107 protein-coding genes, 1 tRNA gene, 1 other RNA gene and 3 pseudogenes (1 of these 112 running past the window's edge) are annotated in these 115,343 nt (G+C 56.1%); 63 read left to right on the forward strand and 49 right to left on the reverse strand.

The window, feature by feature from the left end:
• Positions 1 to 155: 155 nt before the first annotated feature.
• Entirely contained in the window at positions 156 to 617 is a 462-nt protein-coding gene (locus tag ABLU67_RS08240) for an Lrp/AsnC family transcriptional regulator (RefSeq protein ID WP_014226704.1), read from the reverse strand.
• Between the two features lie 149 nt (positions 618 to 766).
• On the opposite strand from ABLU67_RS08240, the gene ABLU67_RS08245 reads away from it, so the two are divergent.
• The 10 genes from ABLU67_RS08245 to ABLU67_RS08290 all read left to right on the forward strand — a co-directional run bounded on the left by ABLU67_RS08245 (position 767) and on the right by ABLU67_RS08290 (position 11,283).
• Positions 767 to 1,378 (forward strand): LysE family translocator, encoded by a 612-nt coding sequence (locus tag ABLU67_RS08245; protein ID WP_025106051.1) that lies wholly within the window; start codon positions 767 to 769, stop codon positions 1,376 to 1,378.
• Positions 1,379 to 2,364: 986 nt separating this feature from the next.
• Complete coding sequence (locus tag ABLU67_RS08250) at positions 2,365 to 2,967, forward strand: tyrosine-type DNA invertase (protein ID WP_025106050.1); 603 nt, start codon at positions 2,365 to 2,367, stop codon at positions 2,965 to 2,967.
• Positions 2,968 to 3,535: 568 nt separating this feature from the next.
• Positions 3,536 to 4,126, forward strand: coding sequence for a tyrosine-type DNA invertase (locus ABLU67_RS08255; protein WP_025106049.1), 591 nt, complete (start codon positions 3,536 to 3,538; stop codon positions 4,124 to 4,126).
• Between the two features lie 499 nt (positions 4,127 to 4,625).
• Positions 4,626 to 5,174 (forward strand): type 1 fimbrial major subunit FimA, encoded by a 549-nt coding sequence (gene fimA, locus ABLU67_RS08260; protein WP_025106048.1) that lies wholly within the window; start codon positions 4,626 to 4,628, stop codon positions 5,172 to 5,174.
• 71 nt (positions 5,175 to 5,245) lie between these two features.
• On the forward strand, positions 5,246 to 5,785 hold the full coding sequence (locus ABLU67_RS08265; protein ID WP_025106047.1) for a fimbrial protein: 540 nt from the start codon (positions 5,246 to 5,248) through the stop codon (positions 5,783 to 5,785).
• A 73-nt stretch (positions 5,786 to 5,858) separates the two neighbouring features.
• Positions 5,859 to 6,545, forward strand: coding sequence for a fimbria/pilus periplasmic chaperone (locus ABLU67_RS08270; protein WP_029946879.1), 687 nt, complete (start codon positions 5,859 to 5,861; stop codon positions 6,543 to 6,545).
• Positions 6,546 to 6,618: 73 nt separating this feature from the next.
• Positions 6,619 to 9,249 (forward strand): fimbrial biogenesis usher protein, encoded by a 2,631-nt coding sequence (locus ABLU67_RS08275; RefSeq protein WP_348852242.1) that lies wholly within the window; start codon positions 6,619 to 6,621, stop codon positions 9,247 to 9,249.
• A 10-nt stretch (positions 9,250 to 9,259) separates the two neighbouring features.
• Complete coding sequence (locus ABLU67_RS08280) at positions 9,260 to 9,790, forward strand: fimbrial protein (RefSeq protein WP_102803217.1); 531 nt, start codon at positions 9,260 to 9,262, stop codon at positions 9,788 to 9,790.
• Between the two features lie 12 nt (positions 9,791 to 9,802).
• The gene (locus ABLU67_RS08285) at positions 9,803 to 10,306 is read left to right on the forward strand and encodes a fimbrial protein (protein ID WP_048260352.1); all 504 of its coding nucleotides are present in this window, start codon (positions 9,803 to 9,805) and stop codon (positions 10,304 to 10,306) included.
• A 14-nt stretch (positions 10,307 to 10,320) separates the two neighbouring features.
• Entirely contained in the window at positions 10,321 to 11,283 is a 963-nt protein-coding gene (locus ABLU67_RS08290) for a fimbrial protein (protein ID WP_048260354.1), read from the forward strand.
• A 148-nt stretch (positions 11,284 to 11,431) separates the two neighbouring features.
• Here ABLU67_RS08290 and ABLU67_RS08295 read toward each other — a convergent pair whose 3' ends face one another.
• Entirely contained in the window at positions 11,432 to 11,704 is a 273-nt protein-coding gene (locus ABLU67_RS08295) for a GNAT family N-acetyltransferase (RefSeq protein WP_014226706.1), read from the reverse strand.
• An 11-nt stretch (positions 11,705 to 11,715) separates the two neighbouring features.
• The gene (gene yjdI, locus ABLU67_RS08300) at positions 11,716 to 11,946 is read right to left on the reverse strand and encodes a 4Fe-4S mono-cluster protein YjdI (RefSeq protein WP_004134525.1); all 231 of its coding nucleotides are present in this window, start codon (positions 11,944 to 11,946) and stop codon (positions 11,716 to 11,718) included.
• A gap of 269 nt (positions 11,947 to 12,215) precedes the next feature.
• Between yjdI and ABLU67_RS08305 the strand changes: the two genes are divergently transcribed.
• Genes ABLU67_RS08305 through ABLU67_RS08320 form a run of 4 tightly spaced genes read left to right on the forward strand, consistent with a single transcriptional unit; the run spans position 12,216 to position 16,945 of the window.
• Positions 12,216 to 12,488, forward strand: coding sequence for a YtcA family lipoprotein (locus tag ABLU67_RS08305; protein ID WP_014226707.1), 273 nt, complete (start codon positions 12,216 to 12,218; stop codon positions 12,486 to 12,488).
• A gap of 6 nt (positions 12,489 to 12,494) precedes the next feature.
• Positions 12,495 to 13,523 (forward strand): multidrug transporter subunit MdtN, encoded by a 1,029-nt coding sequence (mdtN, locus tag ABLU67_RS08310; RefSeq protein WP_014226708.1) that lies wholly within the window; start codon positions 12,495 to 12,497, stop codon positions 13,521 to 13,523.
• Between the two features lie 9 nt (positions 13,524 to 13,532).
• On the forward strand, positions 13,533 to 15,470 hold the full coding sequence (locus tag ABLU67_RS08315; protein ID WP_064358904.1) for an FUSC family protein: 1,938 nt from the start codon (positions 13,533 to 13,535) through the stop codon (positions 15,468 to 15,470).
• Positions 15,467 to 16,945, forward strand: coding sequence for an MdtP family multidrug efflux transporter outer membrane subunit (locus ABLU67_RS08320; RefSeq protein ID WP_348852243.1), 1,479 nt, complete (start codon positions 15,467 to 15,469; stop codon positions 16,943 to 16,945). Before ABLU67_RS08315 ends, ABLU67_RS08320 begins: the two co-directional genes overlap by 4 nt.
• Here the strand turns inward: ABLU67_RS08320 and ABLU67_RS08325 are convergent.
• A complete protein-coding gene (locus ABLU67_RS08325; protein ID WP_102803219.1) occupies positions 16,942 to 19,653 on the reverse strand; it encodes a LuxR C-terminal-related transcriptional regulator in 2,712 nt (903 codons plus the stop codon). The genes ABLU67_RS08320 and ABLU67_RS08325 overlap by 4 nt on opposite strands.
• A 167-nt stretch (positions 19,654 to 19,820) precedes the next feature.
• On the opposite strand from ABLU67_RS08325, the gene ABLU67_RS08330 reads away from it, so the two are divergent.
• Entirely contained in the window at positions 19,821 to 20,600 is a 780-nt protein-coding gene (locus ABLU67_RS08330) for an acetoin reductase (protein WP_032751132.1), read from the forward strand.
• A gap of 40 nt (positions 20,601 to 20,640) precedes the next feature.
• On the opposite strand, the gene ABLU67_RS08335 is transcribed toward ABLU67_RS08330, so the two are convergent.
• From ABLU67_RS08335 to deoC, 6 genes are all read right to left on the reverse strand, one after another.
• A complete protein-coding gene (locus ABLU67_RS08335; protein ID WP_004124798.1) occupies positions 20,641 to 22,194 on the reverse strand; it encodes a peptide MFS transporter in 1,554 nt (517 codons plus the stop codon).
• Positions 22,195 to 22,690: 496 nt separating this feature from the next.
• On the reverse strand, positions 22,691 to 23,113 hold the full coding sequence (locus ABLU67_RS08340) for a hypothetical protein (protein WP_009654947.1): 423 nt from the start codon (positions 23,111 to 23,113) through the stop codon (positions 22,691 to 22,693).
• A 423-nt stretch (positions 23,114 to 23,536) separates the two neighbouring features.
• The gene (locus ABLU67_RS08345) at positions 23,537 to 23,731 is read right to left on the reverse strand and encodes a hypothetical protein (RefSeq protein WP_177952253.1); all 195 of its coding nucleotides are present in this window, start codon (positions 23,729 to 23,731) and stop codon (positions 23,537 to 23,539) included.
• A complete protein-coding gene (locus tag ABLU67_RS08350) occupies positions 23,712 to 24,485 on the reverse strand; it encodes a DeoR/GlpR family DNA-binding transcription regulator (RefSeq protein WP_009654966.1) in 774 nt (257 codons plus the stop codon). The genes ABLU67_RS08345 and ABLU67_RS08350 overlap by 20 nt, the downstream gene beginning before the upstream one ends.
• A gap of 61 nt (positions 24,486 to 24,546) precedes the next feature.
• Positions 24,547 to 26,052: an FGGY-family carbohydrate kinase gene (locus ABLU67_RS08355; RefSeq protein WP_064358898.1), complete on the reverse strand. Its 1,506-nt coding sequence runs from the start codon at positions 26,050 to 26,052 to the stop codon at positions 24,547 to 24,549.
• 53 nt (positions 26,053 to 26,105) lie between these two features.
• A complete protein-coding gene (deoC, locus tag ABLU67_RS08360; protein WP_219558615.1) occupies positions 26,106 to 26,855 on the reverse strand; it encodes a deoxyribose-phosphate aldolase in 750 nt (249 codons plus the stop codon).
• Between the two features lie 363 nt (positions 26,856 to 27,218).
• Between deoC and ABLU67_RS08365 the strand changes: the two genes are divergently transcribed.
• The 15 genes from ABLU67_RS08365 (at position 27,219) to ABLU67_RS08435 (ending at position 44,961) form a co-directional block, all read left to right on the forward strand.
• A complete protein-coding gene (locus tag ABLU67_RS08365) occupies positions 27,219 to 28,019 on the forward strand; it encodes a DeoR/GlpR family DNA-binding transcription regulator (protein ID WP_025106034.1) in 801 nt (266 codons plus the stop codon).
• Positions 28,020 to 28,128: 109 nt separating this feature from the next.
• Positions 28,129 to 28,818: a D-allulose 6-phosphate 3-epimerase gene (alsE, locus tag ABLU67_RS08370; RefSeq protein WP_148849841.1), complete on the forward strand. Its 690-nt coding sequence runs from the start codon at positions 28,129 to 28,131 to the stop codon at positions 28,816 to 28,818.
• 11 nt (positions 28,819 to 28,829) lie between these two features.
• The gene (locus ABLU67_RS08375) at positions 28,830 to 29,771 is read left to right on the forward strand and encodes a ribokinase (RefSeq protein ID WP_185220168.1); all 942 of its coding nucleotides are present in this window, start codon (positions 28,830 to 28,832) and stop codon (positions 29,769 to 29,771) included.
• 36 nt (positions 29,772 to 29,807) lie between these two features.
• Positions 29,808 to 31,142 carry an L-fucose:H+ symporter permease gene (fucP, locus tag ABLU67_RS08380; RefSeq protein WP_185219825.1) on the forward strand — a complete coding sequence of 445 codons (1,335 nt, stop codon included), beginning with the start codon at positions 29,808 to 29,810 and terminating at the stop codon, positions 31,140 to 31,142.
• 1 nt (position 31,143) lies between these two features.
• The gene (locus ABLU67_RS08385; RefSeq protein ID WP_032694034.1) at positions 31,144 to 31,533 is read left to right on the forward strand and encodes a VOC family protein; all 390 of its coding nucleotides are present in this window, start codon (positions 31,144 to 31,146) and stop codon (positions 31,531 to 31,533) included.
• Positions 31,534 to 31,782: 249 nt separating this feature from the next.
• The gene (locus tag ABLU67_RS08390) at positions 31,783 to 33,339 is read left to right on the forward strand and encodes a class I adenylate-forming enzyme family protein (RefSeq protein ID WP_025106030.1); all 1,557 of its coding nucleotides are present in this window, start codon (positions 31,783 to 31,785) and stop codon (positions 33,337 to 33,339) included.
• Positions 33,336 to 34,928, forward strand: a complete 1,593-nt coding sequence (locus ABLU67_RS08395) for a CoA-transferase (protein ID WP_348852244.1) — start codon at positions 33,336 to 33,338, stop codon at positions 34,926 to 34,928. Before ABLU67_RS08390 ends, ABLU67_RS08395 begins: the two co-directional genes overlap by 4 nt.
• Before the next feature lie 11 nt (positions 34,929 to 34,939).
• Positions 34,940 to 35,674 (forward strand): 3-oxoacyl-ACP reductase FabG, encoded by a 735-nt coding sequence (fabG, locus tag ABLU67_RS08400; protein ID WP_032720110.1) that lies wholly within the window; start codon positions 34,940 to 34,942, stop codon positions 35,672 to 35,674.
• An 11-nt stretch (positions 35,675 to 35,685) separates the two neighbouring features.
• Positions 35,686 to 36,876, forward strand: coding sequence for a thiolase family protein (locus tag ABLU67_RS08405; RefSeq protein ID WP_348852245.1), 1,191 nt, complete (start codon positions 35,686 to 35,688; stop codon positions 36,874 to 36,876).
• A 135-nt stretch (positions 36,877 to 37,011) separates the two neighbouring features.
• A complete protein-coding gene (locus tag ABLU67_RS08410; RefSeq protein ID WP_025106028.1) occupies positions 37,012 to 38,349 on the forward strand; it encodes an MFS transporter in 1,338 nt (445 codons plus the stop codon).
• A gap of 13 nt (positions 38,350 to 38,362) precedes the next feature.
• Entirely contained in the window at positions 38,363 to 39,241 is an 879-nt protein-coding gene (locus ABLU67_RS08415; RefSeq protein ID WP_004115225.1) for an SMP-30/gluconolactonase/LRE family protein, read from the forward strand.
• A gap of 76 nt (positions 39,242 to 39,317) precedes the next feature.
• The gene (locus ABLU67_RS08420; protein WP_023321586.1) at positions 39,318 to 40,688 is read left to right on the forward strand and encodes an MFS transporter; all 1,371 of its coding nucleotides are present in this window, start codon (positions 39,318 to 39,320) and stop codon (positions 40,686 to 40,688) included.
• Positions 40,689 to 40,701: 13 nt separating this feature from the next.
• Positions 40,702 to 41,877 (forward strand): glycerate kinase, encoded by a 1,176-nt coding sequence (locus ABLU67_RS08425; RefSeq protein ID WP_348852246.1) that lies wholly within the window; start codon positions 40,702 to 40,704, stop codon positions 41,875 to 41,877.
• Positions 41,874 to 43,031: a sugar diacid recognition domain-containing protein gene (locus ABLU67_RS08430; protein WP_014226730.1), complete on the forward strand. Its 1,158-nt coding sequence runs from the start codon at positions 41,874 to 41,876 to the stop codon at positions 43,029 to 43,031. The genes ABLU67_RS08425 and ABLU67_RS08430 overlap by 4 nt, the downstream gene beginning before the upstream one ends.
• Before the next feature lie 280 nt (positions 43,032 to 43,311).
• A complete protein-coding gene (locus ABLU67_RS08435) occupies positions 43,312 to 44,961 on the forward strand; it encodes an OFA family MFS transporter (RefSeq protein ID WP_254539819.1) in 1,650 nt (549 codons plus the stop codon).
• A 28-nt stretch (positions 44,962 to 44,989) separates the two neighbouring features.
• Here the strand turns inward: ABLU67_RS08435 and ABLU67_RS08440 are convergent, their stop codons facing one another.
• The gene (locus ABLU67_RS08440; protein ID WP_348852247.1) at positions 44,990 to 45,520 is read right to left on the reverse strand and encodes an AAA family ATPase; all 531 of its coding nucleotides are present in this window, start codon (positions 45,518 to 45,520) and stop codon (positions 44,990 to 44,992) included.
• A 216-nt stretch (positions 45,521 to 45,736) separates the two neighbouring features.
• On the opposite strand from ABLU67_RS08440, the gene ABLU67_RS08445 reads away from it, so the two are divergent.
• Positions 45,737 to 47,005, forward strand: a complete 1,269-nt coding sequence (locus ABLU67_RS08445; protein WP_116279863.1) for an MFS transporter — start codon at positions 45,737 to 45,739, stop codon at positions 47,003 to 47,005.
• A gap of 16 nt (positions 47,006 to 47,021) precedes the next feature.
• Here the strand turns inward: ABLU67_RS08445 and ABLU67_RS08450 are convergent.
• From ABLU67_RS08450 to ABLU67_RS08475, 6 genes and pseudogenes are all read right to left on the reverse strand, one after another.
• Positions 47,022 to 47,333, reverse strand: a pseudogene (locus ABLU67_RS08450) (ArsC/Spx/MgsR family protein); the annotation flags it as partial.
• Positions 47,334 to 47,382: 49 nt separating this feature from the next.
• On the reverse strand, positions 47,383 to 48,120 hold the full coding sequence (locus ABLU67_RS08455) for a fimbrial assembly chaperone (protein WP_224384825.1): 738 nt from the start codon (positions 48,118 to 48,120) through the stop codon (positions 47,383 to 47,385).
• Positions 48,086 to 49,420: a fimbrial usher protein StbD gene (gene stbD / locus ABLU67_RS08460; RefSeq protein ID WP_116279862.1), complete on the reverse strand. Its 1,335-nt coding sequence runs from the start codon at positions 49,418 to 49,420 to the stop codon at positions 48,086 to 48,088. Before stbD ends, ABLU67_RS08455 begins: the two co-directional genes overlap by 35 nt.
• 4 nt (positions 49,421 to 49,424) lie before the next feature.
• Entirely contained in the window at positions 49,425 to 51,980 is a 2,556-nt protein-coding gene (locus tag ABLU67_RS08465) for a fimbrial outer membrane usher protein (RefSeq protein ID WP_224384826.1), read from the reverse strand.
• Positions 51,964 to 52,722, reverse strand: coding sequence for a fimbria/pilus periplasmic chaperone (locus tag ABLU67_RS08470; protein ID WP_064358887.1), 759 nt, complete (start codon positions 52,720 to 52,722; stop codon positions 51,964 to 51,966). The genes ABLU67_RS08465 and ABLU67_RS08470 overlap by 17 nt, the downstream gene beginning before the upstream one ends.
• Positions 52,723 to 52,782: 60 nt before the next feature.
• On the reverse strand, positions 52,783 to 53,319 hold the full coding sequence (locus ABLU67_RS08475) for a fimbrial protein (protein ID WP_004105475.1): 537 nt from the start codon (positions 53,317 to 53,319) through the stop codon (positions 52,783 to 52,785).
• A gap of 484 nt (positions 53,320 to 53,803) precedes the next feature.
• Between ABLU67_RS08475 and ABLU67_RS08480 the strand changes: the two genes are divergently transcribed.
• The 7 genes from ABLU67_RS08480 to ABLU67_RS08510 all read left to right on the forward strand — a co-directional run bounded on the left by ABLU67_RS08480 (position 53,804) and on the right by ABLU67_RS08510 (position 59,247).
• Complete coding sequence (locus ABLU67_RS08480; RefSeq protein WP_224384827.1) at positions 53,804 to 54,550, forward strand: hypothetical protein; 747 nt, start codon at positions 53,804 to 53,806, stop codon at positions 54,548 to 54,550.
• A gap of 32 nt (positions 54,551 to 54,582) precedes the next feature.
• Positions 54,583 to 55,023 (forward strand): hypothetical protein, encoded by a 441-nt coding sequence (locus ABLU67_RS08485; RefSeq protein ID WP_023330024.1) that lies wholly within the window; start codon positions 54,583 to 54,585, stop codon positions 55,021 to 55,023.
• Positions 55,024 to 55,081: 58 nt separating this feature from the next.
• Positions 55,082 to 56,644 (forward strand): cyclic diguanylate phosphodiesterase, encoded by a 1,563-nt coding sequence (locus tag ABLU67_RS08490; protein WP_077265711.1) that lies wholly within the window; start codon positions 55,082 to 55,084, stop codon positions 56,642 to 56,644.
• A gap of 56 nt (positions 56,645 to 56,700) precedes the next feature.
• Entirely contained in the window at positions 56,701 to 57,438 is a 738-nt protein-coding gene (locus ABLU67_RS08495; RefSeq protein WP_047720695.1) for a response regulator, read from the forward strand.
• A complete protein-coding gene (locus ABLU67_RS08500) occupies positions 57,411 to 57,899 on the forward strand; it encodes a hypothetical protein (protein ID WP_064358885.1) in 489 nt (162 codons plus the stop codon). Before ABLU67_RS08495 ends, ABLU67_RS08500 begins: the two co-directional genes overlap by 28 nt.
• 210 nt (positions 57,900 to 58,109) lie before the next feature.
• A complete protein-coding gene (locus ABLU67_RS08505) occupies positions 58,110 to 58,646 on the forward strand; it encodes an Ail/Lom family outer membrane beta-barrel protein (RefSeq protein ID WP_064358884.1) in 537 nt (178 codons plus the stop codon).
• A 241-nt stretch (positions 58,647 to 58,887) separates the two neighbouring features.
• Positions 58,888 to 59,247, forward strand: coding sequence for a DUF4156 domain-containing protein (locus ABLU67_RS08510; protein WP_004105483.1), 360 nt, complete (start codon positions 58,888 to 58,890; stop codon positions 59,245 to 59,247).
• Positions 59,248 to 59,804: 557 nt separating this feature from the next.
• On the opposite strand, the pseudogene ABLU67_RS08515 reads toward ABLU67_RS08510, so the two are convergent.
• Positions 59,805 to 59,978: pseudogene (locus ABLU67_RS08515) on the reverse strand (TA system toxin CbtA family protein); the annotation flags it as partial.
• Between the two features lie 341 nt (positions 59,979 to 60,319).
• The gene (locus ABLU67_RS08520) at positions 60,320 to 60,967 is read right to left on the reverse strand and encodes a LysE family translocator (protein ID WP_064358907.1); all 648 of its coding nucleotides are present in this window, start codon (positions 60,965 to 60,967) and stop codon (positions 60,320 to 60,322) included.
• A gap of 104 nt (positions 60,968 to 61,071) precedes the next feature.
• Between ABLU67_RS08520 and ABLU67_RS08525 the strand changes: the two genes are divergently transcribed.
• Positions 61,072 to 61,923 (forward strand): aldo/keto reductase, encoded by an 852-nt coding sequence (locus ABLU67_RS08525; protein ID WP_064358883.1) that lies wholly within the window; start codon positions 61,072 to 61,074, stop codon positions 61,921 to 61,923.
• A 26-nt stretch (positions 61,924 to 61,949) separates the two neighbouring features.
• Positions 61,950 to 62,939 carry an aldo/keto reductase gene (locus ABLU67_RS08530; RefSeq protein ID WP_049083229.1) on the forward strand — a complete coding sequence of 330 codons (990 nt, stop codon included), beginning with the start codon at positions 61,950 to 61,952 and terminating at the stop codon, positions 62,937 to 62,939.
• A gap of 34 nt (positions 62,940 to 62,973) precedes the next feature.
• Here the strand turns inward: ABLU67_RS08530 and ABLU67_RS08535 are convergent, their stop codons facing one another.
• The 4 genes and pseudogenes from ABLU67_RS08535 to actS form a co-directional block, all read right to left on the reverse strand.
• Positions 62,974 to 63,867, reverse strand: a complete 894-nt coding sequence (locus ABLU67_RS08535; protein WP_049083228.1) for a LysR family transcriptional regulator — start codon at positions 63,865 to 63,867, stop codon at positions 62,974 to 62,976.
• A gap of 26 nt (positions 63,868 to 63,893) precedes the next feature.
• Positions 63,894 to 63,959, reverse strand: a pseudogene (locus ABLU67_RS08540) (DUF4102 domain-containing protein); the annotation flags it as partial.
• 163 nt (positions 63,960 to 64,122) lie between these two features.
• Positions 64,123 to 64,196, reverse strand: a tRNA-Gly gene (locus ABLU67_RS08545).
• Between the two features lie 80 nt (positions 64,197 to 64,276).
• Positions 64,277 to 65,002, reverse strand: coding sequence for an amidase activator ActS (gene actS, locus ABLU67_RS08550; RefSeq protein WP_004854045.1), 726 nt, complete (start codon positions 65,000 to 65,002; stop codon positions 64,277 to 64,279).
• A gap of 346 nt (positions 65,003 to 65,348) precedes the next feature.
• Between actS and idi the strand changes: the two genes are divergently transcribed.
• Positions 65,349 to 65,897, forward strand: coding sequence for an isopentenyl-diphosphate Delta-isomerase (idi, locus tag ABLU67_RS08555; RefSeq protein WP_049083227.1), 549 nt, complete (start codon positions 65,349 to 65,351; stop codon positions 65,895 to 65,897).
• A gap of 40 nt (positions 65,898 to 65,937) precedes the next feature.
• Here the strand turns inward: idi and lysS are convergent, their stop codons facing one another.
• From lysS to xerD, 5 genes are all read right to left on the reverse strand, one after another.
• Complete coding sequence (lysS, locus tag ABLU67_RS08560) at positions 65,938 to 67,455, reverse strand: lysine--tRNA ligase (protein ID WP_014226789.1); 1,518 nt, start codon at positions 67,453 to 67,455, stop codon at positions 65,938 to 65,940.
• Positions 67,456 to 67,464: 9 nt separating this feature from the next.
• Positions 67,465 to 68,563, reverse strand: a protein-coding gene (gene prfB / locus ABLU67_RS08565; protein WP_100248296.1) for a peptide chain release factor 2 whose coding sequence is annotated in 2 segments (ribosomal slippage) — positions 67,465 to 68,487 and positions 68,489 to 68,563 — 1,098 coding nt in all. Because the reading frame shifts where the segments join, the coding sequence is not laid out codon by codon here.
• 85 nt (positions 68,564 to 68,648) lie between these two features.
• Positions 68,649 to 70,382 carry a single-stranded-DNA-specific exonuclease RecJ gene (gene recJ / locus ABLU67_RS08570; protein WP_348852248.1) on the reverse strand — a complete coding sequence of 578 codons (1,734 nt, stop codon included), beginning with the start codon at positions 70,380 to 70,382 and terminating at the stop codon, positions 68,649 to 68,651.
• 5 nt (positions 70,383 to 70,387) lie between these two features.
• The gene (dsbC, locus tag ABLU67_RS08575) at positions 70,388 to 71,101 is read right to left on the reverse strand and encodes a bifunctional protein-disulfide isomerase/oxidoreductase DsbC (protein ID WP_348852249.1); all 714 of its coding nucleotides are present in this window, start codon (positions 71,099 to 71,101) and stop codon (positions 70,388 to 70,390) included.
• Between the two features lie 22 nt (positions 71,102 to 71,123).
• Positions 71,124 to 72,020, reverse strand: coding sequence for a site-specific tyrosine recombinase XerD (gene xerD, locus ABLU67_RS08580; RefSeq protein ID WP_004105555.1), 897 nt, complete (start codon positions 72,018 to 72,020; stop codon positions 71,124 to 71,126).
• Between the two features lie 121 nt (positions 72,021 to 72,141).
• Between xerD and fldB the strand changes: the two genes are divergently transcribed.
• Positions 72,142 to 72,663 carry a flavodoxin FldB gene (gene fldB, locus ABLU67_RS08585; protein ID WP_014226792.1) on the forward strand — a complete coding sequence of 174 codons (522 nt, stop codon included), beginning with the start codon at positions 72,142 to 72,144 and terminating at the stop codon, positions 72,661 to 72,663.
• An 8-nt stretch (positions 72,664 to 72,671) separates the two neighbouring features.
• Here the strand turns inward: fldB and ABLU67_RS08590 are convergent, their stop codons facing one another.
• A complete protein-coding gene (locus ABLU67_RS08590) occupies positions 72,672 to 73,082 on the reverse strand; it encodes a protein YgfX (RefSeq protein WP_004854060.1) in 411 nt (136 codons plus the stop codon).
• Positions 73,063 to 73,329, reverse strand: a complete 267-nt coding sequence (sdhE, locus tag ABLU67_RS08595; RefSeq protein WP_004124953.1) for an FAD assembly factor SdhE — start codon at positions 73,327 to 73,329, stop codon at positions 73,063 to 73,065. Before sdhE ends, ABLU67_RS08590 begins: the two co-directional genes overlap by 20 nt.
• A gap of 244 nt (positions 73,330 to 73,573) precedes the next feature.
• Between sdhE and ygfZ the strand changes: the two genes are divergently transcribed.
• From ygfZ to ABLU67_RS08635, 8 genes are all read left to right on the forward strand, one after another.
• A complete protein-coding gene (ygfZ, locus tag ABLU67_RS08600) occupies positions 73,574 to 74,557 on the forward strand; it encodes a tRNA-modifying protein YgfZ (RefSeq protein WP_014226793.1) in 984 nt (327 codons plus the stop codon).
• 193 nt (positions 74,558 to 74,750) lie between these two features.
• A complete protein-coding gene (dagR, locus tag ABLU67_RS08605; RefSeq protein ID WP_049079129.1) occupies positions 74,751 to 77,549 on the forward strand; it encodes a transcriptional regulator DagR in 2,799 nt (932 codons plus the stop codon).
• Positions 77,550 to 77,669: 120 nt separating this feature from the next.
• Positions 77,670 to 78,095 (forward strand): PTS sugar transporter subunit IIA, encoded by a 426-nt coding sequence (locus tag ABLU67_RS08610; RefSeq protein WP_004854067.1) that lies wholly within the window; start codon positions 77,670 to 77,672, stop codon positions 78,093 to 78,095.
• 12 nt (positions 78,096 to 78,107) lie between these two features.
• Entirely contained in the window at positions 78,108 to 78,593 is a 486-nt protein-coding gene (locus tag ABLU67_RS08615) for a PTS system mannose/fructose/N-acetylgalactosamine-transporter subunit IIB (RefSeq protein ID WP_004854068.1), read from the forward strand.
• 145 nt (positions 78,594 to 78,738) lie between these two features.
• On the forward strand, positions 78,739 to 79,488 hold the full coding sequence (locus ABLU67_RS08620) for a PTS sugar transporter subunit IIC (protein ID WP_004124968.1): 750 nt from the start codon (positions 78,739 to 78,741) through the stop codon (positions 79,486 to 79,488).
• The gene (locus ABLU67_RS08625; RefSeq protein WP_014839507.1) at positions 79,485 to 80,345 is read left to right on the forward strand and encodes a PTS system mannose/fructose/sorbose family transporter subunit IID; all 861 of its coding nucleotides are present in this window, start codon (positions 79,485 to 79,487) and stop codon (positions 80,343 to 80,345) included. The genes ABLU67_RS08620 and ABLU67_RS08625 overlap by 4 nt, the downstream gene beginning before the upstream one ends.
• Positions 80,346 to 80,348: 3 nt before the next feature.
• On the forward strand, positions 80,349 to 81,458 hold the full coding sequence (gene dgaE, locus ABLU67_RS08630; RefSeq protein WP_201994101.1) for a D-glucosaminate-6-phosphate ammonia lyase: 1,110 nt from the start codon (positions 80,349 to 80,351) through the stop codon (positions 81,456 to 81,458).
• Positions 81,445 to 82,188, forward strand: coding sequence for a 2-dehydro-3-deoxy-phosphogluconate aldolase (locus ABLU67_RS08635; protein WP_032693811.1), 744 nt, complete (start codon positions 81,445 to 81,447; stop codon positions 82,186 to 82,188). The genes dgaE and ABLU67_RS08635 overlap by 14 nt, the downstream gene beginning before the upstream one ends.
• Positions 82,189 to 82,346: 158 nt before the next feature.
• Here ABLU67_RS08635 and ABLU67_RS08640 read toward each other — a convergent pair whose 3' ends face one another.
• Positions 82,347 to 83,006, reverse strand: coding sequence for a hemolysin III family protein (locus ABLU67_RS08640; RefSeq protein ID WP_014839509.1), 660 nt, complete (start codon positions 83,004 to 83,006; stop codon positions 82,347 to 82,349).
• 161 nt (positions 83,007 to 83,167) lie between these two features.
• Entirely contained in the window at positions 83,168 to 83,479 is a 312-nt protein-coding gene (yqfB, locus tag ABLU67_RS08645) for a N(4)-acetylcytidine aminohydrolase (protein ID WP_025105968.1), read from the reverse strand.
• Positions 83,480 to 83,529: 50 nt separating this feature from the next.
• On the opposite strand from yqfB, the gene ABLU67_RS08650 reads away from it, so the two are divergent.
• The 3 genes from ABLU67_RS08650 (at position 83,530) to ABLU67_RS08660 (ending at position 86,495) form a co-directional block, all read left to right on the forward strand.
• Entirely contained in the window at positions 83,530 to 84,258 is a 729-nt protein-coding gene (locus ABLU67_RS08650) for a MurR/RpiR family transcriptional regulator (RefSeq protein WP_025105967.1), read from the forward strand.
• A gap of 121 nt (positions 84,259 to 84,379) precedes the next feature.
• Entirely contained in the window at positions 84,380 to 85,813 is a 1,434-nt protein-coding gene (gene bglA, locus ABLU67_RS08655; protein ID WP_025105966.1) for a 6-phospho-beta-glucosidase BglA, read from the forward strand.
• Between the two features lie 190 nt (positions 85,814 to 86,003).
• Positions 86,004 to 86,495 carry a protein disulfide oxidoreductase gene (locus ABLU67_RS08660; protein ID WP_064404228.1) on the forward strand — a complete coding sequence of 164 codons (492 nt, stop codon included), beginning with the start codon at positions 86,004 to 86,006 and terminating at the stop codon, positions 86,493 to 86,495.
• A 108-nt stretch (positions 86,496 to 86,603) separates the two neighbouring features.
• On the opposite strand, the gene ABLU67_RS08665 is transcribed toward ABLU67_RS08660, so the two are convergent.
• The 8 genes from ABLU67_RS08665 to ABLU67_RS08700 form a co-directional block, all read right to left on the reverse strand.
• Positions 86,604 to 87,347 carry an SDR family oxidoreductase gene (locus ABLU67_RS08665; protein WP_201994100.1) on the reverse strand — a complete coding sequence of 248 codons (744 nt, stop codon included), beginning with the start codon at positions 87,345 to 87,347 and terminating at the stop codon, positions 86,604 to 86,606.
• Positions 87,348 to 87,407: 60 nt separating this feature from the next.
• Positions 87,408 to 90,281: an aminomethyl-transferring glycine dehydrogenase gene (gcvP, locus tag ABLU67_RS08670; protein ID WP_102803243.1), complete on the reverse strand. Its 2,874-nt coding sequence runs from the start codon at positions 90,279 to 90,281 to the stop codon at positions 87,408 to 87,410.
• 143 nt (positions 90,282 to 90,424) lie between these two features.
• Positions 90,425 to 90,814, reverse strand: a complete 390-nt coding sequence (gene gcvH / locus ABLU67_RS08675; RefSeq protein ID WP_004854088.1) for a glycine cleavage system protein GcvH — start codon at positions 90,812 to 90,814, stop codon at positions 90,425 to 90,427.
• Positions 90,815 to 90,836: 22 nt separating this feature from the next.
• On the reverse strand, positions 90,837 to 91,931 hold the full coding sequence (gene gcvT, locus ABLU67_RS08680) for a glycine cleavage system aminomethyltransferase GcvT (protein WP_348852250.1): 1,095 nt from the start codon (positions 91,929 to 91,931) through the stop codon (positions 90,837 to 90,839).
• A gap of 421 nt (positions 91,932 to 92,352) precedes the next feature.
• Positions 92,353 to 93,555, reverse strand: coding sequence for an FAD-dependent 2-octaprenylphenol hydroxylase (ubiI, locus tag ABLU67_RS08685; RefSeq protein ID WP_348852251.1), 1,203 nt, complete (start codon positions 93,553 to 93,555; stop codon positions 92,353 to 92,355).
• 10 nt (positions 93,556 to 93,565) lie between these two features.
• A complete protein-coding gene (ubiH, locus tag ABLU67_RS08690) occupies positions 93,566 to 94,744 on the reverse strand; it encodes a 2-octaprenyl-6-methoxyphenyl hydroxylase (protein ID WP_049083217.1) in 1,179 nt (392 codons plus the stop codon).
• Positions 94,741 to 96,057, reverse strand: coding sequence for a Xaa-Pro aminopeptidase (gene pepP, locus ABLU67_RS08695; protein WP_224384831.1), 1,317 nt, complete (start codon positions 96,055 to 96,057; stop codon positions 94,741 to 94,743). Before pepP ends, ubiH begins: the two co-directional genes overlap by 4 nt.
• A gap of 28 nt (positions 96,058 to 96,085) precedes the next feature.
• Positions 96,086 to 96,664 carry a YecA family protein gene (locus ABLU67_RS08700; protein ID WP_004133578.1) on the reverse strand — a complete coding sequence of 193 codons (579 nt, stop codon included), beginning with the start codon at positions 96,662 to 96,664 and terminating at the stop codon, positions 96,086 to 96,088.
• Positions 96,665 to 96,829: 165 nt separating this feature from the next.
• Between ABLU67_RS08700 and zapA the strand changes: the two genes are divergently transcribed.
• The 3 genes from zapA to ABLU67_RS08715 all read left to right on the forward strand — a co-directional run bounded on the left by zapA (position 96,830) and on the right by ABLU67_RS08715 (position 98,081).
• On the forward strand, positions 96,830 to 97,159 hold the full coding sequence (gene zapA / locus ABLU67_RS08705) for a cell division protein ZapA (protein WP_004105598.1): 330 nt from the start codon (positions 96,830 to 96,832) through the stop codon (positions 97,157 to 97,159).
• Positions 97,160 to 97,200: 41 nt separating this feature from the next.
• Positions 97,201 to 97,384: non-coding RNA, 6S RNA (gene ssrS, locus ABLU67_RS08710), on the forward strand.
• A 100-nt stretch (positions 97,385 to 97,484) separates the two neighbouring features.
• The gene (locus tag ABLU67_RS08715; protein WP_047722932.1) at positions 97,485 to 98,081 is read left to right on the forward strand and encodes a 5-formyltetrahydrofolate cyclo-ligase; all 597 of its coding nucleotides are present in this window, start codon (positions 97,485 to 97,487) and stop codon (positions 98,079 to 98,081) included.
• 377 nt (positions 98,082 to 98,458) lie between these two features.
• Here ABLU67_RS08715 and serA read toward each other — a convergent pair whose 3' ends face one another.
• Together serA and rpiA are read right to left on the reverse strand one after the other, a co-directional pair.
• On the reverse strand, positions 98,459 to 99,691 hold the full coding sequence (gene serA, locus ABLU67_RS08720) for a phosphoglycerate dehydrogenase (protein ID WP_004115297.1): 1,233 nt from the start codon (positions 99,689 to 99,691) through the stop codon (positions 98,459 to 98,461).
• 269 nt (positions 99,692 to 99,960) lie between these two features.
• Positions 99,961 to 100,620 carry a ribose-5-phosphate isomerase RpiA gene (gene rpiA / locus ABLU67_RS08725; RefSeq protein WP_004125006.1) on the reverse strand — a complete coding sequence of 220 codons (660 nt, stop codon included), beginning with the start codon at positions 100,618 to 100,620 and terminating at the stop codon, positions 99,961 to 99,963.
• A 169-nt stretch (positions 100,621 to 100,789) separates the two neighbouring features.
• Between rpiA and argP the strand changes: the two genes are divergently transcribed.
• The 5 genes from argP to ABLU67_RS08750 all read left to right on the forward strand — a co-directional run bounded on the left by argP (position 100,790) and on the right by ABLU67_RS08750 (position 107,301).
• Entirely contained in the window at positions 100,790 to 101,683 is an 894-nt protein-coding gene (gene argP, locus ABLU67_RS08730) for a DNA-binding transcriptional regulator ArgP (protein WP_004105608.1), read from the forward strand.
• A 198-nt stretch (positions 101,684 to 101,881) separates the two neighbouring features.
• Complete coding sequence (scpA, locus tag ABLU67_RS08735) at positions 101,882 to 104,026, forward strand: methylmalonyl-CoA mutase (protein WP_348852252.1); 2,145 nt, start codon at positions 101,882 to 101,884, stop codon at positions 104,024 to 104,026.
• Complete coding sequence (meaB, locus tag ABLU67_RS08740) at positions 104,019 to 105,014, forward strand: methylmalonyl Co-A mutase-associated GTPase MeaB (protein WP_186006421.1); 996 nt, start codon at positions 104,019 to 104,021, stop codon at positions 105,012 to 105,014. The genes scpA and meaB overlap by 8 nt, the downstream gene beginning before the upstream one ends.
• Before the next feature lie 10 nt (positions 105,015 to 105,024).
• Positions 105,025 to 105,810 (forward strand): methylmalonyl-CoA decarboxylase, encoded by a 786-nt coding sequence (gene scpB, locus ABLU67_RS08745; RefSeq protein WP_014226812.1) that lies wholly within the window; start codon positions 105,025 to 105,027, stop codon positions 105,808 to 105,810.
• A gap of 24 nt (positions 105,811 to 105,834) precedes the next feature.
• Complete coding sequence (locus ABLU67_RS08750; protein WP_014226813.1) at positions 105,835 to 107,301, forward strand: acetyl-CoA hydrolase/transferase family protein; 1,467 nt, start codon at positions 105,835 to 105,837, stop codon at positions 107,299 to 107,301.
• Here the strand turns inward: ABLU67_RS08750 and ABLU67_RS08755 are convergent.
• The 7 genes from ABLU67_RS08755 to epd all read right to left on the reverse strand — a co-directional run bounded on the left by ABLU67_RS08755 (position 107,298) and on the right by epd (position 114,415).
• Complete coding sequence (locus tag ABLU67_RS08755) at positions 107,298 to 108,194, reverse strand: LysR family transcriptional regulator (RefSeq protein ID WP_014226814.1); 897 nt, start codon at positions 108,192 to 108,194, stop codon at positions 107,298 to 107,300. The two genes, ABLU67_RS08750 and ABLU67_RS08755, sit on opposite strands and share 4 nt — an antisense overlap.
• A 120-nt stretch (positions 108,195 to 108,314) precedes the next feature.
• A complete protein-coding gene (locus ABLU67_RS08760) occupies positions 108,315 to 109,082 on the reverse strand; it encodes an oxidative stress defense protein (protein WP_025105958.1) in 768 nt (255 codons plus the stop codon).
• 90 nt (positions 109,083 to 109,172) lie between these two features.
• A complete protein-coding gene (gene argO, locus ABLU67_RS08765; RefSeq protein ID WP_032751208.1) occupies positions 109,173 to 109,808 on the reverse strand; it encodes an arginine exporter ArgO in 636 nt (211 codons plus the stop codon).
• A 149-nt stretch (positions 109,809 to 109,957) separates the two neighbouring features.
• On the reverse strand, positions 109,958 to 110,815 hold the full coding sequence (locus ABLU67_RS08770; protein ID WP_014839522.1) for a small-conductance mechanosensitive channel MscS: 858 nt from the start codon (positions 110,813 to 110,815) through the stop codon (positions 109,958 to 109,960).
• 188 nt (positions 110,816 to 111,003) lie between these two features.
• Complete coding sequence (fbaA, locus tag ABLU67_RS08775; RefSeq protein WP_009654956.1) at positions 111,004 to 112,083, reverse strand: class II fructose-bisphosphate aldolase; 1,080 nt, start codon at positions 112,081 to 112,083, stop codon at positions 111,004 to 111,006.
• 97 nt (positions 112,084 to 112,180) lie between these two features.
• Positions 112,181 to 113,344: a phosphoglycerate kinase gene (pgk, locus tag ABLU67_RS08780; RefSeq protein WP_004125049.1), complete on the reverse strand. Its 1,164-nt coding sequence runs from the start codon at positions 113,342 to 113,344 to the stop codon at positions 112,181 to 112,183.
• Positions 113,345 to 113,395: 51 nt separating this feature from the next.
• On the reverse strand, positions 113,396 to 114,415 hold the full coding sequence (epd, locus tag ABLU67_RS08785; RefSeq protein WP_014226819.1) for an erythrose-4-phosphate dehydrogenase: 1,020 nt from the start codon (positions 114,413 to 114,415) through the stop codon (positions 113,396 to 113,398).
• Positions 114,416 to 114,791: 376 nt separating this feature from the next.
• On the opposite strand from epd, the gene ABLU67_RS08790 reads away from it, so the two are divergent.
• Together ABLU67_RS08790 and ABLU67_RS08795 are read left to right on the forward strand one after the other, a co-directional pair.
• Positions 114,792 to 115,217 (forward strand): PPC domain-containing DNA-binding protein, encoded by a 426-nt coding sequence (locus tag ABLU67_RS08790; RefSeq protein ID WP_348852253.1) that lies wholly within the window; start codon positions 114,792 to 114,794, stop codon positions 115,215 to 115,217.
• Positions 115,218 to 115,240: 23 nt separating this feature from the next.
• A protein-coding gene (locus tag ABLU67_RS08795; protein ID WP_014226821.1) for an ECF transporter S component crosses the window boundary here: on the forward strand, positions 115,241 to 115,343 show its beginning. It continues 476 nt past the right edge of the window; the window shows 103 of its 579 coding nt (coding positions 1-103); its start codon is at positions 115,241 to 115,243; its stop codon lies off the right edge, out of view.

The following is a 115,343-nucleotide window of genomic DNA, read 5'->3' on the forward strand; positions in this document are numbered from 1 at the left end:
TAGCCGCGACCGGGGAGCAGAGCGCAGAGTAGCTGAATTTCCCGGAGGCGATGCTTACGCATCTGTCCGGGTTACCGGCCCGCGGACGGCTGTTAACCTGTAGCCCGGGCAGGCGCTTTGCGCCGCCCCCGGGAGCTGATCGCAGAGTGGCATAATCACCCCTTACCGAGCGGAAACGGGCGATCCTGCACAACCGTTTTCATCACCAGCGTCGACCGCAGGTGCTGCACGCCGGGCATTGCCGAGAGTTTGTCATCATACAGTTTCTGGAACGCCGGGAGATCGCGGGTTACCACGTGCATCAGGTAGTCCGGATCGCCAAACAGGCGCTGCGCCAGCACGATTTGCGGTATCTCTTCCACAGCCTCCTCAAACGCGCTTACCGCTTTCTTATCGCCCTCTTTTAGCGTCGCGAAGACGATCGCCAAAAAGTTAAAGCCCATTTTGGCCGGATCCAGATTAGCCCGATAGCCGGTAATCACGCCTTCTTGCTCCAGCGTCCGCAGCCGTCGATGACAGGGCGAAAGGCTGAGATTCACCCGCTCGGCCAGCTCGGTTATCGACAGCCGTCCGTCAGCCTGTAGCTCAGCAAGAATTTTTCGATCGATGCTATCCATTTGGAAGATTTTCCCTCAGAAGAACGCCTTAAAGCATAACATTGAAAGCTCATTGCGCAATAAACTCGATATTCTTTCCCTCAAATAACCGCCGCTTAACGAGGGAAAATGATGAGAAATTGCCGTCAGCACGCAGAGGTGAGCCGTCCATGGAAATGAGCTTTATCGCCAGCTTTTGGCTGGTCTCCTTTCTGCTGATCATCACGCCGGGCGCTGACTGGGCCTATACCATCAGCGCGGGGATCAACGGACGGCGCGTGATACCCGCCGTCGCCGGACTCATGTCTGGCCACCTGCTGGCCACGCTGATCGTCATCGCCGGAATCGGCGTGTTAATCGCCAATCATCCGCTGGCGCTATCGACGCTCACGCTGCTGGGCGCGGGCTATCTGATGTGGCTGGGGATCGCTATTTTGCGCCATCCGCCGATGCCTGATACCCAGCAGCACAGCGCGGGCAGCTGGAATCGCTGGGCGATTAAGGGATTATGCATTAGCGGCCTGAATCCAAAAGTCTTTCTTCTGTTTCTGGCCCTCCTGCCGCAGTTTACCGACCCCCAGGGAAGCTGGTCGGTTACGCAGCAAATGCTGATACTCAGCAGTTTACATCTGTTAACCTGCACACTGGTTTACCTGGTCGTTGGATACTGTTCACGCGCTATTTTAACAACCCGCCCTCATGTGGCGTATTTAATTAGTATGCTATCCGGCTCTATTATGATTCTGACCGCCTCCATCCTGATTTACGGAGAGTTGACTTAACCAAATAGCCAGAGTGTGAGATCAGATCTCACACTCAGTGTTATTCGTTGTTGTGCCGAAGCTAAAGCTTATATGTGAATATGCATATGCCAATCTTTGATTATGTACAGCTATTTGATACATGTAACATCTCTACTATCCTTCTCATCCATTACGTAGTTATACGTAATTCCCCCTCTCTCTTAAATGTTGAAATTGGTTTACTTCAGTCAGCTTTTTTAGTTTTGTTTAACATGTGTTGTAGTTTCTCTTTAGTAAAAAAGATATATTATCTTCGCACTGAGTTGGTTCCAGGAAAACCCTCACATCAAACAATTTAACTTATTGATTTTTCAACAATTAATAAATCAAAAAGCAAGCCAACGGCATTTTTGGGATTGAGACTCAAATACATGCCAGCATCATAAAAATGGATATAAACAAACAGCACACCATAACAAATGATACAATTCACCTCGCAAATTGAATACAACAAATAAATCATGAGAAGCATGTGAAGTAGCATAATAAAAGAATATCTATTGTACGTAACTCAAGCGGCTACAACTCTTTTATGCCACCAACTCTTACGCTTACTGGCTGGACGTCATTTTCTGCTCCGAGATATAAATCAGATTCATTATATTCTTATCCGAAATAATATTGATTTCACGCGCAGAAAAAAACCAATCTAAACATTCATGTTCAAGCAATAAAATGGAGTAATAATATATATCCTAAATAATTCGAATTACTGAACAAAGTGAATAAACGTTTTGAATAGCGCTTAGGCTGACCCCGACGGGGTGAAGCTGAAAGGCGAGTCCCCGGGAGTTACTGGAGTCAGTAACGGGGGTGAGCGAAAGCCCGTAAGGGCAAGGTCATCATGGATGACGACGAGTCACTCAGAAGCCAATGCGCAAGCAAGTGGAAGTATGACCGGTATACATTAGTTAAATGACTGTTAGCTGGATGCTAGCCCCATATCGCGTAATAAAAGGGACATTATGAAGAGCAATACAGGCAATACGAAAAGGAATTTCTTAACGCAAAACGAAATTGAGGCACTGTTAGCCGCAGCGAACACAGGAGCTCACGCCACACGTAACTACTGTTTGACGTTGTTGTGCTTTATTCACGGGCTACGCGCCAGTGAGATCTGCCGTCTGCGGGTCTCAGATATCGATCTTCAGTCAAAATGTATCTACGTCCACCGGCTGAAAAGAGGATTCTCAACCTCCCACCCACTAATTAATAAAGAAATTCAGGCATTAAAAAGCTGGCTGACTGTTCGGGAAACCTATCCGCAGGCAGACAGCGAATGGTTATTTTTGTCACGTAAAGGAAATCCTTTATCGCGGCAGCAGTTTTATCATGTTATCTCAGTCGCAGGTGGCAATGCCGGCCTGCCAATTGAAATCCATCCGCATATGCTTCGCCACTCATGTGGTTTTGCTCTGGCCAACATGGGCATTGATACCCGTCTGATTCAGGACTATCTCGGACATCGAAATATTCGCCATACCGTCTGGTATACCGCCAGCAATGCCGGTCGTTTCTATGGTATCTGGGATAGCGCCCGCGATAAAAAAAGGCGAGTTATTTTATAACCCTTCTCTTCGACGCCGATTACGGCGTCGAAATCCTTCCGTACGCAGCGAATACATCTTTAGCGCCAACACATACCCACTCGTTACTATTAAAATCAAAACAGTCACACACATAACTACATTGCAAAATAATTATGACTTTCCGCACTGATTTGCTGTAATGCAAAATATTTAAGTAAGATATTTCTCAAACCCATCAGATTTAATTATTTTTCCTTTAATTTTAATAACCTGATAGCAGGGGGACTGCGCGTCTCTTGTGATATCAAATAAAAATCGATAAACATTATGGGTGACAAATTTGTCAGCTTGAACTTATCACAGCTTCAGTAACCCGTATTTATATACCCTAAATAAATCGCGTTGCAGGACAACACGGTTAACCGTTTTGCACAGCGCTTGCGCTGGCCGCGTAAGGAGGAGGCCGAGTATTGCCAACGCACAAGCAACTGGAAGTATGACGGGTATATGCGCAGATAATTTTCGGCTTTATTGCGGTGCGTCTGACGCATGCTGATGATTTGTCCCGCGACATCCGCCCACATGCATATATCAGGAGTGATACATTATGAATCGACGTCGTTTTCTTACAGCTAAAGAAGTTCAGGCAATGATGTTAGCTGTACGTCATGGCCCTACCGGCGAACGCGATTATTGCCTTATCTTGCTAGCGTTTCGCCATGGTATGCGCATCAGTGAACTTCTTGATTTGCATTATCGGGATTTTGATCTCAATGAAGGACGCATCAATATCCGTCGGCTGAAGAACGGCTTCTCCACGGTGCATCCCTTGCGTTTTGATGAACGTGACGCGCTTGAATGCTGGAGCCAGATTCGCGCCAGTTGGTATAGGGCAGATAAAAGCGATGCGGTGTTCATCTCGCGCCGCGGCACCCGACTTTCCCGTCAACAGGCTTACCGCATCATTAAAAGCGCAGGTATCGCTGCCGGCACCGCTACGCCTACCCATCCGCATATGTTACGCCATGCCTGTGGTTACGAACTGGCAGAGAGAGGAGCGGATACCCGCCTGATACAGGATTATCTCGGTCATCGTAACATTCGCCACACAGTACGATATACCGCCAGTAACGCTGCTCGATTCGCTGGATTATGGGAGAGAAAAAACTTATTAGCTGAAAATTTATACAATCAATAATTTGTGGCTAATTTATTGATTTTTTTCTTTTTTTTTGAAAAACGAATGGGTCAATTAGGACCAAACTGTCCGTATGATAAAAAAGTTTTGAAACATTCTGCAACTCAAATATGTTCTTTTTTGGCAAAATAAATATAACCACCTGATTTATAAATAAATTACCCTCCACCATTTATGGTATTCCTCCTCCTGTTTCAGCATATTCACTTTTCCATCGACTCTCATCATCAGCTTGTTTGTTTTCCTTCCCCACCTCACCACATACGATAAAGAACCAAGAAAACAACAAAAAACAGATTAAAAACCCGCTTAAAAAAATGAAAAGCGATAAAACAAGACATTTATTTCAATGAGTCAAAATGGTCCTAACTGTTACATCAGTCAGGTAAAAACTTTGAAGAACCGGCAGTCGGACCATCGGCTAAAAATGGAGTGCCTGGAAGGCATAACGACTGCCAACAACGGTTCGTAATATCGATAATGTTTAAAGGAAAACAACATGAAAATCAAAACACTGGCTATCGTTGCTCTGTCAGCTCTTTCCCTGAGTTCTACCGTTGCTCTGGCCGCAACCACCACCGTAAACGGCGGCACCGTGCATTTTAAAGGGGAAGTGGTCAACGCAGCCTGTGCGGTAGATGCCGGTTCTCTCGATCAAACCGTTATGTTAGGTCAGGTGCGTTCAGCAAAACTGGCTACCGCTGGCAGCACCAGCTCTTCCGTTGGTTTCAATATCCAGCTGGATGAATGTGACACCACCGTTGCAACTAAAGCGTCTGTTGCGTTCTCTGGTACTGCGGTTAATAACACCAATACAAACGTACTGGCACTGCAGAACTCCGCTGCGGGCAGCGCAACCAACGTTGGCGTACAGATCCTCGACAGCACCGGTACCCCGCTGGCACTGGATGGCGCAACCTTCAGCAAGGCGTCTACCCTGAACGACGGCACTAACGTCATTCCGTTCCAGGCTCGCTACTACGCAACCGGTGCAGCCACTGCCGGTATCGCTAACGCTGACGCGACCTTTAAAGTCCAGTACGAATAATCCATTTGTTGGCAAGGAAGCAATTCGGGCCAGGATGGCCCGTTTTTCACTAAACAACTGGAGCGATCACGATGCATAAAATGAGATTAGGTTTGTTCATTTTTCTGCTACCGCCACTCGCCCTGGCGGGTAATCGGTGGAACGTCACTTTACCCGGTGGAAATATGCGTTTTCAGGGAGAAATTATCGCTGAATCCTGCCGGGTAGAAGCCGGGGATAGGCAGATGATCGTCAATATGGGACAGATCTCCAGTAACCGATTTCACTCAGCCGGCGAGGATACCTCCCCTGTGTCTTTCGATATTCATCTGCAGGACTGTAATACCACCGTTAGCCGGCATGTTGGCGTAGCGTTCAGAGGGGTCGCAGACGGTAAGAATCCAGACGTACTTTCGATTGGTGAAGGACCGGGGATTGCTACAGGTATAGGTATCGCGCTATTCGACAAAGATAACAGCCTCATACCGCTCAATCACCCTCCCAGAAGGTGGATGCAAATTTATTCCGGGCCTACCACTCTCCATTTCGTTGCAAAGTATCGGGCCACAGGAAAACAGGTGACTGGAGGCGTCGCAAATGCGCAGGCCTCATTTTCTTTAACCTATCAATAACTGGCCTGCCAACCTACCGAAAAGGGAAATAACGGTGAATACACAAGGAATATATGTGAAAAATAAGCTGAAAATGACACGTGGCCTGCTGGCAGGCATGATGATGACTGTCCTGGCAAGTTTTACTTCCTCCGCTGAAGCGGGCGTGGCTTTAGGGGCAACCCGAGTTATTTATCCAGCTGAACTCAAACAGGTCCAGCTAGCCGTCACTAATAATGACGAGAAAAGCACCTATTTGATTCAGTCATGGATCGAGAATAATGACGGGAGTAAAGATGGTCATTTTGTCATCACCCCACCGTTATTTTCTATGCAGGGGAAAAAAGAAAATACTCTGCGAATTATCGATGCCACTAACAATCAATTACCGCAGGATCGGGAAACGCTTTTCTGGATCAATGTTAAAGCTATTCCTTCAATGGATAAATCAAAGCTTAATGATAATACCCTGCAGTTGGCAATTATCAGCCGTATCAAGCTCTATTATCGCCCGGCAAACCTGGCGCTCTCGCCAGATCAGGCTGCAGAAAAACTAACATTTCGTCGTAATGGAAATGTTCTCACGCTTAGCAATCCAACGCCGTACTACCAGACGGTCACCGAGCTTAATGCTGGAAAACGGGTACTGGAAAATGCGCTGGTGCCGCCTTTAGGAGAGACCTCCGTCAAATTACCGTCCGATTCAGGTAGCGAAATTACCTACCGGACAATTAATGATTATGGCGCGCTGACCCCGAAAATGACGGGTAAAACACAATAACTTAAGGCAATAGTTAACGCTATCGCTTGAAATAAAAAGAACTGACAGCCGGCGATTTTAGACCGGAGGGACTATGTCATATTTGAAATATGGACTTTACCATTTGGGCTCACAATGCATTCGACGCAATAACCTGCGCTCAACACGCATCCTGGCCAGGATTCCCCTTTTTATTTTACTCACCTCACAGGCTTTTTCTGCGCAGGCAGAGTTTTATTTCAATCCACGGTTCCTGTCAGACGATCCTACCGCCGTAGCGGATCTGTCCGGTTTTGAAAATGGACAAGAGATACCGCCGGGAACCTACCGTGTGGATATATATCTCAATGACGGTTATATGACCACCCGCGACGTCACGTTTGATGCCGGAGATAAAGGTAAAGGATTGCTGCCCTGCCTTACCCGCGGGCAGTTGGCCAGCATGGGCCTCAGCACCTCTTCAATCGCAGGGCTGGGGGAACTGCCCGCCGATAGCTGCGTCCCCTTACTTGAGATGATCGAGGATATGACGATCCGTTTCGATGTGGCTCAACAACGTCTTTACCTCACCATTCCTCAGGCATTTATGGGCAACCGCGCCCGCGGTAGCATTCCTCCGGAGCTGTGGGATGATGGTATCAATGCGCTACTGCTGAACTACAACTTCACCGGCAACACCGTGCATAACGACGTCGGCGGTAGCAGCAACTACGCGTACCTGAACCTGCAGAGCGGGCTGAATCTGGGCGCCTGGCGCCTGCGCGACAACACCACCTGGAGCTACAGCAGCGGTTCCGCAAACAACGAAAATCAATGGCAGCACATTAACACCTGGCTGGAGCGAGACGTTACGCCATTACGCTCGCGCCTGACCCTTGGCGACAGCTACACCAACGGCGATATCTTTGACGGCATCAACTTCCGCGGCGTGCAGTTAGCTTCCGACGATAATATGCTGCCGGACAGCCAGAAGGGTTTCGCCCCGGTCATTCACGGGATTGCCCGCGGCACGGCCCAGGTCTCGATTAAACAGAACGGGTATGAGATCTTCCAGAGCACGGTACCGCCCGGCCCGTTTACCATCAACGATCTCTATGCGGCCGGTAATAGCGGCGATCTACAGGTCACCATCAAAGAGGCCGACGGCAGCAGTCAGGTGTTCACCGTCCCTTACTCTTCCGTTCCGGTGCTCCAGCGCGAAGGCTACTCCCGCTATACGGTCACCGCCGGCGAGTACCGCAGCGGCAACAATCAGCAGGAGAAACCTAAATTCTTCCAGGGCACGTTGCTGCAAGGACTCCCGGCGGGCTGGACGCTGTACGGCGGCACCCAGCTGGCGGACCGCTACCACGCCTTTAACCTCGGCGTGGGGAAAAACATGGGGGAGCAGGGGGCGCTGTCGCTGGATGTCACCCAGGCCAATGCCACCCTGCCCGATGACAGCGATCACCAGGGTCAGTCGGTCCGCTTCCTCTATAACAAGTCGCTGACGGATACCGGCACCAATATTCAGCTGGTGGGTTACCGCTACTCCACGCACGGCTACTTCAGCTTCGCCGATACCACCTACAGCCGGATGAGCGGCTACAACGTCGCGACCCAGGACGGGGTGATTGAAGTGAAGCCGACGTTCACCGACTACTACAACCTCGCTTACAACAAGCGCGGCAAAATACAGGCCAGCATCACCCAGCAGCTGGGGCGTACTGCGACTCTTTACCTGAACGGCAGTCATCAGACCTACTGGGGCACCGGCAAGGCCGATCAGCAGCTCCAGGCGGGGCTGAACACCGCCGTCAATGATATCAACTGGACGCTCAGCTACAGCCTGACCAAAAACGCCTGGCAGCAGGGGCGCGACCAGATGCTGGCAGTCAACGTCAATATTCCGTTCAGCCACTGGCTGCGTTCCGACAGCAAATCAGTCTGGCGGCACGCCAGCGCCAGTAGCAGCATGTCAAACGATCTGCATGGTCGGATGAGCACTCTGGCGGGCCTGCACGGCACGCTGCTGGAGGACAACAACCTGAGCTACAGCATGCAGACCGGCTACGCCGGCGGCGGTGAGGGCAACAGCGGCGGCACCGGCTACGCGGCGCTGAACTACCGCGGCGGCTACGGCAACGCCAACGTCGGCTACAGCCGCAGCGACGGTATCAAACAGCTGTACTACGGCCTGAGCGGCGGCGTGCTGGCCCACGCCGACGGCGTCACCCTGAGCCAGCCGATGAACGACACGGTGGTGCTGATCAAAGCCCCCGGCGCAGACAACGTCAAAGTGGAAAACCAGACCGGGGTTCAGACCGACTGGCGCGGCTACGCCGTGCTGCCCTACGCCACCGAATACCGGGAAAACCGGGTGGCGCTGGACACCAACAGCCTGGCCGATAACGTCGACCTGGACGATGCGGTTGTCAGCGTCGTCCCGACCCATGGCGCGATTGCCCGTGCGGAGTTTAAAGCCCACGTCGGGCTCAAGCTGCTGATGTCGCTCATCTATAACGGAAAGCCGGTTCCCTTCGGCGCGCTGGTCACCCCGGCCGGTAGCCAGGGCAGCAGCATCGTCGCCGATAACGGCCAGGTCTATCTAAGCGGGATGCCGCTGGCCGGCAAAGTCCTGGCGAAATGGGGCGAAGGTCCGAACGCCAGCTGCGAGGCTGACTACAGCCTGCCGTCCGAAAGTAAGAACCAGGCATTGAGCCAGCTGTCGGCAGTCTGCCGTTAAGGAAGTCATGATGATGAGAATACCTTTTTATCTGCTGAGCGCCGTCCTGTCGCTGGTGATTACCAACGCCAGCGCGGCGGACAGCACCATCACCATCAGCGGCTACGTTCGCGATAACGCCTGCGCCGTGGCGGGTGAGTCGAAAGATTTTACCGTCGATCTGATGGATAACGCCACGAAGCAGCTGCATAGGGTTGGAGCCACAACGCCTTTGGTGCCGTTTCGCATTGTGCTGTCGCCCTGCGGCAGCGCGGTCACCTCGGTGAAGGTCGGCTTTGTTGGCGTTGCCGACAGCATCAATACCGACCTGTTACAGCTCGATCGCGGCACTTCAGCGGCGGCGGGGATGGGCGTGCAGATCCTTGACGCGCAGCAGACGGCGCTGCCGCTTAATGCCGCGTCGTCTGCAATCCCGTGGACTATTCTGACCCCCAGCCGGACCAACACGCTGAACTTTTACGCCCGGCTGATGACCACCCGGGTGCCGGTCACCGCCGGGCACGTTAGTGCTACCGCGACATTCACGCTCGAATTCCAGTAAACGGAGGCTCTGATGAAATGGATTCATGCCGGGTGGCTTCTGGCAATCACGCTGACCGCATTTTCCCCGGTGCTGCAGGCCACCGACATTACTATTACCGTTAACGGCAAAGTGGTGGCCAAACCCTGTACCGTTTCCACCACTAACGCCAGCGTCGATCTGGGGGAACTCTATACCTTCAGCCTGGTATCAGCAGGTTCCGCGTCGGCCTGGCACAGTACCGAGCTCGATTTAAGCAACTGCCCGGTCGGCACCTCGCGGGTCACCGCCAGCTTCAGCGGCTCGGCGGACGCCACGGGTTACTACAGAAACCAGGGTACCGCCCGCAATATCCAGCTTGAGCTACAGGATGAAGGCGGAAACACGCTGAACACCGGTGCGAGAAAAGAGGTGCAGGTGGATGATTCAACGCAATCAACCCGGTTTCCTCTCAAGGTCAGGGCGCTGACGGTCAACGGAGGCGCGACTCAAGGAACGATCCAGGCGGTGATTTACGTCACCTATACCTACGCCTGAATCAGGAGAAATAAATGAATTATCAAAATCAGACCACGTCAAAGATTGGGAAGCTGATATACAAGATTTTTTGTATTTTATCATTAGTAGCAGGTTACTCTACGGCTGCTCACGCCTTTACCTGCTATGACGCTACGGGCGTGACCCTGGACAGCTTATACGGCGATCAGTCCACAAACGTCTATGTTAATTTACAGCCGTCCCTGGGGGTTGGCCAAAACCTCGTCGTGGACTTATCTCAATCCATATTTTGTAAGAATGACACTCCAGAAGACCGTAACGATTTTACAAGCATACTGCTGGGCTCATCCTACAGCGGCCTGCTTGCTAACTTTACCGGATCGCTGAAGTACTATGGCTCAAGCTATAACTTCCCGCTGACTTCGAGTACGGCAAGCTACAATTTGCGTTCAGGTAATTTTGTTCCCTGGAATGCGATGCTTTATCTTACTCCAGTCTCTGCCGCTTCCGGAGTTGTCATCAAGTCGGGCTCATTAATCGCCAGGTTGGTTATGCTTCATGTCGGTACCAACGTTCATAATGATACCCGCGAGTATCAGGCACGTTTTACATGGAATATCTATGCGAATAATGACGTCATTGTGCCTACCGGCGGCTGTGATGTCTCATCCCGCAGCGTCACGGTTAATCTTCCCAACTACCCCGCCTCAACGGCGATTCCATTGACGGTACACTGCGCGAAAAATCAGGCGCTGGGTTATTACCTCTCTGGCACCACCGCGGACGCAGCCAATTCCGTTTTTACCAATACCGCGTCATCTTCGGCGGCTCAAGGTATCGGCATTCAGCTAACCCGAAATAGCAGCGTTATTTCAGCCAATAAAGAGGTTTCTTTAGGAACGGTAGGCACCTCACCGGTCAATCTCGGGCTGATCGCTAATTATGCCCGAACCAGCGGCCAGGTTACCGCCGGCAACGTTCAATCGATTATTGGGGTGACATTTGTTTATCAGTAATTTCTTGCTGCAACAGCCCCGGCTGCCGATGGCTTATAACCTTTCCCCGGCCATATGGTTGGTAACGATTTAGCTTACAGAAGACGCTACAATACGCGGCCGCCAGCTCTCGACTCAAATTGTTGCGCCAGCATGCTGGCGCATTTATTCAGGCGCGAATATCGTCGTACTCGCGAGTATTATCAAATTCATGTTTGGCAAACGGGCATAGCGGAATAATTTTACGCTGCTCGCCGCGCATTTTTTCCACCACTTTCGCCACCAGCTTTTTCCCCACCCCCTGACCTTTCAGGCTGGGGTCGACGTCGGTGTGTTCAATAATGCTGAGGTGCTCGCCCGTGGGTACAAAAACAATTTCCGCCACCTGCTTCCCGTCGGCGTCATTGACGTAAAACTTGTTATGACCTTCCAGTATTTCCATCATTTCCTCGCTTATTTTTGACGATACTTTAGTGCGCCGCTCGGGCAGGTATCAATAACCTTAACCACCGTGGCCACGTCCACTTCATCCGGGACGATCCACGGTTTGCGTTTCAGGTTGAAAAGCTTCGCGCTACCGCGCACGCAGTTACCCGAGTGCTGACAGATATCGGTGTTAAAGTAGACATCGATTTTCTCGCCGGTATAGGCGCGATAGCCCGCTTCCAGTAGTTCTTTATCCATGACATTGCCTCAGTTCTGACTATTTTTTTAGCTTTGGCTCTAAGCATAGCCCTGCCAACAACCGCTGACTATCGGCGACGGGCGAAATTTATATTCCAGCGGCCTCACGCCATTAATGCAGAATGAATGATTTTCTATACACTCGTTATCCAAAGAAAATGTTCTGTTTATCGATGAAATACAGACGCTTCGGTTATATCTATCTTTTATTTCCCCGGTAGGGAGATTACACTCATTTCACCTTAACCCGAGCACTCAGGTATTCAGTCTTGAATCGCATTGTAAAGCTGCCGCGCCCTACGCTCTTATTCTTGCTATTTACGCTCTCCGGCTGCTCATTATCCCCGGCGATTCCGGTATTAGGCGCCGCATTCCCGGGCTGGTTTTTCTGCTTAACAGGCGCCGCGCTGTTACTTATTCCCTGCCATATCCTGATTGTGCGTAAAGGATGGCAGTCGCGATTTTCTCCGCTGGTCTTCAGCTATCTGGCGCTGATGTTCCTGTTCGCCACGATTCTGTGGTTCCTGCTCTTCGTAAACTAGATACCTATGACCTCATCCCGCTCAAGCGTTATCCGCAAAAAATGGCCCCTGCTGGCGCTCGTTCTCGCCGCTATCGTGGCGCTGATTCTGGTTATCTGGCAGCTGCAAACCTCGCCGGAAACCAACGATGCCTATGTCTATGCCGACACCATCGACGTGGTGCCGGAAGTGAGCGGGCGGATCGTCGAGATGCCGATTCGCGACAATCAGCGGGTAAAAAAAGGCGACCTGCTGTTCCGCATCGACCCGCGCCCCTACCAGGCGATGCTTGATGATGCCAAAGCGCGGCTGACCACGCTTGATGCGCAGATTATGCTGACTCAGCGCACGATCAAAGCGCAGGAGTACAACGCGCAGTCGGTCAGCGCCGCCGTTGAACGCGCTAAAGCGCTGGTTAAGCAAACCACCTCTTCACGCATTCGCCTTGAGCCGCTGGTACCGCAGGGGTTTGCCTCCCAGGAGGATCTTGATCAGGCGCGAACGGCAGAAAAAGCGGCGCGCGCCGAGCTGGAAGCCACCCTGCTGCAGGCCAAACAGGCTTCCGCCGCCGTGACCGGCGTCGATGCCATGGTGGCGCAGCGGGCGGGCATCCTCGCGCAAATTGCGCTGGCCGAGCTGCACCTCGAATTTACCGAAGTCCGCGCGCCGTTTAACGGCGTGGTGGTGGCGCTGAAAACCACGATCGGCCAGTACGCCTCGGCCCTGAAGCCGGTCTTTACCCTGCTTGATGACGACCACTGGTACGTGGTGGCGAACTTCCGCGAAACCGATTTAAAAAACGTGCGGCCCGGCGTTCCGGCCAGAATCACCGTGATGACCAACCACAGTCGCGCCTTCGAGGGCGTAGTCGACTCGGTCGGCACCGGCGTTCTGCCCGACGGCGGCAGCGTGATTGAAGGCCTGCCGGTGATCCAGAAGAGTATCAACTGGGTCCACGTCTCCCAGCGCTTCCCGGTCAAAATCGCCGTTAAAGACCCCGACCCGAACCTGTTTCGTATGGGCGCCTCCGCCAGCGCCGTTCTGCAGCCGCAATAAGGAGACGGCATGCAGAGCTTGTGGCCCTTTCTGACCCGGGAACTCCGCGATGCGCCGGGGCGGGCGAACTACACCCTGCGCCTGACGCTCAGCTGCGCGGTGCTGATTGTGCTGTTTATGACGCTGCATATTCCCTTCCTCGCCGTCGCGCTGATCGTGGTGTTTTACGTCAGCCAGCCGAACGTCCTGATGATCAAACTGGTGAGCGTGGTTTTCGTGGTGACCGTCAGCGTCGCGCTGGGCGGCGTGCTGCTGATTATCAAATGGACCTATGACTATCCGCTGATCCGCCTGGTCGCCTCGGTGATCCTGTTCTTCTGCGCCATTTACCTGATGCGGGTGCTCGGCAAGCTCGGGCTGGCGTTTTTCGTGGTGGCGCTGGCGGTCATCTACGCCCAGACCTTCCCGTCGATGACCAGCCAGAGCGAAATTCTGGTGCGCCTGCTGCTGTGGCTATGGGTGGCGATCAACACAGCCATTCTGGTGACCCTGCTGGTCAACGCCTGTTTCCAGCAGGCCTTTCCCGGCTATCAGTTCAAAGCCCGGCTGGTGGTGATGCTCCGCCAGACGGCGCGGCGCCTGAGCCAGCCGGACGATGGCACGCCGCCGCCCACCGTTACCGAGATTGCCGGGCAGTTTAACCAACTGCGGTCCCTGTATCAGCAGGCCGCGCGCGCCACGCCGGAGATTGCCGCCAGCCCGCAGGCCTGGCAGTCTCTGATGGCCGCCGCGCTGAGCTGCTCTCATTTGACGGCGCTGCTCCAGCCGGGCGACGACCATCCCGATGCGCGTCGGCGGATAGCCAGCCAGCTTAACGCGCTGGCGGATAATCTGCCCGCGGCGGCGGAGGTCCAGCCGCTGATTGTCCCGCGCGACGGCGCCAACAGCGCCATTTTGCAGGAAATCGCCGAGGTTCTGGCGCGGCTGGCGCGCGGCGAAACCATCCCGCTGCCGCAGGGCGAAGTGGAAAAAGCGCCGCTGCTTTTGCCGGACGCGTGGTCCAATCCGGCCTATCTGCACTTTGCCCTGAAAACGCTGCTGGCGACGCTGCTGTGCTACGTTTTTTACACCGCCGCCGACTGGCAGGGCATCCACACCATCATGCTGAGCTGCGTGATCGTCGCCCAGCCGGGCCTGGGCGCCACCATGCAGAAAACGTGGCTACGCATTGGCGGCGCGCTGCTGGCCACGCTGATTGCGCTGCTTCTGATCGTCTTTGTGCAGCCCTGGACCGATTCGCTGAGCGGCCTGCTGGCGATGACCCTACCGGTCTTCGCGCTGGCGGCGTGGATTGCGGCGGGGTCGGAGCGCATCGCCTACGCCGGCATTCAGATAGGCTTTACCTTCGCGCTGGCATTCCTGAGCTGGTTTGGCCCGCTCAGCAACCTTACCGAGCTGCGCGACCGGGTTATCGGCATCCTGCTCGGCGTACTGGTTTCCTCCATTGTTCATCTCTATTTATGGCCCGATAGCGAAGCGCCGCAGCTGAAAGCACGTCTGGCCCAGCTGTATCGCCAGCTGGCGAAAACCCTCGCCGCCCGCGACGATGAGGTTCAGCAGGTACCGCTGTTTGCCGCGCTGACCGAGAGCGAAACCTTAATCAACCGGGTGGCCGCCGAGCCGCTGGGAACCTATGCGCACCCGTGGCCGGAAGCCAAAAGCTGGCCGGCGCGGGCAACCTTTCGTCAGGCAGAGGAGATCCTGCGCCTCAGCGAAGGCTATCGCCTCTACGCCGCGCCGGAAGATACCTTTTTAGCCCGCTGCGCCCGGCGGCTTGAAGCCTACGCCAGCGATATCGATGCGCAGCAAAATACCGTTGAGCGCGTTCAGGCGCAGCAGCCGGATCCGGCGAATCCGTTCGGCGCGCCGCTGGTCAATGCGCTGGCCGCGCTGCCCACGTGGCCGCTTGCGTCTTCCGTTATTCCGCGACAGGCAACCCGATCATGACGAAAACCACTCCTCTTCCGCGCGTCTGGCGCTCCCTGGCGCTTGCCTTCGCCCTCACGCAATTAGCCGGCTGCGCGTTAATTCAGGACGATCCCGGCCAGGTACCGCTGGTCAACCCGCAGCAGGCCGAGCTGGCGCAGGTGATCCACCTGGCGAACAGCGGCTGGCCGACGGCGCGGTGGTGGGAAGGCTATCAGGATCCCCAGCTCAATATGCTGGTTAATCGCGCGCTGCAGAACTCCCCCACCATGCAGGCGGCGCGGCTGCGTATTTCGCAATCGCAGTCCACGGTTGAGCTGGCGCAGTCGGCAATGGGCGTTCAGGCCACCGCCGTGGCGGCGCAAAACCGCCTGCGGGTAACCAATAAACAGTTTACCTGGCCCTACTCCTTCTCCCTGCCGGTGGATAAAAACGGCCCCTGGTACACGCTGAACACGGTCGGCGTCGGAGCGACGCTGAATATCGATTTATGGGGCGCCGACCGCGCCCGCGTCGCCGCCGCGATTGGCGAAAAGAACGCCCGCCAGGCGGAGACCGCCGGTATCGAGCTGGATCTCGCCAGCAGCGTGGCTCAGCTCTATTTCGCGATGCAGGCAACTTTTCAGAAAATCGAATTACTCAACCAGCTGGAGGCTATCGCCCGCCTCTCGGTGCAGGCGCACGAGCATCGTACCGCGCGCGGCGTCGAGGATAGCGTCGATGTCGCCAATGCCCAGGCGGAGCTGCTGGCGGCGCAGCAGCAGGTGATTACGGCGCAGGGGACGCTGACGCAGTACCGGGAAACCCTGCGGGCGCTGATCGGCGCCGATGCGCATAGCATGCCGGAGATTCACCCCGTGGCGCTGCCGACGCTGCAGGAAACGCTCCCGGACTCGCTCTCGTTTGAGCTGCTGGCCCGCCGCCCTGACCTGCAGGCGCTGCGCGGCTACGTTAGCGCTTCCATGAGCCAGGTGGACGCGGCAAAAGCGGCCTTTTACCCGCACTTTGATATCAAGGCCTTCTGGGGCTACAACGCGCTGAGCGTCGGCGATCTGTTTAAGTCCTCATTCCAGCAGATCAATATACTGCCGGGGCTCTATTTACCGCTGTTTGACGGCGGGCGCTTAAACGCCAACCTGAAATCGACGCGTACGGCGAGCAATATTTTGATTAAGCAGTACAACCAGGCGGTGCTGGACGCGGTGCGCGACGTGGCGATTAGCTCGAGCCAGCTGAACGATTTGAACCAGCAGGTCGCCCTGCAGCAGCAGAAAGTGACGGCGGCGATGGTGACCACCCGCAGCGCCAGCGCGCACCATCAGCGCGGGCTGGTCAGCTACTATGCGGCGCAGGAGGCGCGTCGCCCGGCCATCGCGCAGCAGCTTTTGCTGCTGGATATCCAGGCCCAGCGGCTCAGTACCGATATCACCTTGATTAAAGCGCTGGGCGGCGATTATCGCGGCCCGGCGCTGAGCGAGAACGCCCCATCGCGCTAGCTTAACAGGCGCCATTCGCGCGCCTGGTTTACCGCCTGGATGCGCCCCTTCACCTGCAGCTTTTCATACAGCTGCTTAAGGTGCCATTTGACGGTTTCCGCCGAAATGCCCAGCTCGCGCGCCACGCCCTTGTTGGAATGGCCGCTGGCAATTAAACGCAGGGTCTGCTGCTCCCGTTCAGTCAGCCGCAGCGCGGGCGGCTGCGGACGCGCCGTATCAATCACGATACCGGCGGCGGCGAAGCGGGACAGCAAAGCGACGATATCGGCGGTCAGCGCATCATCCGCCGCGCCGCGCTTGTGCATCTCCGCCAGCAGCGCAGCCATCTCTTCCCTCCCCTCCAGCAGGCTGCGCCACAGCCCCTGACGCAGCGCGCGCGCAAGCGCCGGTCGGCAGACAGCCATCGCCTGCTCCCGCTCGCCGGCACGCCAGAGGGCAAGCGCCTGTTTGAGCCGCAAACGCACGGCGAATAGCCACTCGCCGCTGGTTTCCCGCACGCCGGCCAGCGTATCCAACAGCCTGGCGGCGGCCTGCGGTTCGCCGGCGGCGATAAGGAGACGGCTCTGGCTGAGCGCGATATATCCGCCGGCAGCCTCCGTCTGGCTAAGGGTCTGCAGGCGAAGCAGCAGCGCGTCGGCGGCCAGTTTGTCGCCCGCGTGAAGGGCAACGGCAATCCGCTCCGCCAGCAGCGGAGCCTGCGCCCGCAGCCAGCCGCGCTGGGCCGCCAGCCCTTCGGCATGCAGTAATAGTGATTCGGCTTCCGCCAGTCTCCCCATTTCACGGGCCTGACGGGCCAGGATGATATAGCCGCGGCTAAGGCCGTCGGGCGGACAGAAGTTGTCGATGGTCTCCAGACGCGGAACCAGCAGGCTTTGCGCCTGCTCGCCCTTCCCCTGCTCCCAGGCTATCTCGGCGAGAATGGGCGCCAGGGTAGCGCCGCTGCTGGCGTTCTCGCCGGTATGCTGCTCCGCATAGCGCAGCGCCCCCGCGGCCTGACGTTCCGCTTCGGCGAGATTCCCCTGGCGCAAATAGCTCTGCGCCATGACAAAGGCCCGGTAGACCGTCACGAACAGGTTGCGGTTAGCAACGCTGACGCCGGATACCCGCTGCTGCACCTCCAGCGCCTGCTGCGGCCGGGAGTCCGCCAGATGGCAGTAGCTGAGGATGTTGCACACCAGGCCATCAACCCAGATATCGCCGCAGGGCACCTCGCGCAGCAGCGGTTCGACAATAGCGATACTGCGGGCAATATTGTCGGCAAAGGCTTCGCAGATCGCGCGAACGACCCGCAGCTTCACCCACGAGCTGTGGGCCAGCGCCCCGCCATGCGCCGCCGATTGCGTCTCAATGGCGTCGAGCAGCTGGCGAGCGTCGCTAAACCGGAAGCGGTGGGCTAACGCCCAGGCCAGATTAAGCTGAAGCTCGATGCGCGACGGGTCGAGATTGGCTGGCAGGTAGCGTATCCACTGCACCAGGGTATCGATATCCCCCTCCTCCGCCAGAGACTGCGCGCCCGCTTCCGCATCCCTGGCCGCCGATTTTCCGGCGGCCAGCGCATGGCGTATCGCCTCGGCCCACAGCTGCTGCGCGGCGAACCAGGCGCTGGCGCGATCGTGCAGCTGGCGAATATCAATATCCCCACCGTGGCGCAGGCGATGCAGCAGCGCGTCGCGCATCAGCGGGTGATAGCGAAACCAGCGGCCGCTGTCGTCCAGCGCGGAAAGAAACAGATTGTGCTGCGCTATCCACCTCAGCATCTCGCCGCCGTTATGGCGGCCGCAGACGGCATCGCACAGATCCGGATGCAGGCGATTAAGCACGGAGGTATGCAGCAGGAAGTCGAATACTTCGGGCGGCAGCGGCGCGAAAATCACTTCATCCAGATAGCGGGAGATTGACCGCGAGCCGGCGCCGAAGCCCATCGCCGTAGACGCGTCCGGGGAGAGCGCGGCCATTTTCATTCCCGCGACCCACCCTTGTGTGAGCGCGATAAGCCGGGGGATCGCCTGCGGATCCAGCCCCGACGCGCCAGCGAAATAAGCGCGGGCTTCGCTGGGGTTAAAGCGCAGCTCCGGATCATAGACCTCCAGCAGCTGGTCCTGCATATGCAGACGGCTCAGGGCTAAAGGCGGCTGACTACGGCTACCGATGAGCAGATGCAGCGCCGGCGGCGCATGGTGCAGCAGCCAGCTCATTCCCTGATGAATCGCCGGGTCGCTGATGCACTGATAGTCGTCGAGGATCAGGTACAGCGGGTGCGGGCACTGATTAAGCTGATTAACGAGCTCAGCAAAGAACAGGGGGAGCTCGGCCGGAAGCTCACCTTGTAACAGATGCAGAAACGACGGGCTCCACCCCTGCCACAGCGGCCGCAGCGCCTCCTGTAGATAGCGCATAAACAGCAGCGGCGCGTTGTCGTCCTCTTCAAGGCTCAGCCAGGCCAGCGCATCCCCTTGTCGAAGGCGGTGCCGGTACCACTGCGCCAGCAGGGTGGTTTTGCCAAACCCGGCGGGCGCGCGCAGCAGGGTTAAACGGCGGGAAACGGCGCCGTCGAGGCGCTGCAGCAGGCGCTCCCGCGACAGCAGGCTTTCCGGCGTACGGGGCGGCGTAAAGCGCGTGGAAATAAGCGGCAGCGTCCCGGTGAAACGTAAAGGTTCCTGATGAACAAACGCTGTCAGTGAATCATCCGCCGAGGGTAAAAAAGCCATACCGCGATTACTCCTTAAATCCAGTCCGTACGCTCATTATCCCCCCCATCAGGGGGGTAGGCCACGCTTATTGCGCCCGATAGAGTAGTGCCATTCGCCGCAGCGGCTACGACGACATCGGCCGCGGGCCTCCCTGGTTTATTAATCAGTACAAGGTGAGTACAGACATGGCTATCGAAAATAAAGTTGCGCTGGTGACCGGCGCCGGTCAGGGCATTGGTCGCGGTATCGCGTTGCGTCTGGCTAAAGACGGCGCGTCGGTGATGCTGGTCGACGTGAACCCAGAAGGGATTGCCGCCGTCGCCGCCGAAGTGGAAGCGCTGGGGCGTAAAGCGGCCACCTTCGTCGCTAACATCGCCGACCGCGCGCAGGTATACGCCGCCATTGATGAAGCGGAAAAACAGCTGGGCGGCTTTGATATTATCGTGAACAACGCCGGGATCGCCCAGGTTCAGGCGCTGGCCGATGTGACGCCTGAAGAAGTGGACCGCATCATGCGCATCAACGTTCAGGGTACCCTGTGGGGCATTCAGGCGGCGGCGAAAAAATTCATCGATCGTCAGCAGAAAGGGAAAATCATCAACGCCTGCTCTATCGCCGGTCATGATGGTTTCGCGCTGCTGGGCGTCTATTCCGCCACCAAATTTGCCGTACGCGCCCTGACGCAGGCAGCGGCGAAAGAGTACGCCAGCCGCGGCATCACGGTAAACGCCTACTGTCCGGGGATTGTGGGAACCGGAATGTGGACCGAGATCGATAAGCGCTTCGCCGACATTACCGGTGCGCCGGTGGGCGAAACCTATAAAAAATACGTGGAAGGCATCGCCCTTGGCCGCGCCGAAACGCCGGACGATGTGGCAAGCCTGGTCTCTTATCTGGCAGGCCCGGACTCCGATTATGTTACCGGTCAGTCGATTCTGATCGATGGCGGTATTGTTTACCGTTAAGGGATAAACCCGGCGCAGAACGCGCCGGGTTTTTGCGGGATTACGCGTTAGCCGCGGGCTCCTGCGGCTTGTCGCTGCGGGTGTTTTCCAGCATCCGGCGAACCGGAACAATCAGCAGGCACAGCACCGCGGCGCAGATCAGCAGCGCAATGGAGCAGCGTGCGAACAGGTCAGGCAGCATATCCAGCTGATCGGCCTTCACGTGCCCGCCAATCAGGCCCGCCGCCAGGTTACCCAGGGCGCTGGCGCAGAACCACAGCCCCATCATCTGGCCGCGCATTCTTTCCGGCGCCAGCAGGGTCATGGTCGCCAGGCCAATCGGGCTAAGGCACAGCTCCCCCAGCGTCAGCATCAGAATACTGCCCACCAGCCACATCGGCGAAACGCCCGCGCCGTTGTTGCTCAGGACGTTTTGCGCCGCCAGCATCATCAGACCAAAGCCCGCCGCCGCGCATAAAATACCGATAACAAACTTAGTGATGCTGCTCGGACGGACGTTTTTGCGCGCCAGCGCAGGCCATGCCCAGCTGAATACCGGCGCCAGCAAAATAATAAACAGGGCGTTGATCGACTGGAACCACACCGCCGGGATCTCGAAGGAGCCGAGCATACGGTTGGTATAGTCGTTAGCGAACAGGTTAAACGAGGTCGGTTTCTGCTCAAACGCCGACCAGAAAAAGGCGGCGGAGATGAGCAGGATAAAGCATACCAGCAGGCGGGCGCGCTCTTTGCGGCTCAGTCCGGCGAAGACGAACAGGTAGATAAAATAGAGCACCACCGACGCCGCAATCACGTAGACCAGCACGCTGGCGACCGCCACCGGGTTAATCACGATAACGCCCTGGGCAATCAACGCGATGATAACCGCCACACCGACCGTCAGCGCCAGCAGCCATGCGCCGACGCCGTTTCGTTTCACTACCGGGCTGTTCCAGGTGGAGTCGAGGCCGACTTCGCTGTCGTAGCGTTTCATCGCCGGAACGGCAAAGACGCGGAAGATAATCAGCGCGACCAGCATCCCGATGCCGCCGATGCCGAAGCCCCAGTGCCAGCCGTGAGATTTAATCAGCCAGCCGGAGATCAGCGGGGCGATAAACGACCCCATGTTGATGCCCATATAGAACAGCGAGAAGCCGCCGTCGCGGCGCGCATCGCCTTTCTTGTACAGCGTACCGACCATCACCGAAATACAGGTTTTGAACAGGCCGGAACCGAGCACGATAAACATCAGGCCAATAAAGAACAGGCTATCCCCCATCACCGCCGACAGCGCGATGGAGAGATGGCCGAGGGCGATCAGAATCGAGCCGTACCAGACCGCCTTTTGTTGCCCGAGCCAGTTATCCGCCAGCCAGCCGCCGGGCAGTGCGGCAAGATACATGGTCCCGGCAAAGATCCCGACAATGGCCGACGCGTTCTCGCGCGCCAGCCCCATCCCGCCGTCATAGACGGTGGCCGCCATAAACAGGATCAGTAATGGTCGAATACCGTAAAACGAGAACCGTTCCCACATTTCGGTGAAAAACAGCGAACCGAGGGGGTAAGGATGACCAAAAAAGGTCCGAGTTTCATTTTTATTAACAGAGGAATGCATAACTTCTCCCAAAGATGTCCGCAGCGCTTTAACGCAGCGGAAAGCGTGTTGGCCTTTTATACACAAGGCCAATCATTCACATTTAATGTGACGTAATTTAACCATTTGATAACCTAATAATGGTCCTGTCTAGTCCCTTCCCCCAACTTTTTAGATGAAAAGTCGACAAACGTCTACTTTTACAGATTTAAAGTTGGCGACAGAGGAAATGTGATTGACAGAGGCATTCATGACAAAAATGATACTTTTTCATTTATTTACAAGGAGTTAAGAAATCACCCTGGCAACTTCATCCCGCCAGAAAACCCGGGCGATAAAAGGGGTAAAAGCGGGAAAAAACAGCATTAATGGGGGCTTTATTGAGTAATGCCGTTTAATGACATTCTCATCGACTCAAACCAGGAGGAACTCGCGGCAGGAAATATCCAACCTGCAGCCGGAAGAACGATCGAAGCGAGCATCCCGGCTCATTGGCCCATTGGCGGAGAGGAAATATCTACAGATAGCGGATCAAAAAGACGATAAGCTCCTCAATCAGCTGTGGCTTCATGACTCTAAAAATATACTTAAACTTTTTATGGGATATTTTTACAATGCGCCATTTCGCTTTTGATGCCGTCAGCCGCAGGGTGAGCCTGACTTTCAGCGACAGGCTTTCTTCAGATACAATAATCCGCACTTTATTTCTTGCGTAGTCATATTTGAAACTAATATCAAAAAAGAAACCATCGTTTGCCACGGTGATTTTTTTAGCATCACCAAAAGAACCCTTGGTAACTTTATTATCAGGATTTGCTTTTAGATGTGACAATATTGAGACATATAAGCACACGAATTTTATTTTAAACTCACGCCGCTGTCGCTTTATCTCCTCCTTTTCCTTCCTTAATCTTTCCAGGCTATTTGTCATCGAACTCATTTATTGTTCCTGCCATATGATTTATATCCTATATAATCACCAGCGAGGTTTTTAAGACAGGATAGCATCACGATAATTCTCCATGCGAATAATCAGACAACGCCTCAGAATATTATTTCTGTAGCGTTCGGTAGTATCCGCTCATTATGGCTCGCATAATGACAATATATAAAATATGGTTTTTATTGCCATAACGCGATTCTGACATAAAGATTGAAATAAAATCCACTTTTTATTTCATTGGACATGTTTTTCAGAAGTTTCGCGTTACATTTTAAATGTCCGCGTGCTAAGAATTATATTAGCTACGCGCATAATGTATTGAAAACTTTTAAAAAGGGAGAGAACCAGTAACCGTTTGTTCGTTGACGGATAAGCCGATGCTCCCGATGGCATACAGGAACGTTTGAGGGGCTATACCCTTCAGGGGGTATCTTTCCTGTACGCCACTATCAACGACGCTTTAATCCAGCGCGCTTTAATTGCGCTATATTCGGGAGAAGCCGTCACTTTCTCCAGCGCCGGGTTGATACGCGGCGCAATACCGAGCCCTTTACTGTAGTACTCCGGATCGGTACGCCGCTGCCGGAACAGAACGCTAGAGGTGCGCCTCTTCATCCAGGGAGATCACCTGAATGCCGGCATTACGATACGCCTGAACGTCATCGGGCAGACGATCGACCACCACGGTATCAATCCGATCCGCGGCGGTAAACTGGGCAAGCGAGGTATTATTCAGCTTGCTGTAGTCGCAGACGATAATCACCTGGCTGGCGTGTTCAACCATGCCGCGTTTCGTTTCTGCCAGCATGATATCGGCCACGCAGGCGCCGTGTTTCAGCGACAGCGAATTGGCGCCCATAAACGCTTTATCGACGTTCAGGGTATCAAGAATAGAGCGTCCGTTGATCGCCACCACGCAGTGGTACCCCTTCTTCACGATCCCGCCCAGCAGAATGGTTTGAATCGAGGGGCTGGCTTCCAGCTCGCGGGCGATTTGGTAATCGTTGGTGACCACCGTGACGTTTTGTCGGTCGCGAATATTGCGCGCGATATGCAGGGTCGTTGTGCCGGTATCCAGCACGATAATGTCGCCATCCTCAACCAGCGCCGCCGCGCGCTGGCCGATCCGCTCTTTCGCGCTGAGGTTGACAATTTCACGCGCGTCCGATGCCTGTTCAAAGCTCGCCCGCGTGCGAAGGACGGCGCCGCCGTGTGTACGGGTCAGCAGCCCCTCCTCTTCCAGCTGGCGGAGATCGGCACGAATGGTGGCGCCAGATACATTAAAGACGTCACACATCTCAGAAACAGCCACTTTGCGTTTTTCCCTGAGAATACTGAGCAACTTCTCCTGTCTTTCTTCTGCAAACATTCTGCCTCTCTCTTATTTACGGCACGTTACGCGCGACGCGGCGCTGGCTTACCGTTGCTTATCAGTCGGGTCCTGCGCTCAGGGCATCCAGCCTGTCGTATAAGGCGGCGGATTGCCGGTAGAGCGTATCAAAAAGCTCGCTGCAGGCGTGGTAATAATCCCGCAGACGGGGATCCGGCGAAATCAGCTTACCGAACTGCACCGTCTGCCTCACGCCGCTGGCAAAATCCGCGTACAGCCCCGCGCCAACCCCGGCGATAATACCGCATCCGGTGACGCCATTCTCCTGGTTGCGCGTAGATAATATCGGAAGATTGTACGCCGCGGCTTTGATTTCAAGCCACAGCGGGCTGCGCGCGCCGCCGCCGGAAGCGATCATTTGTTGCGGATATTGCCCGCACGCCTGCAGCTGGCGCAGATTGCGCCAGGACGCAAAGGCCACCCCTTCCAGGACCGCGCGGAATAAATGACCGCGGCGATGCTTGCGCTGCAGGCCGAAGAACTGCGCCCGCGAGTTCGTGTGTTCGGCCAGGCGCTCTCCCGTCAGATAGGGAAGAAAGAGCAGCCCTTCCGCACCGGCCGGCACCGCCGCCGCTTCCTGCAAAAGCTGCGGGTGGGTAATCTGGTTATCGGCAAGCGCCAGCCGCGCCCAGCGGACGGCATCGCCGCCGGCGTCGAGAATCGTAAATCCGCCCCAGGCCGCGTTAGCCAGATGAAGGTTATTGACCAGCGGGTGGCGTAACGGCCGCGGCGACACCACGGTGATCAGCGTCGACGTGCCGGTGGAGTCGGACGCCATCCCCGGCTCATATACTCCCGAGCCCAGCAGAGAGGCCGCCATGTCCGACGTACCGGCAACCACCGGGATCCCTGGAGGCAGGCCCGTCAGGCCGGCGGCGCGTGGGGTTACCTGGCCGATAATGTCGCTGGAAAGTTTGAGGTCCGGTAGCTGATCGACCCGCAGGCCAAACGTTTCGCAGGCTTGCGAAGACCAGGCGCGGGTTTCGCTGTCCATCAGGAAATAGCAGGACGCCTCGCTATAGTCGGTCGCCAGAGCGCCGGTCAGCATGAAATTAATATAGTCCTTCGGCATCAATACCTTGGCGAGCTTTGACCAGCGCTCCGGATGATGTTCACGCCACCAGGCTAATTTGAAAGCGGGCCACGCCGCCGCGGGTGGATTATTTAAATGCGCCAGCCACTTTTCCCGCCCTTCGCGCGCGGTAAAAGCTTCCACCTGCGGCTGGCTGCGCTTATCATTCCACAGCAGCGCCCTGTCCTCCACCAGCTCGCCGCGATCGTCCAGCAGGACGGTGCCGTGCATCTGCCCGCAGGCGCCAATAACCGCAATCTGCGCAGCCGTTTCAGGATAGCGGTAAAGCACCTCGCGTATACAGTCGCAGGCGGCCTGCCACCATAAAGACGGGGCCTGTTCTGACCAACCCGCACGCGGCGTGGTCTGTTCATACTCTCTTTGCGCAAAGCCGACCATCGTGCCGTCAACGCGCAAAAGAGCGGCGCGGGTACTGCCAGTGCCAACATCAATCGTGAGTATTTTATCTTTCATCACTGACTCCGGTGACGTCTTAAGGCGGGCCATCAGGCCCGCGGTCTCTCAGTTTAATCGGCGTTCAGCTCGGGAAAGCGTTCCGGGTGCTGCTCCAGTTCAGCCAGCACCTTTGTGACCGCGCCATGGCTCATGCCAAAGCGGCGGACGCCAAGCTGGTACAGGGCGCGCACCGTTGCCAGATCGCGAATCCCCCCGGCGCCTTTGATATCGATTCGTCCTTTAAGCTGGTCGGCAATAATGCTGACTTTTTCCACCGTCGCGCCGGTCGGCGCCCAGCCGGTGGAGGTTTTGACCCACTTCATCCCCACCTCTACGGCGATATCGCACACGCGGCGAATCTGCTCCTCATTGAGATAGTGCGTTTCGAGGATCACCTTCGCCGGTACCGGCGCGGCGGCCTCCACCACGCGGCGCAAATCTTCGCGCACATAGTCATAATCGCCGGATAACACTTTGCCGATACTCACCACCATATCCACTTCGCGGGCGCCATCGGCAATCAGCTGCCGCACTTCCTGAACCTTGGTGTCAGTCGCATGCCCGCCGCCGGGAAAGCCGACCGGTCCGCCAATCATCACCTCCCCCGTCCCCTGCTGCGGCAGCAACGTACTGAGAAAACGCGTCCAGCAGGGCAGAACGTGGACGGAAATAATGTTGTATCGGGTTGCCAGCTCGGCGCAGGCGCGAACGTCCGCTTCGGTACTGGTGGCCTGGACTGCGCTCAGGTCGACTAAACGTGCAAAACGACGGGTTGTTTCATTCATGGTTTTATCCTGCTCTTTGTTTTTAGTTGCTTTCATTTAATGCTCTTAATCGGCTTAAATCCATTTAAAAACGCATCAAATGAAAATAACGTGATCAAATTAGCATTTTTTTATTTTCATTTGCTTTTAATTAGCAGGCGGGAAATGAGCGATGCCCTTGATGAACGGGCGTAAACGGGCATAAACGGGCGCAAAGGCAATATTGCATTTATTTTTGTTTGTTTTTGTTTATGCCTGAATAACGGGCGAGAGAGCGAAACCGCTGCCGGATATGACGCCAAAATGCGTACGCTGTCACATTGACCGGCGACAAAAAGGTCGCCTTCGCCGGATATTCCGGAGGTCTCAACGCCCTGCGCAAGGGAAAGGTAATCTGATTATGTACTTCAGGAGAGAGCTATGTTGCCGCTGGAACGTCATCGTTTGATTGTTGAACTGCTGGGCCAACGCGGCGTGATGCGGGTGAATGAGATTGCGCAAGCGACTCGGGTCTCCAGGGAAACGATTCGCCGCGATCTGAGCGAGCTGGAACGGAAAGGGATTTTAAATCGGAGCCATGGCGGAGCGCTGGCGGCGGAGAACCCGCTGCCGGCGATCCGAGCGGCGTCGCCCGCCCTGCCGGTCGAAGATAGCCAGGGAAGCTTTCAGCAGAGAACGCTGCTGCACAGCGAAGGAAAAATGCGCGTTGCCCGCAAAGCGCTGCAGTGCCTCCAGCCGGGACAGACCATCGTCCTGGACGGCAGCAGCACCAGCTGGTTTTTGGCCCGGCAGATGCCGGAGATGGCGCTAACGGTTATCACGCCCTCTATCCGCATCTTGCAAACGCTGATGAGCAGACGCTCGTTGCATCTCGTGGGACTGGGGGGCGATTTTTCCCCGACCGAGGAGGCGTTCTTCGGTGAAACCGCCTCACGAACGCTGCGGGAGTACGCCGTCGATACGCTCTTTTTCTCCTGCCAGGGTCTGGAGCGCGACAGCGGTTTATATGCGGGTACGGAAGCCCACGCCGCCCTGTTGAAACAGATGATGCTGGCCGCCCGTCAGACCGTGGCATTGGTCGACGGCAGCAAGCTGGGGCGAACAGGCGTCGCGCGGATCGGCGGATTGGGCGAGCTGGACTGTTTAATCACCGAAAAGTTTGTCGATCCGCTGCTGGAAAAAGAGATGACCTGGCATAACGTCGGGCTACAGATCGCCTGAGTACGCCGTCATGACGTGACGGTGACTACGCGCATTGTCGAAACGCTGCTTCCCGCGGCAGGGCCAGACTTTGCCTGAAATCAGCCACTACCGGAATAAAAGAGGCCTTATGCGTTATTACCTTTCTCCCTCGCTCATGTGTATGGACATGATGAAGCTGGCGGAACAGCTGCACTTTTTAAACGGCAAAGCCGACAGGCTGCACGTCGACGTGATGGACGGGCACTATGTGAAAAACCTGGCGCTATCGGCCAGCTTTGTGGCGCAGATTCGGCCCTATACGTCGCTTCCCATTGATGTCCACCTGATGGTCGAAGAGCCCGCCCCGTTTATCCCGGCGCTGATAGAAGCCGGAGCAGACGCCATTTCACTGCATCCGGAAACCATCTGCCGCGAAGCTTTTCGGGTCATCAATATGCTTCGCCAGGCGGGGAAAGAGGTGGGGATGGTGCTCAATCCCGCCACGCCGGTTGAGAGCATCCAGCACTATCAGCATCTGCTCGATAAGGTCACGGTGATGACCGTCGATCCGGGCTATGCCGGTCAGCCGTTTATTCCCGAAATGACCGCCAAAATCGCGCAGCTTCATCAGTTAAAAGAGAGCCGCAGCCTCAACTTCTTGCTGGAAGTCGACGGCTCATGTAACCGCAACACCTACCGTGAGCTGCTGGGAGCCGGGGCGCAGGTATTGGTGATGGGCAGCAGCGGTTTATTCCGCCCGGATATGCCGCTCGAGCAGGCCTGGGAAAAAATGTCCCGGGATCTGTCCGCCGCGCTGCACTCCCCCGAGCACGTATAAAGGAGCGAATGATGTCAGGAAAAGTCTGTGTTTTTGGTTCATTCAATTTCGACATGGTGGCCAGAGTGGAGCGCTTTCCGGTGCCGGGCGAGTCGTTAGTGGCCTGCGGGAGCATGACCAGCGCCGGCGGAAAAGGGGCGAACCAAGCCACCGCCGCGCTAAAAGCGGGGGCGAATGTTCACTATATCGGCAAGATTGGCAATGATACCTTCGGCCATTTTGCCCGCCGTCATCTGAAGGGCGTGGGGTTTAACGCCGTGACGCTGCTGGTCGCCGAAGAGGTCCCCACCGGCAATGCGCTGATTTATGTGGCCGGCAACGATGCCGAAAACATGATTGCCGTCGACCCCGGCGCGAATATGACGGTGACCGATGATGAAATCGCCGGCTGCATTCCCGCTATCGGCTGCGCGGATGTGGTGCTGGTTCAGCTGGAGAACAATCTTTCCGCCATTGAACAGGTCGTTGACGCCGCGAAAGCAGCCGGGGCCTTCGTGGTGCTCAATCCCGCCCCCTGGCAGCCCGTTGAGCACGCCTTTCTAAGCAAAGTGGATTTGCTCACGCCGAACGCCACAGAGGCCGGGTTAATGACCGGGCGCCGGGTTGACTCTCTGGCGGCCGCGGCCGAGGCCGCCGATGCGCTGCATGCTCAGGGCGCGCGCAACGTCATTATCACCCTCGGCGCAAAGGGCGCCCTGCTGAGCGAGCAGGGCGTGAAATTCCCTGTTCCGTGCTTTCCTTCTCATCCCCGCGATACCACCGGCGCGGGCGATGCCTTTAACGGCGCGCTGGCGGCGCGTCTGGCCTGCGGCGAGCCGCTGCATAGCGCGGCGCGATTTGCGGCGGCGTACGCCGCCGTCAGCGTCGAAAAGCAGGGCGCATCATCTTTACCGGATTACCAGGAGGCACGAGAACGGCTTTTACGTGCCGCCTCTGATTATGAAATGGCTTAAACCCTACTGTATAAAAACCATTAAGAGGATAGCTCAATGAGTACGCTAATCACGGATAAGGTCGATAAAGCGGCGGTCCACAATGAAAAACTGGACACCAGCGCGTATTTACCGCACACCCCCTGGCTGCAATTTTTACTGGTCTGTTGCCTGTTTGCGCTGTGGGGGATGGCGGGCAACCTGAATGATATTTTGATCGCCCAGTTTAAAAAGGGCTTCGATTTAACGGATACCCAGACGGCGCTGGTGCAGTCGATTTTTTTCCTCGGCTACTTCTTTGTCGCCCTGCCTGCGGCGGCGCTGATTAAGCGTTATTCCTATAAAGCGGCGATTATTATTGGGCTGTGCCTGTACGCCCTCGGCTGTTTCCTGTTCGTCCCGGCCGCGCAGATCATGACCTACGGCGCGTTCCTCGCCTGCCTGGGGGTGATCGCCTGCGGACTCTCTTTTCTGGAAACCTCGGCAAACACCTACTCCAGCCTGCTGGGCCCGATCCACTCCTCCACCCAGCGCATTAACTTTTCGCAGATCTTCAACTCGCTGGGCGTGATTTCCGGCGTGCTGATTGGCCAGGTGATGGTCTTCGGCGAAAACGATGCGAGCCATGAACAGCTGCTGGCGATGCCCGCCGCCGCCGCGGACGCCGCGCGCCATCAGATGGTCGGCCAGGTGGTCGGGCCCTATCTGATTATCGGCTCCGTGCTGGTGGTGCTGGCGCTGGTGTTCGTGTTTATTAAATTCCCGTCCTGCAAGGGCACGCCCTCTCAGCAGCAGCAGCTCCCGACGGAAAGCATGGGGCCTACGCTGAAACGCCTGTTTGCCATCCCGCGCTTTCGCCTCGGGATCCTGTCGCAGTTTTTGTACGTCGGCGCCCAGGTTGGCGTATGGAGCTTCACGATTCGCTTTGTGCAGCTCGTGCAGCAGGGCACCAGCGAGCACTCCGCGACTTACTGGCTGCTGGCTTCTCTGGTGATTTACGCCGTGGGTAAAACCGTGGCCACCTGGTTGATGAACCGCCTGAATCCGGCGCTGCTGCTCGGTACCTTTGCCCTGGCCGCCACCGCCCTTTTACTGGTTGCCGTATTCAGCAGTTCAATGCTGGCGGTCTATGCGCTCATTCTGGTCAGCTTCTGTATGGCGCCATGCTGGCCGACAAACTTTGGTCTGGTCATCAAAGGGATGGGGAAAGATACCCAGACCGCAGGCTCGATCGTGGTGATGTCGATTATCGGCGGGGCCGTTATTCCGCTGGTGATGGGCATTATCTCGGATATGAACGGCGGCAATATGCAAATCGCCTTTATCGCCCCACTTGTGTGCTTTGTGTATGTCGCTTTCTACGGTTTCTGGTGCGTGCGTAAGGGGGTATAACATGCGCGAACTGATCAACACGATTGCTCATATTGGCTATCAGGTCAGCGACTTAACGCGTTCGCTTGCCTTCTATGAACCGCTGGGCTTTCAGCGCCAGCAGCGGTTTAGCAAACCGTCGCCGCAGGGCGCTATTGAAGTCGCGTTTCTTGAAATGGCGGGCGCCGTCCTCGAGCTGTACCAGCTTCCCGAAGGAACGCCTTTTGACGCCCCTCGCTGCGGTATCGATCATCTGGCACTGGAAGTCAGCGATCTGGATGCGGTGCAGCAGCGGCTGGCGGCGCTCGGTTATCCGCTCGATGAAGGGCCGATTGAGGAAGAAAATGTGCGCTTCCTGCTTATTCGCGGCCCCGATGGCGAACGGCTCGAGTTTGATGCCTTTAAGCGCTAAGCGGCCGGGCTGATCCCCTTCTCCCTTTTAGGCCCGGTTAACACGGGTCTAAAAGTGGGCTTCCTCAGGCTTTACAAAAGCCTGCCTGCTTCCAGATTTTCTCTCCCCCAACCGACCTCTCCTGCCTATTGTGCAATGTTACAAAATTGCTTCTGTTTTGTTGATTTTCTATTGTGAGCCATTCGGCAATTTCCTCTCCTGAATTTCCCCAGACTACTTCCAGTCAATACGCAATATCAGGAGAGACAAATGAGCAGCACCTCCGCCGACTTCCAGAATCTGTACCAGGCCCTGAGACACAGCGCCGCCCGCAGCCCGGATGCCCTGGCGCTGGCGTTTGAGGATCGGCGCTATCTGTACCGCGATTTTCACCTGCGGGTACAGCGAGCGATGGCGCAGCTTGACCAGATCTGGTCGCTGCGCAAAGGCGATCGAATCCTACTGGCCTGGGGGAATCATCCCGCTTTTTGCGAAGTCCTTTTTGCCGCGCTTGGTCTGGGCATCGAAGTGGTGCCTTTCAGCACTAAGCTTAAGCAGGCCGAAAGCGAGGAGCTGGTGGGCCATATCGCCCCGCGGGTCGTGCTGTTCGATGCGACCGTGCAGGACTGGCTGAAAAACACCCCCGACGCGCGCGCGGTTTCGCTCAGCGAATGGCAGGCGATCTCACTTCCCGAACCGCTGACCCGCCAGCCGGTCCCGGTTAACCGCGACGATACGGCGGTGATGATGTTCACCTCCGGTACCACCGGAGAGCCGAAAGGGGCGATTATCACGCACAATAACCTGCTCTGCGCGATTGACGCCTATACGCAAAAACTGAATCTCACCGCCGCGGATAGCACCATTCTGGCGGTACCTATCTATCACATCACCGGCCTGTCGGCGCTGCTGGCGCTGTTTATTAGCCTCGGCGCAAGCATCTGGCTGCAGCACCGGTTCAACGCCCCGCAGGTGATCGGCACCCTGCGCGAACAGAACATTACCTTTCTGCACGGCTCGCCAACCATCTTTATCCTTCTCTGCCAGGCGGCACGCGAGCAGAGCGCCAGTCATCCAGGCGATTTCCCCGCGTTACGCACGATTGCCTGCGGCGCGGGCCACCTGAGCGATGGACTGATCAACGAGTTAAAAACCCTGTTTCCGCATACGGCGATTCAGCCGATCTACGGGCTCACCGAAACGACCTCACCCGCGACGATTTTTCCGGGCGACGTCTGGGGCAGCGATAAATGCGGCAGTTCGGGCCAGGCGATCCCCGGCCTCGCCATTACGATCCGCAACGATCGCCAGCAGCTCCTCCCCGCCGGGCAAATCGGGCATATCTGGCTAAAAGGCGACGTGGTGATCCGCGAGTACTGGCAGCACAGCGAACGACGCCCTAGCTGCGATGCGCAGGGCTGGTTTTGTACCGGCGACCTGGGCTATCTCGACGATGAAGGCTGGTTGTACATAAAAGACCGCAGCAAGGACATGATCAATCGCGGCGGAGAGAAGATTTACTCGCTGGAGCTGGAAAACATTCTCTCTACCTATCGGGGAGTGCGGGAAGTTGCCGTCATCCCGACCCCCAGCCCGATCTATGGCGAAGAGCCGGTGGCGTTTATCGTGCCGGACGGCCAGCACCACCTGACCAGCGAAGAGATCCTCGGCTGGCTGAAGGTCAAAATCGCCCGCTTTAAGCTGCCGGCGCGCATTATTTTCACCCGCGTTTTACCGCGCACCCATAACGGAAAAGTGAGCAAACAACAGCTCAAAACGCGCCTCGCGGAATCCATCATCACGCTATCAACGGAGGATAAAAAGTGAGCAGCAAATTTATCGACGCCCATCAAGCGGCCCAGCGGGTCGCCAGCGGCGACACCGTCTGCACCGTCGGGATGACGCTTATCGGCGCGGCGGAGTCCATTTTAAGCGCTATCGAAGCGCGCTTTCTGACCGCGGGCGAACCGCGCGACCTGACGCTGCTGCATGCCGCTGGGCAAAGCGATCGCCAGCGCGGCATCCAGCACTTCGCCCACCCGGGTATGGTAACGCGGCTTATCGGCTCGCACTGGGGCCTGGCGCCGCGCTGGATGGCGATGATCAACAACAACGAAGTGGAAGCCTGGTGTCTGCCGCAGGGGCAGATCGTCCATCTCTATAGCGCGATGGCCGCCGGGCTTACCGGGCGGCTTTCCCCCGTCGGGCTCGGTACCTTTGTCGATCCGCGCATGGAAGGCGGGCGGATGAACGCCCGCACCCGCGAACGGCCCGATCTGATCGAGCACGTGACGTTTCGCGGCGACGAATATCTGTTCTACCCGGCCATTCCTCTGGACGTGGTCATTGTGCGCGGCACCCATGCTGATGAAGAGGGCAACCTCACGACCGATGAAGAGGTGATGAAGCTGGAAGTTCTGCACGCGGTTCTCGCCGCCAGACGCTATGGGGCGAAGGTGCTGGCGCAGGTGAAATATCGCGTGGCGAAAGGCTCGCTGCATCCGAAAAGCATCATCGTTCCCGGCAACCTGATCGACGCCATTGTGGTATGCGAAGAGCCGCAGATGGATCACCGCCAGACCTCCAGCTGGGACTTCGATCCGGCGCTGTGCGGCGATATCCAGCTGCCTGCCGCGCAGAACGCACCGCTGCCGCTCGACCTGCGCAAGCTTATCGGGCGGATTGCCTGCCGCTACCTGACGCCCGGCTGCGTCATCAATCTCGGCACCGGCATTCCCAACGACGTTATTGGCGCCATCATTCACGAAGAACGGCTCGGCGAGCAGGTCACCATCACCGTGGAGTCAGGGATCTACGGCGGGCAGCAGGCGGGCGGCGTTGATTTCGGCATCGGTCGTAACCTGAGCGCGATGATAAGCCACCAGGATCAAATGCTCTATTACAACGGCGCGGGGGTCGATATCACCTTTATGGGCGCCGGCGAGATGGACCCGCACGGCCACGTCAACGCCACGCGGCTCGGCGCATCCTGCCCCGGCGCGGGCGGTTTTATCGATATCACCCAGAATGCCCGCCACGTCGTGTTCTGCTCCTCTTTTACCGCCAAAGGGCTGGAGATCGCCTGTGAACAAGGGGCCCTGCATATCCGGCGCGAAGGCGAGGTACGTAAATTCGTCGCCGGGGTGAATCAGGTTTCCTACAACGGCGAGCTGGCCCGCGCCAAAGGACAAACCATGCATTACGTCACCGAACGGGCGGTTTTCGAACTGCGCCCGGAGGGGCCGGTGCTGACGGAAATCGCCCCCGGTATCGATCTTGAGCGCGACATCCTGGCGCATATGGATTTTCGTCCGGCGATCGCCGCGGATCTTCAGGTTATGGACAGCCGCTTGTTCACCCCGCAGCCCTGCGGCCTCGCGGAACATCTGTCCCGGAATTCATCCTCTGACTCATAAGGAAATTAGCTATGAAACTTGCCAGTAAAACCGCCATTGTCACCGGCGCCGCGCGCGGTATCGGCTTTGGCATTGCCCAGGTGCTTGCGCGGGAAGGCGCGCGCGTGATCATCGCCGATCGCGACGCGCACGGCGAAGCCGCCGCCGCGTCCCTGCGCGAATCGGGCGCACAGGCGCTGTTTATCAGCTGCAATATCGGTGAAAAAGCGCAGGTCGAAGCGCTGTTTTCCCAGGCCGAAGAGGCGTTTGGCCCGGTGGATATTGTAGTGAATAACGCCGGAATCAACCGCGACGCCATGCTGCACAAACTCTCCGAAGCGGACTGGGACACGGTGATCGATGTCAATCTGAAGGGCACTTTTCTCTGTATGCAGCAGGCCGCCATCCGCATGCGCGAGCGCGGCGCAGGCCGCATTATCAATATCGCTTCCGCCAGCTGGCTTGGCAACGTCGGACAAACCAACTATTCGGCGTCAAAAGCCGGCGTGGTGGGGATGACCAAAACCGCCTGCCGCGAACTGGCGAAAAAAGGCGTCACGGTTAACGCCATCTGCCCGGGCTTTATCGATACCGATATGACGCGCGGCGTCCCGGAAAACGTCTGGCAAATCATGATTAACAAGATCCCTGCGGGCTACGCCGGGGAGGCGAAAGACGTTGGCGAGTGCGTGGCGTTTCTGGCGTCCGACGGCGCGCGCTATATCAACGGGGAAGTCATTAACGTCGGCGGCGGCATGGTGCTGTAAGGAGAAAAACGATGACACAGGCTAATGATATTGTGATTGTCAGCGGCGTCCGTACCGCTATTGGCACGTTTAACGGCAGTCTTAAGCATACCCACCAGCACGATCTCGGGGCAGCGGTTATTCGCGAAGCGATCGCCCGCGCCGGGCTTGCGCCACAGGATATCGATGAAACGATCGTCGGCAACGTCGGGCAAATCGCCGAAAGCGGTTTTATCGCCCGCATCTGCCAGCTGCGGGCGGGGATCCCGCAGGAGAGCACCGCGTATTCGGTTAACCGCCAGTGCGGCTCCGGGCTTCAGGCCCTGGCGGACGGCATGATGCAGCTGCAAAGCGGCCAGGCCGAGGTGGTCGTCGCCTGCGGAACGGAAAATATGACCCAGTTGCCCTACTACCTGCGCAAAGCGCGCGATGGCTATCGCATGGGCCACGGCGAGCTGGAAGATGGACTGATCTCCATCCTTACCTGGCCAGAAGGGCCTTATCACAACGGCATCACGGCGGAAAACGTCGCGCAACGCTTCGGTATTACCCGTGAAGCGATGGACGATTTCGCCTGGTCGAGCCAGCAGAAGGCGCTGAAGGCGATCGCTGAGGATCGCTTCCGCGAGCAGATTCTGGCCCTTGAGGTACCGGACGGCAAAAAAGCGACCCGCCTGTTCGCGACCGATGAACACCCGCGCGACACCCCGCGCGAAAAGCTCGCCGCGCTGCGTCCGGCATTTAAAGCCGACGGCGTGGTGACGGCGGCCAACTCCTCCGGCATTAACGACGGCGCAGCCGCGCTGGTGATGATGACCCGCCAGCAGGCGGAACAGCGCGGCTTAACTCCGCGCATGCGGATTCGCGGCTGGGCGGTCGCCGGCTGCGGCGCGGAGATTATGGGGTTTGGCCCCTCTCCCGCTACCCGACGCCTGATGGACCGTCTCAATATGGATGTTCACGCCATCGATTTAATTGAACTCAATGAGGCCTTCGCCTCCCAGGCGCTGGCGGTGATGAACGATCTGCGTCTCGATCCAGCCCGCGTTAACGTCAACGGCGGCGCGATCGCCCTCGGCCATCCGGTGGGCGCCAGCGGTGCGATCCTGCCGGTCAAACTGATGTATGAAATGGCGCGCAGCGGCGCGCGCACCGGTCTGGTCACCATGTGCATCGGCGGCGGCCAGGGGATTTCTATGCTGTTCGAGCGCGAAGGCGCTTAGGAAAAGACGGCCCGAAGTGGGGCTTCGGGCCGGGCGTCGTTCGGGTCAGCACCCGGCGACAACCTGTGAGCTGACGAACGGGATCGACGCGATCCCGGCAAGGCTTCTGACCACGAATACGGGGAAATAATAACCATGTCCGCAATAAATGAAAAGGCGGTAAACGGGACGCAGCTACAGCGCACCCATAAAAAGATCTACCGCCATTTGATGCCGCTGCTTATCGTGGCGTACATCATCAGCTTTATTGATCGTACCAATATTGGCATGGCGAAAGCGACCATGTCGGTGGATATCGGCCTTTCCGCAACCGCATTCGGCCTCGGGGCCGGGTTGTTTTTTCTCACCTACGCGGTGCTGGAGATCCCCAGCAACCTGTTTTTAACCCGGATTGGCGCACGCCGCTGGATCGCCCGCATCATGATCACCTGGGGGATCATCTCCTGCGGCATGGCGTTTGTCACCGGGCCTACGTCCTTTTACGTGATGCGCCTTTTGCTCGGCGCCGCCGAAGCGGGGCTCTATCCGGGCATTATTTACTACCTGACCCTCTGGTTTGGCCGCGAAGAGCGCGCTAAAGCCACCGGCCTGTTCCTGCTGGGAGTCTGCCTGGCCAATATTATCGGCGCGCCGCTGGGCGGATTGTTATTAAGCCTTGATGGAATGTCCGGCTGGCACGGCTGGCAGTGGATGTTCTTTATCGAAGGGCTGCCCGCGATAGCGCTGGCTTTCGTCGTCTGGCGCAGACTGCCGGATAAACCGGCTGACGCCCGCTGGCTGGACAGCAACGACGTGCAGGCAATCAACGCGGTACTGGAGAAAGAAGCCGAGGAGACGCGCCATACGCCGAGCCGTTTTTCCCTGAAAACAGCGCTCACCACCCGCGTATTTTTGTTGCTGGTGCTGATTTACTTTACTCACCAGTTTTCGGTTTACGGCCTGAGTTATTTCCTGCCGGGGATCATCGGTAGCTGGGGCCAGCTTACCCCGCTGCAGATCGGTCTGCTGACCGCCATCCCGTGGATCGCAGCCGCCGCTGGCGGGATCCTGCTGCCGCGCTTCGCCCGGACGGAGCAGCGTTCGCGCAGCATGCTGATGGCCGGATATCTGGTCATGGCGACCGGCATGGCCATTGGCGCAATTGCCGGTCACGGCGTGGCGCTGCTTGGCTTCTCGCTGGCCGCCTTCATGTTCTTCGCCATGCAATCCATCATCTTTAACTGGCTCCCCTCGATCATGAGCGGGCATATGCTGGCGGGCAGCTTCGGCCTGCTTAACTGCCTCGGGCTGTGCGGCGGCTTTCTCGGGCCGTTTATTCTCGGCGCGTTTGAGGACCGCACCGGCGCGGCAACGTCCGGCTTATGGTTCGCCGTCGCGCTACTGATCGTCGGCGCGCTGGTGTCTGTGTTCATCAAAAGTTCGTCATCCCCCGGCAGTGCATCGGCAAAACAGGCCGACGGCGAAAAAGCGTAATCAGGAGGTTCTTATGCGCATCGAAGTCTTACTGGATTTAAAAACTCGACTCGGCGAAAGCCCGGTCTGGGATGTCGAACAGCAGCGTCTTTGGTGGGTGGACAGCCTCGACGGGCGCCTGTTCGCCTGTAACGCGCAGGGCGGCGCGATTAAGAGCTGGGACGTGCGGCAGAAAATTGGCTCTTTCGCCCTGCGCCAGAACGGCGAAGGCGCGGTGGTGGCGCTACAGAATGGCGTGCATCTGCTCGACTTCGCCAGCGGCGAGCTGACGCTACTGCACCATCCGGAAGCGGACCGGCCCTTTAACCGGCTCAACGACGGCAAAGTCGATCGTCAGGGACGTTTTCTGTTCGGATCGATGGATATGCGTGAAGAGGAGCCGAGCGGCGCGCTATATCGCCTGGACGCCGATCTGTCACTGCACGTGCTGAAGAAAAATATCATCGTCTCTAACGCCCCCTGCTGGAGCCCCTCCGGCGAGACGTTCTATTTTGCCGATACCTGGACGGGCGAAATCTGCGCCTGGGACTACAACACCGCGACCGGCGATCTCTCCGGAGAACGAGTCTTTTGCCGTGTCGATAGCAGCGAAGGCGGCGCGGCGGATGGCGCCACCGTGGACAGCGAAGGTTATCTGTGGAACGCGCTGGTCTACGCGGGCAAGCTGGTACGCTACACGCCGGAGGGCAAGGTCGATCGCATCATTGAGATGCCGGTGAAAAAAGTGACCAGCGTAATGTTCGGCGGCGAAAACCTCGACGTGCTGTACGTCACCTCAATGGCGCAGCCGCCCCTCCCGCGCTTCCCGGAAGATAATCAGCTGCGCGGCAGCCTGTTCGCCCTATACGACCTGGGCGTGACCGGCGTAGCGGAACGGCGTTTTGCCGGCTAAGCCAACCTCCGGCTCGCCGCGATAACAATAATACCCGGCGAACTGACTCTGACCCTGACACCAGGCGGCGCGCATCATGCTGTCGCGACGCCGCGGAGTAAACACGACTATGACAACAATCAATCACACACCTGCCGGCGAACAAGGTGGAAAAAAGCGGCTGATACATCGTTTCTCCTGGGTTTCGCTGCTGGTTTGCTGGCTAATCTGGGTGCTTAACGCCTACGATCGCGAGATGATCCTGCGCCTTGGCCCGGTCATCTCTAAAGAGTTTTCGCTCTCGCCGGAACAGTGGGGCAACGTCGTCGCCCTGATTATGGTTGCCCTTGCGGTGCTGGATATCCCCGGCTCCATCTGGAGCGATCGCTACGGTTCAGGCTGGAAGCGAGCGCGCTTTCAGGTACCGCTGGTGCTGGGCTATACCGCCCTCTCTTTTCTTTCCGGAATTAAAGCGATCAGCCACGGGCTGACGGCTTTTGTGCTGCTGCGCGTTGGCGTCAACCTCGGGGCCGGCTGGGGCGAGCCCGTCGGCGTCAGCAACACCGCAGAGTGGTGGCCGAAAGAGAAACGCGGCTTCGCGCTGGGGGTGCATCATACCGGCTATCCGATTGGCGCGCTGCTGAGCGGCGTGGTGGCAAGTCTGGTGCTTTCCGCATTTGGCGAAGGCAGCTGGCGCTACTGCTTCCTGCTGGCGCTGATCGTCGCCATCCCGCTGATGATTTTCTGGGCGAAATATTCCACCGCCGATCGCATCAACACGCTTTATCTGCATATCGATAGCCAGGGGATGACGCGCCCGGCGACCCAGGAAAGCAGCCATGTTGCCAAAGGCGAAGGGATGAAGACCTTTTTACGCACCCTGCGCAACCGCAATATTTCGCTAACGGCGGGCAATACCCTGCTGACGCAAATTGTCTATATGGGCATTAACGTTGTGCTGCCGCCGTACCTTTATCACGTCTCCGGCCTGTCGCTGGCGGCATCCGCCGGGCTAAGTATTATCTTCACGCTTACCGGTACCCTGGGCCAGATAATTTGGCCCTGGCTCTCCGATAGCTTTGGCCGTAAACGTACTCTGATCGTCTGCGGTCTGTGGATGAGTATCGGCATTGCGCTGTTCTATTTCGCCACCAATATGCCGCGCCTTATCGCCATTCAGCTATTTTTTGGCCTGGTGGCCAACGCCGTGTGGCCTATCTACTACGCCATGGCTTCGGACTCCGCCGAAGAACGCGCCACCTCTACCGCCAACGGCATTATCACCACGGCGATGTTTATCGGCGGCGGCATTTCGCCATTGCTTATGGGCTGGCTCATCCAGTTCGGTGGGGGATGGGAAAATCCGGCGGGTTATATCTACGCCTTCTTTACCATGGCGGGATGCGCGCTGCTGGGGATGTTATTGCAGCTTATGACCACCGATAAAACGCCGCGCAAAGCGCATTAACGCAGGAGAACGCATGAAGATTGTTATCGCGCTGGATTCGTTTAAGGGTAGCTGTAGCGCGCAGGCCGCTTGCGCAGCGGTAGCACAGGGGTTGCGCCGGGTTGACGAGGAGCTGGAGCTGGTCGAAATGCCCGTGTCGGACGGCGGAGAGGGGCTGCTCTCGGCTCTTGCGGAAAGTCCGCAGCTGAAGGGCGCAAGGTGGCAGCAGCAGCGTTGCGCCTCGCCTTACGGTCTCTCCGTACAGGCCGCGTTTCTGATCCTGCCCGGCGAACGGGCCATTATCGAGATGGCGCAAAGCTGTGGGCTGGAGCTCACGCCGAAAGCGCAGCGGGATGTGCGCCTGGCCAGCAGCTTTGGGCTGGGTGAGCAGGTAAAAGCGGCGCTGGATGCCGGGTGTCGGCGTTTGATGATCGGGCTGGGCGGCAGCGCGACCAACGATGGTGGCATCGGTTTTGCCCAGGCGCTTGGCGCCCGCTTCTGGCGCGAGGACGGCACGCTGCTGCCGGTTCCCGCGGCGGGCAAGGACCTAGCGCATATTCAGCGCATCGATTTAAGCGCCATGGACCCGCGCTTACGACAGGCCGAAATACAGGCCTCCTGCGACGTCACAAATCCTCTACTCGGGGAAGATGGCGCCACCCGGGTGTATGGCGCGCAGAAAGGCGCGGACGAGGCGGCGCTCAGGGAGCTGGAGGCGGGTATGGCGCACTACAGTCGGCAGCTTACGCAAACGCTCGGCTACGACGTCAGCGAACGGCCCGGCGCCGGGGCTGCGGGCGGTATGGGGGCCGCGCTAATCGCCTATGCGGGTGCCACGCTGCGCCCGGGCATTGACCTGGTGCTCGAACTGCTTAACGCCGACCGTCATCTTAGCGATGCCGCGCTGACCATCGTCGGGGAAGGCTGGCTCGATCGTCAGAGCGCCTTTGGTAAAGCCCCGGTGGGCGTGGCGGGCAAAGCGGCGCGCCACGGCGTACCGGTTGTGGCCCTTTGCGGCGGACGCGATGAGAGCAGTCGGCAATTGTATCAACACCATATTGACGCGATGTGGTCTATCTGCCAGCGCCCTATGCCGCTGGCGGAGTCGATGAACACATGCGAACAGCTCCTCGCCGACGCAGCGGAGAATGTTCTACGAACCTTTCTGAGCGGGCGGCGCGGAGAGGCACATAAGCGGATAACTGTATGATTATTACGACGGCGCTGGCTAATGAAATTGTCGCCCGGGCAATGGCGATAATTCATCATAACGTGAACGTGATTGACCATCATGGACAGATCATTGCCTCAGGTGAACGGCATCGTATCGGCGAGCAGCATGAGATCGCCCGTGAGGTGATACGCACCGGTAAACGCATTTGTATTAATAACACTGCGGAAGCCGCGCGTTTTCAGAATGTGCATCCCGGTATTAATCATCCCATTATCTATGACGATCGCGTGGTGATGGTGGTGGGCATCAGCGGCGATCCCGCGGCGATCAGCCGCTATGCTGAACTGGCGGTACTCACCGCCGAGCTGCTGGTCCGCCAGGCCATAGAGATGCGGGAAACCAACTGGCGACAGCGTCTGCGCGATACACTGTTTGGTCAATATCTTGATCAAGGCGCTTCGCCCGCCGGACAGGAAGCGCTTCATCGCCTGGTGGAGCTTGGCTTCGCTTTTGATGCGCCGCTGGTGCCGGTCGTGGTAACCGTCCAGGTCGAACAGCACCAGCTAAGCGAAATACTGAGTACGCTGCTGCGGGAATTCTCGCAGCTGTCCGGGGTAAGAGACGTGATTTTGCTGGGCAGTAATGAAATATTGCTCCTCAATACGCTGAGCGAATCCCAGGAAACGCTGCTGCGGGGCATCGAGTTTGTCCTCAGCAATCAGATCAGCCATTACCATATCGGTATTGGCGTGCAGGCGGACAGCGCTCCGGATATTCGCGAGGCCATCCGATTCGCCAGGTCGGTGATTGAGGTGGGGAGCAAAGTGCAGCCGCAGCGGCAGATCTACTACTTTCGCGAAATGGCGATGCTCTGCCTGTTCCGGGTGCTGGAAGACAGCTATATGGTCAATTTTTTCATCAATAACGTACGCCAGCTGCTTGAGCATGATTCCGGCGAAGTGCTGCTGGATACCCTGAGCAGCTTTATTGCCAATAACGCCGAGCCGGGCAAAACGTCGCTGCTGTTGGGGATTCATCGCAATACGCTCACCTACCGGCTACAGCAGATTAAAAAGCATATTCAGCTCGATCCGATGGTCTTCACCGACCTGACGCAGCTGGCGGTGTCGGTACACTGCTATCGTCGGCAGAACCCGCGCCAGAGCGAATGGATTGATACCTTAAGCTAACGTGCGGCGGGCGAGCAGGCCGGTACGCGCCCTCGCCACCCGGTACCGCGTATCACTCTGAGATCGCCGTTTATCAAAATAATAGCGCGCCCGGCGATTTTATCGCGGGCGGTGCCTCCGTCGCCGGTGGCGGGCTTTTCGCCTCAGCCGTTCGGCGAAGCTTGCTCGCTTCAGTCGCCATTTTTGTACACAATTTAATCAAATGGCACCGTTCTTGCCTTTTATCTACGTTCCCCGACCGCAGCATTCGTCGGCCAATATCGATAAAAAGGACAGGAAAATGGCGCAAATGAATGAAAACATCGCGACCGCACCGGTCTCTCCCCTCCGCGATTTTTTCGCGAAACCCCGTATCATCGCCAGGCCCGGCTTTAACCGCTGGCTGGTGCCACCGGCCGCGCTGGCGGTTCATCTCTGCATAGGTATGGCCTATGGATTTTCCGTTTACTGGCTGCCTATGTCGCAGCTCATAGGAGGAAGCGCGTCCTTGCAATGCCCCGCCACGATGTCGTTCTGGCAGCAGCTGTTTACCCGCGATTGCGACTGGAAAATCTCCATGCTGGGCTGGACCTACACGCTGTTTTTTGTTTTTCTCGGCTGTTCGGCGGCACTGTGGGGCAGCTGGCTTGAGAAGGTTGGACCGCGGCTGGTGAGCTTTATTGCCACCTTGTGCTGGTGCGGCGGCCTGCTGCTATCCAGCGTCGCTATCTATTTCCATCAGCTGTGGCTGCTGTGGCTGGGGGCCGGGGTCATCGGCGGAATCGGTCTCGGACTGGGCTATATTTCACCGGTTTCGACGCTGTTGCGCTGGTTTCCTGACAAGCGCGGAATGGCGGCCGGGATGGCGATTATGGGTTTTGGCGGGGGAGCGCTGGTGGGCGCGCCGCTGGCAAACGGTCTGATGAATTACTTCGCCGGGCCGGCCGGCAACGGGGTATGGCAAAGCATTCTGGCGCTGGCGGCGATTTATGCGCTGTTTATGCTCGCCGGTACCTTTGGCTATCGCCTGCCGCCCATGGGCTGGCATCCTTCGGGTGAGAAGGCGCAAAAAACGATCCGCAATAATCCCACGATCCAGGTGCACGTCCGCGTTGCCTGCCGCACTCCGCAGTTCTGGCTGCTGTGGATGGTGCTGTGGCTCAACGTCACCGCGGGGATCGGCATTCTCGGTATGGCTTCGCCGATGCTGCAGGAGATCTTTGCCGGCAAACTGCTGTCGCTCGATCTCAGTTGGCATGAGCTGAATGGCGAGCAACTGAAACGCATTGCAACCATGGCCGCAGGATTTACCGGTCTGCTCAGCCTGTTTAACATCCTGGGACGTTTTTTCTGGGCATCGGTATCCGACCTGTGCGGGCGGAAAATGACCTTTACGATCATTTTCTGCCTGGGCGCCGTGCTGTACGGCACGTTGCCGCTGGTGAATCACGGCGGCTATATCGCGCTGTATGTCTGCGCAATGTGCATTATCATTTCGATGTACGGCGGAGGCTTTGCCAGTATTCCCGCCTATCTGGCCGACGTCTTTGGCTCACAAATGGTGGGCGCGATTCACGGGCGCCTGTTAACCGCCTGGTCGGCGGCGGGGATCAGCGGCCCGGTTCTGGTTAACTATCTGCGCGAGTATCAGCTAACGCACGGGGTTCCGCCCGAGCGCGTCTACGATATTACGCTGATGGTCCTGACCGGCCTGCTGGTGATGGGTTTTATCTGTAATCAGCTGGTGCGTCCGCTGACGGAAGAGCATGCGATGACCGCGGAACAGCAGCAGCAGGCGAAAGGACTGTACACCATCAACAAGGATGCCCAGCTCACGTGGGAGCCCCGCCCGTCCACGCTGCTGTTAACCGTAAGCTGGCTGGCGGTGAGCGTGCCGCTGTTATGGGGCGTCGGTACCACCCTCCAGCAGGCCGTGAAGTTCTTTATGTAGATTGTTGCCGCCGATGGCCCGGCGGCTTCTATGAACCTACCGGCGCGTGGCGGCCGCGTGACGCAATATGCTCAACGATCCGCTCTACCGCCTCTTCTGCGGTCAGCACCGAGGTATCCAGAGTCAGGCTGGCGGTGCGCCAGGGTTCGTACTCACGGGCGATAACCTTTTGCCAGTCCGGCAGAATATGGCCGCGAATATCCGCCACTCGGTTTTCCACGCGATACCGATGCTGCATTTGGTCGGAGCAGGTCAGTTCTATCTCCAGATAAGGCGCGGCATTCTCGGTCGCGACCGCTCTCCATGCCTGGCGGGTAATGGCTATAGGGTTAACTGAGTCGGCAATCACCACGTTGCCCAGCCTGAGGTTATCCGCAGCAATGGCATACGCCACCAGATATCCGGCCGGCCCTATATCGTGCCGGGTGACGGTTTCGGCGCGAATCAGCGCCTGTTCAATTGAATCAATCCGTAACCAGACGGCCCCCAGCCTGGCGGCCAGCAGGCGAGCAATGGTTGATTTCCCGGTACCGGGCAGGCCGCCAAAGATCAGTAACATAGATATCCCGTTATTCAAGAGTCTTTAATGGATGACAACTTCCGGACGTTGATGACAATAGAGCGCCGATCGCCTCACGTCCAGCGCTGATGTGCGCACGTGGTATAAGGCCAAAAAAACCATACAAAAAAACAGGCTTATTTTATCTCCGTTTAGGGTCGGTTGAGTTGGTTTACAGATACTAAGATGCAGGATGGCAGATTCCCCGGAGCCCGCATGAATACCCCGCCACGGCGTTTAATCCAGTACGGCAGCGTCATGTTGTTTCCGCTGGCGATGATTATTTATGATTTTTCGGCTTACCTGACCACGGATCTTATTCAGCCAGGCATTATTCATATCATCAACGAGCTTCAGGCTGATGTCACCCTTGCTCCGGCATCGGTCAGCCTGTATATGGCTGGAGGCCTGGCGCTGCAGTGGCTGCTGGGCCCTCTGTCAGATCGTATCGGCCGCTGCCCCGTTCTGCTCACCGGCGCCCTGGTTTTTGCTCTCTCCTGCCTGAGCATGCTGTTTGTCGCTTCGATCGCGCAATACTTCGTCGCCCGCTTTATCCAGGGAACCAGCATCTGTTTTATCTCGACCGTGGGCTATGTGTCGATTCAGGAAGCGTTTGGGGAAACCGATTCAATCAGAATCATGGCTGCGCTGACCTCTATCGTCCTGCTTGCGCCGGTTATCGGACCGCTGGCGGGCGCGGCGCTAATGACGGTGATGCACTGGAAACTGCTGTTTGCCATTATTGGCGCGCTGGGCCTGGTGGCCTGGGCCCTGCTGCTTTTTAAGATGCCGGAAACCGTTATCTCTCAGGGGCGGGGATTTAAACCGGGGGAAGTGCTGGCTGATTTCATCGCGGCGTTTCGTCATCCCGTGGTGCTGACCGGTTCGCTGGCGGTGGCCTTTGGCAACGTGCCGATGATTACCTGGGTGGCGCTCTCTCCGGTGATTCTGATTGAGCACGGCGGCATGTCTCCCGCGGCATATGCCTGGACTCAGGTGCCGGTGTTCAGTGGGCTGATTATCGCCAGCGCGATCGTGGCGAATGTGGTAAAAGACCCCACTTCGCCGCGCTTTATCTGGCGTACCGTTCCGATACAGCTGACCGGCCTGCTGATCCTGCTGGTCGGTAATCTTCTGTGGCCGCATGTCTGGTTCTGGTCGGTGCTGGGTACCAGCGTTTATGCGCTGGGGATTGGGCTACTCTACCCGGTGCTGTTCCGCTTCACGCTCTTTTCCCATCATCTGCCAAAAGGCACCGTGTCCGCCACGCTGAATATTCTGGCCCTGAGCGCGTTTGCCGCTTCCATTGAGGCAACCCGTTGGATCTACTTCCATGCCGGTGGCAGAATCGCCTTCCACTGCGCGGCGCTGATGGCCGGTATCGCCGTGGTAATACTGGTTTCCCGGCTGCTGAAACTGCGTAAGCGGTATCAGGAGGCATCAACAGATAATCGCCACGTCCTGGGCAATGTTCATAAAAAATGAGATCGCCCCGGATTTTTTATTTCAGCCGTTTACCCGCGTCATCAACGACTTTCTCGCCATCTTCCTTAGCGAAAGCTCCTTGCTGAACATCGGGAAGAATATCCAGAACAACTTCAGAAGGACGGCACAGACGCGTTCCCAACGGTGTCACCACAATCGGGCGGTTAATCAGGATCGGATGCTGCAGCATAAAGTCGATTAACCGATCGTCAGTAAATCTATCTTCTGCGAGGCCCAGTTCTTCATAAGGCTCAACATTTTTACGCAGCAGCGCCCGCACCGCGATCCCCATGTCGGCAATGAGTTTGACCAACTCATCGCGTGACGGAAACATCCGTTACTGCGGCGCGGGGAGGGATGGGGTAAAAAAACAGGGTTCAACTCTCTTTCTTCGCCATAATGGTTGCGGTATAAGTTCGCCAGTTTCCTGAGTCATTGATCACCGCATAGTTTACCGTCGTTCCCACGCCCGGAGCCTGAGAGAGCACCACATCCCGCCGCTCATACGGCGCGAGCATGATGTAACCGATCCTGATTCCTTTTGTTGCCGTTACTGTCAGGCTCATATACCACGGCGTTGGGTTGGTTATCGTGATGCCCTGCGAAGCGATGCTGAAGCGCAGTTTCTGTTCATCATTGGCGGTGGGCGCCTTTAAACCGGTCGGACGAATAAATACCTTCAACCGCAGCCGTAGGGGTAACACTAGCTTGCGGGTAGCGCTTTTCGTCGCGCTCAGTTCGGGCGGTATCTGGTAAATGTTGAGCCAGAACAGGCTCTCCCGATCCTCTGGCAGACTGCGCCGCGAGCTCAGCATCACGCGAAGCGTTCTCAACTCATCCGGCTGCATTTTAAAGACGGGCGGCAATACCACCAGCGGCGTACGGCTATTATCGGGTGAAGAGGCGGTCTCTCCGGCGTCGGTCCAGACTTGTAACAGCATTGGCGTTACGCTGTCGTTTGCGAGCGTCAGCGACTGGGCAATATCGCTAGCGGCGAATACGAGCCGGGTTCGGTCAACGTTAACCGCAGCAAACGACGCGGAATTGACGCCTGCCAGCAACAGTAGCGTTAACACCGCCTTACTGAAAACTAACCACTGCCTGTAACTGCGCATCCACGCTCCCTACCGTTACCGGTTGTCCACCGAGCGCCTCAAGGGAGGCAGTAAAATCACCGTGCCAGACCTCTACCGAACCGCGGTCTTTTTTGCTCGTTAGTACGGTGAGCTCTTTATATCCATACCAGCCACGGGCGTTGCCCGTCCCGGTACTCACTTTGTCCGGCAAAAGGTTAAGCGGCGCACCGCCCTCATCGTAAATCCGTATTCCTACTCCGGAAGCCACGCCCTGTCCGCCATAATGCGTGTCCATTAGCCAGGTCAATCCACCGCCGGTGGTCGTCAGGCCAAGGCGGCGCGCGGCGGCTACGGCGCCAGGCTGATTGACTAAAAAACCCATGGCTACGTTAGCGACACTAGTGGTGGGATGAGTCGAGGACATCGCGCCAGCTTCGCACTCCAGCGTTATGCTGAAAGGCGCTTCGCTGCTTTCGCCAGAAGAGAGCGCCTCCGCTGTAATGGTAGGAAGCAGCACCGTCGCGGGATAATCTTCAATGGAACAGGCCGCGCCGCGAATATAGGTGACCTGATTGTAGCTACTCCACGCACCGGGCCAGGATTCGGGCCAACCATAATAACTTGAAGCATGATCCATACCGGGTTGAATAGCGGAGGTCAGTAAGCCAGGCCCCTTGAATGCGATATAACCGCGCGGCTGGTTATAGGTGTCTTTGTTAATTCTGTCGCCAAAAACATAGTGGTCCGAGGCGGCGATTTTAATCATCTCATACAGGACATTACTAAATGCGCCTGCGGGAATATAAATTGCGCGATCGTCCTGAAACCAACTATCCGCAGTAAGCTGGCGCTGCTTCCAGAAGCGGCTATAGTATTCGCCGGTACTCAGATTCGTCATGCGTACCGCGACGTTACGTTCCGCGTCATAGTAGGCTCCCTCCACTTCTTTCGCCCGACTTCCACCAACAAAGTAGTTATCGCCGTTGGTTGAATACAATTCATACAGCTTCCCGGCGTCCTGCAAATCACAGCGGTAAAGCACCTGCTTTGCCGTATAGGGCGTCTGAACGCCTGCAGTGAGGAAATTACCCACCGTACTGGCAAGCACGGTGCCGGAAGGCTGGAACTTATTATTCGCGCTAACGCTAATGACTGACGGCAGACCAAGATGACCGATATTGTCATCAAAGGCGCCGCGCCAGAAGCGCGCGGTATAGCCTGCTTTAATCGCCGCCTCAGAAAGGAAACTATTATCCGTCACTTTAACGCAGTTAGCCCAGGACGCGGTGCTGAAAAGCAGGGTAGCAGCAAGTAGCAGCGTTTGGCGAAGATAACACATGAGACTATTCCCTCTCGCAGGTCGTTGTAAGATAAATCACGTTTTCAGGCGAATGTAGATCGAACTGGTAGGGCACATGGCAACGTCGATCGGTCCCTTTTCCCCAACGCACCAGCAATGAGCCTGAGGGAGTGCTGATACGGGCATAAACCTGCCCACCCTGCCCGACCATCCCAATGACGGCCCCTTCGCTGTTAATGACCTCGGCCCCCATCGGCGGAATGCCGCCATCCGCCATTTTCACCGCGATAAGCACCGCTTTGCCGGTAATCGTGGAGAAGTTCACCCGCGCGATCGCGCCGGCATAGGGAACAACTTGTTGGCTTCCCCCCGTCAGTTCAGCATCGCTGCGCATCTGGCGAGTATCGAGTGAGACGTTGTTGCGACGATACGGAGATAGCGCAGGTAAAATGGCGTAACCGAAACTGTCGATTACCGCCCCCTGACCGTTCTGGACGACTGCGCCCTGCGCGCCATCGGCGTGAATTAATGCAAAGGTGTCGCTGGCGTAAGGACCTAGCGTCACGCCACCGGAATGCAGCACCAGGGTCCCGGAGGAGCCCAGCGCCACCTGCCGATAGTCCTTTCCCTGGTCGTAGCCCGCACGCAGCGCGCCAAAACGGGTGTTTTGCTGGAGATTACCGCCGAAAGTCGTCGATGCCCCTTCGTCCCCATTGCGATAGCGCTCATAGCCGCCATAAACAGACCAGGAGAGTTCGCTCTGCTCGCCACGGGTCCCGGTCATCGACAGTGTTGAAGAGTGATTCGCGCGCGACTGGTTATAGTTCATCGCTACGGATGTCGGGCTATCGCCCCAGTCAAATGGAATGGAGAGAGTAAAAGACAGCGTCGTCTCGGTATATTTTTGCCGCTGGCTCAGATCCTGCGGTTCGTTAACGCTGCGGTAGAAGCGGCCATAGTCCCAGGTGGAACGCTGCCTGGCGAGGTTAAATCCATAACTCATTTTTCGCCACTGGTTGCTGTAGCCTAGCTGCAGCTGCGTGATCCGCGACTGATTATTGTAGTAATCGGCGGTACTGGCGCTGAGATTGAGCGTACCTGAATGGCCTAAGGGCTGGCTGACGGTCGCCGAAAGGCGTTGACGTTGATGCAGCGTGTCGGAGTAGTAATCAATGCCGTTTTGCGCCTGTCGGCGTACGCCAAATACATCCTCCAAATCGCGGAATCCACCGGTTGAGTAGCGATAGGCCGCCAGCACCAGATTAGTGCCTGTGGAAAAGGTCTTGCTATAGCTCAGCTCCGCTCGCCAGCCCTGCTGACGGTCATTATGCTCCACTCGCGCGCCAGACCAGGTGGCGTTCATGCCGAATGCGCCAAGGCGGGTCGCCCATACGCCGCCGATCAGCCAGGCCTGATAATCATGCGCCAACCGCGATCCGAGGTTAAGAGTGAGATTATTATTTACCCCGTGCTGCAGCGTCCCCTCAAGGAAGCGGTTGTCGATGCGGTAGTACTGGCGGACCTTGCCAACAGCAAAAGAGTAGTGCCAGTTGCCTGGTCGCACCGAGTCGGGAACCGCAGAATAGGGCACGGTAAAGCGCGATACTTTTCCGTTAGCCTCAATCACTTCAACCTGCAAATCACCCTGATAGCGGGTGTTGTAAAGATCGTCAATAGCGAACGGTCCGGGCGGAACATGGGTTTCATAGATAACTTTGCCCAGCTGTTTGACGACCACCCGCGCGCTGCTTGCCGCCACGCCGCGTACCTCTGGCGCATAGCCGCGTTTGCCCTGCGGCCACATGCGCTCATCCGTGGCGAGTTTCATACCATTAAACGACAGGCTGCCGAATAAACTGGAGTCAGTGTAGTTATCGCCAAACGTCAGGATGCTGTCGATTGCGGCGAGTGGTCGCTGCACCCAACTGCGTACGCGATTGTAATGCCAGTCGCTACCGCTCTGATTGCTGTCGGCATAGCGCAGGTTACCCTGATGGCGGAGCTGCCACAGTCCAATGTTGCTGCCAGCGTTGATCCCGCTCCACAAATACTGGTAGCGGAAGTGCTGGCGGGTGTTGTCCGTGTGGGTCCAGTTGGTGTTATGGCGTAAAAACAGAGCCAGCGCGCCGCTGTCCCACTGCGAAGGCGGAAGATAGCCGCGCGGCCTGTGTATCAGCTCGCTCATCGGCAGCGTAAGCCGGAGCTGTAGCATCGCGCTATCAAATTGCCATTCGCCCTGGGATACCCATTCCCTGAGCGGACGACAGCTATTTTGAGGCGCTTTGTCCGGGAGCGATTTTACCCGAGCGGCCTGCATCAGCGATAACGGAAGGCAGGGCTCCGTGCGTTGTTCGCCATTAGCTGGAGTAAAGCGGATCTTTACGCCGGATTTTAGCAGCGAGCCATTGACCATAACGTCAACCAGATACTCTCCGGCGGGCGTACCGGGTCCGTTAACGCTCGCCATACCTTGCCCGTAAGCCGTCCCCTGCAGCAGAGAAGGATCAAAATAGTATTCTTCGCCAAAAGCCTGACCGGAGCAGGCTACGGCTAAGAAAACGAAGATGTTTTTGCGACAGAATTTAACCTTCGGCGACATGATAACGCTCGCTTATCCTTGCACCCTGGTCGTTAACCAACGTCACGGTGACGGTACCGTTAAGCGAGTTGGCGCTGAATTTTCCAGGTATCCAGAAAGTACGGCTGGAGAAAGGTGGAACCATTTCGACATTAAGCTGACGTGATACGCCGCTTGCCGTCACGCTCAGGTTGCTGAGGGATGCATACCAGGGCTGCGGGTTGCTGATAACAATACCGGCACCTTTTCGGGCATTACGCACTACGGTAACGTGCAGCTTTTTAGCCAGATTGCCCGGTGAACCAATCCCTTCCGGCCTGTAAAAAAGTTTGATCCGCGTCCGTAACATCACCAGCACTTTATTCTGCTGACGGCCGCCGATATTGGCCGGCGGTACCTGCAATGCATTGAACCAGAAGACAGATTCACGATCGGGCGGCAGCGCTTTACGCTGGCTATACACCACGCGCACCACCTGGCCTGCTTTTGGCTGGATACGAAATACCGGCGGCGTCGAGATAAAAGGAATGCCACTCGCGTTCTCTGGCCCAATACGCATATCGCCATCGTCAAACCAGGTTTGTACGACATAGGGAAAGTCATCGTTATTTTTTAGCTGTACATCGACAGAGGGTACGGTCGACGGGTAGATAATCCGACTGCCTACAATGGTGACGCTGGCCCATGCCGCGGCAGCGGGAAGAAACAGGAGTAGCAGCGCCATCAGATAGCGCAGCCCTGAACGGGTAGCATCCTTTTTCATTGCAACAACTCCATTGCTATCAAAAGGGTCCGACGACAAGCACCGGACCAGGAAGCGTTTTTACAGGTAGGAAACGGCGTACTGGAGAGTGGCTTCGACCGTACCAGCCGATGCCGCGCCGTTGGCGTAATACTGCGCGGTATAAGTGGCGCTGGCTTCCGTCTCTCCCGGCTTCAGCTGCAGATCGCCTTCACCTTTGAAACCGTTGGTCAGATTGATAACTTTCTCAGCCGTATCGAGAATCTGGACTTCTACGTTGGCGGCGTCCCCGGTATTTCCAAGATTACCGTTGCTGGTCACCTGGTTACCGACAAAAACGGTAGAGATTTTGGTCGGTTTATCGGCATTACCCGTACAGCCGGTGAGACCAATATCAAATGTCACCTGACCCGCGGTATCTCCGCCTTTCGCCAGTTCTTTGGCACTCACCGTCGGCAGAATAACTACCGGTTTTGCCTGATTACCGTTAATGGCTACAGAACAGGTTTCATCGGAAACTTCACCACGAAAGGTAATGGTATTATTGGACATCGCAAATGTACTGGTAGAAATAAAAAGTGAGGCTGTAAGCAAAGCCAGTGTCGTTTTCTTGAACATGGTCGTTTATTCCTTTATTGCTGTTTATTTTCAACTAACGCTACTCGCTCTGCTAATAAAGCAGATAAAGTAAACGTCCTTTGGTTGAGGCCAAACAAAATAGTTTGTCGCCGGGCAAGTTTTATTGTGCGCCCCTCTGAAACAGGGCGTATAGTAACTGGCGTTATAGCCCCGCGGCGCTATCATGTTTAAGGCCAATCTTAGAAAGAATTTTCGGAAAAGAGCTTCCTGACGTGCTGAATAACCCTTAAATTTTCCTTACTTACCTGGCATGCGGAAATTCATAAATTCAAATACCGGTAAGAAAAATTCACAAAAACCAAATAACCACATGATTTAAAAGGAAGTAAACTAAATAAAAAACATTTTTAGCATCAGTATGAATGTCGTCACAGAAGACTACTGATGCAAAGAGGGATGAAATCCTCCTGCCCCATGTTAATATAGCAAGCGACAGCAAAACGTATTAAAGATCGGGTTTAACATGGATGAGAAATCGTTACTAATAGCTAAAAAGGTGATATTTGACAGCACTAAAATGACATTAACCAACGGTGATAAAATCATTAAAATTTCAGAATCGGAGACAAATTTACTCCTTGCCTTCTATCGCGGAATATATAAAAAGGAAGATATTATTAATTTTGTCTGGAAGTACCGTGCGGGTTGTGTTTCCGAATCGAGTTATTACAAGCTCATTAACCAGATGCGGAATAACTTTGTTCTTGTTGGCCTGAATGCGGCCGATATTGTTACGCGACCACGAATTGGCGTCTCGTTATCATTGGCGTTAGAACCCATCAAAAAAGAACCTACGCCACGATGCGAAAACGTCAGGGATGCCGGGTGCGAAAAAGATAGCCAACGGGCTCTCACGCCGGACGTTAAAAAGATTTCAGCCAAAATACGCCCTCTCGTCCTGACCATTACACTGTTGTTGTTAACGGGTGTTGCGATGCAATTTCAGCATGCTCCAGCGCAAAATAAACACAACAGTAGCTTCAGGATGCTCGGTAATGAGGATGACTATATCTTCTTTAAGATGGCTACCGATAAAGTGACATTTAAGGAGGTGGTTTCGGCTTATCATACCCTGACGCTGCCGCTATCTCGCCAGAACGGACATTATCTTTATTATCTCCGCGAACCGAATATGAATCTTTTTTTGCAGTGTCTGAACCCTGTTGAAACGGCGGTACCTAAATGCATTACCATCAAAGAACGCTACTAGTCATCCTGTGCGGTCTGCTCTGCGGATGTATCATGCTGGCAACGCTGGTATATCAAGGAGCCAGGCGCGACGCAGACGAAATACATAATCTTATTTGCACTGCCAAATCAACTATTTATATAAAGCCGAGAGAGCTCATACTGAACGGAACTTTGGTGCTGGATCTTAAGTCGAACCGCATTGCTATTCATTATTCTGTGCAGGATCAACGGCGAGAGCAGCGGTTATTCTTTCAGGATGTTGCAATCACCCCGCTTAACCGCACCGGCATGAAAACCTACACCTTTCGGGTTAAAGCCGTGCACAAATTTAATTCTGATACGACGGGTGAGATGTTTTCCTGGCTGCGTCTCCTGCAGCCGGCAACCGAGAATGAGCTGACGATAAATAAAATCGGTCCGAGGGCCTATCTTTTTTCACTGAACCGGCAGATCTATAATTTCTGCACCACTAGCGGCAGCGCTAAAGCATAATGAGTATTGCGACCATCGAGACAGCCGCGCATCCCTTCGTGAATGAGAGACAAAGCCAGTGAAACTAAAGCTATCTTTTGTGATTTGTTCAGTGCTTGTGCCGCTGGTCGTGATGATTATATTAGCGCTGCTGGTCAGCGTACTACAGTTTAAACAGGACGTCGCCCTGAGCGCGAATACCTTATTACGTTTCAGTAACGATGTATCAACCGCCTCATGGCGGGTCACCGCAAAAACAGTAAAAATAGCGGACAGACCCTGCGCTGAAATGCTGTCGGAGCTTAACCGAACCCGCGCCTTTACCCCTTATATCCGCGATATCGGTCTGCTGGAAAACGGCAACCTGCTCTGTTCCTTTGTTACCAGGGAGCAGGCGCACCCTTTTCCTTTGCCGCCGGGTAAAACGCTCCCGACGCCGTTACCTGCCAGATGGGTCCGTTCATTTGACTTGATGGCCGGAGGACCAGGCAGACCCGCGGTGGTTTACACGGAGCAGGTGACGGCGCAAAAATCAGCGTTTGTCATCGTCGATTCTCGCTATATTCAGGAACTGATGGATGTCCTCGCAGAGGAAAGAGCCGCCGTATTCAGCCTGCGGTTTGGCGAGGGCGATAGGATTATCAGCCAACCAGCGCAGCGTGACAGAATAGTGATGATCCAACATTTCGTCACCGCCGACGGTAAGATTTCGCTTACCGTCGGCGCGCCTCTCGCGACATTGATGGCTCTGTGGATGAAATCTCTGCTTATCTTTATCCCTCTCTCGCTTTGCTTCTCATTTATGACCCTTTTTCTTTACCGGCATTGGGCCCAGAAACGGCTATCCATGGCCCGAGAAATCACCCGCGGTATGAAAAACGGGCAGTTCACGGTGCATTATCAACCTGTATTTAACGTCAGCCGCGCTAATTGCGGCGGCGTGGAGGCATTAATGCGCTGGCCCCTTCCGGATGGGAGTTTTATTACTCCCGACATTTTCATCACCGCGGCAGAAAACGAAGGGATGATCGTTCCGCTTTCGCGTCACTTATTTAAGCTCATCGCCCAGGATGTCGAACGGTGGCAGGTTGCCGGGGATTTTTATATCAGCGTAAATATTTCACCTGAGCATCTGGTGCATGAGAGTTTTATTGCCGATGTTGAATCGCTACTGGCAAGCTTAGGGAAACTGCGCCTCATGCTGGAGCTCACCGAACGCAGCCTCATTGTTCAACCGGCTTTAGTGTCAGATAAGCTCATGCAGCTGCGTGAGAAAGGCGTACTGATAGCGATTGACGATTTTGGTACCGGCTACTGCTCGCTTTCTTACCTTCAGCAGCTTCCGGCTGATTATCTGAAAATCGATCGTACTTTTGTCGATACGATTGATACCAGCGGCAGCGACGTGCCCATTCTGGATACCATTATTATGCTTAGTCAAAGGCTGGGACTTAATATCGTTGCGGAAGGCGTCAGTTCAGAGCATCAGCTACGCTATATCCTCGATCATAACGTAGGTTTTATACAGGGCTATCTTTACGCAAAGCCGATGAATTCAGCTGATTTTACGGTCTGGCTTGATACACGGGGCAATGAGCAAAATGAAAGGATTAAAAGTAAAAACCTTTCAATAGATCGGTAGGCACTGAGGTAACATAATGGTTAAACCAGAACGACTCATTCTTAGCAGAAGGCCCTATGAGTAAGAATAAGTACCTAATTGATAAGAAAGTCATTCTTGATTGCGAGCGGATGACCTTATCACGCGATCGCGAAAGCTTAAAAATTTCTGAATCTGAATGCAATTTGCTCCTTGCTTTTCATCAGGGACTCTTTAAAAAAGATGATTTAATCGCCTGGGTGTGGGGACGAAAAGGTGTGGTGGTTTCCAGTGCCAGCTATTACAAATTAATCAATCAATTACGCGGTTCGTTTGAAAAAATCGGCCTTTCCAGTTCTGCGGTATTAACGCGCCCTAAGGTTGGTGTGACGCTCTCGGTAACTATCGAACCACTGCCAGATGAATCAACACCCGCAACGCAAAATAGAGCCAGCGACACCGTTGCGCCAGTTGCAGAATCGTTGCCTGAGCCAACGCAGTCTTCGCAGGCAGTTTCAAACCGAAAAGAGTGGCTATTTTTAATCTGCGCAACGCTGTTCCTGCTGATGGTCATTTATCTCTACAGCAAACGCCATCCAGACTACTTTTCTGAGCTGGGAACCTATAACGGATATACCTTTTATGGTGTCACTGAAGATAATCGGTCTCTCGAGGATGCGGTGGGGGCTTTTTCCGAACTGAGTCAGCAAGTCTATAAGCAAAACGGCAATTTCATTTATTATATTCGCGTTCCTGACACCAATATTTTTGTTCAGTGTCTGAATCAACTGAATGTTTCGGAGCCCAAATGCATCACTATCAAAGAACGGTATTAAGAGGCATTACGCTACTTATTCTGGCAGCATCTTTTGTGCTGCTGATTTTACAGGCACGCCAGCAGCGCTATCCTCTGTCAGATGCGGATTCATTTCTATGCACCACTAAAACGGTAACTTCAGTCCTGCCTGACAATTTTCTCGCTAATGGCAATATCGTCCTCGATTTCAAAAACAAACGCATTACATTGCAGTATGACATCACCACTAAAGAGCAAATCAAAAAAGTGTTGTATCGCGATGTGTATATGAAGAACCTGCAAATGCCTGGCCCCGGCATTTATACATTTGATGTCGATTCGGTAAAAGTTTTTTCTACCGACACCGCCGGTGATTTTTTAGCACATTTTCGCGTATTGCACCCCGATGCCGCCAATGAAATTCGCATCACCAGGGTCGGTAACAGCACTTATTTGTACTCAATCAATCGGCAGATATATAACGTATGTGCCGCGCAATAAACCAACGCCGCCGTGAAAAAAATTACATAAAAATCAGTAATATCAATGAGTTACAAAATCTTACTTTTTCTGAAAACGTCGGTAAAATACATGTAAGACTAATTTCATAACTTTTACTCGCTTTTTCTGGTTATATGGCTGCCGCAATCATCCTTCTACGGTTATTGCTTATACATAAGCATTGTTCTTTTCACCAACAAGGAGCTTTACATGCAGCGTGCTTTTTCACCATGGATTATGGCAGCACTATTATTTTCGCCCTCATTAGCGTTGGCGATGGAAAACCATACCCTCTCCCTTGGCTATGCCCAAACGCATCTTAGCGCGTTAAAGAAATCTGCAAGTAAGGATCTTCGCGGGCTCAATCTAAAATATCGCTATGAGTTCAATTCTGACTGGGGTGTATTGACCTCTCTCACGGCAACTCGTCATGAAGTACAACATTACCGTTGGGACGCAGGAAAACTACATAAAAATGGCGATAATACCACTAGCTATAGTTCGTTAATGGTAGGACCGACCTACCGGATTAATGACTATGTTAGTTTATATGGTAATGTAGGTATGGCTGGTATGAAGGTCAAAAACCGTGACAATCAATCTTCCTCAGAAGATGCTTTTGCCTATGGTGCAGGTCTTATTTTTAATCCATTCACTAACCTTTCCCTGGATGTGTCATGGGAAACAGCCAAATTACTTTACGTTGATACAAACACATTTGGCGTGAGCGTAGGTTATCGTTTTTAATAAATAAAGACGCCTCTGTTTATGGCAAGGAATTCATCATCTCTGACAAAAAAAAGAGTATCATCACTACGGTAAGAGACGTTATAGCCCTTTTAAGTATTTATATAAAATTATTCTTATAAGCTATACACCCCTTAAATCCTCCGGGTAGAACATTTTATTGCCAGCACGATGCGCCTCAACATCCGACTGGCTTCGTACCCTATTTGATTATTTTTAGCGATTTGATTAAGGATTTTACATGAACAAAAAATTAGTCTTTCTCTCCGCTCTTATGCTCACAGCTTGCAGCGCTAATTCCCTCCAGCACGGTGCTGAAGGCGTGCGGGTAACGCATAATGAACCGGACACTTCGTGCACCTATTTAGGCGATGTCACCGGTAGCCAGGGGAATTTTTTCACGGGAGGCTGGACGTCAAACAGCAATCTGGAGACGGGTGCCCGTAACGATCTAAAAAATAAAGCGTGGAAAATGGGGGGGAACGTGGTGGTACTGTTAACCCAGAGGGCTGGCCAAACCGGAAGCGCCTATCATGGCACAGGCTCAAGCCAGCAAACCAATGTGACATTGAGCGGAACCGTATACCGCTGCCCACGATAAAATATCGCCATTCTGGCTCATCATCCGGCGGCCCTGCCAAAGATATCCCTAACGCAGTTGAGATGCTCATCGACCCGTGAGCATCTCAACTGCGATTCTCGCATTGAAGAACGCATCTTGATCCAGTCTGGCTGAAGAATACGCCTAACCCCATAGCAGAAAAGGGATTTTCTCTTACAATTGCACTCCTGCCAAACTACAGATTCTGCGCTTCATGTTGTTTTATGTACGGGTTACGCATCCCTCGGGCCTGACGGGACAATAAGGCAGATGGCAGAAAATAAATGTGACAAGAAGGCTTGCGACCTATCCTTGCGGATTCCGGAGATTAGTGAACTTTAAGAGATATTCTGGAGGGCGAAGGGATTAGAACAAGCTGTTCAGTAAATTGAAAAATATGAAGTTTTCAAGTTATAACTTTACTTATACCCCCAAAGATCCCCCCAAAGCACAGAGGCTTTGAATTCAAGCAATTACCTTTGTCGATAAATCAGCAGGAAGCGAGAAGATACCAAATGGCAGGCATACTCAAAAGCAGTGATACCGTTAGCATCAGACTAATTACGATTCATTAAACCCAGATCGTGGCGGGCCCTCATGATATCAATAATCGTGAGATATGGCGTTTGTTCGTGCCAGCTAAACCCTCTGCGATCGATACGAACCAGTTCGTACTTTTCCACTAGAAAGTTAATGGTATTAGCGAGAGTAATACCGGCATCGATATGTTCTGAATTACCGTTTCTGTAGTGGTCAAGTAATATTCGCCTCGTGATGCTTAATTCACTCTTTGGCCTGCATCATCAATAACTTTCTCTCCGTCTTTCTGAGCGTAAGCCCCCTTTCTGAGCGTCAGGAAGGAACTCTATAACAACTGTAGAAGGAGGGTATAGGTTGGTTCCTTGGGGATTATCACAACGACAGGACGGGTAATCAGGATCGGATGGAGGCTCAATATAAACGTCAGCTTCACCAAAATTAAAATTGTCTCATGTTGGCGCAAAGCTAATGAGCGTGAATGTCTGCGTTGTGCTGTGCTGTGAGTTCACTGGGTTAACCGTTGCGGTAAAACTTAACTGGCAGATTTCGATACTACGCCAGACCCACTAAACAACATGCGGATACCGAGGCCTATCATGACAACTCCTGTAAATCGTTCCTGCCATTTGATAAAGCCTGGGTGTTTACCCAGCCAGTTTCCAAATGTTCCTGATGCCATCGCGACTGACCCCAGGGAAACAATTCCTGCCAGCTTTTGGATACTGCCCAGAACAAGCAATTGCAGCCAGACAGGACCCGCGGTGGGATCGACAAACTGAGGAAGAAAAGCAAACATGAACAGCAGGGATTTTGGATTAGTCAGGCTGTTCAGAGCGCCTTCCTTTACGGCATTCCAGTCAGAAATTTTTGCCGTTTTTCGCAGCCGCGTATCAGTACCTGAAGTCGCAATCATTTTTATGCCCAGCCACATCAGATAAGCCGCACCAACCCACCTTAGCAGATCCAGCGCAACCGGCCAGGCATGTACAACGGTTACCAGCCCCAGAACAAGAAAAGAAACTTGCACAAATCCTGCTACAAATACATTGCCCACAACCGTAAGCAGCGCGATACGTCTTCCCTGCCCGACTCCTCTGGAGATAGTCAGCATCATGTCTGGCCCCGGAGAAATCTCCAGAAGCGTCAGCGCATGGCACACAGCTGAGCGCCAGCCTTTCACAAAATTAATGAGCACATCTAATAAACCCTAGCTAATTACCCCATCTAATCGAATAAATCACTTTGCGTTATGCTTTTTCAACACAACAGCTGAAGGATAACGTCATGCCAACTGTAAAACTGAACAACGGTATTGAAATGCCCCTGCTGGGCTTTGGTGTGTTTCAGATGTCTGATCCCGCTGAATGCGAAAGAGCCGTTATTGATGCCATCGATACGGGATACCGCCTGATCGATACCGCCGCGTCTTACCAGAATGAAACCCAAGTCGGGAACGCGCTGAAACAGAGCGGTATCGCCCGTAACGAGCTCTTTGTGACGACCAAACTGTGGCTGCAGGATACGAATTACGAAGGCGCTAAAGCCCAGTTCGAACGCTCTCTGGATCGGCTACAACTTGATTACGTGGACCTGTATCTGATTCACCAGCCTTACGGAGATGTCCATGGGGCATGGCGTGCTATGGAAGAATTGCAGCAGGCAGGCAAAATTCGCGCCATTGGCGTCAGCAACTTCCATCCTGACCGACTGGCCGATCTTATCGCCTTCAACAACGTTTCACCGGCGGTAAACCAGGTTGAAGTTAACCCCTTCAACCAGCAACTGCATGCCGTGCCATGGATGCAAAGCCGTGGCATTCAGCCGGAAGCCTGGGCTCCGTTTGCAGAAGGAAAAAATGGTCTGTTTGAGCATCCCATGTTAACGGCGATTGGCCAGAAATACGGTAAAAGCGTGGGCCAGGTTGTGCTGCGTTGGATTTTCCAGCGAGGCATCGTTTCACTGGCGAAGTCGGTGCGAAAAGAACGTATGGCAGAGAACATCAACATTCTCGATTTTGAACTCAGCGCTGAAGATATGCTGCAGATTACCGCTATCGATACCGCCACCAGCGCTTTCTTCTCCCACCGCGATCCTGCCAGAGTTGAATGGTTGGCCAGCCGCAAACTGGATGTTTAAGTCGCGATAAAAGAGGTATTCATTCAATGCAAAAACGTTATCTGGGTCAATCCCGACTCGAAGTCTCCGCGCTTGGGCTCGGTTGCATGGGATTAAGCCACGGCTACGGCCCGGCGACCGATACTCATCAGGCTATCGAGCTCATTCGCGCAGCGGTTGAACGTGGCGTCACCTTCTTCGATACCGCTGAAGTGTATGGCCCCTTTCTTAATGAAGAGGTGGTCGGTGAAGCCTTAAAACCATTTCGTGACCGCGTGGTCATCGCCACTAAGTTTGGTTTTACTTTTGGCGACGACAACAAGCAGCAGATTTTAAACAGCCGTCCGGAGCATATCCGAGAAGCTGTGGAAGGATCATTACGCCGTCTTAAGACTGATGTTATTGATCTGCTGTATCAACATCGTGTCGATCCGGATGTCCCGATTGAAGACGTTGCGGGAACCGTGAAAGACCTGATCGCTGAAGGCAAAGTTAAACATTTCGGTCTGTCCGAGGCGGGTGCGCAAACCATTCGTCGTGCACATGCCGTACAACCGGTCACCGCGCTGCAAAGCGAATACTCAATGTGGTGGCGCGAGCCTGAGCAGGAGATCCTGCCGTTGCTGGAGGAACTGGGTATTGGTTTTGTGCCCTTCAGCCCATTAGGCAAAGGCTTCCTGACGGGCTCGATTAAGCCAGGAACCACTTTTGGCAAGGATGATTACCGCAGTACAGTGCCGCGTTTCGCCGGGCAGGCGATTGAAGCCAATGAAAAGCTGGTTTCATTGCTGGGTGAACTGGCGGCAGAGAAAGGCGTGACGTCTGCACAAATCGCGCTGGCGTGGCTGCTGGCACAAAAGCCGTGGATTGTGCCTATCCCTGGCACCACGAAACTGCACCGGCTGGAGGAAAACCTGGGGGCCGCCGACATCATCCTTTCTCAGGATGACTCACGGCAGATAACCCAGGCGCTTGAAACGATTAAAATCGTCGGCGAGCGTTACTCTCCTGAGCATCAGGCTCGTGTGGGCCGTTAACACTCGAACGGGCCCTCTGCGAGTGGGGGACCCGTTATTCCTGGTAGCGAAGTGCATCGATCATCAGTGCAAAAGCGGGTGGATGCTGCTTACGGCTCGGGTAGTAGAGGTAATATCCGGGGAAAGACGGACACCAGTCCTGCAAAATCTGAATAAGCTCTCCTGACTTTATATAATCCTGCACCCTGTCTTCAGGTATACAGGCGATGCCAAAACCGGATAACGCCGCATCAATTCGTTCCGCCTGCAGATTAAACGTAACCTGCCCTTCCACTCTAACCCGTAACGGCTTCCCATCCTTCTCAAACTCCCAGTGGTAAAGCCCACCGGCTGTCGGCAGGCGCATATTGATACACCGGTGATTTTGTAGCTCGTGCGGCGTTTCAGGTGCAGGATTTGCAGCGAAATAAGACGGCGCTCCCACCACAGCCATTCTCATGTCCGGGCCAATTCTTACCGCAATCATGTCCTTATCCACGCTTTCGCCCAAGCGGATCCCGGCATCAAAACGCCCCTCAACAATATCGACAAAGCCGTTATCCACCACCAGTTCGAGATTAATTTCCGGGTATTCCCTGAGGAAGGGTTTTAGCTTCGGCCACACCAGACTTCGCGCGGCATGCTCCCCGGCAGATAAACGGATATTGCCGGAGGCGGTGCCGTTCAGTTGAACCAGCGATTCCAGCTCCTGCTCGAGATCGGCAATACGCGGTTCAAGGCAGGCAATAATTCTCTCACCGGCTTCTGTAGGGGCAACGCTTCGGGTCGTACGGGTCAGAAGGCGTATATTCAGCCTTTCCTCCAGGGCCTTCATCGCGTGGCTGAGTGCAGACTGAGAAACGCCCAGTTTACCCGCCGCTTTGGTGAAACTTCGCTCCCTTGCTACTACAAGAAAGATTTGCAGTTCGTTGAAATTTTCTTTGAGCATCGGCGATTTCCTTAAAAACCAACGCTATCGGCCAGTTTCCAGGGGTTCTCTTTGGGTTTAGCAGTTTCAACCTGACGAGCAGTCAGCTTCATTGGGGTACCTCTCAGCAGGGGATACAATTATACCCCCATCCATACCCCCACATTGAGCTTGACCCTGGGGGAGTACAATTGAGTTCAATAGACTAATAGAATGCTATAACTGCTGATTTATCAAGGGAAAATTGAGTTGAGTGGACTTCAGGAGACTTGAGTCTGGAGCGGGCGAAGGGAATCGAACCCTCGTATAGAGCTTGGGAAGCTCTCGTTCTACCATTGAACTACGCCCGCGAAGAGGTGCGAGGGCCATTATAGACCTTACGCACCCGCTGACAAGCCCAAACCAGGCTAAATGCCGATAAAATAACCTTTTAGCACTTAGGCTTACTGCCCTGCGGCGGCAAATAGCGCAGCGGGTCGATCGCCGTCGCCCGGTAGCGAATCTGGAAATGCAGGCGCACGGAATCCGCGTCCGAGCTGCCCATGGTGGCAATCTGCTGGCCAATCTTCACGCTCTGGCCGTTATTCACCATTAGCTTGTCGTTGTGCGCGTAGGCGCTGATATAGTCCTCATTATGCTTAATCATAATCAGGTTGCCGTAGCCGCGCAGCTGGTTGCCCACGTACACCACTTTGCCCGCCCCTGCCGCATACACCGGCTGGCCGCGCTTACCGGCGATATCGATACCTTTATTGCCGCCATCGCTGGTGGAGTATGGCAGCACTACTTTACCGCTGGTTGGCCAGCGCCAGCAGCGTTGCCCGACCGGCGGCCAGGAGGATTGCGGCACCGCCGAAGATGGCGTCACGGCGGCGGTACGTTTCGTCGACGATTTCTTGCCGGATGCCCCCGCCTTCGCCGTGGTCCCGGAACCGCTGTTTAGCTTCAGCTTTTGCCCGACTTCGATGGTATAGGGAGGTGAAATATTATTGAGACGGGCGAGATCCCTGACGCTGGTGCCAGTGGAACGTGAGATAGCGTACAGCGTGTCGCCGCGCTTCACGGTGTAGGTAGAACCGGAATCGGATGAGCTGGAACACCCCGCAACGATCAGGCTGCTCAGCAACATTATTGCAATAACAAAGCGTTTTCTCATCAGGCGTCCTGCGCTTAACACTAACATTCACCTCAAAACCAGGGCGATTATCATACCAGTCCCTAAGGCATTCCCCAATCGCTACCCTTCATACAGAAGTATTAAAGGCCTGCTAAGCGGCTGAACATCTACGCTCTCCCGGGAGAGTCCGGGAGCGTCGCGGTGCGTCCGGGTTAAACCGCTGGTGATTCAATTAGCCCCCTGCCGGCAACTCTGCAATATCACGCTCTCCCCGGAGGCCAACATGTTTTGGTAATGCCTTTGTCCCATTTATGGGCTACCCTAGTGGCCTGAGTACATGACCCGGCGGGTTTGTGCCGGGTCATTTTTTATTTCAGGAGTTGTCATGGCCGGGGAACATGTCATTTTGCTGGACGAGCAAGATAAGCCTACAGGTATGCTGGAGAAGTATGCCGCCCACACCTTCAATACCCCTCTGCATCTCGCGTTTTCCAGCTGGCTGTTCAATGAACAAGGCCAACTGCTGGTCACGCGCCGCTCGCTGGGCAAAAAAGCCTGGCCAGGCGTATGGACGAACTCAGTCTGCGGGCATCCGCAAACCGGCGAAACCTTTGAACAGGCCGTTGAGCGCCGCTGCCGCTTTGAGCTCGGCGTCGAGATAACCCGCATCGTCCCGGTCTTTCCGGGGTTCCGTTACCGGGCCGTCGCGCCGAATGGCATTGTCGAAAACGAGGTCTGTCCGGTCTATGCGGCGCGAGTAGCCAGCGCGTTACGGATAAATCCTGACGAAGTGATGGATTTTCAGTGGAGCAATCTTGCGGATGTGTTAAGCGGGATTCGCGCGACGCCCTGGGCTTTTAGCCCGTGGATGGTGCTGCAGGCGGCGGACGATAATGCGCGTAACGCATTAATCAGCTTTAGCAACCAGGCATAAAAAAACCCAGCTCTGCTGGGTTTTTTTATTCGCGTAATGCTTATTTTACCGGACGCATCGCCGGGAACAGGATCACGTCGCGGATGGTGTGGCTGTTGGTAAACAGCATCACCATACGGTCGATACCGATACCGAGGCCCGCAGTCGGCGGCAGGCCGTGCTCCAGCGCGGTAACGTAGTCTTCGTCATAGAACATCGCTTCGTCGTCACCGGCGGCTTTCGCGTTAACCTGATCGAGGAAACGCTGCGCCTGGTCTTCCGCATCGTTCAGCTCGCTAAAGCCGTTACCGATTTCACGCCCGCCGATGAAGAATTCAAAGCGGTCGGTGATTTCCGGGTTCTCGTCGTTACGACGCGCCAGCGGAGAGACTTCTGCCGGATATTCGGTAATGAAGGTCGGCTGAATCAGGTGCGCTTCCGCCACTTCTTCGAAGATCTCGGTCACGATGCGGCCCAGACCCCAGCTCTTCTCAACGTGGATACCGATGCTTTCCGCAATGGCTTTTGCGGAATCGAAGTTATCCAGATCGGCCATCTCGGTTTCCGGACGATATTTCTTGATCGCTTCGCGCATGGTCAGCTTTTCAAACGGCTTGCCGAAATCAAAGGTCTGATCGCCGTAAGGCACTTCAGTATGGCCCAGAACGTCCTGCGCCAGGGTGCGGAACAGGGATTCGGTCAGCTCAATCAGATCTTTGTAATCCGCATACGCCATGTAGAGTTCCATCATGGTGAACTCAGGGTTATGGCGAACGGAGATACCTTCGTTACGGAAGTTACGGTTGATTTCGAACACGCGCTCGAAGCCGCCAACCACCAGACGCTTCAGGTACAGTTCCGGCGCGATACGCAGGTACATGTCCAGATCCAGCGCGTTGTGATGGGTGATGAACGGACGCGCGGACGCGCCGCCGGGGATCACCTGCATCATCGGGGTTTCAACTTCCATAAAGCCGCGGCCGACCATGAACTGGCGGATGCCCGCCAGGATCTGCGAACGCACTTTAAAGGTGTTGCGCGATTCATCGTTGGAGATCAGGTCCAGGTAGCGCTGACGATAGCGCGCTTCCTGATCCTGCAGGCCGTGGAATTTGTCCGGCAGCGGGCGCAGGGCTTTGGTCAGCAGACGCAGCTCGGTGCAGTGAATAGAGAGCTCGCCGGTCTTGGTTTTGAACAGCTTACCGCGCGCCGCGATGATATCGCCGAGGTCCCACTTTTTGAACTGCTCGTTATAGACGCCTTCCGCCAGATCGTCGCGGGCGACGTACAGCTGAATGCGGCCGCCAACGTCCTGCAGCGTAACGAAGGAGGCTTTACCCATGATACGACGGGTCATCATGCGGCCAGCGACGGCGACTTCAACGTTCAGCGCTTCCAGCTCTTCGTTTTCTTTGCCATCGAAGTCAGCGTGCAGAAGGTCTGAGGTGTGGTCACGACGGAAATCATTCGGGAACGGGATACCCTGCTCACGCAGCGCGGCCAGCTTCTCACGACGGGCTTTCAGTTCATTATTAAGGTCAATTGCCGCGTCAGCGCCCTGTGCTTGTTGTTCAGACATGTTGGTTCCTCATAACCCTGCTTTCAAACTTGCTTCGATAAATTGATCCAGGCTGCCGTCCAGCACCGCCTGAGTGTTGCGGGTTTCCACCCCGGTGCGCAGATCTTTAATGCGGGAGTCATCCAGCACGTAAGAACGGATCTGGCTGCCCCAGCCGATGTCGGATTTGGTATCTTCCATCGCCTGCTTCTCGGCATTTTTCTTCTGCATTTCCAGCTCATAAAGCTTCGCTTTCATCTGCTTCATGGCCTGGTCTTTGTTCTTGTGCTGTGAACGGTCGTTCTGGCACTGGGTCACTAAGCCGGTCGGAATGTGGGTAATACGCACCGCGGATTCCGTACGGTTAACGTGCTGACCGCCCGCGCCGGATGCGCGATAAACGTCAATGCGCAGATCCGCCGGGTTGATGTCGATATCAATATCGTCATCCACTTCCGGATAAACGAAGGCGGAGCTGAAAGAGGTGTGGCGGCGGCCGCCGGAATCGAACGGGCTCTTACGCACCAGGCGATGAACGCCGGTTTCGGTACGCAGCCAGCCGTAGGCGTAGTCGCCGATAATCTTGATGGTCACGGACTTAATGCCCGCCACTTCGCCTTCAGACTCTTCGATGATCTCGGTCTTGAAGCCGCGCGCTTCGGCCCAGCGCAGATACATGCGCATCAGCATGCTGGCCCAGTCCTGCGCTTCCGTTCCGCCGGAACCGGCCTGGATATCGAGGTAGCAATCGGCGCTGTCGTATTCACCGGAGAACATGCGGCGGAATTCCAGCTGCGCCAGCTTCTCTTCCAGCACATCGAGCTCGGCGACAGCTTCGTTGAAGGTCTCTTCGTCTTCGGCTTCAACGGCCAGCTCCAGCAGGCCGGAAACGTCCTCCAGCCCCTGAGACATCTGATCCAGCGTATCAACGATGGCTTCCAGCGAGGAACGCTCTTTACCCAGCGCCTGCGCACGCTCTGGTTCGTTCCAGACGTCAGGCTGCTCCAGCTCGGCGTTTACTTCTTCGAGACGCTCTTTCTTAGCATCGTAGTCAAAGATACCCCCTAAGAACGTCCGAGCGCTCCGTGAGGTCCTGAATACGGTTTTTTACCGGATTTATTTCAAACATGGTCGGTTTCTTTTAATGGATTCGTCAAAATGCGGTGATAAGAGCGGAATTCTACCGGATTCGCGCCCTCATTAATATACTGTTCTCAATTTGGCCAGAGGTGGTCAATGATCAGCTGCAGGCTGCGGTTGCCGCGGAACTCATTGATATCAAGCTTATAGGCAAGCTGAACTTCGCGAACGCCGTTATCCGGCCAAAGGGAAGTATCAACATTGAACGCGATACCGTCCAGCAGCGGGCCGCCGCCGACCGGCTCAACCATCACCTTCAGATGACGCTCGCCGACCAGGCGCTGCTGTAGCAGACGGAAACGGCCGTCAAACAGCGGCTCCGGGAACATCTGCCCCCACGGTCCGGCGTCGCGCAGCATCTGCGCGACCTCCATGCTCATCTCTGCCGCCGCCAGCGGACCGTCGGAGACCACTTCCCCCTGCAGCAGCGCAGGATCGAGCCACTCGGTCACCAGCTCGCCGAAGCGCTGCTGGAACTCTTCAAAGCGCGCCTCTTCCAGCGATAGCCCCGCCGCCATGGCATGGCCGCCAAACTTCAGAATCAGCCCGGGATAGAGCGTATCCAGACGCTCCAGCGCATCGCGCATATGCAGCCCCTGAATCGACCGACCAGAGCCTTTGAGCGTACCGTCGCCGGTGGGCGCAAAGGCGATAACCGGACGATGGAAACGCTCTTTGATACGCGAGGCCAGAATGCCGACGACGCCCTGATGCCACTGCGGATGGTACATCGCCAGGCCGCCGGGCAGCGTCTCACCGCTGCGCTCCAGCTTCTCACACAGGGTCAGGGCTTCCGCCTGCATCCCCTGCTCTATCTCTTTGCGCGTCTGGTTCAACGCGTCCAGCTCATTGGCCAGCACCCGCGCTTCGCCGGTGTTGTCGCACAGCAGAAGCGCCACGCCGACGGACATATCGTCCAGCCGGCCCGCGGCGTTCAGGCGCGGACCGAGCGCGAAGCCGAGATCGCTTGCCGCCAGCTTTTGCGGGTCGCGCTTGGCGATCTCCAGCAGCGCCTTAATGCCCGGACGGCATTTCCCCGCCCGGATGCGGCTCAGCCCCTGCCAGGTCAGAATACGGTTGTTGGCATCCAGCGGTACGACGTCCGCCACGGTGCCGAGCGCCACCAGATCGAGGAGATCAGCCAGATTAGGCGGCGCAATGCCGCGCTCCTCAAACCAGCCTTTATCGCGCAGAAAAGTGCGCAGCGCCAGCATCAGATAAAAAGCCACGCCCACCCCGGCCAGCGATTTCGACGGAAACTCACAGTCGCGCAGGTTCGGGTTAATAATCGCTTCCGCCGCGGGCAGCGAATCCCCCGGCAGGTGGTGATCGGTCACCAGCACCGGAATACCCAGCGCATGGGCGCGATCGACGCCAGCGTGCGAAGAAATACCGTTATCCACGGTCATAATCATCTGCGCGCCGCGGGCGTGAGCCTGAACGACCACTTCCGGGCTCAGGCCGTAGCCATCTTCAAAACGGTTTGGCACCAGGTACGAGACGTTGCCGTAGCCCAGCGCCCGCAGGGCCAGAACGCTCAGCGCGGTGCTGGTGGCGCCGTCGGCGTCAAAATCGCCGACCACCACAATATGCAGCCCCTGCTTAAATGCGCCGTAGAGCATCTCTACCGCTTTTTCGACGCCGGTCAGCTGCGACCACGGCAGCATGCCTTTCACGCCGCGCTCCAGCTCCTGCGCGCTACGCACGCCGCGGCTGGCGTACAGCCGCTGCAGCAGCGGTGGGAGATCGGCAGGTAAATCGACGCCGTCAGCCGCCTCGCGGCGGCGTAGTTGTATCTGTTGTTTCACGCGAATCAGTTACCGCTTGTCTGTTTTTGATGCTCATCAAGGAGCGCTTTCAGGTCTTTAGGATCGCGATAGCCGGGCATCAGCGTGCCGTCGCTCAACACCATCGCCGGCGTACCGTTAACGCCAAGCTGCACGCCCAGCATGTAGTGTTTAGCGATATCAACATCGCAGTTGGCCGGCTGCACGCCCTTGCCGCTCATCGCGTCATCCAGCGCTTTGTTACGATCTTTAGCGCACCAGATAGCCTTCATATTCTGCTCGGCTTCGCTTTGCAGCCCCTGGCGCGGGAAGGCCAGATAGCGCACGGTAATACCCAGCACGTTATAGTCGCTCATCTGCTCATGCAATTTATGGCAATAACCACAGGTAATATCGGTGAAGACGGTGATGACGTGTTTTTCCTGCGGCGCTTTATAGACGATCATCTCTTTTTCCAGCGCGTTCAGCTTACCGGCCAGCAGCGTATTGGTGACGTTTACCGGCTGCGCGCCGCTGACGTCGTACATCGGCCCCTGGATAATGTGCTTACCGTCATCGGTAACGTATATCACGCCGCTGTCCGTCAATACGGTGCTGATGCCTTTGATCGGCGAAGGTTGCACGTCCGAACTCTGCACGCCCAGCTTCGCCAGCAGTTGCTTGATCGCCGCGCTATCGGCATGCGCCGCACCGGATAAGGTGGTCGCCAGCAGAGTGAACATCAGTAAACCTTTTTTCATACTCAGTCCTTTTTTTCAGCACTCACGCACGCGGGTGATGCTGTTGATGGAGTTGTCGCAGACGCTCGGTCGCCACGTGGGTGTAGATCTGCGTCGTGGAGAGATCGCTGTGTCCTAACAGCATCTGCACCACGCGTAAGTCGGCGCCATGGTTAAGTAAATGCGTCGCGAACGCATGGCGTAACACGTGCGGGGAGAGCTTTTCGCTGTCAATCCCCGCCAGTACGGCATAGTGCTTAATTCGATGCCAGAACGTCTGGCGCGTCATCTGCTGCGCGCGCTGGCTGGGAAAAAGCACATCGGACGCCACGCCGTTCAGCAGCCAGGGGCGCCCGTATTCAAGGTAATTCTCAACCCACAGCACCGCCTCTTCACCCAGCGGTACCAGACGTTCTTTATTTCCTTTACCAATCACGCGCAGCACGCCCTGTCGCAGGCTAATGTCGCTCATGGTCAGGCCCACCAGCTCGGAAACGCGCAGACCGGTGGCGTACAGCACTTCCAGCATCGCTTTATCGCGCAGCTCCAGCGGTTGTTCAACCAGCGGCGCCTGGAGCAGGCGTTCCACCTGCGCCTCGCTCAGATCCTTCGGCAGCCTCTGCGGCAGCTTTGGCGAGGCCAGCAGCGCGCTGGGATCGTCCGGGCGAATTTTCTCCCGGTAAAGATGCTGGAAGAAACGGCGCACGGCGCTTAGCAGGCGCGCGGTGCTGGTGGCTTTATAGCCGCCGGTTTGCCGCTCCGCCAGCAGCGACTGGAGATCTTCGCCGCTGACGCTGGCAAGCGACAGGCCACGATGATGCAGCCATTCGACCACCATCGTCAGGTCCCGGCGGTAGGCGCTTAGCGTGTTCTCCGCCAGATTCCGCTCCAGCCATAAGGCATCAAGAAACTGCTCGATTTGTGCGAGATCCTGTTCCACTCTGGCCTCTTTGCTTATTAAAACGGCGCCATTATACCCTAAATAATTCGAGTTGCAGGCGGGCGCGGCCTTTCTGGTACACTAAGCGCAAAGTCACAGCAAGAATTGAGACGTTTCCGCGATGAACATAGGTCTTTTTTACGGTTCCAGCACCTGCTACACCGAAATGGCGGCGGAAAAAATCCGCGATATTATCGGCCCTGAACTGGTCACGCTGCACAACCTGAAAGATGATTCCCCTGCCCTGATGACGCAATACGATGTGCTGATCCTCGGCATTCCAACCTGGGATTTCGGCGAGATCCAGGAGGACTGGGAGGCGGTCTGGCAGCAGCTCGATACGCTGGATCTGCAGGGTAAAATCGTCGCGCTGTACGGCATGGGCGACCAGCTAGGCTACGGCGAATGGTTCCTTGATGCGCTCGGCATGCTGCACGATAAGCTGGCGACCAAAGGGGTTAAGTTTATCGGCTACTGGCCTACTGAAGGCTATGAATTCACCAGCCCGAAACCGGTCATTGCCGATGGGCAGCTGTTCGTTGGCCTGGCGCTTGATGAAACGAACCAGTACGACCTGAGCGATGAGCGCATTCAGAACTGGTGCGAGCAAATCCTCGGTGAAATGGCTGAGCAGTTCTCCTGAGTCCCTGCCTACTCTTGCGTCGGTTTTAGCAACACCAGCCGACGCAGGTCTCGCCATTCTCCCGCGTCCATGCTATCCGCCGCGACCCACAAATGCTGGGTTCGTTGGTTTTCCGTATTCCGCAGGCGCAGCAGCATTCCGCTGTTAATCACCCACGGGGTGCCGATGATATCCCACTCCGCCTTTTGCCAGCGCAGACGGGAGTCGATCAGCAGCTTGATTTCTCCCTGACGGGCATGGATCCGCCGCTGGCTGCGCACGCAGTCGAACACCACCAGCGACAGCAGTATCAGCCACAGCGGGGTATAGCTCAGCGGCCAGGGCATCAGCAGCACCAGCGCCGCCACCACGCCGTGCATCAGCAGCGAAAACCACTGCGCCCGCCACGAGATGCGTAAATCAGATTGCCACAGGACCACGTTCCCGATTCCGTGTCTGAATTAATTTTACCATCCGCTGCAGTTCTGCATCAGCCGGCTCGCCATGATTCATCAACCAGTTGAACAGATCCGGATCGTCGTTTTCCAGCAGGCGGATGAATAACGCTTTGTCGCCATCGCTGAGCGTGTCGTACTCATGCTCGAAAAACGGCATGATGGAGATATCGAGTTCACGCATACCTCGACGGCATGCCCAGTGGATGCGGGCTTTATTGTTAATGTCCATGTTTTACTTCCTGCTTATAAATATCTCTTAGTTTAACCCGTTTTCGGCGCTGACTTCACTGGAATATCAAGTTTCGCGAGCGCTATTCCATGAAAACCCTAAAATAATCAGGTCATTTATTATTTCGCTGGTTTCAGCGCCCCGTCTTTGAGGGCACGAATGGCCTGTCAAAAGCGCTTGCATTGCACCATAGCTCTTTTACCATTAGTCACACACTCTGCGTTAAGCTATTCAGGATATGACTATGGCTTTTACACCTTTTCCTCCGCGTCAGCCTTCCTCTTCCGCTCGTCTGCCGTTAACGCTGATGACGCTGGACGACTGGGCGCTGGCGACGATTACCGGTCCGGATGGCGAAAAATATCTGCAGGGGCAGATTACCGCCGACGTCAGCCACCTGACCGACGAGCAGCATCTGCTTGCCGCGCATTGTGACGCCAAGGGCAAGATGTGGAGCAATCTGCGCGTTTTCCGCCGCAACGAGGGTTTTGCGTGGATTGAGCGCCGCAGCCTGCGCGATGCGCAGCTGACCGAACTGAAAAAATACGCGGTGTTCTCTAAAGTGACCATCGCCGCCGATGATGAATCCGTACTGCTGGGCGTTGCCGGGTTCCAGGCGCGCGCTGCGCTGTCGCCGCTGTTTAGTGAGCTGCCGAACGCCGAGAAACAGGTTGTCAGCGAAGGAGCCACCAGCGTGCTGTGGTTTGCGCATCCGGCCGAGCGTTTCCTGCTGGTGACCGATGTGGCAACCGCCACCCGCATCACCGATGCGCTACGCGGTGAAGCGCAGCTCAACAACAGCCAGCAGTGGCTGGCGCTGAATATTGAAGCCGGGCTGCCGGTTATCGACAGCGCCAACAGCGCGCAGTTTATTCCGCAGGCCACCAACCTACAGGCGCTGGGCGGCATCAGCTTTAAAAAAGGCTGCTATACCGGCCAGGAGATGGTTGCCCGCGCTAAATTCCGCGGCGCCAACAAGCGCGCCCTGTGGTATCTGGCGGGAACAGCCAGCCGCGTGCCTGAGGCCGGGGAAGACCTGGAGCTGAAGATGGGTGAAAACTGGCGCCGAACCGGCACCGTTTTAGCGGCCGTGCAGCTGGACGACGGTCGCCTGCTGGTACAGGTGGTGATGAATAACGATATGGAGCCGGACAGCGTGTTTCGCGTACGCGATGATGCCGGTAGCCTGAGCATCGAGCCGCTGCCGTATTCGCTGGAAGAGAGTTAAAGCGATATTCCCTGCCGCCTTCTCCCCGGAGGCGGCGCTCACGCGCCTGTCTGGGCTACCCCACCCGCAAACCACGAAACACCCGCGGCCGCGCGCTTTGCGCAAATGCGCCATCTCTGGCCCAGGCCACTTTCTTGCGTAGAAGAATAGTGTATGTTCTGAACAATCATTTATTTCTTAAGCGGTAAAAGAGATGAGACGGATTGAGGTCATACTGGGGGAACTGGAGCGATTAACTCGCGGGCTGAATCTTGCGGATCTGGAACAGGAAACGGCATTTACGGCGGAAGCCATCGGCTTTAACCTCGGGCTTGCGCGCAACTCGGTCAGCAAAGACCTCAATCAGTTATGGAACGACGGCCTGGCGATTAAGAGCAGAGGACGCCCCGTGTTCTTTTGGCACCGCCAGGCAATGGAAACGCTGCTGGGGCGCAGACTGAATGATACCGAATGTGAAGTGCGTACGGTTGCCGACCTTCTGCCGCATCAGGAAGGTTGCTCAACGGATGACCCCTTCAGCGGCCTGATTGGCTACGATCGCAGCCTCCGTGATGCGGTGGAAAAAGGCCGCGCAGCGGTACTTTATCCTCACGGGCTCCACGTATTGCTGACCGGCCCCTCCGGGGTAGGTAAAACTTTCTTTGCCGAGCTGATGCACCGTTTTGCCTGCGAGCAGGCGGCGGGTTCTCCCCCGCCGCTGGTCTACTTTAACTGCGCCGAGTATGCGCATAACCCGGAGCTGCTCTCTTCGCATTTGTTCGGCCATCGGCAGGGCGCATTTACCGGCGCCAGTGAGAATAAAGCCGGTCTGGTAGAGCAGGCGGACGGCGGATATCTGCTGCTTGATGAGGTGCACCGCCTGCCGTATGAAGGACAGGAAAAACTCTTCTCCATTCTCGACAAAGGCCAATATCGCCCGCTCGGTTCAAGCGCCACGGCGCGGTCCATTACGGTGCGCTTGATTTGCGCCACCACCGAACCGGTCAGCTCAGCCCTGCTGCGAACGTTCCAGAGGCGCATCCAGGTCTGTATCGATCTCCCCGGGATCCGTCAGCGCTCGGTGGAAGAACAGGTGGAACTTATTGTCGGTTTTCTCCAGCGCGAGAGCCGCAAAATTGAGCGTACGGTCAGTATCGACAAAACGCTGTTGCTCTGGCTGCTGAATAAACCGCTGGAAGGCAATATCGGCCAGCTCAAAAGCGATATCCAGTTTCTTTGCGCCCAGGCGTGGGCCGCGGGAATGACCGAGCATAACGACACGCTCCAGCTGGATAAACGGCTGGTAGAAGTGCCGTTCAACGCCACCCCGGAACAGCGTCTGTTGGTCGATACCTTGTTTGACGGCCAGGATCGGCTAAGCGTCGATGCGCGCACGTTACCCGCATTGAAAACCTCTCTGGCGACAGGAGCGGAGATCGAAGAAAGCGATCTGTTTTACAGCTTCCTGACCCGCGAATACGTCAACCTGCGCAACAGCAACGTCCCACCGGCTGAGACGCTGGCGATCCTCAAAAACAAACTCAGTTCTATCTTTGAATATGGTCTCTACAGCCGCGACAGCGTGGCCCATCCGCCGCGCTATGGCGATCGGATTGAAGAGCGGGTGACCCTGCTGATTGGCTGTGTGGAACAGGTGCTGGGCTTTACGCTGCCAGAAAACCTGATGAATCCGCTGCGTAAACACTTTCTGGCGCTGATTGGCTACGTGCAGCGCGGGCTGATCCCGCAGCTCTACTCCTCCAGCCTGATCCTCGACCGCTGCAAAGACGAGTATGAAAACGCGACTCTGCTGTGCCGGAAAATCAACGAGCTGCTGCATATTCAGTGCCCGGCGACGGAGGTCGTCTGGCTATGTCTGTTCCTGAAAGAGTGCCGCCATTATCGCCAGCGGATCGACGCCAGCCCCGACTGCGGCGTCATTTTAATCGCCCACGGCGCGACGACGGCGACCAGTCAGGCGCAGTACGTCAACCGGGTGCTGGAGCGCGAGCTGTTTAGCGCCATCGATATGCCCTTTGAGCAGTCGGTGCATGACACGCTGGAAACGCTAACCCAGCGGATCCAGAGCCAACGCTACCGGCGGCTGATTCTGATGGTGGATATCGGCTCGCTGGTGCATTTTGGCAGCACCATCAGCAAGCTATTCCAGATTGACGTCCTGTTAATGCCCAATATTACGCTGACCAGTCTGCTGGAGCTGGGTCTGGATTTAAGCTATGAAACCAGCGAGCTACCGCAGCTGGCGGAATTACTGCAGAGTAAAAATATCCCCTGTCAGCTCTGTACTCCGCAGCAGGAAAACGGCGGTAAGGTGCTGGTGATCTCCTGCATTACCGGCATGGGAACCGCAGAGAAAATCAAAAAAGTGCTGGAGGAAAGTTTTGGCGAGCTGATGTCGCAGGATACGCGAATGGTGATCCTCGATTACAACGAGGTTCGCAGCCTGGAGCGCGTTCAGCAGTCGCTGCTGGCCGGTGAGCGACTGGCGGGGATTGTCGGCACCTTCCAGCCGGGACTGCCGGATATTCCGTTTATCTCGCTTGAAGAGCTGTTCTCCGAGCAGGGGCCGGAACTGGTGCTCAGCCTGCTCACGCCGGACCTCTCAAGCAGTGAGCGCCGTCTGGAGATGGAGCGCAGCGCGATGCGCTTCATCAGCGCGCTGACCATGGAAAGTATCATCAACCATATTTCGGTACTCAATCCCCAGCGCATTCTCAAAGAGATGGAGGGGGTGTTTAACCATTTAACCACCTCGCTTTCGCTGAAACCCAGCCGCCAGGTGACACTGCGCTTCCTGATCCACTGCTGTTGCATGGTCGAGCGTATCGTAATTAACCGGAAACCGTTACAGATGTCGCTGGAGAGCCAGCCCGCGCTGGACGTCCGCGCGTTTAGTGTCATTAAATCCGCCTTCCAGCCGATCGAAGAGGCTTATGCCATTCGTTTATCCGACGCGGAATATTTTTATATCTACGAACTGCTGTATCGCTGATCCCTTAACTGGCGTGGCTTTACGCCGCGCCTGCCCCTCTTCGCCCCCCATGTGACACAAATTCTGGCACAGCCTTTGCTCTTATTACGTATATCAACGTAATAGCGCCAGGAGGCCATTTTGATTACCACTGAACCTTTGTCCCAGATCCTGCTGCTGACCCATGGCGGCTGGGGGCAACAGCTCTGCAACAGCCTGTGCATGGTGACGGGCGAAATTAAAGGCGTAACGGAAATCGCCCTGATGCCCGTCGATACCTTGGGCGAGTTTTATCAGCGCGTAGAAGCCGTCGTGAAAACCCTGCCCGAAGGCTCGCTTATTCTGACCGATTTTATTGGCGGGACCACCTCTAACGTGGCCGCGCGGCTAAGCGCCGATTATCCGGTGGCGGTGATTTCCGGACTGAATGCCTCGCTGCTGCTGGAGGCGCTGGACAAGCGGGAACAGGGACCGCTATCCGCCTGCGTAGCTGAATTAGTGGAAGCCGCGCGCAGCAGCTGTCTGGACGTTGTCGCCCACGTTCGGCAATTACAACAATCACAATAAGGAAAAAATATCATGGCTAACATCGTGTTATGTCGCATCGACAGCCGCCTCATTCATGGACAAGTGGTGACGAAGTGGGTCGGACAATCCCAGGCCAACCGGATTGCGGTAGTGAGTGATGAGCTGGACGCCGATCCGTTTATGAAAAATATCTATCTGATGGCGGCACCGCCAAACATCAAAGTGGATTGCTACAGCAATCAGAGCTTTGCCGCATCGTGGAAAGAAAACCAGCTTGGCGACGGCAGCGTGCTGGTGCTGTTCCCCTCTCTCGCGGCGATTCAGGAAGCCGTACAGCTCGGGTTTGATGTTTCCGCCATTCAGGTTGGCGGCTTAGGCGGCGGGCCGAACCGCAAGGTCGTTTTCCAGAACATCACGTTGGATGAAAAAGACGTTGGCATTCTTCACGACCTGAAAAGTCGAGGGATTAAGGCGGTCTTCCAGACTATCCCGGAAGATAAGCCGCAGTCGCTGGACGATATCCTGAAAAAATTCTAACCATTTAACATACACAAAATCATTCTGGATGCATCGAGGCGGCAACTGAGTGAATCCCCAGTCACTTACTTAAGTAAGTGACTGGGGTGAGCGAAGGCAGCCAACAAAGAGGCAGCCTGAAAGATGAAGTGTACAGGAAAAAACTATGGATACTTTAGTCTTCGCAAGCCTGATGGGGTTGTATTACTGGTTTGCCCGCTTACGCCTTGGCTACACCTTCTCCGCCATGCTGTTACAACCTGTTGTAATCGCCGTTTTTGTCGGCCTGCTGTTGGGCAATATGGAAACGGCGATGATTATTGGCGCAGGTATGCAGCTGGTTTACCTCGGCGTGACCTCAACGCCCGGGGGTAACGTGCCGTCAGATCCGGCGCTGGCAGCCTGTATCTCGATTCCTATCGCCGTAAAAGCCGGGATGGACCCGAACCTGGCCATCGCGCTGGCCATCCCGTTTGGCGTGATCGGCGTTTTCCTTGACCAGCTCAGACGCACGCTGAACGCCGCATGGGTGCATATGGCGGATAAACACGCGGAAACGGCCAACATGGGCGGTATTATGCGCTGCGCGTTCCTCTACCCGGCGTTGCTCGGCCTGGTGCTGCGTTTCCCGGTGGTGTTTGCTGCCAACTATTTTGGCCAGGACGTGGTAGAGAGCTTCCTTAAGCTGATGCCGCACTGGTTGACCCACTCCTTTGAAATTATGGGCGGCATTCTGCCGGCGCTGGGCTTTGCCATCACCATCATGGTGATCGGTAAGAAGAGCCTGCTGCCGTGGTTTATCGGCGGATTCTTTGCGGTGCTGTACCTGAAGGTGGACATTATGGCGATGGCAATCTTTGGTACCTGCGTGGCCTTCCTGATTAAAGGCCTGGCGAAAAATGAAGGAGCAGCATGATGAGCAGCGATGTAATGCAGCACGAACTGGTGGAGCGCGCGCGGGAGAACGGCACGCTGACCAAAGCGGACATCACCAAAGCCTGGTTTATTTACTGGCTGGGTGCAGAAGTTTCCAGCTCCTATGAGCGTTTACAAAGCCTGATTTTCTGCGCCTCAATGACGCCGATTATCAAAAAACTCTACCCGCAAAAAGAAGAGCAGGTGGAGGCGCTAAAACGCCATCTGAACTTCTTCAACTCTGAGCAGACCTTTGGCGCGGTGATTCAGGGGATCTCGATTGCGATGGAGGAGCAGAAAACCCGCGGTGAACCGATTAGCGACGCGTCTATCACCGGGATTAAAACCGGGCTGATGGGGCCGCTGGCCGGAATGGGGGACTCCATCATCTGGGCGGCCGTCATGCCGTTGCTGATTGCGATTTTCATCCCGTTCGCCGCCAGCGGCAGCGCGATGGGCGGCATTGTGCCCTTAATTCTCTATCCGGCCATTACGCTGGCGATCAGCTACGGCATGGTGCACAAAGGCTACACGCTGGGACGCGACTCAATCATCGGCCTGCTCCAGGGAGGGCGAATTAAGGAGCTTATCTACGGCGCGAACGTGCTGGGCCTGATAATGATGGGCGCGCTCTCCGCAAGCTACGTCAAAATAACGACCCCCTTAAAGCTCAGCGCGCTGAAGGGCTCGGAGGTGGTGGTCCAGCAAATCCTCGACTCTATCGCGCCCGGCCTGTTGCCGCTGGCGGCGGTGTTTGCCATCTACTTCTATCTGGTGAAGAAAGGGCCGCGCTACACCACCATTCTGCTGTCAATTGTCGCGCTCAGCGTGGTCTGTTCGCTGCTGGGAGTGCTGTAAACCATGACGCAGAATATCTATCAACAGCTGGGGTTAAAACAGGTGATTAACGCCTGCGGCAAAATGACGATTCTGGGCGTTTCCAGCGTGGCGCCGGAGGTGATGCAGGCAACGGCGCGGGCGGCATCGGCCTTTGTGGAAATCGACAGGCTGGTAGACCGAACCGGCGAGCGGGTCTCCCGCTTTACCGGCGCGGAAGACAGCTATATCACCTCCTGCGCCTCGGCGGGAATCGCCATCGCCGTAGCCGCCGCGATTACCCATGGCGACCAGGCGCGAGTGATGCAGATGCCGGACAGTCGCGGTATGGCCAACGAAGTCGTCATGCTCCGCGGGCATAACGTCGATTACGGCGCGCCCATCACCAGCGCGATTCGCTTAGGCGGTGGGCGCGTTGTGGAGGTCGGTTCAAGCAATCTGGCGGCGCGCTGGCAGCTGGAGAGCGCGATCTCTACCAGCACCGCCGCCCTGCTGTATGTGAAATCACACCACTGCGTGCAAAAAGGGATGTTGAGTATCGAGGATTTCGTGCAGGTCGCACAGACTCACAACCTGCCGCTGATTGTCGATGCCGCCGCCGAGGAGGATTTACGCGTCTGGGCGGCGAGCGGAGCGGACATGGTTATCTATAGCGGGGCAAAAGCGTTTAATGCGCCCACCTCCGGATTCATCACCGGGAAAAAACAGTGGATAGCGGCGTGTAAGGCGCAGCATCACGGTATTGCCCGGGCGATGAAAATCGGCAAGGAGAATATGGTCGGTCTGGTTTATGCGCTGGAACACTATCATCAGGGGCAGAAGGGGGTCACAGCCGAGGAACTCCTGCCCGTCGCGAAAGCGATCTCAGCGATAAACGGCTTACAAGCCGATATTGAGCAGGATGAAGCCGGACGCGCTATCTGGCGTATCCGCATTCAGGTGAATGCCCAGGAGCTGGGCCTGGATGTCCGCGAAGTCGAAGCACAGCTGCGCAACGGCGATATCGCCATTTACGCCCGGCGCTATAACCTCCATCAGGGGGTTTTTAGCCTGGACCCACGAACGGTAGCCGAGGGTGAAATGAGCCTGATCGTGGCGCGCTTAAAGGAGATTGCCAACCATGCAGCAAATTAATTTTTACCGTCAACGCGTCGCGATTAACGTGCTGGCGAAAGATATCGCCAACGCCCGGGACATTTATGATGCCGCCGAAGGCCATGCGGCGATTGGCGTCCTCTCGGCACAGTTTGCCTCCGTGGAAGAAGGTGTTCAGGAGGTAAAACGCTGGATGGCGGAGATACCCTCCATCTCCGTAGGCCTGGGCGCCGGCGATCCTGCGCAATATTACAAAGCGGCGATGATCGCGTCAGCGCTTCACCCGGCGCACGTTAATCAGACCTTTACCGGCAGCGGGTTTGCCGCAGGGGCGCTGGCGGCTACGGGGGGGCAGCAGACCTGCATTAACGCGCTGGTCAGCCCGACGGGAACCCCTGGCGAGGTTCTTATCTCCACCGGCGTCAGCAGCTGTCAGGGCACGCCGGCCCGCGTCTCCTGCGATGCGGCGGTACGCATGATGCAGGACATGGGGGCCCATGCGGCGAAGTTTTTCCCCATGGGCGGCGAAAAGTCGCTACCGGAGCTGTATATGCTGGCGACCACGGCAGCCCGTAACGGGATGACGTTAATCGAACCAACCGGCGGAATCGATCTCGATAACTTTGGCATTATTTTGCAAAGCTGTCTGGAGGCAGGCGTACCTCGCGTGATGCCTCATGTTTACAGCTCGATAATCGACCCGCAAACCGGCAATACCCGGCCAGAAGATATCCGCAGATTAATGGATATCGTGAAAGCCGTGGTTTGAATAAAAACACCGGGCCGTAGCCCAGGCAGGCAAGCCATCACCAACGGAGAATGTCCCGGAGGCGGCGCTGGCGCGCCATGTCCGGGCTACCAGCCCTCAGACGACGGTGAACCTGTAGCCCGGCTAAGCGTAGCGCGAGCCGGGAGATTTCGCGAAATTTAAACCTGCCCGACGTACAAATAAATGGCCAGGAAGTGGCACACGCTGCCGCCCAGGACAAAACCGTGCCAGATAGCGTGGTTGTACGGAATACGTTTGCAGACGTAGAAAATAACCCCCAGCGAATAGACCACGCCACCCACGGCAAGCAGCGTCACGCCGCCCACCGCCAGCTTAATCGCCAGCTGATAAACGACGATCAGCGACAGCCAGCCCATGGTCAGGTAGGTCACTAAAGAGAGGATCTTAAAACGATGCGCAATGGTCAGCTTAAACAGGATCCCCAGCAGCGCCAGGCTCCAGATGACGATCATCAGCCCGCGCGATAGCGGCGAATTTAGCCCCACCAGCAGAAACGGCGTGTAGGTCCCGGCAATCAGCAAATAGATGGCGCAGTGGTCGAATTTTTTCAGCCACAGCTTAGCCCGCTGATGCGGAATCGCGTGATAGAGGGTCGAGGCGAGGAACAGCAAAATCATGCTGCCGCCGTACAGGCTGTAGCTGGTAATGGCCGTGGCGCCGGCGTTGCTGTCCACCGCCTGCACCAGCAACAGCACCAGACCGACGATACCGAACACCAGCCCAATCCCGTGACTGACGCTGTTGGCAATTTCCTCTGCCAGAGAATATCCCTGTGTGATTAACGATTTGCGAACCATATTTGACTCCGAAAACAAGTACGCTTTCAATGCACACTTAGGTTAACTGAGAATGATTCCAGTGAACACCTGTTCGCTAAAATAAAAAGATGAATATTTATGAACAGTATAAAATCAATAGGTTACATAAATATTTCAACTAACAGACGTTCACTGTTTATTTAAAGCTTTTCGAATTCAATAACATAAAACTGCTTTTCTTCAGGATAGATCTCCGCAATCACCTCACGCAGCTGCGCCAGGGTCATATTCTCCTGCTGCGCGTGCAGTTCACTCAGCGTATCCAGCGTCACCGTTGAGGTGGCCACCACGCGAATGGTGCAAAAATAGCCGTCATCTTCATAGCGGCCAACGCGCAGCACATCGCCCGTTTTAAAGTGCGATTCCGCAGCATCGCGGATGGTAATGGTTTTGCGTCCGGCGAGGATGTCGTCCTGAAAACGCTGAAAAAAGGTTATGTCATTTGGCTGCATGATATCATTCCGTCCTGGTCATTATGAATTGTGAGTTTGCCACTGTGAGTATCTTCTCCCACGCCGCTATCGCCAGTCTCAATAATCTTGAGATGATGGTCTATCACTACGTCATTAAAAATCGCGACAAAGTGATGTACATGACCATCCGCGAGCTGGCGGAAGCGGCCGGAGTCTCCACGACTACCGTTTTGCGCTTCTGCCGCAAGCTGCAGTGCGAAGGCTACTCGGAGTTTCGCGTACGCTTTAAATTATATCTGGAGCAGAATGAGCCTCAACAGGCAAATATCGGCGCCAGCGAAATAATGAGCTTTTTTAAAAGCGTTAATAACGATGAATTTGACCAGCTGCTCGAGCAGGCGGTCGATATTATTCTGTCTTCAGAACGTATTATTTTTGTTGGTGCCGGCACCTCCGGCGCGCTGGCAAAATATGGCGCGCGTTTCTTTTCTAACGTCGGGAAATTCAGTAACCATATCGACGACCCTTATTTCCCGGTGACCAATGATATGGCGCGTAATGCGCTGGCCATCGTGCTGTCGGTCTCCGGCGAAACCGAAGAGATCCTGCGCTTCGCCAGCCAGTTCAGCCTGCATCGCTGTAAAGTGATGTCCATCACCAGCCACGAGCACTCGCGGCTGGCAAAGCTTGCCGACTTTAATCTCTCCTGGCACGTTCCGCAAACGCGCATCGGCGGCGTCTATGACATTACCACCCAGATCCCGGTCATTTATATTCTGGAAACGCTTGGGCGTAAATTAGCGCGCAAACTCGCCTGAAAATAACAGGGTGTTTTTTCGATGTAACAAATTCCATTCCGGGCAAATTGTTATATCGTGACATTTATATTCCCTTTGTTAGACTCGCAGCCAACAAGTCATTAAGACGAGATGAGCAAAGATGAAGAAAATTCCTTTACCAAAAGACTTTTTATGGGGTGGCGCCGTCGCCGCGCACCAGGTTGAAGGCGGCTGGAATAAAGACGGCAAAGGCCCGAGCATCTGCGACGTGCTTACCGGCGGCGCGCACGGCGTGCCGCGCGAGATAACCCAGCAGGTAGAGCCGGGCAAGTACTATCCGAATCACGAAGCCATCGATTTCCACGGCCGCTACAAAGAAGACATCAAGCTGTTCGCCGAGATGGGCTTCAAGTGCTTCCGCACCTCTATCGCCTGGACGCGCATCTTCCCGCTGGGCGACGAAAGCCAGCCGAATGAAGAAGGGCTGAAATTCTACGATGACATGTTCGATGAACTACTGAAGTACAACATCGAACCGGTTATTACCCTCTCCCACTTTGAGATGCCGCTGCATCTGGTTCAGCAGTACGGCGGCTGGACCAACCGCAAAGTGGTCGATTTCTTTGTGCGCTTCGCCGAAGTGGTCTTCGAGCGCTATAAGCACAAAGTGAAATACTGGATGACCTTTAACGAGATCAACAACCAGCGTAACTGGCGCGCGCCGCTGTTTGGCTACTGCTGCTCCGGCGTGGTCTATACCGAGCATGAAAACCCGGAAGAGACCATGTACCAGGTGCTGCACCATCAGTTTGTCGCCAGCGCGCTGGCGGTGAAGGCAGCGCGTCAAATCAATCCGGAGATGCAGGTGGGCTGCATGCTGGCAATGGTCGCCCTCTATCCGTTCTCCTGCAAGCCGGAAGACGTGATGTTTGCCCAGGAATCAATGCGTGAACGCTACGTCTTTACCGACGTCCAGCTGCGCGGCTACTACCCGAGCTACGTCCTGAACGAATGGGAACGCCGCGGCTTCAATATCAACATGGAGGACGGCGATGCGCAAATCCTGCGCGAAGGCACCTGCGCGTATCTCGGCTTCAGCTACTACATGACCAACGCGGTGAAAGCGGAAGGCGGCACCGGCGACGCGATCTCCGGCTTTGAAGGCAGCGTGCCCAACCCGCACGTCAAAGCCTCCGACTGGGGCTGGCAGATTGACCCGGTCGGCCTGCGCTATGCGCTGTGTGAACTGTATGAGCGCTACCAGAAGCCGCTGTTTATCGTCGAAAACGGCTTCGGCGCGTACGATAAAGTCGAAGAAGACGGCAGCATCAACGACGACTATCGCATCGACTATCTGCGCGCTCACGTCGAAGAGATGATCAAAGCGGTGACTTACGACGGCGTTGAGCTAATGGGCTATACCCCGTGGGGCTGCATCGACTGCGTCTCCTTCACGACCGGTCAGTACAGCAAGCGCTACGGCTTTATCTACGTCAACAAACATGACGATGGTACCGGCGATATGTCCCGCTCGCGCAAGAAGAGCTTTAACTGGTACAAAGAGGTTATCGCCAGCAACGGCGAAAAACTGTAATCATCTTGCCCCTTTTCAGCCGGAAGGGGGCAAAACTTACCACAAAACAGACACTTCTTTACAGCTTTAGCATTGCTAACCCACGCTCAGCCGATAAGATAAACCACATCAATCGTTGAGTCGCTGACGCTGACTTCGTGAATCAACGCCGCACGCTGCCGGCCTTTCCGGCGCATCACAATGTAGAAAAATGATGCTAAACGTCTTCAGACAGATCCTGATATGGCTGCTGATTGTCGCCGCCGTCAGCCTGGCGGTGGATTACCTGCGCAGGCCCGCGCTGCCGCAGAATTTCTCCAGCATGCCGCTGCAAACGCTTGATGGCCGAACGGTCGATCTGGCGGCAATGAGCCACGAGCGCCCTTTGCTGCTGTACGTCTGGGCCACCTGGTGCGGCGTTTGCCGCTATACCACCCCGTCGGTGGCCGCTTTAGCCAACGATGGCGGCAATGTGATGACGATAGCGCTACGCTCCGGCGACAACGCCGCTCTGGCGCGATGGCTGGCGCATAAAAAAATGGCGCTGCCGACGATCAATGACGCCAGCGGTCAGCTATCCCAACGGTGGGAGGTGCAGGTCACGCCGACCCTTGTGGTGATCTCGCGCGGCGAGGTGAAGTCAGTCACCACCGGCTGGACCAGCGGCTGGGGGATGCGCCTGCGGCTGTGGCTGGCGTCGTAGCGCATTTCCCTGCTTGCGCTGCGCTTAGCAGGGCCAGGGATGGGGTGAGGTAAACAGATGTTGTATCCCGGGCAAGGCGTTAGCCGCCCCCCGGAAAACGAGTTCCGATTATCTCCCGCCCGCCAGCTCCAGAAAGCTGCCGGTCACGTAGGAAGCCTTCTCACTCAGCAGCCAGACGATAGCCTGAGCCACCTCCTCCGGCTGCCCGCCGCGCCGCATGGGCAGCATCGACTTCACACGATCCACGCGCCCCGGTTCACCGCCGCTGGCGTGCATGTCGGTATAAATTAAGCCGGGGCGCACGCCGTTAACCCGAATCCCCTGCGCCGCCACCTCCAGCGACAGGCCGGTGGTCAGAGTATCAACCGCGCCCTTTGACGCGGCATAATCCACATACTCCCCCGGCGCCCCGAGGCGCGATGCCGCGGACGACACATTCACAATCGCCCCGCCCTTACCGCCGTGCTTGTACGACATCCGCTTTACCGCTTCCCGGCAGCAGAGGAAGTAGCCGGTCACGTTGGTGGCCAGCACCTGGTTAATCCGCTCCGCGCAAAGGCTTTCAATCGTCCCCTGGGTAAATAAAATGCCGGCGTTATTGACCAGCGCGGCGAGCGGTTCGCCGAGGCGATCGATAGCGGTAAACATCGCCATCACCTGCGCTTCATCGCTGACGTCCGCCCGTAGCGCAACGGCTTTGCCGCCGCTGGCGATAATTTCGTTCACCACGCCGGTCGCGGCAGCGCTATTTTGATGGTAATTCACCGCCACGGTATAGCCTTCCTGCGCCAGCAGCAGCGCCGTCGCTTTACCTATTCCCCGGCTGCCGCCCGTCACCAAAGCTATCGTCATGCCATTCTCCCAAAAAATAAAGGCGCCGCAGCGCCTTTAAAAGATAGTCTAATCAGCAGATTACTGGTATTCGCTCATCGGCACGCAGGAGCAGAACAGATTACGGTCGCCGTAAACATCGTCCAGACGCTTAACGGTCGGCCAGTACTTGTTGTTCAGCCCCGCCGGGAAGACCGCCAGTTCACGGGTGTACGGATGGTTCCACTCGCTCACCAGTTCACCCTGAGTATGCGGCGCGTTCACCAGCGGGTTATCCTCCAGCGGCCATTCACCGCCTTTCACGCGGTCGATCTCGCCGCGAATCGCCAGCATCGCATCGATAAAGCGGTCCAGCTCCACTTTGCTTTCCGATTCGGTCGGTTCCACCATCAGCGTGCCGGCAACCGGGAAGGACATGGTCGGAGCGTGGAAACCAAAATCAATCAGTCGCTTGGCAATATCCAGCTCGCTGATGCCGGTCTCTTCTTTCAGCGGACGAATATCCAGAATACATTCGTGCGCCACGCGACCGTCGCGGCCGGTATACAGCACCGGGAACGCGTCTTTCAGCCGGGTAGCGATGTAGTTGGCGTTCAGAATCGCCATCTGGCTCGCCTGTTTCAGCCCCTCTGCACCCATCATACGGATATACATCCAGCTGATCGGCAGAATGGAGGCGCTGCCGAACGGCGCGGCGGAAACCGCGCCCTGGCGGGTCAGCATGCCTTCAATTTGCACCACGCTGTGGCCCGGCACAAACGGCGCCAGATGCGATTTCACGCCGATCGGCCCCATACCCGGGCCGCCGCCGCCGTGCGGAATGCAGAAGGTTTTATGCAGGTTGAGGTGCGAGACGTCCGCGCCGATAAAGCCCGGAGAGGTAATGCCGACCTGGGCGTTCATGTTCGCGCCGTCAAGGTAAACCTGGCCGCCAAACTGATGCACCACTTCGCACACTTCGCGAATAGTCTCTTCATAAACGCCGTGGGTGGACGGATAGGTCACCATGATGCAGGAGAGGTTCGCCGCATGCTGCTCGGCTTTCGCCCGCAGATCCGCCAGATCGATGTTGCCATTTTTATCACAGGCGACCACCACCACCTGCATTCCCGCCATCTGCGCGGAAGCCGGGTTGGTGCCGTGCGCAGAGCTTGGGATCAGGCAGATATCGCGATGCCCTTCGTTGCGGCTCTCGTGGTAATGGCGAATCGCCAGCAGGCCCGCGTATTCGCCCTGCGCGCCGGAGTTCGGCTGCATGCAGACCGCATCATAGCCGGTCAGCTTAACCAGCCAGTCGGAGAGCTGGGCAATCATCTGATGATAGCCTTCAGCCTGATCAACCGGGCAGAACGGATGTAGTTCGGCGAATTCCGGCCAGGTGATCGGGATCATCTCCGCGGCAGCATTCAGCTTCATGGTGCAGGAGCCCAGCGGGATCATCGCCTGGTTCAGCGCCAGATCCTTACGCTCCAGCGCGTGCATATAGCGCATCATCTCGGTTTCGCTGTGGTAGCGGTTGAACACCGGATGAGTGAGGATCGCATCGTCACGCAGCATGCTGGCCGGGATCGAACGGCTGTCCAGGGCCACGTCTTTATCCAGCGTGTCGATATCCAGGCCGTGATCGTCGCCCACGATGGCGCGGAACAGGTTCAGGACGTCTTCGCGCGTGGTGGCTTCATCGAGCGTGATCCCGACGGCGTGATGAATATCGCTGCGCAGGTTGATCTGCAGCGCTTCCGCCCGCGCCAGCACAGCGGCTTTATCGGCGACGTCCACGCACAGGGTATCGAAGTAGTGCGCATGGCGGAGCTTAAGGCCTTTTTTCTGCAGGCCATCGGCGAGAATATCGGTCAGGCGATGAATACGGCTGGCGATACGCTTCAGCCCAGCCGGGCCGTGGAATACGGCGTACAGGCTGGCAATATTGGCCAGCAGCACCTGGGAGGTACAGATATTGGAGTTCGCTTTCTCGCGGCGAATATGCTGCTCGCGCGTCTGCATCGCCATGCGCAGCGCGGTATTACCCGCCGCATCTTTCGATACGCCGATAATACGGCCCGGCATGGAGCGTTTGAATTCATCTTTTGCGGCAAAAAACGCCGCGTGCGGGCCGCCGTAGCCCATCGGTACGCCGAAGCGCTGGGCGGAGCCAAACACAATGTCCGCGCCCTGCTTGCCCGGGGCAGTCAGCAGAACCAGGGCCATAAAATCGGCCGCGACGCTGACAATCACTTTGCGCGCTTTCAGGTCAGCTATCAGTTTGCTGTAATCGTGAACCTCGCCGGTGGTGCCTACCTGCTGCAGCAGCACGCCAAAGACGTCCTGATGGTCGAGCGCTTTTTCCGCATCATCGACAATCACATCGAAACCAAAGGTTTCCGCGCGGGTGCGCACCACGTCCAGCGTCTGCGGATGAACGTCGGCGGCGACGAAGAAACGGTTGGCGTTTTTCAGTTTGCTTACGCGTTTGGCCATTGCCATAGCTTCCGCAGCGGCGGTGGCTTCGTCCAGCAGCGAGGCCGAGGCAATATCGAGCCCGGTCAGGTCGAGGGTCACCTGCTGGAAATTCAGCAGTGATTCCAGGCGACCCTGGGAAACCTCCGGCTGATAAGGCGTATAGGCGGTATACCAGCCCGGATTTTCCAGCATGTTGCGCTGAATCACCGGCGGCAGCTGCACGGCGGTGTAGCCCATGCCAATGTACGACTTGAAGCGCTTGTTACGACCGGCGATCGCCTTCAGTTCCGCCAGCGCGGCGAATTCCGTGGTTGCTTCGCCCACCTGCGGCGGCGTTGCCAGCTGGATATCCTGCGGCACAATCTGGCCAATCAGGGCGTTAAGCGAATCGGCGCCAACGGTTTTCAGCATCTCCTGCTGCTGCCGGGCATCCGGGCCGATGTGACGTTCAATAAAGGCGTCACGGTATTCAAGCTGGCCTAAAGTCTGGGTCATGAGCGATGGTTCCTGAACGTGCGGTGAATCGTGATTGTCTGACGGGTTTGCCCGGCGCGCACTGACGCTAACCGGGCCAGAAGACGCAAATCATTCGCGTTGCAGGAAGCCAACGCCCCTGCCACGTGAAGGATGAAGCGTATTTATTCGTCTTCTAACAGAGCTTCATATGCGGTCGCATCCAGCAGCGCGGCAACCTGAGCTTCATCGCTGGCTTTGATTTTAAAGATCCAGCCGCCGGCGTACGGCTCGCTGTTGACCAGCTCAGGGGAGTCGTTCAGCTCTTCATTGACGGCAACAATTTCGCCGCTAATCGGCGCGTAGATATCGGAAGCGGCTTTGACGGATTCGGCAACCGCGCAGTCGGCGCCCGCTTCTACGGCGGCGCCCACTTCCGGCAGGTCAACGAAAACCATATCGCCAAGCAGCTCCTGCGCGTGCTCGGTGATACCGACGGTATAGGTGCCGTCCGCTTCTTTACGCAGCCATTCGTGTTCTTTGCTGTATTTCAGTTCTGCTGGTACGTTGCTCATCAATTCATCTCCAAATGGGAAATCACACCACGGCTTTGCCGTTGCGTACAAAAACGGGTTTCGTCACTTTGACCGGCATTTCGCGATTGCGAATCTGCACCACGGCGGTTTCACCGATGCCTTCCGGTACGCGCGCTAAGGCAATACTGTAGCTCAGCGTCGGGGAGAAGGTGCCGCTGGTGATAATGCCTTCTTTCTGATTGCCATCGGCATCGCTGAAGCGCACCGGCAGGCCGCCGCGCAGAACGCCTTTCTCGGTCATCACCAGGCCGACCAGCTGTTCGGTGCCTTTTTCACGCTGGAGTTCCAGCGCTTCACGCCCGATAAAATCACGGTCAGCCGGTTCCCAGGCAATGGTCCAGCCCATGTTAGCCGCCAGCGGAGAGACGCCTTCGTCCATCTCCTGGCCATAAAGATTCATGCCCGCTTCCAGGCGCAGCGTATCGCGCGCGCCAAGGCCGCACGGCTTAACGCCCGCGTCCAGCAGGCCGCGCCAGAAATCCACCGCCTGCTCGTTCGGCAGCGCGATTTCATAACCCGCTTCACCGGTATAGCCGGTCGTCGCAATAAACAGATCGCCCGCCTGCACGCCAAAGAACGGCTTCATGCCTTCCACGGCCTGGCGCTGCGCGTCGGTAAACAGCGTCGCCGCTTTCTCTTTCGCCTTTGGACCCTGTACGGCGATCAGGGATAGATCGTCACGCACGGTTATCTCAAGACCATAGGAGTCAGACTGCTGGGTGATCCAGGCGAGGTCTTTTTCACGGGTGGCGGAGTTAACTACGAGGCGGAAATAGTCTTCAGAAAGGAAATAAACAATCAGGTCATCAATGACGCCGCCGGAGGCGGTCAGCATGCCGCTATAGAGCGCTTTGCCCGGCACGGTGAGCTTCGCCACGTCGTTAGCCAGCAGATAGCGCAGGAACTCGCGGATTCGGCTGCCGTGAAAATCGACGATGGTCATGTGCGACACATCGAACATTCCGGCATCACCGCGCACAGCATGATGCTCATCGATCTGGGATCCGTAATGCAGCGGCATCATCCAGCCATGGAAATCCACCATGCGCGCGCCGCATAGCGTGTGTTGTTCAAACAACGGAGTCTGTTGAGCCATCTTTTCCTCATCGAATAAAACGGAACCAGCCACGATTTTTGGCGTTTTTGCGCCGCGAAAAACGCCGCCAGCATCGCTAAAGGACGCCGACGCAAACGTTCTCTTTGGCCTGAACTTACCACCGATATCCGCACTAAACCATAAGTCTGGTCAGGACATCACATTAGCTTATGACCAAAATCAGCCGCAGAGCCTACAGAGTTTTTATCTACAATAAAGCGATTCAATCCGCACAAAACCAAACTAATTAGTTAAAAAAGCAGCGCATGATGATATTTTCTGCGAAATGACGGGCCTAATTTCTATAACAAAAAAAAGGTAACATTAATAAAACTAATGCGAAAAACGAGGTGAAATTAGATTATTTCAAATGAGAGGGGATAACCCGGCGCGGCGGCCGGGTGAGAGAAGTGTGACGTACTTAACGTAACCAGGCGGGCAGGTCGTTGAGCCCCATCGCTTGACGGATAAGCTGCGGCTTCACGCCGGGCAATGTATCCGCCAGCTTAAGACCGATATCGCGCAGCAGCTTCTTCGCCGGATTGTGGCCGGAGAACATGTCACGAAAGCCCTGCATCCCCGCCAGCATCAGCGCAGCGCTATGTTTACGGCTGCGTTCATAGCGACGCAGATACAGATGCTGGCCGATATCCTTGCCCTGCGCGTGCAGGCGCTTCAGTTCGTCGATCAGCTCGGCGGCATCCATAAAGCCAAGATTAACGCCCTGCCCCGCCAGCGGATGAATGGTATGGGCGGCATCGCCGACCAGCGCCAGACGATGGGCGGCAAACTGACGCGCATAGCGGCCGGTGAGCGGGAAGACCTGGCGCTCGCTCTCCACGGCGCATAAGCCGAGGCGGTTATCGAAGGCAATATTCAGCGCCTGGTTAAAAGCGGCATCGTCCGCCTGCCGCATCCGCTCAGCCTCTTCGGGAGAGAGCGACCAGACAATCGAGCAGAGGTGCGGATCGCTCAGCGGCAGAAACGCCAGAATCCCTTCGCCGTGGAACGCCTGACGCGCCACCGCTTCGTGCGGTTCTTCGGTGCGAATAGTGGCAACCAGCGCATGATGGTGATAATCCCAGTAGGTGAGCGGGATATCGGCTTTATTGCGCAACCATGAATTGGCCCCATCGGCGCCAACCACCAGCCGGGCGGTTAACATCGTGCCGTCCTGCAGGCTAAGAAAGGCCTCGTTCTCCCCCCACGCAACCTGCTGCAGCTCCGCCGGAGCCAGCAGAGTGACGTCCGCGCAGCGCTGCGCTTTTTGCCACAGGGCGTGGTGAACCACGGCGTTTTCAATAATATGCCCAAGGTGGCTAAAGCCCATGCTCTGGTCATCAAAGCTGATGCGGCCAAAACTGTCTTTATCCCACACTTCCATACCGTGGTAGCAGCTGGCGCGCTGGGCGATAATATCCTGCCAGACGCCCAGTTTGCTCAGCAGCTTCTCGCTGGCGGCGTTAACCGCCGACACCCGCAGCGCCGGCGGCGCATCCGCGCTTAACGGCTGAGGCGCGGCCTGTTCCAGCACCGCAACGCGCAGCCCGCTGCCCTGCAAACCGCAGGCAACCGCCAGCCCCACCATTCCACCGCCAACAATAGCGACATCAACACTTTGCACGTTTCACTCCTTAACGGGGAACCCAACCGAGGGTACGCTGCGCCAGCGCATCGCGCGCCGGGGTAAATAATTCCATCGCCATCAGGCCGACGTTGCGCCCCACCACCAGCGGCGCCCAGCGATTGGCGAACAGATGCACCAGCCCATCGGTCACGCCGACGGTGGCGGCTTTATCTGCGGCGCGTCGGGTCTGATAGCGGCTCAGAAGCGGATAGCCGCCCGGATCCTCTCCTTCTGCCTGCGCCTGCGCCAGCATTTCCGCCAGGCTCATGACGTCGCGCAGACCGAGGTTAAATCCCTGCCCGGCAATAGGATGCAGCGTTTGCGCCGCGTTGCCGACCAGCGCCAGCCGATGCGCAACCGTGCGGCTGGCTCGGGTGAGCGAGAGCGGATACACGCTGCGCTTTCCGGCGTGGACGATCCGCCCAAGACGCCAGCCGAATGCCTGCTGAAGCTCATGACGGAAGCGTTCGTCCGACCAGCTCAGCACCTCTTCACGCCGCGACTGCGGATGACACCACACCAGCGAGCAGCGGCCCTGCGACATGGGCAGCATCGCCAGCGGGCCGTGTGGGGTAAAGCGTTCAAACGCGCGCCCGCTATGCGGCTGCGCGGTACTGACGTTGGCGATAATCGCCAGCTGTTCATAGGGTTCCTGCTGCCAGCTGATACCACAGCGGGCCCCCAGCGTCGAGCGCGAGCCGTCGGCGGCGACCAGCAGTTTACCGCTGAGGGTTTCGCCGTTGTCCAGAACCAGGCTTACGCTCTCTTCGCTGCGGCTGACATTTTCCACCTTTGCCGGGCAGTGCAGCGTCACGCCAGGCGCCTTGCGCAGCTGCGCAAACAGGCGCTGGCCGACATCGTGCAGCTCAACCACCTGGCCCAGCGCCGCCAGCCCATACTCCTCAGCCTCGAGCGTCACAAACCCCGCGTGGCCGCGATCGCTGACGTGAACGCGCTGAATGGCCGTGGCGCAGTCGGCTATCTCTTGCCAGATATCCACGCGAGCCAGCTGCTGGCAGGTGCCGGCAGCCAGAGCGATGGCGCGGGCGTCAAAGCCCGGATGCTGCGCGGAATCCGGCGCAGATGCTTCAACCAGATGCACCGGCAGCGTACCGCCGGTCAGGCGAGATATCGCTAGCGCCAGCGTCGCGCCGGTCATTCCTCCGCCGACGATCAGGACGCTCATAGCTGGCGCGCCGCCGCCATCAGCGCCTCGATATCGTCCGCTTTTTTCACTACGCCGGCGGTGAGGTTCTCATTACCGTCTTCGGTAATGACGATATCGTCTTCAATACGAATGCCGATGCCGCGGTACTGGGCCGGCACGTCGGCATCCATCGCAATATACAGCCCCGGTTCAACGGTCAGCACCATTCCCGGCTCAAGAATACGCGAGCGGTCAACGTCATAGCTTCCGACATCATGCACGTCGAGCCCCAGCCAGTGGCTCAGGCCATGCATAAAGAAAGGACGATGGGCGTTATTGGCAATCAGCTCATCAATTTCACCTTTCAGGATCCCCAGACGCACGAGGCCGGTAATCATAATCCGCACCACCTGCTGGTTAACCTCTTTAATTGAGGTACCCGGGCGATAGAGCTTCAGCGAGGTTTCCAGAGATTCAAGGACGATATCGTAAATCTCGCGCTGGGCCGGGCTAAATTTGCCGTTAACCGGGAAAGTTCGGGTGATATCGCCCGCGTAGCCGCGGTATTCGCAGCCTGCGTCAATCAGCACCAGATCGCCGTCGCGCAGCTCGCACTCATTTTCGGTGTAGTGCAGGATGCAGCCATTTTCGCCGCCGCCCACGATGGTGTTATAAGAAGGAAAGCGCGCGCCGTGACGGTTGAATTCGTGAAGGATCTCGCCTTCCAGATGATATTCGAACATCCCGGGACGGCATTTTTCCATAGCGCGGGTGTGGGCCAGCGCGGAGATCTCCCCTGCGCGGCGCATGACCTCCAGCTCTTCTGCCGATTTAAACAGGCGCATCTCATGCACCATCGGCCGCCAGTCAATGACCGAGCCTGGCGCCTGCAGATTCTGCCGTACGCCTTTGCGCAGTTTTTCCAGCGCGTTAAACACGATGTCGTCGGCGTAGGCATATTCGCCCTGCGCAAAGTAGATAGCGTCGAGGCCGTTAAGGAGCTGGAACAGTTGCTGATTGATTTCACTAAATGCCAGCGCGCGATCGACGCCCAGCTTCGCGGGGGCAGCTTCCTGCCCGAGGCGGCGGCCAAACCAGATTTCAGCGGTCAGATCGCGCACGCGGTTAAACAACACGCTGTGGTTGTGCGTCTCATCGCTTTTAATCAATACCAACAGCGCTTCTGGCTCATTAAAGCCGGTGAAGTACCAAAAATCGCTGCTCTGCCGGTAGGGATATTCTGAATCTACGCTGCGTACCGCTTCCGGCGCGGCGAAAATGAGCGCTGCGCTGCCCGGCTGCATCTGCGCCAGTAGAGCCTGGCGACGAGAGAGAAATTCCTGCTGAGTCATGACGCCCCCTGAACGATTTAATGAATGATTAGTGTAGCGTCGGCTTTTGAACTTCCGGCGCAGTAGGTTTCTGAAGAGAGAAGGTGTCGTGGCACAGCAGCGCAGCAACGCGTACGTATTCGATAATCTCCTCCAGAGACATTTCGAGCTCTTCCTGATCCTCGTCTTCGTCATACCCGAGCTGAGCAATATTGCGCAGATCGTCGATGGCTTCACCCGTTTCGTCTTTGACTTTATCCAGCTTAGGCTGCGTCACGCCCAGCCCAAGCAGAAAATGGTTCACCCAACCCGCGAGCGCATCGGCGCGATCGAACACGCTCACCTCGTCGCCATCCGGCAGGTAGAGCTGGAATAAGAAACCGTCATCCTCCAGCGAGTCGCTGGTGGCGGAATGCATGTTACGCAGCGCCTGCGCCAGCTCGTGACCAAAAGCCAGGCCTTCGTTAGTCAGATCGTGCACCAACGGCTGCCAGCTGCTGTCTTTGTTGCCGCCGCACAGGATCCCGCTAATCAAACCGTGCATTTCGGCAGGGGTTAATCCTACCCCTTGTTGGTTCAGTAACTGGTCTACAGCGTTGTAGCCAGGCATTTCGTTCTGTATAGACATGCGCATTCGTCATCGTTGGGAGGAATATTCATGATATGCTACCACTTTGGACCCTGGTGAACCAGAATAGGGCTTGTATCTTAAAACCAGGGTAGCTATAGTGTCGCCCCTTCGCAGACCCTCCCAGGGCGTGAAGGCCGCGCAGTCAATCAGCAGGAAGGTGGCATGTCTGCACAACCCGTAGATCTCCAAATTTTTGGCCGTTCACTACGAGTGAATTGCCCGCCTGAACAAAGGGATGCCTTAAACCAGGCAGCTGACGACCTGAATCAGCGGTTGCAAGATTTAAAAGAACGCACTAGAGTCACAAATACTGAGCAGCTGGTCTTCATCGCCGCGTTGAACATCAGCTATGAGTTGACTCAGGAAAAAGCGAAAACCCGCGACTACGCCGCCAGCATGGAGCAGCGTATTCGGATGCTTCAGCAGACCATCGAACAAGCATTGCTTGAGCAAGGTCGCATAAGCGAAAGACCCGGGCAGAAGTTTGAATAACACTTTGCATTTAACTGTGTTAGAGTAATCGCAAGAACAAAATTTCTCTGAGATGTTTGCAAGCGGGCCAGTCCCCTGAGCCGATATTTCATACCACAAGAATGTGGCGCTCCACGGTTGGTGAGCATGCTCGGCCCGTCCGAGAAGCCTTAAAACTGTGACGACACATTCACCTTGAACCAAGGGTTCAAGGGTTACAGCCTGCGGCGGCATCTCGGAGATTCCCTTCTTTTTCGTTTCATCCCCCTAAGTTAATTTTCGGCTTTCGCCGCCGTGTATTAGACTACGCCTGTTGGTATCGTTTGCTCACCGATGAGACTCAGGTATGACCCTATTGTCAGATATCCCCTTTACCAGGCAGCAAATTCGTCAGCAGATCCGCCAGCGCCGACGCGCGTTAACGCCGGAGCAGCAAACCCAGTTCGCCCTCCAGGCGGCGGACAGAATGATGGCGTATCCGCCGGTTCTGCTCGCGCAGACGGTCGCGGTATTTCTTTCGTTTGATGGCGAGCTGGATACGCGGCCGCTGATTGATCAGCTCTGGCGGGCAGGCAAACGGGTCTATCTCCCCGTGCTTCATCCGTTCAGCCCCGGCAATCTTCTGTTTCTGCACTACCACCCAAGCAGCGATCTGGTGGTGAATCGTCTGAACATCCGCGAACCGAAGCTCGACGTGCGCGATGTCCTCCCGCTTAGCCAGCTGGATGTACTGGTAACGCCGCTGGTCGCGTTTGATGCCGCCGGACAGCGCCTGGGTATGGGCGGCGGATTTTACGACCGGACGCTGCAAAACTGGCGGCAGTATCGCCTGCAGCCGGTCGGCTACGCGCATGATTGCCAGCAGGTTGACGCGCTGCCGACGGAGCAGTGGGATATCCCGCTGCCAGCGGTCATCACGCCGTCAAAAACCTGGCTCTGGTAAAACGCCCGAACAATTGACATTGCTGTTTTTTTCACCTAAATTCCTGGGTAAAGGGTGAGGGAGGCGAACCTCCCTCCTGCATTCTCTCTGTTAATATGCTGGCCAGGCGATGATTAACAGGATAAGCAGCATGATGAAGAGTCTCATCATCGTCCCTTTCCTTTTAGAGCCCCTGCCTCGGTAGGGGCTTTCCCGTTTCAGCCCCACGCTGAGTCTTTATCGTAAATCCCTTTCTTTCAGGCACAACGACATCCGACGGTTTTAATCGTCGTTTGCGGCAAGCCTCGCAAAGCGTTTGGGTGGCGACGGGAAATTGCAGAAGGGTCTATCAGGAGAAAAGGGGCAGGTCGATGACCTGCCCGCTGGCATAAAAGGAGTTAGAACAGCAGACGGGCGCGGATGGTGCCAGGAATAGCCTTCATCGCCTGCAGCGCGCTCTGGGCGACATCTTCTTCGGCTTCAATATCAATGACCACGTAGCCCATTTGCGGAGTGGTTTGCAGATACTGCGCCGCGATGTTAATGCCCTGCGCGGCGAAAATCTGGTTAATCGCGGTCAGAACGCCCGGACGGTTTTCATGGATATGCAGCAGACGGCGCCCGCCGTGCAGCGGCAGCGACACTTCCGGGAAGTTAACCGCCGAGAGCGTAGAACCGTTATCGGAGTATTTCGCCAGCTTGCCCGCCACTTCCAGACCGATGTTTTCCTGCGCTTCCTGAGTTGAGCCGCCAATGTGCGGGGTCAGGATAACGTTGTCGAACTCACAGAGCGGAGAGTTGAACGGATCGCTGTTGGTCGCCGGCTCGGTCGGGAAGACGTCGATCGCCGCGCCCGCCAGGTGCTTGCTCGCCAGCGCATCGCACAGCGCCGGGATATCCACCACGGTGCCGCGAGAGGCGTTGATCAGCAGCGCGCCGGGTTTCATCAGCGCCAGCTCTTCCGCGCCAATCATGTTCTTCGTGGAGGCGTTTTCCGGCACGTGCAGGCTCACCACATCGCTCATGTTCAACAAATCAGAAAGATGCTGGACCTGAGTCGCGTTACCTAACGGCAGCTTGCTTTCAATATCGTAGAAATAGACATGCATCCCCAGCGATTCGGCCAGAATACCCAGCTGCGTGCCGATATGACCATAGCCGATAATACCCAGCTTTTTGCCGCGCGCTTCAAAGCTGCCGACCGCCAGCTTGTTCCATACGCCGCGGTGCGCTTTGGCATTTGCCGCCGGTACGCCGCGGAGCATAAGCAGCAGTTCGCCGATCACCAGTTCAGCAACGGAACGGGTATTGGAGAACGGGGCGTTAAACACCGGGATACCGCGTTTCGCCGCCGCGTTTAAATCAACCTGATTGGTACCGATACAGAAGCAGCCAACCGCGACCAGCTTCTCCGCCGCCGCGAAGATCTCTTCAGTCAGATGAGTACGGGAACGCAGGCCGATGAAATGGGCATCACGGATGGACGCTTTCAGCTCTTCGCTATCCAGCGCGCCTTTATGAAATTCGATATTGGTGTAGCCCGCTGCGCGAAGGCTGTCCACCGCTTTTTGGTGCACACCTTCAACCAGCAGAAATTTAATCTTGTCTTTTTCCAGTGATACCTTAGCCATTTCCCCGTCCTGTTTTTGTCTTAACTGATGTCGTGCGGAACGAAAGTTCTTCTCAGCAACATATCAAAAAAAACTATTGCGGCAATATGAACGTTTGCGTCGGCAACCTGAAGAAATATCAATCAGCGGGAAATAGCAGGACAAAACACCAGAAAGTAAAAGAAAGGTAGATTGTTACTAAGACAAGGCGCATAAATGTGACAGAAGTCACCAAAATAGGCCTGGAGAAAAAATATTTGCGAGGGAGCGATTCGCTCCCTCGGATCAGACTATTTAGTGATAGTTTTTACACCATCAGCGGTGCCAATCAGCGCAACGTCCGCACCGCGATTCGCAAACAGGCCGACGGTCACGACGCCCGGAATACCGTTAATGGTATTTTCCAGCGCAATAGCGTCCAGAATTTCCAGACCAAACACATCGAGGATCACGTTGCCGTTATCGGTCACGACGCCCTGACGATACTCCGGACGGCCGCCCAGCTTAACCAGCTGACGCGCCACGGCGCTGCGCGCCATCGGGATCACCTCCACCGGCAGCGGGAATTTACCCAGAATATCCACCTGCTTGGAAGCATCGGCGATACAGATAAATTTGTCGGCGACCGAAGCGATAATTTTCTCACGCGTCAGCGCTGCGCCACCGCCCTTGATCATCTGCATATGGCCGTTGATTTCATCTGCGCCGTCCACGTAAATACCAAGACGATCAACGCTGTTCAGATCAAAAACCGTGATACCGAGGCTTTTCAGTTTTTCAGTAGAGGCATCAGAGCTGGAAACCGCCCCTTCTATTTGCCCTTTCATGGTACCCAGCGCATCGATAAAGTGCGCCGCCGTCGAGCCCGTACCGACCCCAACGATAGTGCCCGGTTGTACATACTGCAGTGCCGCCCAGCCTACCGCTTTTTTCAGTTCATCTTGCGTCATGATTATGGTCCGAGATGTGAATTCCTGAGGCGCATTATAGAACATCAGGGGGGTCATTGTCCCTGCGACGGCGATCACACAACGCGGTCGCCAATTTTTCATCTTCATCAAAAACAAATTTATGTCATAGTGCGAGTTAACGAAAAGTATTAGGGGGCACGCCAGAGCAATGAAACGACCGGACTACAGAACACTACAGGCGCTGGACGCGGTAATCAGGGAACGAGGGTTTGAGCGCGCCGCGCAGAAGCTTTGTATTACGCAGTCCGCCGTCTCTCAGCGCATCAAACAGCTGGAAAACATGTTTGGACAACCGCTGCTGGTGCGAACCGTACCGCCGCGTCCCACCGAACAGGGGCAAAAGCTGCTGGCCCTGCTGCGTCAGGTCGAACTGCTGGAAGAGGAGTGGCTGGGCGATGAACAAACCGGCTCCACGCCGCTGCTGCTATCGCTGGCGGTCAACGCCGACAGCCTGGCCACCTGGCTGCTGCCCGCGCTCTCCAGCGTGCTTTCCGACTCCCCTATTCGGCTGAACCTGCAGGTGGAAGACGAGACCCGGACCCAGGAACGCCTGCGCCGCGGAGAAGTGGTCGGCGCGGTCAGTATTCAGCCGCAGGCGCTGCCCAGCTGCCTGGTCGATCAGCTCGGCGCCCTCGACTACCTGTTCGTCGCCTCGAAGGAGTTTGCCCAGCGCTATTTCCCCAACGGGGTGACCCGCTCGGCGCTGCTGAAAGCGCCGGTGGTGGCATTCGATCATCTCGATGATATGCACCAGGCCTTTTTGCAGCAGAACTTCGATTTGCCGCCGGGCAGCGTGCCCTGCCATATCGTGAACTCCTCGGAAGCCTTTGTGCAGCTGGCCCGTCAGGGAACAACCTGCTGTATGATCCCGCATCTGCAAATTGAGAGAGAGCTGAACAGCGGCGAACTGATTAACCTCACGCCGGGCCTGTTCCAGCGCCGGATGCTCTACTGGCACCGTTTTGCCCCGGAAAGCCGCATGATGCGCCGGGTGACCGATGCGCTAATCGATTACGGCCACAAGGTGTTGAGACAAGATTAACCCCCGCAAGCAGGCCGGCGCCGTCCGGCCTGTATGACCCACCTTCTCCTGTTCATATCTTTGAAATACATCACAAAATAAAACATTTCATGCGGCAAAAAACGACGCATCGATGGCTATTTTTTGCTGGCGACAGGGGCGATGAAAAAGCTCACCGTATTCGCAATATCCCATTTCATTGCGCATACGGAGCACAACATGTCAGAGTTACGGGAGTGGCAAACGCTCGCCAACAAAGAGCTCAGCCGGCGGGAAAAAACCGTCGATGCCCTGGTAAAACAGACGGCAGAGGGCATTGACGTTAAGCCGCTGTATACCGAAGCCGATCTTGATAATCTGGAAGTGACCGGCACCCTACCCGGCCTGCCGCCTTTCGTTCGCGGCCCGCGCGCCACCATGTACACCGCACAGCCGTGGACCATCCGCCAGTACGCCGGTTTCTCCACCGCCAAAGAGTCCAACGCTTTCTATCGCCGCAACCTCGCCGCGGGGCAGAAAGGGCTTTCCGTCGCCTTCGACCTCGCGACCCACCGGGGCTATGACTCCGATAACCCGCGCGTGGCGGGCGACGTGGGGAAAGCCGGCGTGGCGATCGATACCGTCGAAGACATGAAGATTTTATTCGATCGGATCCCGCTGGATAAGATGTCCGTATCGATGACCATGAACGGTGCGGTGCTGCCGATAATGGCGTTTTATATCGTCGCGGCGGAAGAACAAGGGGTTGCGCCTGAACAGCTCACCGGCACGATCCAGAACGATATTCTGAAAGAGTACCTGTGCCGGAATACCTATATTTACCCGCCAAAGCCCTCAATGCGCATTATTGCCGACATCATTGCCTGGTGTTCGGGCAACATGCCGCGCTTTAACACCATCAGCATCAGCGGCTACCACATGGGCGAAGCCGGAGCCAATTGCGTTCAGCAGGTGGCCTTTACCCTGGCCGACGGTATCGAATACATCAAGGCCGCGCTCTCCGCCGGACTGAAAATCGATGACTTCGCCCCGCGCCTGTCGTTTTTCTTCGGCATCGGTATGGATCTGTTTATGAACGTCGCGATGCTGCGCGCCGCACGCTACCTGTGGAGCGAAGCGGTAAGCGGCTTCGGCGCCACCAATCCGAAATCCTTAGCCCTGCGCACCCACTGCCAGACCTCCGGCTGGAGCCTAACCGAGCAGGATCCGTATAACAACGTAATCCGCACCACTATCGAAGCGCTCGGCGCCACGCTCGGCGGCACCCAGTCGCTGCACACCAACGCTTTCGACGAGGCGCTTGGCCTGCCCACCGACTTTTCCGCCCGTATCGCGCGTAATACGCAGATCATCATCCAGGAGGAGTCAGAGATCTGCCGCACCGTAGACCCGCTGGCCGGATCGTACTACCTCGAATCGCTGACCGATCAAGTCGTTAAGCAGGCGCGGGCCATTATGCAGCAGATCGACGACGCGGGCGGAATGGCGAAGGCGATCGAGGCCGGACTGCCGAAACGGATGATCGAAGAGGCCTCCGCCCGTGAACAATCGCTGATCGACCAGGGCAAGCGCGTCATCGTCGGCGTCAATAAGTACAAGCTGGAAAAAGAAGATGAAACGGCGGTACTGGAGATCGACAACGTCAAGGTGCGCAACGAACAGATCGCCTCGCTGAAAAAAATTCGCGCCAGTCGGGACGACGTGACGGTAAAAGCCGCGCTGAACGCCCTCACCCACGCCGCGCAGCATGGTGAAAACCTGCTGGCCGCCGCCATCAACGCCGCCCGCGTCCGCGCCACGCTGGGCGAAATTTCCGACGCGCTGGAGGCGGCGTTTGACCGCTACCTGGTGCCCAGCCAGTGCGTCACCGGCGTGATTGCGCAAAGCTACCACCAGTCAGACAAAGCCGCCGGCGAGTTCGACGCTATTGTTGCGCAAACCGAAAAATTCCTCGCGGAACGCGGCCGCCGCCCGCGCATTCTGATCGCCAAAATGGGTCAGGATGGTCACGATCGCGGGGCCAAAGTGATCGCCAGCGCCTATTCCGATCTCGGCTTCGACGTTGACCTGAGCCCGATGTTTTCCACGCCAGAAGAGATCGCCCGCCTGGCGGTGGAAAACGACGTGCACGTGGTGGGCGCCTCCTCGCTGGCGGCAGGCCACAAAACCCTGATCCCCGAGCTGATCGATGCCCTGAAAAAATGGGGGCGGGAAGATATCTGCGTCATCGCCGGCGGCGTCATCCCGCCGCAGGATTACGCCTTTCTGCAGGCGCGCGGCGTGGCCGCCATTTACGGCCCCGGTACGCCGATGCTGGAGAGCGTACGCGACGTCCTGATGAGGATTAGCCAATATCATGATTAACCACGCCACGCTGACGGACGCCGTGCGGCGACTACGCCTGGGCGAGCGGGCCACGCTCGCCCAGGCCATGACGCTGGTGGAGAGCCAGCATCCCCGCCATCAGGCGCTAAGCGCACAGCTGCTGGATGCCATTATGCCCTTCACCGGCAACGCCCTGCGCCTCGGCGTCACCGGCACGCCGGGGGCCGGAAAAAGCACTTTTCTGGAAGCTTTCGGCATGCTGCTGATTCGCCACGGCCTGCGGGTCGCGGTGATAGCGGTCGATCCGAGCAGCCCGGTCAGCGGCGGCAGCATTCTTGGCGACAAGACGCGCATGATCGAACTGGCGCGATCGGATTCGGCCTTTATTCGCCCGGTGCCCTCCAGCGGCCATCTGGGCGGCACCAGCCTGCGCGCGCGGGAGCTGATACTGCTGTGCGAAGCGGCGGGCTATGACGCGGTGATTGTCGAAACCGTCGGCGTCGGCCAGTCGGAAACGGAGGTCTCCCGGCTGGTGGACTGCTTTATCTCGCTGCAGATCGCCGGCGGCGGTGACGATCTGCAGGGCATTAAGAAGGGGATTATGGAGATGGCGGATATCGTGGTTATCAATAAAGATGATGGCGAGAACCGCGCCAGGGTGGCAATCACCCGTCATATGTATGAATCCGCCCTGCATATTCTGCGCCGCAAGCACGCCGCGTGGCAGCCGCGCGTTTTGAGCTGTAGCGCGCTGGAGCAGCGCGGCATCGAAGCCGTCTGGCTCGCAATTCTTGACTTCAAAACCACCCTCACCGACAGCGGCGATCTGGAAAAACTGCGCCAGCGCCAGGCGCTGGAGTGGCTGCAAAAGCAGGCCGAAACCGAGGCGCTGCACCTGCTGTTTGCCCGAACCGACTTTGCACGCTACTTCCAGCAAACGCTACAGGCGGTGAAAAACAACGGCCTCTCGCCGCGCACCGGCCTGCGGCAGATTAGCGAATTCCTCCAGAATCATTACTTTGCGTAAAAGGATATTTATGTCTTATCAATATGTTAATGTCGAAATTATCCGTAAGGTTGCGGTGATTGAGTTCAACTATAGCCGCAAGCTCAACGCCTTAAGCAAGGTGTTTATCGACGATCTGATGCAGGCGCTGAGCGACCTCAACCGGCCGGAAATTCGCTGCGTCATTTTACGCGCGCCCGGGGGAGCAAAGGTTTTCTCCGCCGGCCATGACATCCACGAATTGCCCGGCGGGCGCCGCGATCCGCTCTCGTATGACGATCCGCTGCGTCAGATCACCCGTATGATCCAAAAGTATCCGAAACCGGTGATCTCCATGGTCGAAGGCAGCGTCTGGGGCGGCGCGTTTGAGATGATCATGAGCTCCGATCTGATCATCGCCGCCAGCACGTCCACGTTCTCTATGACGCCGGTGAATCTCGGCGTGCCCTACAACCTGGTCGGCATTCACAATCTGACCCGCGACGCCGGCTTTCATATCGTGAAAGAGCTGATTTTCACCGCCCTGCCGATTACCGCCCAGCGCGCGCTGGCGGTCGGTATTCTCAATCACGTGGTGGACGCCGACGAACTGGAAGATTTTACCTTGCAGATGGCGCACCACATCTCCGAGAAAGCGCCGCTGGCGATCGCGGTCATTAAGGAAGAGCTGCGCGTGCTTGGCGAAGCCCACACCATGAATTCCGATGAGTTCGAACGTATTCAGGGAATGCGTCGCGCCGTCTACGACAGCGTGGATTATCAGGAAGGCATGAGCGCGTTTATGGAAAAGCGTAAACCTGAGTTCGTCGGCCATTAATCACGCCGGATTAAGGAGTATAAAATGAAACGGATGAGCGCCGATGAAGCGGCGGAGATTATCCAGCACGACCAGATGGTGGCGTTCAGCGGATTCACGCCCGCCGGTTCGCCTAAAGCGCTGCCCGCGGCCATCGCTCGCCGCGCTGATGAATTACATCGGGCGCAGAAGCCTTTTCAGATCCGCTTGCTGACCGGCGCCTCCATCAGCGCCGCCGCCGATGATGCGCTATCGGCAGCCGATGCCGTCTCGTGGCGCGCGCCGTATCAGACCGCCTCCGGACTGCGGCAAAAAATCAACCAGGGGCAGGTGAAGTTTGTCGATCTGCACCTGAGCGAAGTGGCGCAAATGGTCAACTATGGGTTCTTTGGCGAGATTGATGTCGCGGTGATCGAAGCTTCGGCTATCGCGCCGGACGGACGGGTCTGGCTCACCAGCGGTATCGGCAACGCGCCAACCTGGCTGCTGCGGGCGAAGAAAGTGATCATTGAGCTGAATCACTACCACAGCCCGCGGGTTGCCGAGCTGGCCGATATCGTGATCCCCGGCGCCCCGCCGCGGCGCAACAGCATCGCCATCTTTCATGCGATGGATCGCGTGGGCAGCCGGTACGTGCAAATCGATCCGAAAAAGATTGTCGCTGTGGTGGAGACCGAGCTGCCCGACGCCGGAAACGTTCTGGATAACAATAATCCGGTTTGTCAGAAAATTGCCGATAACGTGGTCACCTTTCTGCTGGAAGAGATGGCTCGCGGACGCATCCCGCCTGAATTTCTGCCGCTGCAAAGCGGCGTGGGCAATATCAACAACGCGGTCATGGCGCGGCTGGGCGAAAATCCGGATATCCCGGCTTTTATGATGTACTCGGAAGTTTTACAAGAGTCGGTGGTTCATCTGCTGGAAACGGGGAAAATCACCGGCGTTAGCGCCTCCAGCCTGACGATATCCGCCGGTTCGTTGCGCAAGATTTACGACAATATGGATTTCTTCGCCAGCCGCATTGTCCTGCGCCCGCAGGAGATCTCCAATCATCCGGAAATTATCCGCCGTCTGGGGGTTATCGCCCTCAACGTGGGGCTGGAGTTTGATATCTACGGTCACGCCAACTCGACGCACGTAGCCGGGGTGAATCTGATGAACGGCATCGGCGGCAGCGGCGATTTTGAACGCAACGCCTGGCTCTCTATCTTTATGGCGCCGTCCATCGCCAAGGACGGGAAGATCTCCACCATCGTGCCGATGTGCAGCCATGTCGATCACAGCGAGCACAGCGTGAAGGCGATCGTTACCGAGCAGGGTATCGCCGATCTGCGCGGGCTATCGCCGCTGCAGCGCGCCCGCGCCATCATTGATAACTGCGCGCATCCGCTCTACCGGGACTATTTACATCGCTATCTGGAGAGCGCTCCCGGCGGTCATATTCACCACGACCTCGCCCACGCCTTCGACCTGCATCGTAATCTGCTTGAGCACGGTTCAATGCTCGGCTAGCCCTCCGCGCCGTCGCGATCTTCAGTAATGTGCTGAAGCATCGTGGCGGTATAGCGATGATTTTTCAGCGAATAGAGATACTCCTGCATATACATCGCGCTGCCGGGCGCGTCGAAGTACTTCAGCTTCGCCGGATTCACCAGACGCCAGGCGAAGTAAGGAATAACCGTCAAAAACTGCCCGCGCTCTACGGCGCTAATTTTGGCCATAAAGCTGTAGGGACGATAGATAATCGTCGGGTTGATCCCGCTGGGGCGCATATACGCGTCCAGCATCGCCTCAAAATTGGCCCGGTTCTGGAAACGCATCTGCAGCCAGGGCAGCTCACGTAACAGATCCTGCGGCGGCTTATCTTCATAACGGCGGGAAACAAGAAACCCCAGACGCAGCGGCGCCAGTTCGCTAATGGTCAAATTTTCCAGCTCCTGCACGCGGGGCGAAACATGCTGCGGCGAGATAATAAAATCCAGCTGGCGATCGAACAGGTTATCAATCACGCCATTCTCGCTGAACTCCACGGCCTGGGTGGTTACGCCATCGTATTTATCGCCCAGGCTGATGAGCTGATCGAAAATAATCGTTGGATAGGTATTGTCGATGCCGATAACGATGTTGCGCGAGCGGTGCGCGGAATAGTGAATTTCGTTATCGATGGCCGATAAGCGCTGATAAATGGGAAACAGCTTCTGATAGAGCTCCTGCCCCGCTTTATTGAGGCTGATGCTGTTATCTTTACGGGTAAATAGCGTATAGCCGATCTGATCCTCCAGCGCAGCGATGCTCTTGCCGAAGGGAGACGCGGTCATATGAATTTTTTCCGCCGCTCTGGCAATATTATTGGTCTGCGCCAGCAGAATGAAATTGCGCATCTTTTTCGAAATAAAGATATCCATGCTCACCTCATCGTAGAACAGGGATATATCCTTACCTTATTCAGGGAAAAGACTTTTGTCGCGCTCTCAATTTTACAGATAGTGACAGAAAAAGCCCGGCGCTAAGGCCGGGCGACAGGATTACTGCGCGGCTTTGGGTTCTTCAGCGGGTTTCGCCGGTTCCGCAGGTGCTGGCGCAGGCTGGGTCGGCTGCAGCTCAAACACCACGTCCACCTGGTCATCAAACTGAATGGTCGCCTGCTCGTAGGTTTCCTGAGCAGAAACCGGCGCCGCATCGGCTTTCATCATCCGCACCATCGGGCTCGGTTGGTAGTTGGAGACATGATAGCGAACGCTGTAGACGGGCCCCAGTTTGCCGTGGAACCCGGTAGCCAGCTCCTGAGCCTGGTGAATGGCATCATCAATCGCCGCTTTACGCGCTTTATCTTTATAAGCGTCCGGCTGCGCCACGCCCAGTGAAACCGAACGGATCTCATTCAGGCCGGCTTTAAGCGCCCCATCTAACAGACCGTTGAGCTTATCCAGCTGGCGCAGCGTCACTTCAACGCTACGCACCGCGCGGTAGCCCTTAAGAATGCTTTTACCGTTCTGATAGTCGTAATCAGGCTGGGTACGCAGGTTAGCTGAGTTAATGTCTTTCTTCGCAATGCCGCTCTTCTCCAGGAAGGAGAGATACTGGGCCACGCGCTCATCGGCCTGTTTTTTAGCGGATGCCGCGTCTTTCGCGGAGACGTTTACTTCAATCGCCAGCGTAGCGATATCAGGAACCGCAGCGACGCTGGCGGTACCTGAAGTGACGATATGTGGGCCGTTTGGCAACTCATTTGCCTGAACCGCCATTGCGCTAAATCCGAGTGCCGCCGCCAGGGCCATGACTTTTAACTTCACTGTCGTTTCTCCATCTTACATTGGTCGTCTATACGCAGACGCATGCCTGCAAGCTTAGCGCGTACGCGGAGAAAGTCCATCGGACAAGGCTTAGTTAAGCAGCGCCTGAACATGAGCGAAGCCATCCTTCGCCAGCTGGAAGGCAATGACCCACATCACCAGACCGACCAGCACGTTGATAACGCGCTGAGCCTTCGCCGTGCTCAGGCGCGGGGCGAGCCAGGCGGCCAGCAGGGCCAGCCCAAAGAACCATAAGAATGAGGCGCTGATGGTACCTAAGGCAAACCAGCGCTTCGGCTCCATCGCCAGCTGCCCGCCAAGGCTGCCGAGAACCACAAACGTATCCAGATACACGTGCGGATTCAGCCAGGTGACAGCCAGCATGGTGACGATAATTTTCCAGCGTCCCTGCTTCATCACTTCCGCGCTGGCCAGCGCCAGATTGCTGCTCAAGGCCGTTTTCAGCGCGCCAAAGCCGTACCACAATAAAAAAGCGACGCCGCCCCAGGTCACCAGCGCCAGCAGCCACGGTGACTGCATCAGCAGCGCGCTGCCGCCAAAAATCCCGGCGCAGATCAGCAGCAGATCGCTGATGGCGCACAGCAGAGCAATCATCAGGTGGTACTGACGACGAATGCCCTGATTCATCACAAAGGCGTTTTGCGGACCGAGCGGCAAAATCATGGCCGCTCCCAGGGCAAGGCCCTGAAAGTAATACGATAACATCGCAAGTGATTTCCACTGAAAGAGTCAATGCCGGGGAATATAGCGCGCGGAAATCATTAGAGGAAATTGAAAATTTTAATCGTTAATAAGAACTACTAATAGGGCGCAGAAAAAAGGCCGGACAAACCGGCCTGTATAAAAGAGGAGAATTACTCTGCTTTTTCCTGCGGACGAATGACGTGAACGTCCATCTGCGGATACGGGAAGCCGATGCCATTGGCGTCAAAGTCGCGCTTAATACGCTCCAGAACGTCCCAGTATACGCTTTGCAGATCGCTGCTCTTACTCCATACGCGCACCACGTAGTTCACCGAAGAAGCGCCCAGTTCATTGAGACGCACGGTCATTTCACGATCTTTGAGGATACGTTCATCCGATTCGATGATATTGGTGAGCAGCTGCTTCACTTTATCGATATCAGCGTCGTAGGCCACGCCGATGATAAACTCGTTGCGGCGCACCGGCTCGCGGGAGAAGTTGATGATATTCCCGGCAATGATTTTACCGTTCGGCACCACCACGATTTTGCCATCCGCGCTGCGCAGGGTCGTGGAGAAAATCTGCACGTTCAGCACGGTTCCCGCGATACCGCCAAGGTCAACGTATTCACCGGCTCGGAACGGGCGAAAGACCACCAGAAGGACGCCAGCGGCAAGGTTAGACAGCGAGCCCTGCAGCGCCAGACCGACGGCTAAGCCCGCGGCGCCGAGCACCGCGATCACCGAGGCGGTTTGCACGCCCACGCGGCCGAGAGCGGCGATCAGGGTAAAAGCAATAACGGCGTAGCGTACCAGCGCAGAGAGAAAATCGGCAACGGTGGCATCAATATGCCGCGCCCGCATCAGGCGATTGACGGTGTTGGAAACAATCCGCGCCACGATCAAACCGACAATAATAATCGCGATAGCCGCGACAATGTTGACGGCATAGCTCAGCAGTAACGCCTGATTGCGCACCAGCCATGAACCGGCGTTATTTATGCTATCGACAACGTTCAAATCTTCCATTCAACTTTCCTTATGGATACCCGGACGGGGAAAAAATAACCAAACCTGATAATTACAAACAGGTTAAGGGTAAACAATAAGAGTGCGTTTTGCCAAATTGATCACATTTATTTAGCAACATTTCATGTTGTTCAGATAATAAAAAAGCCCGCATTTCTGCGGGCTTCCGGGTAAGCAACAAACCTTTCTTACAGAACGTCGATCGCGTTCAGCTCTTTAAATGCCTGCTCCAGACGAGTCACCATGGACGTCTGTGCAGCGCGCAGCCATACGCGCGGATCGTAGTATTTCTTGTTCGGCTGGTCTTCGCCTTTCGGGTTGCCCAGCTGGCCCTGCAGGTAAGCTTCGTTAGTTTTGTAGTACTGCAGGATACCGTCCCAGGTTGCCCATTGGGTATCGGTATCGATGTTCATTTTGATCACGCCGTAGCTTACGGAGTCTTTGATTTCCTGAGCGGAAGAACCGGAACCACCGTGGAATACGAAGTTCAGGCTGTTGTGCGGCAGGTTGTGTTTCTTAGAAACGTATTCCTGAGAGTCGCGCAGGATAGTCGGGGTCAGTACCACGTTGCCCGGCTTGTAAACGCCGTGTACGTTACCGAAGGAAGCGGCGATGGTGAAACGCGGGCTGATTTTGCTCAGCTCGGTGTACGCGTAATCAACGTCTTCCGGCTGGGTGTACAGAGCAGAAGCGTCCATGTGGCTGTTGTCCACGCCGTCTTCTTCGCCGCCGGTGCAGCCCAGTTCGATTTCCAGAGTCATGTCCATTTTGGCCATACGCGCCAGGTACTTAGAACAGATCTCGATGTTTTCGTGCAGGGACTCTTCAGACAGGTCGATCATGTGAGAAGAGAACAGCGGTTTGCCGGTTGCGGCGAAGTGTTTTTCACCCGCGTCGAGCAGACCGTCGATCCACGGCAGCAGTTTCTTAGCGCAGTGGTCAGTGTGCAGGATAACCGGAACACCGTAGTGCTCAGCCATCTGATGCACGTGATGCGCGCCAGAGATAGCGCCCAGGATGGCTGCGCCCTGAGGAACGTCAGTTTTCACGCCTTTGCCCGCGATGAACGCAGCGCCGCCGTTAGAGAACTGAACGATAACCGGAGAACGAACTTTTGCAGCTGCTTCCAGAACGGCGTTGATGGAATCAGTACCCACGCAGTTTACCGCTGGCAGAGCAAAGTTGTTTTCTTTAGCTACCTGGAACACTTTCTGAACGTCGTCGCCAGTGATGACGCCCGGTTTTACGAAATCAAAAATTTTAGACATGTTACGTAGTCCTGTATCTGTATCTTCGACCGTTGAAGAAGGTTCGCGAGCTTTTACGCGCGCTGAAAAACAGGCGGGTCTCCCCGCCTGAACTGAATTACTGCTTAGCGCGCTCTTCGAGCATGGCTACTGCCGGCAGAACTTTACCTTCCACGAATTCGAGGAATGCGCCGCCGCCGGTGGAGATGTAGGAGATTTTGTCAGCAATACCGAACAGGTCGATTGCTGCCAGGGTGTCGCCGCCGCCTGCGATGGAGAACGCCTCGCTGTCTGCGATGGCGTTAGCTACGATTTCAGTACCTTTGCGGAAGTTCGGGAATTCGAACACGCCGACCGGGCCGTTCCACAGGATGGTTTTCGCGTTTTTCAGGATTTCAGCCAGTTTCTCTGCGGAAGCATCGCCCAGGTCCAGAATCTGCTCTTCATCTTTGATGTCGTTAACAGATTTCAGGGTAGCGGTTGCGGTTTCAGAGAACTCGGTTGCCACGCGAACGTCAGTCGGAACCGGGATATCGCAGGTTGTCAGCAGGCGTTTCGCTTCGTCAACCAGATCGGCTTCGTACAGGGACTTACCGACGTTGTGGCCCTGAGCGGCAACGAAGGTGTTGGCGATGCCGCCGCCGACGATCAGCTGGTCAGCGATTTTAGACAGGGAGTCCAGAACGGTCAGTTTGGTAGAAACTTTAGAACCACCCACGATAGCGACCATCGGACGAGCCGGTTCTTTCAGCGCTTTACCCAGGGCGTCCAGCTCAGCGGCCAGCAGCGGGCCTGCGCAAGCGACGTCAGCGAATTTGCCGATACCGTGAGTAGAAGCCTGCGCGCGGTGAGCGGTACCGAACGCGTCCATGACGAATACATCGCACAGCGCAGCGTATTTTTTCGACAGCGCTTCGTCGTCTTTCTTCTCGCCTTTGTTAAAGCGAACGTTTTCCAGAACCACCAGCTCACCGGCAGCGACTTCAACGCCGTCCAGGTAATCTTTAACCAGACGTACCGGGTTAGACAGTTTGTCTTTCAGATAGTTAACAACCGGCAGCAGAGAGAATTCTTCGTTGTACTCGCCTTCGGTAGGACGACCCAGGTGGGAAGTGACCATCACTTTCGCACCCTGTTTCAGGGCCAGTTCGATGGTCGGCAGAGAAGCACGGATACGCGCGTCGCTGGTTACTTTCCCTTCTTTAACCGGTACGTTCAGATCCGCACGGATAAAAACGCGTTTACCAGCCAGATCCAGATCGGTCATCTTAATTACAGACATGGTGAATCCTCTCGTTGATTCTTGATAAAGTTTTGCAGGCGCCTGAGCGCCTTACCTGAAACCTTGTGCGGCCATCGCTAACGTGGTGTCGAGCATCCGGTTAGCAAAGCCCCATTCGTTATCGCACCAGACCAGCGTTTTGATCAAATGCGCGCCACTTACCCGCGTTTGCGTGCCATCAACGATGGCGCTATGGGGATCGTGGTTGAAATCTATCGAGACTAACGGCAATTCCGTATAGTCAACTATACCATGAAATGCACCCAGTGCTGCTTTTTGCAGCAACTGGTTGACTTCACTTGCTTTTACCGGTTTTTTTACCGTTACGCTAAGGTCGATCGCCGTCACATTAATCGTCGGTACACGAACCGCGATCGCTTCAAAGCGATCGTTAAACTGAGGGAAAAAACGCGTGATCCCCGCAGCAAGCTTAGTATCAACCGGGATGATTGATTGGCTGGCCGCTCGCGTCCTGCGTAAATCCGGATGCCAGGAATCAATGACCTGCTGATCGTTCATTGATGAGTGGATCGTGGTTACCGTTCCTGACTCTATGCCGTAGGCATCATCTAACAGCTTAATGACCGGAATAATGCAGTTGGTGGTGCAGGAGGCGTTGGAGACGATACGGTGCTCGGTTCTGAGCTCAGCATGGTTTACGCCAAAAACGATCGTCGCGTCGAGGTCGTTGCCGCCAGGGTGTGAAAAAAGCACTTTTCTGGCGCCGGCTTGAAGATGGGCTTCGCCATGCTCGCGGCTGCCGTAAACGCCGGTACAGTCAAGCACCACATCAACCGCCAGTTCCCGCCAGGGCAACGCCTCAAGGGAAGATTCATGCAGAAGACGAATGGCATCGTCGCCAACAAACAGCTGCTCTCTCTCCTGACGTACATCCCAGGCAAAGCGCCCATGGCTGGTGTCATATTTCAATAAATGCGCGATGCCGGCAGCATCCGCCAGTTCATTGATTGCCACCACGGTAATTTCCGCACGACGCCCGGATTCATACAAAGCACGAACCACGTTACGCCCGATGCGACCGAAGCCATTAATCGCAATGCGTATGGTCATAGGTCTCCTGCAAGGCTATCCATGATATGAGGTGGCTGACAGAGTAATGCAGCAACGCTCTAAGGGAAACCTTACCTGTCGCAAACTGCGACTGATTGATTAATTGTCGAACATTTAGACGACTGAAACGCTTCAGCTAGAATAAGCCAAACAAGGAATAAAAGGAATGATTGTCCAGCCGGAGAAACCATTTATCTGACTTACATCACACTTTTACCCTCTCTGCCGCGGAATTTATTCCCTATTCCACAATGACGAATAAGCGTAGCAAAATCTTTTCGTTGCCGGGCGGCAAACACTGATTTATATCAGAAACTATACCGTATAGCGGCGATATGATGACCGTTACGTCCGAGTCTCGGAGTCCCTCGAAAAAATGACAATCCCCCACTTGCAGCCCTCTGCGGCTCGTTACTATGCGCTTCGCTTACTTCCGGGCGATGAGGTTTTTTCACACCTGCGCGCCTTCATACAAGAGCAACAGATTCAGGCTGCCTGGATAGCCGGCTGTACCGGCAGCTTAAGCCATGCGGCATTACGTTTTGCCGGCCAGGATGAGACCACTTTATTGACCGGAACCTATGAGGTTATCTCCCTGAACGGCACGCTGGAATGGCAAGGTGAACATCTCCATTTAGCGATATCCGATTCGCAAGGCGCCATGCTCGGCGGCCATATGATGCCCGGCTGTACCGTCCGCACCACCCTTGAGCTGGTGATAGGCGAACTGACCTCCCTGGCGTTTAGCCGTCAGCCGTGCGCGGTTTCCGGCTATGACGAACTGGTCATTTCATCCCGATAACTTTTCCCCTTAAAGAGGTTTCTATGGCTCGTCGCCAATTTACCAGCCAGTCCCTGGTGCTGATTGCGATCGCCGTCGCCATCAATATGATCGGCGGACAGCTCATCAGTCTGTTAAAGCTTCCCA

This window comes from Klebsiella sp. GN_Kp190 (assembly GCF_040061795.1).
GTDB lineage: Bacteria > Pseudomonadota > Gammaproteobacteria > Enterobacterales > Enterobacteriaceae > Klebsiella > Klebsiella michiganensis.

Coding starts and splice junctions, on each gene's coding strand:
- ABLU67_RS08355 (WP_064358898.1), bottom strand. CDS start 26,052: ATGAAAGATAAAATACTCACGATTGATGTTGGCACTGGCAGTACCCGC.
- deoC (WP_219558615.1), bottom strand. CDS start 26,855: ATGAAAGCAACTAAAAACAAAGAGCAGGATAAAACCATGAATGAAACA.
- ABLU67_RS08755 (WP_014226814.1), bottom strand. CDS start 108,194: ATGGATATCTTTATTTCGAAAAAGATGCGCAATTTCATTCTGCTGGCG.
- ABLU67_RS08385 (WP_032694034.1), top strand. CDS start 31,144: ATGCGCGAACTGATCAACACGATTGCTCATATTGGCTATCAGGTCAGC.
- fbaA (WP_009654956.1), bottom strand. CDS start 112,083: ATGTCTAAAATTTTTGATTTCGTAAAACCGGGCGTCATCACTGGCGAC.
- ABLU67_RS08335 (WP_004124798.1), bottom strand. CDS start 22,194: ATGCATTCCTCTGTTAATAAAAATGAAACTCGGACCTTTTTTGGTCAT.
- pepP (WP_224384831.1), bottom strand. CDS start 96,057: ATGACTCAGCAGGAATTTCTCTCTCGTCGCCAGGCTCTACTGGCGCAG.
- ABLU67_RS08340 (WP_009654947.1), bottom strand. CDS start 23,113: ATGAGTTCGATGACAAATAGCCTGGAAAGATTAAGGAAGGAAAAGGAG.
- ABLU67_RS08255 (WP_025106049.1), top strand. CDS start 3,536: ATGAATCGACGTCGTTTTCTTACAGCTAAAGAAGTTCAGGCAATGATG.
- ABLU67_RS08665 (WP_201994100.1), bottom strand. CDS start 87,347: ATGACGATAGCTTTGGTGACGGGCGGCAGCCGGGGAATAGGTAAAGCG.
- rpiA (WP_004125006.1), bottom strand. CDS start 100,620: ATGACGCAAGATGAACTGAAAAAAGCGGTAGGCTGGGCGGCACTGCAG.
- ABLU67_RS08625 (WP_014839507.1), top strand. CDS start 79,485: ATGATGAGCAGCGATGTAATGCAGCACGAACTGGTGGAGCGCGCGCGG.
- ABLU67_RS08435 (WP_254539819.1), top strand. CDS start 43,312: ATGGCGCAAATGAATGAAAACATCGCGACCGCACCGGTCTCTCCCCTC.
- ABLU67_RS08365 (WP_025106034.1), top strand. CDS start 27,219: ATGTTGCCGCTGGAACGTCATCGTTTGATTGTTGAACTGCTGGGCCAA.
- ABLU67_RS08525 (WP_064358883.1), top strand. CDS start 61,072: ATGCCAACTGTAAAACTGAACAACGGTATTGAAATGCCCCTGCTGGGC.
- ABLU67_RS08405 (WP_348852245.1), top strand. CDS start 35,686: ATGACACAGGCTAATGATATTGTGATTGTCAGCGGCGTCCGTACCGCT.
- ABLU67_RS08240 (WP_014226704.1), bottom strand. CDS start 617: ATGGATAGCATCGATCGAAAAATTCTTGCTGAGCTACAGGCTGACGGA.
- serA (WP_004115297.1), bottom strand. CDS start 99,691: ATGGCTAAGGTATCACTGGAAAAAGACAAGATTAAATTTCTGCTGGTT.
- lysS (WP_014226789.1), bottom strand. CDS start 67,455: ATGTCTGAACAACAAGCACAGGGCGCTGACGCGGCAATTGACCTTAAT.
- ABLU67_RS08635 (WP_032693811.1), top strand. CDS start 81,445: ATGCAGCAAATTAATTTTTACCGTCAACGCGTCGCGATTAACGTGCTG.
- bglA (WP_025105966.1), top strand. CDS start 84,380: ATGAAGAAAATTCCTTTACCAAAAGACTTTTTATGGGGTGGCGCCGTC.
- ABLU67_RS08530 (WP_049083229.1), top strand. CDS start 61,950: ATGCAAAAACGTTATCTGGGTCAATCCCGACTCGAAGTCTCCGCGCTT.
- fldB (WP_014226792.1), top strand. CDS start 72,142: ATGAACATAGGTCTTTTTTACGGTTCCAGCACCTGCTACACCGAAATG.
- ABLU67_RS08250 (WP_025106050.1), top strand. CDS start 2,365: ATGAAGAGCAATACAGGCAATACGAAAAGGAATTTCTTAACGCAAAAC.
- ABLU67_RS08480 (WP_224384827.1), top strand. CDS start 53,804: ATGGATGAGAAATCGTTACTAATAGCTAAAAAGGTGATATTTGACAGC.
- zapA (WP_004105598.1), top strand. CDS start 96,830: ATGTCTGCACAACCCGTAGATCTCCAAATTTTTGGCCGTTCACTACGA.
- ABLU67_RS08295 (WP_014226706.1), bottom strand. CDS start 11,704: ATGGAAATACTGGAAGGTCATAACAAGTTTTACGTCAATGACGCCGAC.
- ABLU67_RS08455 (WP_224384825.1), bottom strand. CDS start 48,120: ATGCGCAGTTACAGGCAGTGGTTAGTTTTCAGTAAGGCGGTGTTAACG.
- ABLU67_RS08290 (WP_048260354.1), top strand. CDS start 10,321: ATGAATTATCAAAATCAGACCACGTCAAAGATTGGGAAGCTGATATAC.
- actS (WP_004854045.1), bottom strand. CDS start 65,002: ATGAGAAAACGCTTTGTTATTGCAATAATGTTGCTGAGCAGCCTGATC.
- gcvP (WP_102803243.1), bottom strand. CDS start 90,281: ATGACCCAGACTTTAGGCCAGCTTGAATACCGTGACGCCTTTATTGAA.
- gcvT (WP_348852250.1), bottom strand. CDS start 91,931: ATGGCTCAACAGACTCCGTTGTTTGAACAACACACGCTATGCGGCGCG.
- ABLU67_RS08325 (WP_102803219.1), bottom strand. CDS start 19,653: ATGGCTTTTTTACCCTCGGCGGATGATTCACTGACAGCGTTTGTTCAT.
- ABLU67_RS08280 (WP_102803217.1), top strand. CDS start 9,260: ATGATGAGAATACCTTTTTATCTGCTGAGCGCCGTCCTGTCGCTGGTG.
- ABLU67_RS08770 (WP_014839522.1), bottom strand. CDS start 110,815: ATGGAAGATTTGAACGTTGTCGATAGCATAAATAACGCCGGTTCATGG.
- ABLU67_RS08350 (WP_009654966.1), bottom strand. CDS start 24,485: ATGTTTGCAGAAGAAAGACAGGAGAAGTTGCTCAGTATTCTCAGGGAA.
- ABLU67_RS08700 (WP_004133578.1), bottom strand. CDS start 96,664: ATGTCTATACAGAACGAAATGCCTGGCTACAACGCTGTAGACCAGTTA.
- fabG (WP_032720110.1), top strand. CDS start 34,940: ATGAAACTTGCCAGTAAAACCGCCATTGTCACCGGCGCCGCGCGCGGT.
- ubiH (WP_049083217.1), bottom strand. CDS start 94,744: ATGAGCGTCCTGATCGTCGGCGGAGGAATGACCGGCGCGACGCTGGCG.
- ABLU67_RS08415 (WP_004115225.1), top strand. CDS start 38,363: ATGCGCATCGAAGTCTTACTGGATTTAAAAACTCGACTCGGCGAAAGC.
- ABLU67_RS08535 (WP_049083228.1), bottom strand. CDS start 63,867: ATGCTCAAAGAAAATTTCAACGAACTGCAAATCTTTCTTGTAGTAGCA.
- dsbC (WP_348852249.1), bottom strand. CDS start 71,101: ATGAAAAAAGGTTTACTGATGTTCACTCTGCTGGCGACCACCTTATCC.
- ABLU67_RS08615 (WP_004854068.1), top strand. CDS start 78,108: ATGGCTAACATCGTGTTATGTCGCATCGACAGCCGCCTCATTCATGGA.
- ABLU67_RS08485 (WP_023330024.1), top strand. CDS start 54,583: ATGCTGGCAACGCTGGTATATCAAGGAGCCAGGCGCGACGCAGACGAA.
- ABLU67_RS08425 (WP_348852246.1), top strand. CDS start 40,702: ATGAAGATTGTTATCGCGCTGGATTCGTTTAAGGGTAGCTGTAGCGCG.
- dgaE (WP_201994101.1), top strand. CDS start 80,349: ATGACGCAGAATATCTATCAACAGCTGGGGTTAAAACAGGTGATTAAC.
- ygfZ (WP_014226793.1), top strand. CDS start 73,574: ATGGCTTTTACACCTTTTCCTCCGCGTCAGCCTTCCTCTTCCGCTCGT.
- ABLU67_RS08505 (WP_064358884.1), top strand. CDS start 58,110: ATGCAGCGTGCTTTTTCACCATGGATTATGGCAGCACTATTATTTTCG.
- argP (WP_004105608.1), top strand. CDS start 100,790: ATGAAACGACCGGACTACAGAACACTACAGGCGCTGGACGCGGTAATC.
- ABLU67_RS08470 (WP_064358887.1), bottom strand. CDS start 52,722: ATGAAAAAGGATGCTACCCGTTCAGGGCTGCGCTATCTGATGGCGCTG.
- ABLU67_RS08620 (WP_004124968.1), top strand. CDS start 78,739: ATGGATACTTTAGTCTTCGCAAGCCTGATGGGGTTGTATTACTGGTTT.
- ABLU67_RS08660 (WP_064404228.1), top strand. CDS start 86,004: ATGATGCTAAACGTCTTCAGACAGATCCTGATATGGCTGCTGATTGTC.
- stbD (WP_116279862.1), bottom strand. CDS start 49,420: ATGTGTTATCTTCGCCAAACGCTGCTACTTGCTGCTACCCTGCTTTTC.
- ABLU67_RS08445 (WP_116279863.1), top strand. CDS start 45,737: ATGAATACCCCGCCACGGCGTTTAATCCAGTACGGCAGCGTCATGTTG.
- epd (WP_014226819.1), bottom strand. CDS start 114,415: ATGACCATACGCATTGCGATTAATGGCTTCGGTCGCATCGGGCGTAAC.
- ABLU67_RS08495 (WP_047720695.1), top strand. CDS start 56,701: ATGAGTAAGAATAAGTACCTAATTGATAAGAAAGTCATTCTTGATTGC.
- pgk (WP_004125049.1), bottom strand. CDS start 113,344: ATGTCTGTAATTAAGATGACCGATCTGGATCTGGCTGGTAAACGCGTT.
- ABLU67_RS08790 (WP_348852253.1), top strand. CDS start 114,792: ATGACAATCCCCCACTTGCAGCCCTCTGCGGCTCGTTACTATGCGCTT.
- fimA (WP_025106048.1), top strand. CDS start 4,626: ATGAAAATCAAAACACTGGCTATCGTTGCTCTGTCAGCTCTTTCCCTG.
- ABLU67_RS08285 (WP_048260352.1), top strand. CDS start 9,803: ATGAAATGGATTCATGCCGGGTGGCTTCTGGCAATCACGCTGACCGCA.
- ABLU67_RS08275 (WP_348852242.1), top strand. CDS start 6,619: ATGTCATATTTGAAATATGGACTTTACCATTTGGGCTCACAATGCATT.
- gcvH (WP_004854088.1), bottom strand. CDS start 90,814: ATGAGCAACGTACCAGCAGAACTGAAATACAGCAAAGAACACGAATGG.
- ABLU67_RS08430 (WP_014226730.1), top strand. CDS start 41,874: ATGATTATTACGACGGCGCTGGCTAATGAAATTGTCGCCCGGGCAATG.
- ABLU67_RS08465 (WP_224384826.1), bottom strand. CDS start 51,980: ATGTCGCCGAAGGTTAAATTCTGTCGCAAAAACATCTTCGTTTTCTTA.
- ABLU67_RS08320 (WP_348852243.1), top strand. CDS start 15,467: ATGACGAAAACCACTCCTCTTCCGCGCGTCTGGCGCTCCCTGGCGCTT.
- scpB (WP_014226812.1), top strand. CDS start 105,025: ATGTCTTATCAATATGTTAATGTCGAAATTATCCGTAAGGTTGCGGTG.
- ABLU67_RS08715 (WP_047722932.1), top strand. CDS start 97,485: ATGACCCTATTGTCAGATATCCCCTTTACCAGGCAGCAAATTCGTCAG.
- ABLU67_RS08640 (WP_014839509.1), bottom strand. CDS start 83,006: ATGGTTCGCAAATCGTTAATCACACAGGGATATTCTCTGGCAGAGGAA.
- argO (WP_032751208.1), bottom strand. CDS start 109,808: ATGTTATCGTATTACTTTCAGGGCCTTGCCCTGGGAGCGGCCATGATT.
- ABLU67_RS08345 (WP_177952253.1), bottom strand. CDS start 23,731: ATGAAGAGGCGCACCTCTAGCGTTCTGTTCCGGCAGCGGCGTACCGAT.
- ABLU67_RS08270 (WP_029946879.1), top strand. CDS start 5,859: ATGACACGTGGCCTGCTGGCAGGCATGATGATGACTGTCCTGGCAAGT.
- yjdI (WP_004134525.1), bottom strand. CDS start 11,946: ATGGATAAAGAACTACTGGAAGCGGGCTATCGCGCCTATACCGGCGAG.
- mdtN (WP_014226708.1), top strand. CDS start 12,495: ATGACCTCATCCCGCTCAAGCGTTATCCGCAAAAAATGGCCCCTGCTG.
- ABLU67_RS08420 (WP_023321586.1), top strand. CDS start 39,318: ATGCTGTCGCGACGCCGCGGAGTAAACACGACTATGACAACAATCAAT.
- fucP (WP_185219825.1), top strand. CDS start 29,808: ATGAGTACGCTAATCACGGATAAGGTCGATAAAGCGGCGGTCCACAAT.
- ABLU67_RS08750 (WP_014226813.1), top strand. CDS start 105,835: ATGAAACGGATGAGCGCCGATGAAGCGGCGGAGATTATCCAGCACGAC.
- ABLU67_RS08375 (WP_185220168.1), top strand. CDS start 28,830: ATGTCAGGAAAAGTCTGTGTTTTTGGTTCATTCAATTTCGACATGGTG.
- idi (WP_049083227.1), top strand. CDS start 65,349: ATGGCCGGGGAACATGTCATTTTGCTGGACGAGCAAGATAAGCCTACA.
- ABLU67_RS08245 (WP_025106051.1), top strand. CDS start 767: ATGGAAATGAGCTTTATCGCCAGCTTTTGGCTGGTCTCCTTTCTGCTG.
- alsE (WP_148849841.1), top strand. CDS start 28,129: ATGCGTTATTACCTTTCTCCCTCGCTCATGTGTATGGACATGATGAAG.
- ABLU67_RS08330 (WP_032751132.1), top strand. CDS start 19,821: ATGGCTATCGAAAATAAAGTTGCGCTGGTGACCGGCGCCGGTCAGGGC.
- scpA (WP_348852252.1), top strand. CDS start 101,882: ATGTCAGAGTTACGGGAGTGGCAAACGCTCGCCAACAAAGAGCTCAGC.
- ABLU67_RS08500 (WP_064358885.1), top strand. CDS start 57,411: ATGCATCACTATCAAAGAACGGTATTAAGAGGCATTACGCTACTTATT.
- ABLU67_RS08475 (WP_004105475.1), bottom strand. CDS start 53,319: ATGTTCAAGAAAACGACACTGGCTTTGCTTACAGCCTCACTTTTTATT.
- ABLU67_RS08390 (WP_025106030.1), top strand. CDS start 31,783: ATGAGCAGCACCTCCGCCGACTTCCAGAATCTGTACCAGGCCCTGAGA.
- ABLU67_RS08315 (WP_064358904.1), top strand. CDS start 13,533: ATGCAGAGCTTGTGGCCCTTTCTGACCCGGGAACTCCGCGATGCGCCG.
- ABLU67_RS08510 (WP_004105483.1), top strand. CDS start 58,888: ATGAACAAAAAATTAGTCTTTCTCTCCGCTCTTATGCTCACAGCTTGC.
- sdhE (WP_004124953.1), bottom strand. CDS start 73,329: ATGGACATTAACAATAAAGCCCGCATCCACTGGGCATGCCGTCGAGGT.
- ABLU67_RS08265 (WP_025106047.1), top strand. CDS start 5,246: ATGCATAAAATGAGATTAGGTTTGTTCATTTTTCTGCTACCGCCACTC.
- dagR (WP_049079129.1), top strand. CDS start 74,751: ATGAGACGGATTGAGGTCATACTGGGGGAACTGGAGCGATTAACTCGC.
- ABLU67_RS08410 (WP_025106028.1), top strand. CDS start 37,012: ATGTCCGCAATAAATGAAAAGGCGGTAAACGGGACGCAGCTACAGCGC.
- ABLU67_RS08440 (WP_348852247.1), bottom strand. CDS start 45,520: ATGTTACTGATCTTTGGCGGCCTGCCCGGTACCGGGAAATCAACCATT.
- meaB (WP_186006421.1), top strand. CDS start 104,019: ATGATTAACCACGCCACGCTGACGGACGCCGTGCGGCGACTACGCCTG.
- yqfB (WP_025105968.1), bottom strand. CDS start 83,479: ATGCAGCCAAATGACATAACCTTTTTTCAGCGTTTTCAGGACGACATC.